Genomic DNA, 115,343 nt, shown 5'->3' with positions numbered 1-115,343 from the left:
AGTTGAACCTACTAAACTGAACGTTTTACCGAAGTAACGCCCGCCTACGACACCCGGTAGGCAGTGAGAAAAAACCGTTGGGGCAACGGGGCGCCCAGCCTGCTATCCTGCTCTAACCAACTGAGCTACCGCCTCCGAAGAAGCGAGAGGGACTCGAACCCCCGACCCGGCGAATCAAAATCGAAGTAGGGCTGAGCTACGGCACCCAACGGGTAATTGTATCGGGCCAGGGCGGGGCAACAAACGGAGCGCCCTTTATCACTGGCGCGTCTTCGTTTCGCCACCGGCTACCCTTGCTGGCGGCCGGGCGGGACTTGAACCCGCACGCCTTGCGGCACCAGTCCCTGGCAAAGGAATGCGCCCCTACGGCACCCACCTGGCCCGATAATGAAAAATCCGCCGGGGTAAAAAGGCAACCAGCGTAACGTACGGCTGAGTAGCCGTTCTGCTCTACCAGCTGAGCTATTTCCGGCGACGGTAATCCGCCGCGCGGGAAACAAGATTCGAACTTGTGACCCGAACCGAAGGTCAGCGCAGCTAAGTAACGCTGGTCTACGACACCCGGCGGGGTGTTTGGCAGTTCTCGGCCGCAACAGCCAGGGCAACGGGCGCAGCGCGTTTATTTTCCTACCGATGCCAAGGCAGCGGCGCGGGATTCGAACCCGAAGCTGCCCGTGGGCAACCCGAAACAGCCACGAAGTAACGCCCCGCTACGGCACCTGGCTGGCTAGCCGTCGAAAGCAGTGAGGTTGTTTAGGTGAGCTTCATGAGCGTACAGATCTTGAAAAGGTGAGTTGACGGGTATCACCCGCGCCCCTCAGCAGGCTAGAACAGTCCCGAGTTCCTGCCCCGGCGCGTTGGCGTCCGCCGGCCGGTAGCGCAGGCCGCCGTGATGGGCGGCGTGTTGCCGGGCCCTCGGTAGTCGCGGCCCGGCCAAAGGCGGTCGGGTAGCGGCCCGTTGGTGGGGCTTCGAGGGGCGGCGGGCCAGGTGTTGACGCGGTTCGCGGTTCATTGGGGCAGGCGTGAAATCGGGGTTCCGGGCGCGGGGCGCGGCGGCCCTATTGCCGCCGCGCCGTACCGCTTGGGGTTGCGAGGATTAAGGTTGGAATCAGGAGAAAAACAGGTCGTAAAGCAGCGCACGCGCATAGTCTGGCAGAATTGGGTAGTGAAAGAATGCGGGGTAACGATGGGCACTAATCAGGCTGCTTTACGGCCTGGGTCTAGCAGTCAGAAGTCGATCCGCTCAATCTCTGTCAGGGCCGAGCCGCCGTTTTCCAGCGCCTGCAGCACATCGAATACTTTGTCGGACCAGCCGGCGATGAGCGCCACCCCGTCCTGCTCGTGCACTTGCACCGGGGTGGCGCCGTGCCCGGCCAGGTCGAAGAGGTAGAGGCGGGCCTGCGGGGCCACGGTGCGGCGGTACGCAGCCCATTCCTGGGCCAGCGTGCCCCCGTCGCCGGTGCTGTTCCAGAGTTGGCCGTCGGTGAAGATCATGACCTTGTCGACGGCCTCGTTGCGCAGGCGCAGGTCGCGCACCACCAGGTAGCCGTTGGTGCTGTAGCCCACCTCGCCTTCGCGGCGGTAGAGCTCCTGCACGTTGCGCAGCACCTGGTTCTGCGGCAGCGGCACGCGCTTCCAGGTGTCGCCGAACATGCCGGTGACCACGTGGGCGCAGCGCGTCTGCAGGAGCATCCCGAGCACCAGGCCGATGTCGAAGTACTGCACCTTGCTACGGGCCGAAACCGGCTGCTGCATGGAGCCCGACACGTCGCAGGCCACCACCACGCGGGTGTCGGCGCCGAAGCCGCGCAGGTTCTGGGTGGAGTGGCCGATGGCCGTTTCCAGCGCCGTGAGCAGCCGCGCTACGTGCCCGGAGCGCACCGTGAGCAGCTCGCGGTAGGCGGCCAGGAAGCGGAAGGGCAGCTGCTTGCTGCGCTGCACCGCCCGCTCGTCCGTCAGGGCGGCCACCACGCGCTCCATCGCCGCGGCCGATACTTCGGCTTCGAGGATGTTGCGCAGGTTGCGCAGCAGGGCCATGTAGCCCAGCTTGCCGCTGCCGATCAGCTCCTCCCACTTCTGGCGGAAGGCCGTCTGCCGCTCCGCATCAGTGGTGAATGTCTGCTGACCCAGGGCCGACAGCTCGGTTTCCCAGGTGTAGGGCGTGGGCAGCTCGCCGCGCACCAGCTGGTCGAACAGCTGCTGCTGCTCGGGGCTTTTGGCCTGGGGGTGCACCAAGAACAGCGCATCCCGCAGGCGCACCTGCCCGGCGCGGTCGTACTTGGCCAGCTGGTAGCCATCGAAGCGGTTGAAGGCCAGGGCCAGGCCCTTCTGCAGCTGCTTGGAGAGGCGGTTCAGCGTTTTCTGGCCCTGGCGCTGGTTGGCCAGGGCGTAGAAGGCCAGCAGCTCGGTAATCTCGTCGGCGCGCTGCACCACGCGGGCCACCAGGCGGCTCACCAGGTTGTCGCCGCGGTGCAGGCGGGCCAGCTCCACGCACAGCACCAGCGGCACGGTGCGCAGGTACATTTTTTCGCGGGCGTACACGGCCAGCTGTGCCACGAACAAGGGCTCGTTTTGAGCCACCAGCTCGCGCAGGCGCACGAGGCGGGTATCGGCTTTTTCGTAGAACTGGTCGCTGAGCGCGGCGGTGGCCACGGCGGCGTACAGCTCCAGCTGGGGCGTGAGGGTGAAAGCCGCCGCGCCTTCGTGGTTCACCACGGTCGTCGGCTTGTTTTTGCGGAAGCTAAAGTTGAAGCGCATAAAAGTGGTGAGATAGAGAGGTGGTGAACTGGTGAGTTTCGAAGCCCGGTGGCTTGTGTCGCGTGTTTTTCAGGTCGTCCGGGCGGGCGCAGCCAGCGCATTCCGCTGGATCGGTAGTCTTCCCTTACTACCATCCGGCACCATTGCACGGAATGCCCGGCCACGCCCGGCGGATCAGGTTGTTCGACTGCTTACCCAAACAGGTGCTTGGGAATCAGCAGGCGGTTGTCGGCGGCCCAGCGCTGCACCCAGCCCAGCTCCTCCTCGTTGAGGCGGCGGTTGAGCAGGCCCCGGGCTTGCACCACGGTGCGGTTGGCCTGCACTTCCAGGGTGAGGGCGCGCGAGCCATCCAGCGTGAGCGAGAAGATGCCGCTGCGCCCCCGCTGGCAGGCCCCGAGGTAGGAGGCCACGCAGTGCCGCAGGGCGCGTCCCTCGTCGATGAGGTCCCAGTAGCTGAGCAGCTGGGTGATGCGCACCTTGCACTTGCTGCCGCCGGTGAAATCCTGCACCGGCAGCGGCTCCCAGGTGGTGCCGTGCGCCGGCTCGTTGTCGGGCTGGCGGTGGGCTTCTTTGGCCAACTGGCGGTGCCACTTGGCCGTCTGCTCCAGCACGCTTTGCATGGAGCGGCCTTTCAGCGAGAAGCCCGGCTGGGCCGGCTCGTCACCAATGCCCACGCTGCGCTTGCGGTGAATCCAGTCGCACACCGGCCCCAGCTGGTAGGGGTCGACCATGGGCGCGGCGGCGAAGAACTCCACCACCCGCAGCCAGAACTCGTCGTCGCGCTCCAGGCGGCGGCCCAGGCGGGAGTCGAGCACCGGCCCGAGCCATTCGGGCAGCCCGCGGGCGGCGAGCTGGGCGTAGCGCAGGGCCTGCAGGAAGGTGTAGCCCGCCGGCGCCAGGCGCAGGTGGTGCTCCACCTTGCGGGTGAGCTTCACCGGCAGCCGGTGGAAAGTGCGCAAGGCCCCGCCCCGGCCCAGGTGCACCGTCAGATCGGCGATGTTGAGGCCGTCGAAGAGGCGGCCGGCGGTCCAGGAGTTGATAATCCAGGCCGGTACGTCGCCGTACTGGTCGAAGAGGTGGCGTACCAGGCTTTCCAGCTGCCGGAAGGGGTTCCGGGAGCGGGGCTGCCAGTCGGCCAGCTCGCGGCAGCCGTGGCGCTGGAAGTCGGCCACGGCCGCCAGGGCCGGGGCCAGCTCGGGCCGCCACAGCAGGGTGCTGCGCTTGGCGGCCAGGCCCCGCAGCAGGGCAGCGCACCGGTCGCGCTGCTCTCCGGTTTTTTCGTGGGCACAGTGGCGGTAAAACTCGGCCAGGGCGGAATCTTCGCCGAAATGGGCATCAATGACGGGCAGCGGGCCCTGCACGCTGAACAGGTAGTTCACCTGCTCTTTGGGCGACATGCGGCGCCAGTCGACGCGTCGGGCCGCGGCCAGGACTATACGGGCTTGCTCGGCTTGCCAGACGGCGTGCGGGAGGGGTTTGAGGCGGTTTGCCATCGGTCGGGGTGCCCCGCGCGGGGACGGTTACCGATTGAATAATCAGACATAGACGGGGCCGCGGGGGCGGCTGGATGGAGCAGAAGTCTAAACGATTCGTACATGGCGGTGCTTGGCAAAAGGGTGTGGAGTTCCGTTCGACAATTCACAAGGAATTAATTGCCGGTATGCGGGTATTTATTGCAGAAATAATTCGGACAATATTTTTCCAGGCGACAATTATTACGTCGCAAAATCAGGAATTAATTACCCGAAATCAGGCCCGGCCAGATGGCGACCGGACGGTGGTCAGCGCCGTTTGCAGCCGCGTTTTCGCGGCTGAATATCCGGGCAACTGACCGGCCATGTGTCGCCGCGCCAGCGCGGCGCAGGCGCCGATAAGCGGGCAACGAGGCTGGGCTGGGAGTGGCGGTTCGACATCATGGCGGTAAACGAGTTAGAAAGCAGATGAAAAACAAAACGCCCGAATCTGGTGGGATTCGGGCGTTTTGCAAGTTGAGCTTCTATTGAAAGAGCTTCACTCCGTTGCGTGCGCGCCGAACCCCGGCTGGACCTTATCCTCCGAGCTCGTTGGCATACCTAGGTATTGATTAAAGTGGCGGCGCATGACGGGTGAAGTCGTTTGTTCGTTTAGGTTTTGGGCTTTGAACGGGTCAAAGGTAGAAAGGTTATTTCGCACAATGCAATAGTTGAAGAAAAAAATATTTAAAAAATTTATTCTACCGGCACGAATATCTATTCCCAGCTAACAGAGCCGTATTCACGATTATTATTTAGAACATTTCAATTGTCAATTCGAGGGCAATTACTGCCCTGACTCCCGCAATTGCTACTGCGGCCTATGATTCCTGGTTCACCACTTCTTGGGCAACGCAGGCATACGCACAAGCGGCGCGGGCTTGTCCGCCAACTGGCGCGGCCGCCGCAACCACCCCAGCGGCGAGTAAACTCGCCGCGTCCCCTCCTCTACTGAGGAGGGGAGCTTGCCGTTTGGCCGGTCCGGCCGTATTGTGCATTGGCTACGCCTTCCTTCGGCTGTTCATTGCTAATTGCTCATTGCCCCTGATGCCCTGCCTCGCCTCCTCCGACCGGTATTCCATTCAGTTGCCCGACGGCCACCGCTTTCCCATTGCCAAGTACGAGCTGATCCGCGAGCAGCTGCTGTGGCAGGGCATTGCCCGGCCCGAAGACATCTACGACCCCGGATTCTGCGCCGAGGAGGACATTCTGCGCGTCCACACGGCTGAGTACTGGGGCAAGGTGAAGGAGCTCCACCTCTCCCCCGCCGAGGTGCGCCGCCTGGGCTTGCCGCAGAGCCCGGAGCTGGTGCGGCGCAGCCTCTCGTCGGCGGCGGGCACGGTGCAATCGGCCCTGAAGGCCCTACGTGACGGTATCGGCCTGAGCCTGGCCGGGGGCACCCATCACGCCTTTGCCGACCGCGGCGAGGGGTTCTGCGTGCTCAACGACATAGCCATCAGCGCGGCCCGGCTGCTGCACTACCGGCAAGCCCGGCAGGTGCTCATCGTGGACCTCGACGTGCACCAGGGCGACGGCACGGCCAGCATCTTCCAAGGCGAGCCGCGGGTCTTCACCTTCTCGATGCACGCCGGGGCGAACTATCCGCTGCGCAAGGAGCAGTCGGACCTGGACCTGGCCCTGCCGCTGGGTATGGGCGACGCGGATTACCTGGCGCAGCTGCGCGCCACGCTGCCGGGCCTCATCGAGCGGGTGCGGCCCGATTTCATCTTCTACCAGGCCGGCGTCGACGTGCTGGCCACCGACAAGCTGGGCAAGCTGGCCCTCACGCCCGCCGGCTGCCGGCAGCGCGACGAATTCGTGCTCGGCCTCTGCCACGCGCAGCAGCTGCCGGTGGCCGTGAGCATGGGCGGCGGCTACTCCGAGCGGCTGGCCGACATCGTGGACGCGCATTGCAACACGTTTCGGGTGGCGTACGGGCTGTGGGGATAGAGCCTGTGAACGGTACCACCCCTGCATCATCTTTTACCCTTGCGCCTACAGCCGCAGCGCCATATTGGTAGCCCCGGGGCAAAAAGAACGATTGAGCTGCAGCGCAGCGGCATGGCATTGCTGACGTTGAACGGCTATTGACGCCCATACAGCTCCGAGGCCATGTCGCTGCGCTGCAGCTCGGCCGTGCTTCAGGGGCGCTGGTTCTACCAATATGACGCCGCGCTGCGGCTGTAAAACACAACGCTGTTGGGCCACTGGTTTAGTTATCAGGGCTGAACGGGCAGCGGCGGGCCGAGCTGCTCGATGCCGTGGGCCAGGGCTACGGCGGCGCGCTCGGCCGGGGTACCCTTGGGCTGGCCGGTGGCAATGCGGCGGAAATAGTCTTCCAACTGCCCGGCGGGCTGCACCCAGTACAGCAGCTTACCGCCGGGCGTGAGCTGCGTCCAGGTGTGGGGCACGAGGCGCGGGAGGAAAATGGTGGAGCCCGGCCCCAGCTCGTGCCGCTCCTCCCCCACCACGAATAGGTAACGGCCCTCCACCACGTAGAACGTCTCGTCCTGCTGCAAATGGCGGTGCAGGCTGGGCCCGCCCTTGCCCCGGCCGATGTACTCGAACACGGCCAGCGCCCCGGCGGTGTCCTGCCCGGATATCTTCACGTCGTTGGGGTTGCCGTTGATCAGGATTTGCTCGGCGGCCCGGCTCCGGGCGGGCGGCACTACGAAGGCGGGCGGAGCGGCCTCCGGCGACGCGGGGAGGCCAGCGGCGCGCAGGTCGAGGGCGGCGGGGGCGGCCAGCAGGCCGGTTAATACGAAGTGGCGACGGTTCATGACGGGCAGCGGTTTGGTTAAGGCAAACATGCACGGCCCACGGCCCGGCCCGTTGGTAAAATCCGGACATTCTGCCCGGCGGCCTCAGCCCTCGAACAGGCCGAACCGGCGCTCTGGGGCCTGGTTGTCGAGCTGAAAAAAGGCGCTGGGCGAGTGGCCGGTGAAGGCGCGGTAGTCCTTGGCCAGGTGCTGGTGGTCGTGATAGCCGCAGGCCACGGCCACGCTCAGCCAGTCGAGGCCGGGGTGGCTGTTCTTGAAGCGAAACGCCCGGTCGAAGCGACTGATGCGGGCGTACAGGTGCGGGCTGACGCCCAGGCGCTGCTCGAACTGCCGGGTGAGCTGGCGCGGACTCAGGCAGGTGTAATCGGCCAGGGCGGCCAGGGAGAGGCCGGCCGGGACCGTCAGCAGCCGCTGGGCCGCCGCTTCCACCGGGTGGGCCTCGCCGCGGCTGCGCGCCACCCGGGTCAGCAGAAAGGCTTCGATGTGGGGCAGCATTTCCGGCCAGCTTGCCAGGCCGCTCAGCCGCTCGTTCAGGGCCCGCACTTCGGCGCCCCACACGGCCTCGGCGTCGACGTAGGTATTGGTGAGCAGGGGCTGCGGAATGCCGGTCAGCCGGTACAGCGCCCCGGGCTGCAGCACCACCTGCAGGGCCAGAAACCGCCGCCCCACGTAGCGGTGGCTGACCACCGCGTGCTGCCCGATGAGCACGGCCCGGGGCTTGGCCTGCCGGGCGGGGCCGCCGGGGTAGGCCACGTCCTCGGCGTCGCGGGGGTAGAAGGCCAGGCAGTGCTCGGGCCGGGGCGGGTAGGCCTTGAAGGGCAGCGGGCCGGCGCCGTCGAAGGCAAACTCGATAACCTGAATCAGGCGCACCCAGGCTCGTAGGGGCGCGCTGGGCAGCATATCCAGTAGTACCATAGGCCCGCCGTCGAAGCCCGCCGCAACTGCCGCGCCGGGCCGGTCCTAAAATACGCACCCGAACCGCAAAACCCGTCGATGCCGGCCAGTTGCCCGGACAATCGGCCCGGCGGTTTGGCCGCGCCCGGCGCCCTGCCGACCTTTGCCCGCTCATCCGCCGACGCCCGCTCATGCCCCTGCCCAAGTTTGAAGACTTCGATTCCAGCCAGACGCCCGCCGTGCAGCGCGGCCTGAGCCGCCCCGGTCAGCCCGAGCCCGGCACGCCCGCGCAGCAGGCGTTCCGCGAGGCCATCGAGAAGGTGGAAAGCCTGCGCCTGCAGGTGCAGGAGCTGGAAAAAGAGCAGCGCGAGGCCAAAAACAAGTACTGGCGCCAGGTCGGCCCGCTGGCCGACGCGGTGGTAAGCCAGCGCCGGCAGCTGTTCGAGCCCTTGGAAACGGCCCTGACCACCGGCTTTTTCAGCCGCCTGGAGGAGCAGCGCATCGAGGAGCTGCTGTGGCGCAACGCCCGCACGCTGCAGCACCGCTTCGGCGAGGAAGTGGACGATTTGCTGCTGCGCTACGCCCCCCAGCGGCCGGTGCCCCGGTTCGAGGACGAAGACGAGGCCCCGCGCAAACCCGCCGCCCCGGCCGAGCCGCATCACCACGAGCACCACGCCCACCAGCGCGACAAGCGCAAAAGCAAGGCCGAGCGGGAGCAGGAAGCCGCCGCCCGCGCCCTGCAGGCCGATCAGCAGCGCCTGCAGGCCGGCACTAAGGCCGTGTACCGGCAACTGGCCCGCGCCAACCACCCCGACCTGGAGCGCGACCCGGCCCTGGCCCGGCAGAAAACCGAGCGGATGCAGCGCATCACCCGCGCCTACGAAGCCGACGACCTGTACGTCCTGCTGCAGCTGCTGGCCGAGCACAGCGCCGTCGACACCGACCAGGAATCCGACGAGCTGCTGCTGCGCTACGTGCGCGCCCTGCAGCAGCAGCAAAACGAGCTGAAGCTGCGCCTGCAGCAGCTCAAGTACGGCGACAAAAACGCCTTTATGGGCACCGGCAAAAAGCAGGAAGCCGAGCTGCGCCAGATCAAGCGGGAGCTGCGCGCCGAAGCCGAATACCTCGACCTGGTGCAGAAAGCCGTGCAGGAGCCCGAAAACCTGCGCCAGCTGCTACGCGAGCTGGACGCCGCCGGGCAGGAGGAAATTTAGCCTTGGTAGCCCTGGCCGTCATTGCGAGCAACGCGAAGCAATCTTTCCTCTCGCGGCACAACGGTAACGCTGGCAGCACCCGAAAACCCATTGCGACGGGGACGTCCTACCCTCCCACTATCAAATAGTCCCGGCTGAAACTGATACTGCGGTTTCGGCCGGGACTGTTTTTCGGTCAGTATGTATTATTTCGGCGGTGCTACTAGAGGAAGGATTGCTTCGTCGTGCCTCCTCGCAATGACAGCCACCCGAACCGCTTCTCTGCGCTACGCCAGGAACTGCGCCACCGCCTGAATCACGCCCTGGTCGCGCATGATCTTGTTGTGGCCCAGGCCGGTGGTTGATTGAAACTCGATGCCGGGCCAGCTGCGGGCAATGTCCTGGGCTTCTGAAAATGGCACCGACTCGTCCTGGCAGTCGTGCAGAAGCAGCACGCGGGCGGCCGGCACCTTTGCGGCGGCCTGGGTGAGGCTGAAGCTTTCGGCGTCGCGGCCGGTTTGCTCCCGGATAAACCGGCCCATGCGCTGAACCACGGCGGCGGGCAGCTGCAGCAAGTCGGCGAAGCGCTGGGCCACGGCGGGCGTGCTGCCGGGCGCGCTCATCAGCACCAGCCGCGGCAAGGTGCCATCGGCGGCCCGGTTGAACTGCACCGGCAGCCCGGCCGTGGTAGCCGCCCCGAACGAATGCCCCACCACCGCCCACACTTCGCCCATGTAATCGACTACGGCCTGGGTGGCGCGGCCAAACTCGGGCAGGGTGGTCAGGCGGCCGGGCGAGTCGCCGTGGGCGGGGCCGTCGAAGGCCACGACGCGGAAGCCGGCGCGCAGCAGGCCGTCGGCAAACACGCCCCAGAAGGCAGCGCGGTGCTCCCAGCCGTGCACCAGCAGCACCGTGCGCCGGCCCTGCGGGTTCCACTCGTAGGCGGCCAGCTCCCCGCCTTCGAAGGGCACGCGGAAGGCGCGGGCGGTGGCCAGGGCGGCGTCTTCCCACTTCTTGCGCGGCAGCCGCTGCGGGGTGCAAAACAGCCGCCAGGCCGCCCGAAACGCCCATTCCGTCGATACGGCCGCCAGCAGCCGGAACTTCAGCCGCACCAAGCCGATGCCGGGCGGCTCGGCGTAGCGGAACGGCGTGGGCGCGGCGGGCAGCGGCTCCTGCCGGGCCGGCCACTGGTAAGCGGGCGAGAAGGTATTCACCATAACGGTAGCGGTGAAGGTGACTGGAAAGACAGGCGCACCACCGACGCGACGGCAGCCATCCGGCCGGCCGCCGGAGCGGGTGGCGGAACGCGAAATCAGGCGGCGGACGGCGGCAGCAGCTCGGTGCGCAGCTGCCGGAGGATGTAGTGAAACTGCTCCTCACCGTGCACCCGCGCCACTTGCAGCGAGCCGACCAGCGTGGTCAGCACCTGGGCGGCTTTGCTGAACGGGTGGCCGATAAACCGGAGCGAACCGTCGGCGCGGCCCGCGGCCAGCACCCCGGCCAGCCAGTGCGTCAGCTCCCCGCTGAAGGTGCGCAGCTCCTGCTGCATCACGGCGGGCAGGGTCAAAAAATCGGCCGCCAGCGCCCCGAACAGGCACACCTGCGGGCCGCGGGCGGCGCGGTGCCGGTACACGTCGAGCAGGGCTTCGAGCTGCTGCGGGGGCGTCAGCTCGGTTACCCGGGGCAGGTCGCGCCACTTGCGTAGGCGCCGCTGCTGCCGCTGGATGATGGCCGCGCCCAACTCCTCCTTGCTCGGGTAGTGGTAGTGGATGGCGGCCGGCTTCACGCCCAGCTCCTTGGCAATGTGCTGGTAGCTGAAGGCATTGAAGCCCCGGGCCAGCAGCAGCTCCTCGGCCAGATTGAGGATGCGGGTGCGGGTATCGAAGGCGGTGGCGGGGGCGGCGGTAGACATGACGGCCCAAACGTACTTACTTATTAGTAAGTAAGCAACAAGCCGCGGGAAATATTCCGCCGGCTGCTTAGCTTAGGCTACTTCCTAAACCTCTGGCCGCCATGTACCTGTCCTTCTCCTTCGAAGCCGTGTTTTTTCTACTGGTGGGCCTGTTTTTCCTCGGTATGGCCTGGTACATGCGGCGGCAGCAGCGGGCCCGGCAGCTGCGCGGCCTGCCGGCCACGGCCACCATCATCGACTTCAGGCCCGCCCGCTCCCTACTGCTGCCCCGGGTCCGCTTCACCGCCGCCGACGGCCGCACGGTGGAAACCAACACCGATTCGGGCGTGCGGAAGGGCTACTACGAAGTGGGCCAGCAGGTGCCGGTAATCTACGACCCGGCCGACCCCGAAAACACCGACCTGGCCGGCGCCCCGCCGGAGGGCACCACCCTGCTGACGCTGCTGGGTCTGGTTTTTGCCGTCGTCGGCGGGCTGCAGCTGATAGGAATCGTCCCCATTTTCGACGCGCACCAGCACTAGCCTAAGCCCCCGCTGGTCGCAGGGGCACGGCTTGCGGCCCCGGCGCGCAGGGGCGGCCGCGTATGCAGCAATAAGCTACTCGGCGAAGTGGTACAGAAACGTAACCACGCCGGTGTAGGCCGGCTTTTTCTGCCCCTCGATTTCCAGCGTCACATCGATCTGGGCCTTGGCAATGCCGCGCAGGTTTTTCACCGACAGCAGCTTGGTGCGCAGCCGTACGGCGCTATCCACCGTCACGGCCTGGTTGAAGCGCAGGCTCTCGATTTCGTAGTTCACCTGCATTTTCAGGTTCTCGATGGTCACAATCTGCGCCCACAGGTAGGGCAGCAGCGACACCGTGAGGTAGCCGTGCGCGATGGTGCCGCCGAAGGGCGACTCCGTGCGGGCCCGCTCCGCGTCCGTGTGAATCCACTGGTGGTCGAGCGTGGCCTCGGCGAAGCGGTTGATCTGCTCCTGCGTGATGGTGAAGTACTCGGATACGCCCAGCTCCTGACCGACGTGTTGTTCGAGTTCGGCCAGGCTGCGGATGGTGAGGGTGCTCATGGGGAAAGGTGAGGAGGCAGCCGGCCCGCGGGCCGACCGGGGAGAAAGTGGAACGAGGCGCCAAGTTATCAGTCCTGCTCCTTATCCAGCCGGTTCAGCAGCTCCTCCACCTGCCGCTCCAGCCGGCTCACGCGCTCCTCCAGGGCCGAGGGCGGCCGCAAATGGGTGGTAAACACGGCCTTCACCTCCCAGATTTCCAGGGCTTGCGTGAGGTCGAATTCCTGGGCCCCGTAGTCGGGGTTGTCGGCGCGGAGCTTGAGCTGCTGCTCGCCCAGGCGCTCCACCAGGCGGCGCACCAGCAGCCGGCTCTGCGTGACGAAGGCGTATATGCGGCCCGAGCGCAGGTTGGGCGCGGCCCGGTCGAGGCGGCGGCAGAGCACCACGTCCTGGTGGCGCAGGCCCTGCTGCTGGTGCTGCATTTCGGCCCCCTGGATTTCGAACGCCCGCGTGGCGGGTCCCAGCGCGTGCGGAAACGTGAGGGCCGGCAGCGCGTCCACGAAGTGCTTGTCGTGGTAGTGCACGATGTATTCGAGCAGGCGGTCGGCGCGCACGAAGGGCGTGAGGGCCGCTTGCTGGTCGGCCCGCGCCACGGGGCTGGTGTCGGCGGGCGGCGCGGCCTGCAGGTCCTGCTGAAAGATATCGAAGCCGTAGAGGTCGTTTACCGTCAGCTCTTTCGTTAGTAGCAGGTCGACGGAGAGGCCAAAATGTTGAGCAATCTGAATCAGCGTCTCCATTTTGGGCTCGGAACGGCCCTCCTCGTAGGCCCCGACGCTGGGCCGGGCCAGCCCGAACAGTTCCGCAAAAGCCGCCTGGCTCAGCTTTTTAACCGTGCGTATTTTGCGAATGTTGTTACCGATGTAGGACATTCTGCTGAAAAAATTTTACGCTCAAAGTTTGAGCACTGCTAGAACTTTCAGTATTCTTGCATCGTAAAGCTACCACAAATCCGCGAAGGCTCTGCTGGAAACGCCAGTCATTTGAGCCGTGCTAATGAATCTTTCCCCTGCCGCCACGCTGCCTATGGCTCACCCCTACTTCGCCACCATTCACCAGCACCTGCTCACGCTGGGTTTCGACATCCGCCACGCCGACGAAGAGGACGGCATCCTCGTCGTCGACCACCCCGAGCAGGGCATCCGCAACCTGGTGCTCGGCTGCGGCGAGCCGCTCCTGATTCTGGAGCAGTACCTCCTGGAGCTGCCGGCTCCCTCGTGCGAGGTGTACCAGCGCCTGCTGACCAAAAACCGCGACATCATTCACGGCGCCTTCGCCCTCGACGAGTCGGGCCGCAAGGTCATCTTCCGCGACACGCTGCAGCTCGATACCCTGCAGCTCTCGGAGCTGGAAGCCGTGCTGAACTCGCTCAGCCTGCTGCTCAGCGAGTTTTCCGACGAGCTGATCAGCTTCAGCCGGCAGTAGAACGACCTACAAAGGCCGTCATGTCGAGCGAAGTCGAGACATCTCGCTCGATAGTAATTCCCTCGTTAGACCAGTCACTCTCAGACGTCAGCACGCGAGATTCTTCGCTTCGCTCTGAATGACGTTCTGAATCAAACCAATCCTAAAGCCATGAACATCTTCGCCCGCCTTTTCAAAATCGGTCAGGCCGAAACGCACTCGGCCATCGACCAGCTCGAAGACCCCATCAAGATGACCGAGCAGGCCCTGCGCGACCTGCGCCTGGACCTCGACAAGAGCCTGCACGCCCTAGCCGAAGTGAAGGCCATGGCCATCCGCAGCCGCAACGAGGCCGAAGGCTTCCGCTCGAAAGCCCTGGACTACGAAAACAAGGCCGTGCTCCTGCTGCAGCGCGCCCACCGCGGCGACCTGGCTCCCACCGAGGCCGACCGCCTCGCCAGCGAAGCGCTGGTAAAGAAAACCGAGAACGAAACCCACGCCACCCGCGCGGGCGAGGACCAGCAGAAGTTCGAAGCCTCGGCCCAGCAGCTGGACCAGAACGTGCAGCAGCTCAAGCAGACCATCGGCCAGTGGGAAAACGAGCTGAAGACGCTCAAGGCCCGCGCCGCCGTCAGCTCGGCTACCAAGACCATCAACAAGCAGCTGGCCCAGCTCGACTCCTCGGGCACGGTGAGCCTGCTGGAACGCATGAAGGAGAAAGTGGCCGTGGAAGAAGCCCTGGCCGAGTCGTACGGGCAGATTGCGCAGGAAAGCAAGAGCGTCGACCAGGAAATCGACAAGGCCCTGCAGACCAGCGCCGGCGGGCAGGCCGCGGCCGATTTGCAGGCGCTGAAGCAGAAGCTGGGCCTGGCGTCGCCGGAGCAGCAGTAACCGGAACTTTAGCCATCCGCTGCTATGAACCGCCACGAACGAACCCTGCTGTGCATCGGGCTGGTGCTGTTTGTCACCAGCCGGGGCTTTCACCGCTGGCTCTACATCGATATGGAACCGGCGCTGGTGCTGTTCGGCCTGACCTTCCTGATTGCGGCCGTCGCGCAGTACCGCAAGCGCACCAAGCTGGCCCAACAGCCTCCGCAAACGCCGCTTAGCCCGCCAAACGGCCCTGACATGCCGGTGCCGGGCATTTCAGCCGCCCGGCGCCTCCGCCCACCCGCTAACCGTGCGTGTCGGCCGTGGCGCTTTGCTTACCTTTAAGCTGCCCTTTTTATGCCTATGACCGAACTGTTACAAGCCGCGCTTTCGCGCCCGAATCTGCCGGCTACGGGCCTGCTGATTTTCGTGCTGCTGTACTGGCTGACGGTTATCGTGGGCCTGCTCGACTTCAAAACCCTGGACCTCGACCTGGACCATGATCTGGACACCGAGGCCCATCTGGGCGTGGCTTGGCTCAACCACGCGCTGGCCTTTTTCAACCTGGGCCGCATTCCGCTGATGGTGTTTCTGAGCTTTGTGGCCCTGCCCTTGTGGGTGGGCAGCATCCTCACCAACTACTACACTGGTAACCAATCGGGCCTGCTGGGCCTGGCTTTTCTGGGGCCGCTGTTCATTGGCAGCCTGCTGGTGGCCAAGGTACTGACCACGCCCTTCGTGCGGCTGTTTGCCTCGCTGGAAAAAGACCACGCCGACCACACCAACCCGGTGGGCAAAATCTGCACGGTGCTGCTGCCCACCACCCGGGAGCGGCTGGGCCAGGCCGCGGTGCGCACCGGCGAAGTAGCCCTGACGCTGAACGTACGCGCCGCTTCCGCCGCCACCGAGCTGCGCAAGGGCGACACCGCCCTGGTCATCGATTACGATGCGACCGGGCGCTGCTACCTCATCGAGCCCTACGAGGTGGCCTGATCTGCTGACGCTTATTTTCGCCCCACTACTTTCCAAACCCTGCTTTGCTATGATTACGCTGCTTCCCCTCCTGACGGCCTGGCTTAGCACCTCCGAAGCCGCTGCCCCCTTGCTGGTCTGGACGAACTCGGCCGCCGCCACTCTCGAAGCCGCCGGCCGGCTGGCTGGGGCCCTGCTGGATCTGGTGCTGGCCTGAAGGCCCGGACGCTACCCCTGCGCCCCCGATGCTCAACTGGCTTAAGTCCGCTGCCAAGTCTGTAGTCGGTCTTTTCACCGAAATAGTGGCCGGCGCTTTATTCGACGCGCTGCTGTCGGCGGCAGGCCAGGCATTTAGCTGGCTGCTGCATCTGCTGCTCGCGCTGCTTGAAGGACTACCCTAACTTTTCGCTTCCCTTCTCTCCTACTGCCTAAACTTCTACTCCTGCTGTATGCCTGCTCAACTTTCCCTGGCCGTGCTCGTCATTCTCGGCCTATTCTTCCTGGGCATCATTGCCATCATTGCCCGCATGTACCACAAGGCCGCGCAGGGCGAGGCCCTGGTGCGCACCGGCATGGGCGACACCAAGGTTTCGTTCTCGGGCATCTTCGTGGTGCCCATCCTGCACCGGCTCGAAACAATGGACATCAAGCTGAAAACCATCGTCATTGCCCGCGCCGGCAAGGAAGGCCTGGTGTGTAAGGACAACCTGCGGGCCGACGTGAAGGTGAACTTCTTCGTGCGCGTCAACAAAACCCACGAGGACGTGATGAACGTGGCCCAGAGCATCGGCGCCCACCGCGCCTCCGACCCGGCGGCGCTGGAAAATTTGTTCGACGCCAAGTTCTCGGAGGCGCTCAAGACCGTGGGTAAGCACTTCGACTTTATCGAGCTGTACAACTCCCGGGAGCAGTTCAAGCAGGAAATCGTGCGCATCATCGGCACCGACCTGAACGGCTACGTGCTCGACGACTGCGCCATCGACTACCTGGAGCAGACCCCGCTGAATGCCCTGAACCACGACAACATCCTGGACGCGGAGGGCATCAAGAAGATTATCGCGCTGACCTCTGAGCAGAAGATTCAGGCCAACGCCATCGAGCGGGAAACGCAGAAAACCATCAAGAAGCAGGACGTGGAGGCCCAGGAAACCATCCTGCAGCTGGAAAAGCAGCTGATGGAAAACCAGGAAAAGCAGAAGCGCGAAATTGCCAGCATCCGGGCCCGCGAAACCGCGGAAATTGCTAAGGTGCAGCAAGAAGAGCTGTTGAAATCGGAGCGCGCCCGCCTGGCGACGGAGGAAGAAGTGAAAGTGGCCGAGCAGAACCGCGACCGGCAGATCCTGGTGGCCGAGCGCAACAAGCAGCGCACCGACGCGGTGGAAACCGAGCGGGTAAGCCAGGCCAAAGCCCTGGAAATCAACGAGCGGGAGCGGATTGTGGCCCTGGCGCAGATTGAAAAGGACAAGGCCGTGGAGGAGGAGCGCAAAAACATCCAGGCCATCATCCGTGAGCGGATTTCGGTGGAAAAGGCCACGGTACAGGAGGAAGAGAAAATCAAGGATACCCGCGCCCAGGCCCAGGCCGAGCGGGAAAAGCTGGTCGCCATTACGGCCGCCAAGCAGGCCGCCGAAGCCGCCACGGTGAACCTGGTGGGCGAAGCCGACATGGCCAAGCAGGCCGCCGAGTTCCGCGCCAAGCAGTCGTTGATTGACGCCGAAGCCGAGAAGGCCACGGCCGAGTTCAAGGCCCAGGCCATACGTACCCTGGCCGAAGCCGAAGCCAGCAAAGCCACGGCCGTGGGCCTGGCCGAGGCGCAGGTGATGCAGGCGAAGGCCACCGCCCGCCAGAAAGAAGGCGAAACCCAGGCCACCGTGCTGCAGCTCACGGCTACGGCCGAAGCCTCGGCCATCCAGTCGAAAGCCGCCGCCCAGGCCGACGCCGACGAGAAAATCGGCCTCGTGGCCGCCAAGGTGAGCCGCGAGAAGTCGATGGTGGAAGTGGAAGTCATCGACGCCATGGCCGACGCCCAGCAGAAGAAAGGGCTGGCCGAGGTGCGGGTGAACGAGGAGCGGTTCGCGGTGGAAGCCAAAGGCATCGAAGCCAAGGCCGACGCCATGAAAAAGCTCGACGGCGTGGGCAAGGAGCACGAAGAGTTCAAGCTGCGCCTGGCGAAAGATCAGGCCGTGGAGCTGGCCGAAATCAACATCCAGAAGGACATTGCCGCCGCGCAGTCGGGCGTCATTGCCGAGGCCCTGAAAGCCGCCAAAATCGACATCGTGGGCGGCGAAACGATGTTCTTCGACCAGATTATCGGCTCGATTACCAAGGGCAAGAGCATCGACCGGGCCGTGGGCAACTCCCAGGTACTGACTTCGGTGAAAGACACCTTCTTCGCGGCCGACGGCGGCGGGGACTTCAAGCACAACATCACCCGCTTCATCAACCAGTTCGGGCTGAAGTCGGAGGACGTGCGCAACCTCACCATTTCGGCCCTGCTGCTGAAGCTGCTGAACAAGGCCGGCGACGACGCCACCCGCAACACCATCACCCAGCTGGCCAGCACGGCCCAGATGATGGGCCTCGGGGACACGAAAGTGAGTTCGTTGAACTAACGGCGCCTGAACCCGCTGGCCCCCTCCCCCGCAAGGCGAGGGGGCCAGCTTTTTTACCCACCTCAGCTTCGGGGTTATTATCAGCTGCCGAAGGCCGAAACCAGATGCCAACCACGCCTTCCTCCCTCACCACTATCAGCAGGAAACAAGTGCCGGGGCTGCTGCTCGGGTTGCTGCTGGGCCTTGCCGTTATAGGAGTCATCGTCTACCGGGCCCGGCAGGCCGCTGAGCAGAAGCGGGCATTCATCTTAAAGAATCCGGGCATTGCCACGGGCATTATCACCCGGCGGCGGCGCTTCAAGCGCAAACGGGTCACCGTTACCTACCGGGTTGGTGGGCGGGAGTATACGCTGCGGGCGCGCACTACCGGCGCGTTCCTCTCAAGCCACCAGCTAGGCGACACGACGGCCGTGGTGTACGCCAAAGCCGACCCCTCGCAGGCCCTGCTGAAAGTCATGCTGCGCGACTAGTAGGTCGATTCAGGCTGTTTATCGGGTTCGAAAATCGTGCAGTTGTTTCACGATAGTGGTACTACGACTTTGAGTCGTAGTACCACTTCGGCCACCCATCAGCTGAACCGATTCCACCTACTAGCTCCTAACTTATTCCCTCACGTCCGAACGTCAGGTTCTTGCCCTCCTTATGGAACAAACCGCCGCGCCCCAACTCGAAACCGGCACCTACGAAATCCTGCGCAACCGCCTCCAGAAGGGCGGCACCGAGCTGCGCCAGCGCCTGGAACGGCTCAATACCGAGCGCAAGAAAGTCTTCGGCGCCCTGGACTGGCAGCTGCTGGGCACCGGCCGCATCACCACCGAGCACAACTGCGTGCCGATGGACATGGTGGCCTTGGGCGACCAGTTTCTGTTCGGCTACAACGTGCTGCTAGGCCTCAAGACCGAGGTGGAGCTGAGCGACATTTTCGGGCTGTACAGCTACCGCCGGCCCGAGTTTCACCCGCTGGGCCTGGAACTGCTGCAGGACAAAACCTTCGTGGAGGAGCTGCGCAACCTGTACAAGTACTACAAGAAGACGCGCTTCGTCAAGTTTGCCCAGCGCGGGGAGCATCTGTTCATGGTGTTCCGGGTGGGCAAGACGCCCAACGACATCAAGACCTTCAAATGGCTGGTGCAGGGGCAGACCCTGACCTACCTCGACAACCGCTCCGACCACGAGTACACCTTTCCGCCCCAGCACGAGTTTCAGTGGAAGCGCGCCACGCGGGATATGCACCGGGCCGGCAAGCACCCGCACATCAGCATCGAGGACAAGGTGTTCGTGGAAACGGTGGGCGGCGACCTGACCATCAAAGTCGAGGACAACACCAAGACCGGGCAGGGCATCTACGCCGAGCCGGTGGAGAACAAGGACCAGACCCTGGACGACGCCGAAATCCACTACGCGGTGGTCGGCCAGCTAGTACTGCTCAAAATCCGGCCCTACCAGGAGCCGCAGTTCCGCTACTTCCTCTACAACACCAAGCTGCGCCAGGCCCAGCGCCTCGACGCGCTGGCCGATGCCTGCGTGCTGCTGCCCGACGGCCACGGCCTGATTTTCCCGCACGGCTATTACCTGCAGACCGGCGACGGAAAGCAGTTCGAGCAGGTGCCGCCGGAGCTGGTGTTTGAGCGGCGGGTGGCGGCGCCCAACGGCGAGGATTTTCTGTACGTGTTCTTCCAGAAGGACAACGGCCTGTACCTGCTCCTCTCCTACAACCTCATCAGCCAGCGGGTGGCGGCGCCCATCGTCTGCCACGGCTACGCCTTGTTCGAAAACGGGGAGCTGTGCTACTTCCGCGCCGACGAGGAGCCCAAGAAGCACCACGCCGTGCAGATCTGGCAGACGCCCTACACCGCCCCCGACTTCCAGCTGCCCGCCGCCCAGGACGGCTACCTGGGCAAGCTCGGCAACAAAGAAATCGTGCGGGCCATGGCCGAGGCGCAAGAGGTGCTGACGCTCATCGGCAAGGACGACTCCTACACCGGCCTCTACCTCGACCTGATCCGCCGCACCACTTCCCTCGCCGACACCTACCACTGGCTAACCGAGCCCGGCGCCGAGAAGCTGGCCGAGCCGTTGCAGGAAATCCGCCAGGCTGCCACCGCCGCCGTGGAGGAGTTCGACAAGGTACAGCGCATCCGCCGCAGCACCCAGGAGACGACCCAGCAGGTGCTCGGCCGCGCCGCCGAATTGCGCGACCTGATCAAGCGCACCGCCGACGCCACCGAGGTGCAGCAGTACGTGCAGCAGCTGGCCGACCTGCGCACCGTGCGCGGCGAAGTCATTTCGCTGAAGGAGCTGCGCTACGTGGAGCTGCCGGCCGTGGACAAAGCCGCCGGGGAGCTGCAGGCACTGTCGCAGGAAGTGGCCCAGCGCACGGTGGATTTCCTCTTGCGCGACGACGCCCTGGCGCCCTACGCGGCGCGGGTAACGGCTTTGGGCAGCGGCATCGACCAGCTACCGACTGTCACCGAAGCCAACAAGCTGGAACAGGAGCTGAACGGGGTGGCCGCCGAGCTGGAATTGCTGATCGAAGTGGTGGGCAACCTGCCCATTGCCGACCCGACGCAGACCACCCGCATCATCGACAACATTTCGGGCATTTACGCGGGCTTCAACCAGCTGCGGGCCGCCCTCAAGCGCCGCCGCCAGACCCTGGCCGGCACCGAGGCCCAGGCCGAGTTTTCGGCCCAGCTCAAGCTGCTCGAACAGGCCCTGGTGAACTACCTCGACCTCTCCGACACGCCCGCCAAGTGCGACGAGTACCTCTCGCGCCTGATGGTGCAGCTGGAAGAGCTGGAGGGCAAGTTTCCCGAATTCGACCAGTTCCTGAGCCAGTTGGCCTCCCGCCGCGAGGAAGCCTACGAAGCCTTCGAAGCCCGCAAGCAAAGCCTGGTGGCCGCCCGCAACCAGCGCGCCTCCGCCCTGCTCCAATCGGCCGAGCGGATGCTGAAGGCCGTGCACAACCGCGTGACGAAGCTTACCAGCATTGCCGATATCAACGGCTACTTCGCCGCCGACGTGATGGTGGAGAAAGTGCGCCGCACCGTCGACGAGCTGCTGGCCTTGGGCGACGCGGTGAAGGCCGACGACCTGCAGTCCCGCCTGAAAACCCTGCGCGAGGACGCCGTGCGCCAGCTCAAGGACCGCGCCGACCTGTTCGTGGACGGCGGCCAGGCCGTGCGCTTCGGCCCGCATACGTTCACCGTGAACACCCAGCCGCTGGAGCTGACCCTGGTGCTGCGCGACGGGACGCTGCACTACCACCTCACCGGCACCAACTTCTTCCGCCCCGTGGAGAGTGAAGCCGTGCAGCAGGCCCGCCCCGTCTGGGAGCAGACGCTGCCCTCCGAAAACCAGGACGTGTACCGCGCCGAGTTCCTGGCCGATTACCTGCTGCGCGCCGCCCAGCACCCCCGCCCCGCCCAGGACGGCGCCCCCGCCGTGCTGACGGTGCCCGAGCTGGAACGCCTCGGCCCCGCTGAGCTGCTGGCCTACGTGCAGCAGCACATGGCCCCGCGCTACGCCGAGGGCTACCTGAAAGGCGTCCACGACCACGACGCGGCCCAAATCCTGGCTGCCCTGGTCCGCCTCACCCGCACCGCCGGCCTGCTGCGCTACCCCGCCGACACCCGCGCCGCCGCCGGCCTCTACTGGCACCGCTTCGCCCCCGCCGAGCAAAAAGCCCACTGGCAGCGCCAGATTCAGGGCCTCGCGCTGCTGCTGCAGGTCTTCCCCGACGCCCAGGAAACCAGCCAGCTCACCGCTGAGCTGCAAGCCGCCATCGAAGCCTTTGCCGCCAAAACCGGCCTGTTTGCCCCAGCGGAAGTGGCCGAAGCCGGCGAATACCTGCTGCAGGAGCTGATTCAGCAGAGCAGCGCGCCTTCCCTCGCCGTACCCCAACCGACCTCCGGCGCTGGCCCGAATGGCCTGGTAGAAGGCCGGGGCAGCCTCCCCGTGGAGCAGCTTCAGACGCCGGCCTCACCCTTTACCACCTCCGCCGAAGCCGCCGACCTCTACGACGCCTTCCAGAAGCAGCTCAAGGAGCGCCGCGCCAGTGAAACCTTTGGGTCGTCCGTTGCGGCCCTGAGCGGGCAGCCCACCGCCCAGTTCCAGCTAATCCGGCAGTGGCTGCAGGCGTTCCAGCAGCAAGCCTCAACCGCCGCCACCGAGTACCGCGACGAGGCCGCCGTCCTGCTGGCCACCGGCGGCTACGCCCCGGAAAAAGTAGTCCGCACGCCCCTGACCGAGGTGCTGCCCGACATGCGCGGCAACCACCCGCGCATCGTCACCAGCAACGAACAACAAACAACGAAAAACGAATATCACCTCGACTTCCCCGCCTTCCGCCGTCGGCTGCACCATTACCGCACCCACACGCTGCCGCAGTTCGAGGCCTACCAGGCGCTGAAAAAGGAGCTGCTGGCCCAGGCCGCCGCGGACATGCGCCTGGAAGACTTCCGCCCCCGCGTGCTGACTTCCTTCGTGCGCAACCAGCTTATCGATCAGGTGTATTTGCCGCTGATCGGCGCCAACCTTGCCAAGCAGATCGGTACCGCCGGTGAAGGGAAGCGCACCGATTTGATGGGCCTGCTACTACTGATTTCGCCGCCCGGCTACGGCAAGACCACCCTGCTCGAGTACGTGGCCAACCGCCTGGGGCTGATTTTCATGAAAATCAACGGGCCGGCCATCGGGCACGCGGTAACCAGCGTCGACCCCGCGCAGGCGCCCAACGCCGGGGCGCGGCAGGAGCTGGAGAAGCTCAACCTGGCCTTCGAGATGGGCGACAACGTGATGATTTACGTGGACGACATCCAGCACTGCCACCCGGAGTTCCTGCAGAAGTTCATCTCGCTCTGCGACGCCCAGCGCAAAATCGAGGGCGTGTACCAGGGCCGCAGCCGCACCTACGACTTCCGCGGCCGCAAGGTGTGCGTGGTCATGGCCGGCAACCCCTACACCGAAAGTGGGGAGGTGTTCCGCATCCCCGACATGCTGGCCAACCGCGCCGACATCTACAACCTGGGCGACATCCTCACCGCCGGCTCCGAGCAGGCGTTCCGTCTCTCCTACCTCGAAAACGCCCTCACCAGCCACCCCACCCTGGCCCGCCTGGCCGCCCAGGCCCCCCAGGACGTGCCCACCCTGCTGCGCCTGGCCGAAACCGGCCAGGCCGACGGCCTCACGTTCGAAGGCAACCACTCGCCCGAGGAGCTCAGCGAGTACGTGTCCGTGCTGCGCCAGCTGCTGCGCCTGCGCGACGTGGTGGCCCGCGTCAACGCCGCCTACATCAGCTCGGCCGCCCAGGCCGACGCCTACCGCACCGAGCCGCCGTTCAAGCTCCAGGGCTCCTACCGCAACATGAACAAGCTGGCCGAGAAAGTGCGCCCGGTGATGAACGACCAGGAAATCGAGCAGTTGCTGGCCGCCCACTACGAAAGCGAGGCCCAGACCCTGACCAGCGCCACCGAAGCCAACCTGCTCAAGCTGCGCGAATTGCTCGGTTGGCTCACGCCCGAGCAGGAGCAGCGCTGGCAGCAGATCAAGCAGACCTACCTGGAAAACCTGCGCAACTCCGGCGCCGGCCAGCTCCTGCAGATGCTCGACAAGCTGGAAAGCATTGCCGGCGGGCTCAGCGGCATCCGGGAAGTGCTGAAAGGAGCGGATTAATATAGAACGTCATGTCGAGCTTGTCGAGACATCTCGCGTGCTGACTTCCAAGAGTAATCCAATGCGCTTTCACGAACGACTGTACCAGCTTCACATTATCCTGGGCCACCCGGCTGCGCAGCCTTTGTGGCAACCCGCCGGCTGGCATTCCATCCTGCCGGCCTTACTTGCAGCTACCAAAGCAGCCCGCGGCCCTGCTTCCCTGAACCTCTTGCAATACGAGCCCAATGGACAATATTTCAAGGATGTAAAATTCGGCCGCCTAGGCTTATCGGCTTCATCAGAAGCCCGTTGGCTGCACGATTATGCGGCGCATCCCGAGCGGCAGAACTGGCAGTTTCATTTGCTGGGACTTTGGGCGCCTGGTCGCACCACCTGCGGCAATCAGAGCCTGGCGCCTGACTTATACCTTGGCATCAGGAACGAGGCGTACTACAAGCAGCCCGCCCATTTGGTCTTTAATCCGTACGTCGTCGTGGCAGGGGCGCTTGATAAGGGACCCAGCTTTCGGGCTGATGTTGACCACTTAGCTGCCGTCATTGCGCGGCAGACCCAGGCGGTATTCAGGCATGCCAAAACTATATCCTGGGGCAAACCCTCAGGTTCTGGTTTCACGAATGCCATCGGCGACTTGTTAGCCGCCTCGGTTTTCAAACCGGGGCCGCAGCATACTGCTACGCCTTCGATGGATAATCTTGCTGAGTATTGGCAGTGACTATCGATTCGAAAAAAAAACACCCTCGCATGACCGCCCATCCTCTCACGGGCCCTTACGCCCTCATCTTCGCCCTCGGCCTGGGCCTGGTGCTGGCCGGCGCCCACCTGCTGCTGCACAGCAGCCAGCTGCGCCGCCGGGGCCGGCACGTCTGGGGCCGGGTAACCGGGATCGAAACCAGCCCGGCCCGTACCCTGGTTAGCTTCCACACCCTGGAGGGCCAGGCGGTAACCGTCTCGTCGCGCTACCGCCTGCCCCCGGGCGCCGCTGTGCCGCTCTACTACGATCCGGCCCAGCCCGCGCACGTTGCCATCGACAGCCTGCTGTACCGCCGCTGGCCTTACCTGTTGATTGGCCTCGGCTTGGTAATCATCCCACTGGCGTGGCTACTGTAGCCTGAATTATCCGGTGCCACTCCGGCACCAGCCAGCTGCTGCCGTTGCTCGATACGCTGGCAAGCACTGCCACCGGCTCAATGGTATTTGGGAGCGTTAAAGGACCTTCATTCAACTACAGCCAACGCTCCAATGCTGCCGGGTATCTCGTCCGGCATCCAGTACCTTTATCCATTCGTTTTCTTCCCCAGCCTATTGACCCATGTTTACCACTGCTTGCCGCTGCCTCGGTTTAGGACTCGCCACCTTCCTCTCGCTCACCCCCTTCCTTGCCGATGCGCAGGCGCCCACCAAGCTCTGGGACCGGGTTATTGGCGGGGTCGGCGAAGAAGTAGCCCAAGTCATCCGCCCCACGCCCGATGGCGGGTACGTAGTGGGCGGGCTTTCCGGCTCCCCGGTTTCGGGGGATAAAACGCAGGGCAACCGCGGCTTCAAAGATTACTGGATCGTCAAATGCGACGCCAATGGCACCAAGCAGTGGGACCGGACTTTTGGGGGCGACCGGGAAGACGGCCTCGTCGACCTGAAGCCGACGGCCGATGGGGGCTACATCCTGGCCGGCTCGTCGTTTTCCGACGCCACCGGCGACAAGACGCAGAACAGCAAGAGCTTTTACGATTACTGGGTTATCAAGCTCGATGCCCAGGGCAACAAGATGTGGGACCGGGACTTCGGCGGCGACGGGCAGGACCTGCTGGCCAGCGTGCACCAGACCACCGACGGGGGTTACATCCTCAGCGGCACTTCCACCTCCAACGTTTCCGTCGACAAAAGCCAGCCTTCCCCGTTTGGCGCCGCCTACTGGGTGGTGAAGCTTGACGCGCAGGGCACCAAGCTCTGGGACCGGACCTACGGCAGCGACCGGGAGTGCGAGCTGGGCCGCCTCATTCCCACCGCCGACGGCGGCTACCTGCTCGGCGGCAGCACCGTGGGGGGCGTGAGCGGCGACAAAACCCAACCGACCAAGGGAGGGCACGATTACTGGCTCATTAAACTCGACGCGCAGGGCAACAAAGTATGGGACCGGGACCTCGGCGGCAGCGACTCGGAGCGCCTGGCCGACCTGGTGCAGACCGCCGACGGCGGCTACCTCATCGGCGGCTCGTCCGGCTCGCCCGTGTCGGGCGACAAAACCTTGCCCAACCGCGGCATCCGCAGCTTCCAGGATTACTGGGTTATCCGGCTCGACGCGCAAGGCACCAAGCTCTGGGACCAGGTGGTGGGCGGCAGCGAAAACGACGAGCTGAGCACGCTACTGCTCACGGCCGACGGGGGCTGCGTGCTCGGCGGACTGAGCCTGTCGGGCGTGTCGGGGGAGAAAACCCAGGCGTCCCAGGGCGACTACGATGCCTGGGTTGTCAAGCTCAGTGCCACCGGCCAGAAGCAGTGGGATGCCGGCTTTGGGGGCACGCGCCTGGAAATGCTCCGCAGCCTCACCCAGGCTCCCGACGGCACCCTGCTGCTGGCGGCCACCTCCGGTTCGCCCGTGTCGGGCGACAAAACGCAGCCCAGCCGGGGCATGGAGGATTATTGGGTGCTGAAGCTGAGTGCCCTGCCCACCGCCGCCGCCACGGCGCGGCGGGCCGCCTTGGGCCTCTACCCCAACCCCGCCCGCCGCGCCGTGCATTTCACCGTGCCCGCCGATGCGCCCCGCCACGGCCTGCAACTGCGCCTGCTCGATGCCACCGGCCGGGTGGTGCAGCAGCAGGCCCTGACGGCCGCCGGTGGCCAGGACCTCGCGCTAGCTGCTGGCCTGGTGCCCGGCCTCTACCTGCTGCGCCTGGACGGCCCTGGCAGCTACAGCACCACCCAGCGGCTGCAGGTGTGGTAATTAGCCAGTCGGGCCAGCCGGGGAGTTTTACGCCCCGCTCCTTCTTGCTCCCCGTAATCGTCAGGTTGCCTTTCCGAAGAGCACGCCGCACTTGAAGCGCCCCGAGCTGCCCACGCGGCGGTTCGCTCCCAACCACCCCGGGGGCCTGCCCGTTAGCCGGCTGACCATGCCCGCTTCCTCCTCCACCACCGCCCCGCTCACCGAAGGCCCCATCCTGCGTGCCCTGCTCCGCCTGGCCGTGCCCATCGTGCTGGCCAACCTGCTCCAGACCGGCTACCAGCTCGTCGATGCCTACTGGGTGGGCCGCCTGGGCGCCGCCGCGGTAGCCGCCGTGGCCGTGAGCTTCCCCGTCAACTTCCTGCTCGTGGCTCTGGGCTCGGGTTTTTCGGTGGCCGGCTCGGTGCTGGTAGCCCGCAACTTCGGCGCCGGCAACCTGCCCCTGGTCAACCACGTGGCCGCCCAGTCCCTGGTGCTCACCCTGTCCCTCTCGCTGCTGCTGGCCGTGGGGGCCTACTTCGCCTCGCCCCTGCTGCTGCGCCTCATCGGCGTCGGGCCCGACATCTTTCCGCTGGCCAACCGCTTTCAGCAGGTGCTCTTCCTGGGCCTGCCCCTGAACTTCGGCTTCCTCATGTTTCAGGCCCTGATGCGCGGGGTGGGCCAGGTGCGCCTGCCGCTCTACATCAACCTGCTGGCCCTGGCCCTCAACTTCCTGCTCGACCCGCTCTTCATCTACGGCTACGGTCCCATCCCCGGCCTCGGCGTGGCCGGCGCGGCCCTGGCCACCGTCGGCACCCAGGCCCTGTCCTTCGTGCTGGGCTTGGTGGTGATGCTGCGCGGCACGGCCGGGCTGAAGCTCAGCTTCCGCGGCTTCCGCCCCGATACCGCCCTGATGCTGCGCGCCTTCCGCCTCGGCGCGCCCTCCTCCGTCGACCTCTCGGCCCGGGCCCTGGGCTTTTCCATGATGACCATCCTGGCCACCGGCTTCGGCACCACCGTGCTGGCCGCCTACGGCATCGGCTCCCGCCTGCTGGCCCTGGGCATCATTCCGGCCCTGGGTATCTCGCTGGCCTGCTCCACCCTGGTGGCCCAGAACCTCGGCGCCCGGCGCCCCGACCGGGCCCGCCAGACCGCCCGCTACGCCATAGCCACCAGCTTCCTGGGACTGCTGCTGGTGGGCGCGGCCATCTTCGCCGCCGCCCAGCCGCTGGTGCGCTTCTTTCTCGCCGGCGACGAAACCGTGGCCGCCGAGGCGGTGCAGTTCGTGCGCATTGCCGCCGCCAGCCTCTGCTTTACCGGCGTGCAGCAGTCGGTATCCGGCTCCCTGCGCGGGGCCGGCAATACCCTGGGCGCCATGCTGCTCACCCTCATCAGCACCTGGGTGCTGCAGTTTCCCATTGCCTGGTACCTCAGCAGCCACACCGCGCTGGGTTTCCGCGGCCTCTGGTGGAGCTTCGTGGCCAGCAACGCCCTGGCCGCTACCCTGGCCCTGCTCTGGTTTCTGCGCGGCAGCTGGCAGCAAGCCGACGTGCTCCAGCCCCAGGTGGATGCGCTGACGGGAACAGCGGAGGAAGCCGGATGAGCCGCCTGACGTGCGCCTCCCCCCCCGGCTCCCCCTCTCCTTTTCGGAGAGGGGGAGCCGGACGAGACATGCTGTGCAGGGACAGTAAACAGCTGCAATTAGGTGCCGTTCCAGCCGGGAGGTGCCAAATCAGGCGTAGAGATGCTGCCAAAATCGTCTAGCTCCCCCTCTCCTTTTCGGAGAGGGGGCCGGGGGGTGAGGCGCCCATCAGGCGGCGACTAAAAACTACTCCTATCTTCCCCCCAAATCCCCGTCCCTCTATAGCGTGAAAAAACTATTCCTATTCCTGCTGCTGGCCGGCTTCACCCTGCCCGCCGCCCGCGCCCAGCGCCGGCTCATCAGCACCATCCCCCAGCTTACCGACTCCCTGCAGCGCATCATGCAGAAGGAGCACATGCCCGGCCTGCTGCTCACCATCGTCGCCCACGATTCCGTGCTCTTCGAGGGCGGCCTGGGCCTGGCCGACGTGGCCCACAAGAAGCCCGTCACCGCCCACACGCTGTTTCGCATGGGCTCCATCACCAAGACCTTCGTGGCCGTGGGCCTGCTCCAGCTGGTGCAGCAGGGTAAGCTGAGCCTCAACGACGAGGTGCGCAAGCTGGCCCCCGAAGTGCCCATCGACAACCCCTGGGAAGCCACCGACCCGGTGCGCGTCGTGCATCTACTGGAGCACACCGCCGGCTTCGACGACATGCACCTCAACCATGTCTACAACCCCACCGCCACCGACCCGCGCGGCGCGGCCGGCGTGCAGCTGTTTCGGCCGGAGCTGCGCTGCCGCTGGCGCCCCGGCGAGCGGATGAGCTATTCCAACCCCGGCTACCTGCTGGCCGGCTACCTGCTCGAAAAAAGCGGCGGCCAGCCCTACGAAACCTACCTCGCCCAGTACCTGCTCCGCCCCCTGGGCATGGCCGACGCCACCTTCGCCCTGCGCCCCGCCGCCCTGCCCCAGCTGGCCCGGGGCTACCGCTTCGCCGACGGCCGCTACCAGCCCATTGCCCCGCTGCCCATCTACTCCGGCCCCGCCGGTTCGCTCAGCGCCTCCGCCGCCGACATGACGCGTTGGGTGCAATTCTTCCTCCACGACCTGCGCCCCAGCCCCACCGGCCCCGCCCTGCTCGCGCCCGGCACCCTCACCACCATCGAAACCACCCACAGCACCCTGGCCGCCCGCGCCGGCCTGCCCGCCCAGTACGGCCTGGCCAACCAGGTGATGAACTGGAAAGGCCCCGCCTCCTTCCGCGGCCACGGCGGCGGCATCGACGGCTTCCTCTCCACCTTCGCCTACCAGCGCGAGCTGGGCGTGGGCTACGCCCTCTCCAACAACGGCGGCCAGCCCACCAAAAGCCTCGACAAGCTGATCCGCGACTTCCTGCTGCGCCGCGTGCCCGCCCCCCCCGCCCCGGCCGCCCTCCCCCTCGATTCCGTCGCCCTCGCCCCCTTCCTCGGCCACTACAGCCCCGCCGCGCCCCGGCAGCACATGGCCGGCCTCAACGACTACCTGCTCGGCGACCGGCAGCTCGTGCGCCGCGGCCCGCTGCTGCTGTTCCAGCCCCTCTTCGGCGACGCCGATACCCTGCTGCCCACCGGCCCCCCGCTCACCTTCCGCCGCCCCGGTCAGCAGCAGGCCTCCCTGGCCCTCACCTACGACCGCGACGGCCGCCGCGCCCTCGTCGGCAACGGCACCTACGCCCTCGAAGCCAGCAACGCCTGGTGGTGGCTGCGCCCCGCCCTGCTCGGCCTCACCGTGCTGCTCATGCTCAGCAGCAGCCTCGCCGGCCTGGTCTGGCTGATCCTGGCCCTGCGCCGCCAGGTGCCCCGCGGCCAGGTGCTGCCCCGCCTGCTGCCCCTGCTGGCCAGCCTCACCCTCGTCGGCACCCTTATCGGCTTCCTCGGCCTCGTCGACCACCTCACCCAGACCGGCACCCGGCAGCCCCTCCCCGTCCTGGTCAGCCTCGGCCCCCTGCTGTTCGCCGCCCTTATCCTGGCCGGCCTGCTGCTCACGCTGCGCCGCTTCCGCCAGTTCCGCAGCCGCACCGTGGCCTGGTACCTGCTGCTCACCTATGGCGCCCTGGGCTGGCTCGCCTTTGCGCTGGCGTCCTACGGCTGGCTCAGCTTAAGGCTTTGGGGGGTGTAGCCCCCGGGCAGCCGGCCCAAAGCCGGCCGCCTGGTCGCCGCCAGCACAAATCTAACATCCGCCTCAAAGCCAAACACCCCAGTTCCTCTAATTCGTCAGCCGTACCGGGGCGCTTTGGTCAGTAGTGGTTTGTTAGCATAGCGCATTGAAAACCTTCTTAGATTGCGGGTACATTCATCCTTTCCTCAAAAAACCATTCTGACATGCTCACCATTAAACACATTATCGTTCATCATTTGCACAAAGAACAACACAAAAGCAACACACAACTTGACCTATCAAATTCCTTATTAACCATTGACGAATCATCACAGCGACTAGTAGAGGAATTAAACAATAGATATGGCACACACAACAATTCAAAAGTTACTTACGCCAAATTCGGAACAGGAACAGTTTTTCCAAGTGCATATCATGAATTTCATGCAAATCAAAACGCAGAAGCTTTTATTAAATTTACAAAAGAAACAATTGTCGATTTAGAAAAAACAATATCAGGAGTAAGACTTGCAAAAGGCGGATATGTTGTATTTACTCAATTTGAAAATAATCAAGATTTTACAGGAATATATATAATTAGAGAAAAAAAAGGTGTTTTATTTAAAAAAGATAAAGATGGATCTTTTAAAATAAATGACACTTTCCATATAGATTTCGAAAAAATAGCAATGGGATGCCGTATAAATAACAGCGTTTATAATAATAGCAGCAATAGATACCTTAGCTTTATTGATAGTAGAAAAGATGAAGTATCAAAGTTTTTTAACGATTGGATTTCCACTGACAACAACACGGATAATGTAACAGACACAAAGGCATTACACCGGGTATTAAATAAAATCGATCTGCCTTTAGATGAGCATGGCAATATTGCTATTAGTAGAGAAGATTTGTTAAATAAAGCATTTCATATTATCAAAGATCAATCACGAACTGTTGACATTGCTCAACTCAGCCATGTTCTTTACAATGACCCAGATCATATTGCGCGATATGTTATTGATAATAACATAGAAATGAGTGGCATGTTTAAAGCTGATAGTGCAACGCTACGAAAATTCTCAACTATTAAAGTCGCTGCTGATAATATCATGTTGTCTTTTCCACTTAAGGCTCTTAACGAGTTGGTCACCATTAGTGAAGCACATCCCGATATGATAACAATTCGCTCGGAAGCTCTTGCTAACAAGATTCGCAACGAAAGCTTATCTTCCCAACAAAGTTAGGAAACTTCTTTCCTTCTCCTGTTGTCATCTTAGGTATGGAAACGAAGCTACAAGTACTGTCAGGCCTCAAAAAATTCTCTCCCACATTCAAAGGGAGTTCTTTTGTAGTCGAGTTTGTCTCTGAGCAGGTCTTCAGAGAACACACTAACCTACTTAGCAAAACAGGTATATTGTATGATAGCAATACAACGACTCAGATTGAAGTTGACCTCGATGAGCTTGAACTTGCCAGCCCTGTCTATTATGACGCAACTCATTTTCTAAAAAACCTAGGGGATGGAAGTATTTTATCCAAGGCCTTTAATATTATATTTTTCAAAGATTCATATCTTATTTATAAAGGCGACATCAACGACGCCAACTCTACTACATCTTTAAATTTCATCATTAATACATCAGCTATTTTTGAGTTTAAAAAAGAATTGATAAATATATGTGATTACAATAACGACATCGTACACGAAATGGTATTTCATACTTCAACAAAAGGTGTTTTCAAACTCCCTTACCCCGTAATCTTACCTTTTATCGACGACAACATCGACCATTCTATTATCATCAAATCAGTAATAAGCAAATTGAGAGATAAGAATTTTCAACTATTCTTTAAAAATCAATTATCAGATTTTATTCAAAAAACACATGAAAAACATTTTCACAATTTAATTATAGGATTAAATATAATTGAAAAAGATTCAGATAAAGAATTTGAACTATATATAAAGAACTTTTCCTGGGAGACATTTAGATCTAAACTTTATTCTGAAAAAGATAAATATTTTGCATCAATAAGAGAAATTTTAGGCAAAATAACAACACAACTTGTTGCCGTTCCAATATCAATTTCAGCAACAGTATTTGCAACTTACAAAATAAAAGATTCTTATATAATTTTATTAATAGGAATTGCTTTTACTATATATGCAATGTTTGCAATTCATATTCAAACAATATATTATAGAGATATAAAAGAAATAAAACATGATTTTGAAAGAGATTTTAAAAATATTGCCGATAAATCTGGACTTGATCTATCTATAATTAATAATGAAAGAGATAAAATAAGTCGTCGCATCAATAACACTATAACATTAATCTATCTGTTTACTGGCACAATTACATTATTAGGATGTTTATTTAATTTCTTTCTTGCACAACAGTATTTCACATCAACTACCACAAAGGTTCTCATCTCTCTTCTAGTGCTTGCGTATGCAGCAGCAAGAGTCTATTATAGTTGGCAAGGGCAGTAGACTATCATGCATTAGTACCAGAGAAACAAACCCAGCCCCGGCCACCACCGGGGCTTTTTGTTTCCCCCGCTACTTTCGCCCTACCACCCCAGCACCGCGCTCATCCCCCAAATCGAGCAAACCCTCCTCCGCTCCCTCCAACGCATCCACTACTGGGCCGACTACGCCGGCAGCATCCCCAGCCCCGAGGACTCCCTGCTCCGCTGCCAGAAATTCCTGTAGCTGCGGCAGCCGTGCCAACGGGTACTCGGCCAGTTTCGCCACGGGCACCTGCGCGTTTTGCACGGCCACCACGCGGGGCGGAAAGCCCTCTGCCACTACCAGGCGCAAAAAATCTTCGTCCTTGGTCAGCACGTCGTAGCCGTGCTGCTTGGCGTAGCGCCAGATACTAGTATCGGGGCTGTTAGCCAGACCCAGGTCACGCACGTGTACCACTGCCGCGCAGTGTGGGCGCAGATAGCCGGCCAGCCGCCACGATATGTTTTCATCCAGCAACAGGCGCATGGCAGTTTACGCAACGGACAGCAATACCACGCTTTCCTTATAAGCCGCATACAGCAGGCAAGCCCGCACCTGCTCCGCGCCGATGGCCGGAAAATCTTCCGCAATATCGGCCGCGCTCATGCCGTTGGCCAGCATTTCCAGCACCTCCGCCACCGTCGTGCGCGTGCCCTTCACCACCGGCTTGCCAAAGCGCACCTGCGGGTTCAGTTCGATGTAATTGGTAATAGCCGCGTTGTCCATCACAGTCCGAAAAAGTAGATTCCAAAGTACGTAGATCAGCCACAAAAAAACGCCCCGGCCAAAACCGGGGCGTTTCCATTTCAAACCGTAGGCGTCAGGCTCCCCCTCTCCCCCATGTCGCGCATCAAGCGAGGTAGGGGGCCGGGGGGTGAGGCGCCCTACCGCACCACCCACCGCCCCTCCCCGTCCACCTGCTCCAGCACCACCAGCAGGTACGGCGCCTCCGCCGCCCCCAGCCCGCTATAATCCGCCAGCTGCTGATCCGTCTTGTGCTTCACCACCACGCCCTGCCCCGGCGCGGGCGCGGCCGTGCTGGTCATAGCCGTGTAGTAGCGCAGCGTGAGGCCCTTGCCGCTGCGGTTGCCCAGCGTCGGCTGGGGCACGCCGGCCTCGCGCCGGTCGTACACCAGCACCGGCTTGCCGTAGCGGGCCACCCCGCGGTACTCGGCCTTGCGCCGGGCCGCCGTCTTCACAATGCGCCGCGCGGCCTCGTACTGCGTCACCAGCTCCGGGTGCTTCAGCTGCTGGGCCGTCACCAGCGGGTCCAGCTGCTCGTCCAGCACCCGCGTGGCCTCGTCAATCAGCGCCTCCAGCGTCCCCGTGGCCGTACTGGTGCCGGTTTCCACCTGCCGGGCCGCCCCCTGCGTATCGGTCAGCGCCTGGATGTCGGCCCGCAGGTCCGTGCGTACCTGCTCCTCGTAGCCCGCCTCGGCCAGGTCGGCGGGCTTGAGTGTGCCCACCGCCCCGTCGATTTTGCGCAGGTAGGCCAGCAGCTCTACGTCCTTGCCCAGCTGCTTTTTGCTCAGCGGCAGCTTCAGCTCCCCGCGCAAACCAGCGTCATCGGTGAGAGCCAGCACCAGCAGCCGCAACACCTCCGCCCGCTGCCCGGCGCGTGCTTTCAGCGCCTTGCGGTCCAGCGTCAGCCCCGTCGTGCTGTGGTCTTGCGCCGCAGCGGCGGCTTCAAGCCGGGCCATCACCCCGGCCAGGCTGGCCCGCCCCGCCTCGATGCGTTTAACGGTTAGCAGCGGCCCTCCCGCCTGCTCGAAGAACCCCAGCACCGTCCGGAACATGGCTAATCGGTTCTGTTGATAAGTTGTCATGGTAAAAGGTAATTGGTTGTGGTATTTACTTTTCCAACCGAAAAAGCCTAACAATATATCAACAATGCAATCCTTCTGCCACCACCAGAATTAAAATTATTCAGCCCCTATCCATTACCACTTCCGAGCCCGTAGCTACTACTTCCTAGACACCCACTACCGCTTTGCAGAAAGCAACTACCACCCCAGAGTCATCGACTACCGCCCCCGAGCTATCAACTACCACCGTAGAGCCATCAACTACCACCGCAGAGCTACCAACTACCGCCTTGCAGACAGCAACTACCACCTCGTAGCTCGCAACTACCGTCTCAGAGCCACCAACTACCGTCTCGCAGCTATCAACTACCGCCTCGCAGACAGGAACGGCCCGGCATAGCGTGGGGGCCACAGCCGCGTAGCGGCGCCATGTTGGTAGCAATACCAAGACACCGGAACGACCAAGCTGCAGCGCAACGGCCCGGCCTCGAACGAGCAACATCAACATCCGCAAGGCCGTGCCGCCGCCCGGCCAGCGTCATGGCCTGAGCCTGCTGATCTTCTACCCCCACAACGCCGCCACGCGCCCGCAGCCCCCGACGCTATGCCGGAACCGGTCTATTAGAGCAGGCTCCTGCCCCTACTTAGCGGGCACGAAGACGAACCGCCGCCCGGCTAACGCTTCCAGGTCGGCCTGCCGTACCCGGGCGTAGAACAGCTCCAGCGCCACGGCCTGATCGTAGAAATACAGGTCGATATCGTGCGCCTGCCCGGCCGGGTGCAGCACCGCCCGCAGTTCCTGGGGCTGGTGCAGCAGGGTGCCGTCCTCCAGCTTGCCCTGCGCGTTCTGCACCAGCACCACCCCCCGCAGCCGCCGCGCCCGCTGCAGCGAGTCGGCGGGCAGGGGGCGGTTGTCGCGGTCGTAGGCGGGCAGAGCGCCCCGTTCCAGCCGCGCAATCAGCGAGTCGTTCCAGGCCGGCTGCCAGTTCGGATTAGCCTTTAGATCCAGCACCGGCTCATCGTCCTGCACCCGGTAGGTGAGCGGCGTGGCGGGCGTCGAGCAGCCCAGCAGCAGGCAGGCGCTCAGGCAATAAGCGAGGTATCGGAGGGCAGGCATAAGGCGGTTTTGCTCAAATATAGCCCGCCTTCCCCAGCGCCACCCTCGCCGTACCCGACCCGGGCCGCTATTCCCTCCTCCCTTTCACTCGCGGCACCCCCTCTCACCGCGTCGAGCGCCGCAGCGGCCTCCTGCTCATTCCCCGCGCCGGCGCCCCGGCACCGGGCTCAACGACTTCTTCGCGCCAAAAAAACGCCCCGGCCAGCACCAAGGCATGGCCATTAAAAGCAACGCCGCAAGTCGGCCGGTTCCTTCTCGCTTCCTGGAAAGGTGGCCGGGAATGAGGCGCAGTTGGCTGGCGGCGGAGGCGCCCGGGCAAAGACCGGGATGTGAGCCGGTGCATTCGCAGAAGAAACCCGCCCGATGGGCGATAATCCAAGCCCCTTGGGCGGCGGTTTCGGCCCACTGGGGCGCCAGACCCCGGCCCTGGCACCCCGCTTGCAATTACCCTGGCAAGCGGTTGAATCCTTCTCCGCCCCGCTTTTTCTCCCCTTCTCACCCTACACCACCACTTGCCATGAAAGCCTCTCTGTTTTCCCTCGTTGCCGCCCTGGGCCTGTTCGCTTCTTCCGCCTCGGCCTTCGCCGCCCCGGCCGCCGCGCCCTTCAAAGACCGCCGCGAAATGAGCCGCTACGAGCGGGAGCGGGCCGAACGCCTGGAACGCGAACGGGCCGAGCGCGCCCGCCGCGAAGCCGCCGAGCGCCAGCGCCAGTTTGAGCAGCAGCGCCAGCGCCAGCTCGAAGCCCAGCGCCGCCTGGAAGCCCAACGCGCCGCCGAGCGCGCCCGCTACGAAGCCCAGCACCGCAACGACCGTCACGACGACCGTGGCCGTAACGACCGCGACTACCGCCGCTAAGCCCCCCGCGCCTGGTTACCCCGAAAAGCCCCGGCCCACTCGCCGGGGCTTTTCTGTGCCCCGCTAAGAGCCTATTCGGAAATTCGTCTGAAAGAAAAAATGGCGTCATGCTGAGCTTGTCGAAGCATCTCTACCGCTTTGTCAAATAACATTTCAACGAAGCGGTAGAGATGCTTCGACAAGCTCAGCATGACGTTCTAGACTTTCCGGATAGGCTCTAAGTACTCGTTCAGAAGTAAGCGTTTAGAAAAGAACATCCTGCTTCGACTGCGCGCACGCCAGATGAAGCAGGACGGCCAATAGGCTACGATTACTTTTGGTTGACCACTTAAACGATACAAGCCCCGGCCGTCAGACCAGGGCTTGTATCGTTTGGGATAGGTAGTACCGGCCAGAGCCGGAGGCGGGGCCCCGGCGCCGCTAGGGCCGGAAGAAGCGGGCCACGTAGCTGCCCTGCGCCGTGCTGAGCCGGAGCAGGTACCAGCCCGGCGCCAGGCCCGCCACCGCCAGCCGGCCCTGGGCGGCCGGGCCCGCGGGCCATCGGGCCACGCGTTGCCCGGTGAGGCGAAGCAGTTCCAAGGTGGCCCCGGCCGGCCGGGTCGGGCCCGCGTAGGCGTACTCCACCGCGTCGGCGGCCACCGTGGGGTAGGCCACGAAACTGGTGGAAAGGGTGCTGGACGGGCGCGCGGCCAGCACTACGGCATTGCCCGCAATAAGTAGCGGCACCATGCTCCGATCGGGGATGCCCAGGGCGCTGCGGCTGCTGCTACCCCAGGCCCAGAGCGTGCCGTTGGCCTGCAGCCCCACCGAATGAATCGCCCCGCTGCTCACCGCGGTCCACTGCGCCGCACTGGCCTGGCTCGGGGTGGTATTGGGCGCGCCCGCGACGTTGACCGTGCCGTTGCCCAGCTGCCCGGATTCGTTTTCGCCCCAGCTCCAGAGCGTGCCATCCTGCCGGATAGCCAGGCAATGAAACAGGTAGGCCTGCGTCGAGCGCCACGCGGTGCTGGTGCCCACCTGCGCCGGGCTGGTGCGCCCCAGGCCCGTCGAGCCGTTGCCGAGCTGCCCGTTGAGGTTGTAGCCCCAGGTCCAGAGCGTGCCGTCCTGCCGCACGGCCAGGGCAAAATCACTCCCGCCGTCGATGCTTTGCCAGTTGCTGCTCGTCCCGATCTGCACCGGGCTGCGGCGCGTGGTGGTCGTGCCGTCGCCCACCTGCCCCACCGTGTTGACGCCCCAGCCCCAGAGCGTGCCATCGGTGCGAATGGCGTGGTACAGCCCCCCGCCGGCCGTGATGCTCAGCCAGGTGGCGCCCAGGCCAATCTGGCCGGGTACGCTGCGGCTGATGGTGGTGCCGTCGCCGAGGCCGCCCAATTGGTTGTCGCCCCAGCTCCACAGGCTGCCGTCCTGGCGCAGGGCCAGGGTGTTGGCTGAGCCCAGGGCCACGCTGCGCCAGTTGGTGGCCGTGCCCACCTGGCGGGGCACGCTGGGCGTGGCCGTGGTGGGCCCGGTGGTGCCCAGGCCGAGCTGGCCCTGGCCGTTATTGCCCCAGGCCCAGAGTGTGCCGTCGGTCTTGAGGCCCATTACGTGCTGCCGGCCGGCCACCACGCTCAGCCAGTTCGTGGCCCGCCCGATTTGCACCGGCAGCGGCCGTTCGGTGAGCGTGCTGTCGCCCAGCTGCCCGTAGTTGTTTTCGCCCCAGCCCCACAGCGTGCCATCGGCGCGCACGGCCAGGGAGTAACGGTCGCTGGCCGACACGCTGCGCCAGATCCAGCCCGGCTGCACGGGGAAGGGCGCCGTCTCGTAGTCCATGCCCAGCAGGGCGCTGCCCACCTGCCCGAAGGGGTTAAATCCCCAGCCCCAGAGCGTGCCGTCCTGCCGCGCCGCAATGGTGTGGACGGAGCCCGCCAGCACGCTGTGCCAGTTGGTGCGGTTGCCCACCCGCGTCAGATTGGGGCGGCTGGTGCTGGTGCTGTCGCCCAGCTGCCCGTACTCGTTGTAGCCGCAGCCCCAGAGCGTGCCATCGGCGCGCACGGCCACGGTATGGTCGCCGCCCGCGGCCACGTCGCGCCAGGTTTGGCCGGCGCCCAGCGCCTGCGGGGTAGTGTAAGCCTGCCCGGTGCTGGCCTGCCCCAGCTGCCCGGAGCCATTCCAGCCCCAGGCCCAGGCCGAGCCATCCTGCCGCAGGGCCACGGTGTGGGCGTAGCCGGCCCGCACGCTGCGCCAGGTGGTGGCCGTGCCGATCTGCACCGGGGTCAGGCGGTCGGTGGTGCTGCCGTCGCCGAGCTGGCCCGAGTCGTTGTGGCCCCAGGCCCACAGCGTGCCGTCGGTTTTGAGACCCAGCGTGAAGTCCGAGCCCGCCACCACGCTCTGCCAGTCGGTGGCCGTGCCGATTTGCCTGGGCGCCAGCACCCCGGCCACGCCGCCGTAGCCCAGGCGCCCGTTGCCGCCCTGGCCCCAGGCCCAGAGTGTGCCGTCGGCGCGCACGGCTACCGTGTGAAGTTCCCCGGCCCCGACGCTGCGCCAGGTAGCCGTACCCAGCTGCCCGGGCACCATGCGGGGGTTGTTCGCGCCGGTGCCGAGCTGGCCCTGGTTGTTGTAGCCCCAGGTCCAGAGCGTGCCGTCGGCGCGGATGGCCACGGTATGGCTGCCGCCCGTTACGGCCATGCGCCAGGTAGCGCCCGGGCTGATGACGGTCGGCACCCGCTTCGATACCAGCGTGCCGTCGCCGAGCTGGCCGAAGGTGTTGCGGCCCCAGGTCCAGAGCAAGCCGTCGGGGCGTACCCACACGTTGTGCTGCGCCCGCAGCGGCAGCGTCAGCAGCAGTAACAAAACAGCCAGGGCCAGCCGCCGGCCCGAAATCAAGCGGAGAAGTATACGCATCTAGTCGATACCAAAAGGACAAATGGAAGCCCCAAAGATAACAGACCTAGCTAAGACCCAAACCGTTGGCCGCCCCCGCCTGACACGCCAACGCCCCGGCTTGCACCGGGGCGTTGGCGTGTCAGGCGGGGGCGTCAGGCTACCGGGGCGCGGGCCCTACGGCAGCCCCTTGCCGCCGGCCGCGCCGTACACCTGCCCGGTGGCGTAGCTGGCCTGCGGATCGGCCAGCTGCACGTAGATGGAAGCCAGCTCCACCGGCTGCCCGGGCCGCATCATGGGCGTATCGCCGCCGAACTTCACCAGCTTTTCCTGGGTGGCCCCGCCACTCACCTGCAGGGGCGTCCAGATCGGGCCCGGCGCCACGCCGTTCACCCGAATCCCCTTCGGGGCCAGCTGCTTGGCCAGGGAGCGGACGTAGTTGGTGGTAGCGGCCTTGGTCTGGGCGTAGTCGTAAAGGTCCTCCGAGGGGTCGGTGGCCTGCTCCGAGGTGGTGCCGATGATGGCCGAGCCCGGCTTCAGGTGGGGCAGCGCGGCCTTGATAATCCAGAACGGGGCGTAGATGTTGGTTTTCATCGTCGCGTCGAAGTCCTCGGTGGTCAACTCCAGAATGGACTTGCGCGTCTGCTGCCGCGCGGCGTTGCTGACCACGATGTCGAGCCCGCCGAGCTGGCGCACGGTTTCCTCCACCAGCTTTTTGCAGAAGGCCTCGTCGCGCAGGTCGCCGGGAATGGCCACGCCCTTCTGCCCGGCGGCTTTGATGAGGGCAATAACTTCCCTGGCGTCGGCTTCCTCGGCGGGCAGGTAGTTGATGGCTACGTCGGCGCCCTCGCGGGCGTAGGCAATGGCGGCGGCGCGGCCCATGCCCGAGTCGCCGCCGGTAATCAGCGCCTTGCGGCCTTTCAGCCGGCCCGAGCCCTTGTAGCTTTTCTCGCCGTGGTCGGGTTTGGGGTCCATTTGGCCGGCCAGCCCCGGCCAGGGCTGCTGCTGGCTTTTGAAGGGCGGCCGGGGGTATTTCTTGGTGGGGTCTTCCAGCGGATCGGCCGCGGCGCCCGCCGCGCCGGCTTCGGCGCCGAATACCGGGCCCACGGCGGCCACGGCCAGGCTGGCGCCCAGCCCGCTGATAACCTGGCGGCGGCTGAGCTTGTGCTCTTCGTTCATCATGTGGGGTACGAATAAGGTGTTGGTTGCATCTCCCTTACGCACGGCAGGCCCCTTGGCGTTACCGTCGGGCTTATCGGCAGGCCGTATCCGCCGGGCGGCCGCCGCCGTACCTTGCAGCTCATCCTACTGACTTTTCCTGCCGTGCCCCCTACCGCCGCCCTGCCCGCCCCGCACTACCTGGTCATCCGCTGCCCCGACGAGCCGGGCCTGATCTTCCGCATCACCGAAGTACTTTTCCGCCACGGCCTCAACATCGTGCGCAACGACGAGTTCGTGGAGCCCACCGGCCCCACCTTCTTCATGCGCACCGAAGTGGCCGGCGACTTCCAGGCCGAGGCCCTGCTCAGCGACCTGCGCGCCGCCCTGCCCGCCGCCGCCGAGGTGCGCCTCGGCGACCCGCGCCCGCGCAACATCGTGGTGATGGCCACCAAGGAGCACCACTGCCTGAGCGAGCTGCTGGTGCGCCACGCCTTCGACGAGCTGGGCGCCCGAATCATGGCCGTCATCAGCAACCACGCCCTGCTCGGGCCGCTCACCACCCAGTTCGGCGTGCCCTTCCACCACGTGAGCCACGAGGGCCTCAGCCGCGCGCAGCACGAGGCCGCCGTCGGCGCCGTGCTCGACCACTACCAGCCCGAGTACGTGGTGCTGGCCAAGTACATGCGCATCCTCTCGCCCGGGTTCGTGGCCCCCTACGCCGACCGCCTCATCAACATTCACCACTCCTCCCTGCCGGCCTTCGTGGGCGCCAACCCCTACGGGCAGGCCTTCGAGCGGGGCGTGAAAATCATCGGCGCCACGGCCCACTTCGTCAACAACGAGCTGGACCAGGGCCCCATCATTGCTCAGAGCGTCATTCCCGTCGACCACACACACAGCGCCGCCGACATGGCCCAGGCCGGCCGCGACGTGGAGAAAATCGTGCTGGCCCGCTCCCTGCGCCTGGTGTTCAACGGGCGCGTGTTCGTGCACCACAACAAGACCATCATCTTCGAGTAAGGCGCCGCGGGCAGCAGCGTCTTACTCGAAGATGATGGTCTGCTGGCGCGTAGTGGTACTCTGCGACGCGCCAGCGAACCGGGCGGCCGTATGTTGGCGCCTTCGCTGCCACACGCGGTACCACTTCCCGAGTCATGTACCCTGCCAGTACGCGCCCTACATAGGGCACCGGGCGGCGTAGCTCTGCCCCTCTGCGGCTGCTCATTCGCCCCTCGTAAAGCCCAGGCGAGGATTCAAAGATCCTGGTATCTGCGGGCTCCGACGCCCCTAATTTTGGGGCTTGGGCCGGCACACGAAAAAGCCCCCCGGCCCGTTATTGCCGCGCCCGCTGCGGCGGCTTAGCTTAGTAATCCTATTTCGCTTTTCTGGCTTGCGTAGATTCTTACCCTCCCGATTCCGGTGGTGCTGGCTGCTGGTGCTGAGCCTGCTGAGTGCCCGGCCGCTGCTGGCCCAAAATCCGTCTAATGAATTTGACATGGCCCGGCGGGTATTGGCGCCGGGCGGCAGCAATGGCCGCCCCTTTCACTACGGGCTGGCCGTGGACGCGTGGGGCAACGCCTACGTGTGCGGCACCTACGGCGGGGAAGTATTCTTCGACGGAGCTTCGTCGGGGGTGGGCCGGGCCGATGCCTACTTGGCCAAAATCGGCCCGACCGGCACGCCGCGCTGGATCAAGTACCTGCGCACGGGCGGCACCTTCGCCGGCAACGCGGCCAGCCTGGCCGTGGATGCCGCGGGCACGGTGTACCTGGCCGGCAGCTACTCGGCCGCGCCCTTTCAGCTCAGCAACACCATCAGCCTACCCAACGCCGGCCGCCAGGACGTATTCGTGGCCCACTTCGATTCGGCCGGCAACGTGCTGGCGGCGGCCCGCGCGGGCGGCCCGGCCGACGACGCGGCCACCCGCCTGGCCCTCGATGCCGAGGGCAACGTGTACGTGACCGGGCAGTTCGGGGCGAGCGTGGCTTTCGGCAGCACCACCCTCAGCAGCATCGGCGACCAGGACAACTTCGTGGCCCGCCTCGACCCCAACGGTGCCTGGCACTGGGCCCAGCGCATCGGCAGCCCGGCCCTGGACTATGCCAGCGCCCTGGCCGTGAACGAGCAGGGGCAGGTATTCGCTTCCGGCGGATTCAACGCCGCCGTCACGCAGCTGGGGCCCTTCACCGCACCCGCCACCAGCCACTACCTGGTGCGCCTGAGCGCCGCCACCGGCGCGTTTCAGCGGGCCTATTCCCTGGGCAACGGTACCCTGCTGAATTCCAGCCGGGCCAGCGTGGGCGACCTGGCCACCGACGCGGCCGGCAACTGCTACGTCGGGGGCTCGGTGCTCGGCAGCGTGACGCTGGGCACCTCGACCCTGGTCAACCCCGCGACGAATATATCCCTCGACGACGCCTTCGTGGCCAAGCTCGACACGGCCGGGCAATGGCAGTGGGCGCGGGTGGTGGCCACCGGCATGCTGGGCGAGTACTGCACGGGCCTAAAGGTGGACCGGCGCGGCAACATCTATCTGGGCGGACAATTCCGCAGCTATACCGCGCAGTTCGGGCCCTTCGTGCTCACCTCCGTGCAGAGCTTCGACCTGTTCGTGGGCAAGCTCAACGCGGCCGGCCAGTGGCAGTGGGTAGTGAAAGGCCAGGGCAGCAGCACCGATTACTGCGCCGGGCTGGCCCTGGGCCCCTATGCCACGCCCTACATCGGCGGCGACTATTTCAGCACCAGCCTGTTGCTGGAACCACACCTGCTGCCCGGCGACCCAAACCAGGTGGCGTCGACCTACGTGGCCCGCATGCTGCCCAATGACCTGCGCATCACCGGCGACTCGGTCATCTGTACCAGCGGGGGCAGCGTCCAGCTCACGGCCCGCACCTTCGCCCCCAACAGCGGCATCAGCTACCAGTGGAGCACCGGCGCCACCACCGCCAGCATCAACGTGACCCAGCCGGGCACCTACTCCGTCACGGCCTGGCTGCGGACGGGCACCCGGCTCACGGAGCAGTTCCGGGTGCGCAGCGTTCCGGCGCCCACCGTGCAGATCAGCGGCGCTACCACCCCGCTCTGCCCCGGCACGCCCCGCCAGCTGACGGCCGTGGCGCCCGGGGCGGGGGCGTTTCGCTGGAGCACCGGTGCCACCACGGCCAGCATCACGGTCACGCAGCCCGGCACCTACTCCGTCACGGCCAGCTTCAGCGCCACCTGCACGGCCACGGCCCAGACGACCCTGACGGGCAACGCGCTAACCATCAGCGGGCGGCAGCAGTTGTGCCCGGGGCAGAGTGCCACGCTCACGGCCGCGGCCAGCGGCAGCGCCGTGACGGGCTACCGCTGGAACACCGGCGCCACCACCGCCGCGCTGCGCGTGAGCCAAGGTGGCACCTACACCGTCACGGCCACCTTCGCCGATGGCTGCCAACTCACCCGCACCCACGTGGTGGGGCCGCCCGTGGCCCGGGTTGCCTCCGTTTCGGGCGACACCTTGCTGTGCCCGGGCACTACGCTGCAGCTCACGGCTCTGAACCCCGACGCGCTGACCTATACCTGGACCACCGGCGAGACCACGCCCGACATCCGCATCGGCCGGCCCGGCCTGTATAGCGTGCTCCTCACTTACGCCGGCGGCTGCACCAGCCGCGACTCGCTGCTGGTGCAGGCGGCTCCGCTGGCGCCCGCCTTCTCGCTCGGCCCCGACACCACGCTGTGCCTGGAACAGCCGCTGGTGCTGCGCGCTCCGGCCCTCTCCGGCCCGGGCCTCGGCTACCGCTGGGCCGACGGCTCCACCGCCCCCACGCTCACCGTCACCGAGCCCGGCACCTACGCGCTGACCGTTACTTCGCTTTGCGACACGCGCACCGTGAGCCGGCGCGTGCGCTACCAGAGCTGCCTGCTGCTGCCCAACGTCATCACCCCCAACGGCGACGGACGCAACGACCGGTTCGTGGTACCCGGCCTGACCAAGGGCGCCTGGGAGCTGAGCATTTTCAACCGCTGGGGCCGCGAGGTCTACCGCACGGTCGACTACCGCCACGACTGGGGCGCCGGCGTCGCTCCCGGCGTCTACTTCTACCTGCTCCGCCAAGGCAGCGTCTCCTACAAAGGGCAACTGGAGGTGGCGCCCGGAGGTGATTAAACCCGAAGGTGCCGGCGCCATCTATCCCGCTGCATCCTTCTCGCCTACCTCCTATGAACACGCTACGCCTCTTTCTGCTGATTCTGCTCACCATTGGCTGGGCTTGCGGCCGCGCTTGGCTCGACCGGTAAGGCGGCTTTGACGGGGGCAGCACTTGGCGCCAGGCAAGTCGTGGCGGACGGGCAACGGCAACTTTACCGCCCGCGATGGAGTAGCTCCGGGTATTCCGCCGACAGCCGGGCCTTGCGCGGTTGCCTCGCCCGCCGGGCCCTCTCCGGCCCCGGCCCGAACCCAAGCTCCACTCCCGCATGACTCCACGGCCCGATTCCTCGCTCAGCCTCAGCGACCGGCTGGCCCTCGAACGAACGCGTCTGGCCAACGAGCGGACGGTACTGGCCTACCTGCGCACCGGCATGGCCCTGGTGCTGGCGGGCTTTTCGCTCGTCAATTTCTTCCGCGAAAACATCTACGTCTGGGTCGGCGTGTTGTTCGTGCCGCTGGGCCTGGGCATCGTGACGCTGGGCTGGTTGCGCTTTCTGGCCAAGCGGCGGCGGATTCGGCAAGCCATGCAGTGAGCGGCAGCGCAATTGGCCCGGCGGGTGGTGACGCTTCCCGCCACGAAACCACCCGCCGTAGGCAGCGGTCGATAGTTGCGTCGTATCTTTATGATTCTACCCGCATCGACCCGCCCATGAAACACCTGTACCTGGCAGCTTGCCTGCTTCTTGGCAGCCTCGCGGCGCACGCCGTGCCGCTCACCTTCCGCGTCGACATGAGCCAGCAGACGGTGGCCAGCAGCGGCGTGCACGTGGCCGGCAACTTCCAGGCCGCCGCCGGTTTCGGGGGCGACTGGAACCCGGCCACCACCCTGCTCACCGACCCCGACAACGACCACATCTACGAAGTGACGGTGGACGTGCCGGCGGGCCAGTACCTCTACAAGTTTGTGAACGGCAACGCCTGGGGCGGGGCCGAGCTGCCGCCCGCCAGCTGCGGCGTGGCCGACGGCGGCGGCAACGTGAACCGCCAAGCCACGCTGGGCAGCACCGCCCTGCGCCTGACGGCGGTGCCCTTCGGCGGCTGCCCCACGCTGGTGACCTTCCAGGTGAACATGCGCGGGCAAACGGTAACCCGGGCCGGCGTGCACGTGATGGGCAACTTCCAGACCCTGGCCGGCTACGCCACCAACTGGGACCCCACGGCCATTGCCCTGACTGACAACAACGGCGACGAAATCTACGAGGCGCAGGTGGCCTTGCCGGCCGCCGGCCGCTTCCTCTACCGCTTCGTGAACGGCAGCACCCCCGGCGCCGCCGAAACCGTGCCCGCCACCTGCGGCCTCGACGACGGCCGCGGCACCGGCTCCCTGGCCCGGGTGCTCAACGCCACCAGCGCCGTCAATACCGTGCCGGCGGTGTGCTACGGTACCTGCCAGAACTGCGGCCCCGGCCTCGACACCTACACCACGCACTGGTGGAACGACGCGGTGTTCTACGAGGTGTTCGTGCGCAGCTTCTACGACTCGAACGGGGACGGTAAGGGCGACTTCGCCGGCCTGACCCAGAAGCTGGACTACCTCAACGACGGCAACCCCAACACGACCTCGGACCTGGGCGTGACGGCCCTGTGGCTGATGCCCATGATGGAGTCGCCGAGCTACCACGGCTACGACGTGAGCAACTACAAGGCCACCGAATCGGACTACGGCACCATGGCCGAGTTCGAGGCCTTCATGGCCGCCGCCCACCAGCGCGGCATCAAGGTCATCATCGACCTGGTGCTCAACCACTCCTCCGACCAGCACCCCTGGTTTACGCAGGCGGCCAGCTCGGCCACCAGCCCCTACCGCGACTGGTACCGCTGGTCGGCCACCAACCCCGGCGCCGGCTGGTATCTGCGCAACGGCAGCTACTACTACGGCTACTTCTACAGCGGCATGCCCGACCTGAACTGGCGCAGCCCCGGCCTGAAGGCGGCCATGTGGGACGTGTCGCGCTTCTGGCTGGCCAAGGGCGTCGACGGCTACCGCCTGGACGCGGTGAAGTACCTGGTGGAAAACGGCAGCACCATCGAAAACACGCCCGAAACCTTCAGCGTGCTGGAGCAATTCCACGACTCGGTGCGGGCCGTGAACCCGCAGGCCTTCACCATCGGCGAGGCCTGGTCGAGCACCCCGCAGGTGGTGCCCTACGTGGTGAATCAGCGCCTCGACGCCTGCTTTGAGTTCGATCTGTCGGCGGCCATCGTGAGCAGCCTCAGCGCGGGCAACGCTGCGGCCCTGCGCACCCAGCTGGCCACCGTGGATGCCGCCTACCCACGCCTGCAGTACGGCACCTTCCTCAGCAACCACGACCAGAACCGCATCTTCGGCACCCTGGGCAATGATATGGCCCGCATGAAGCAGGCCGCCGCGCTGTACCTGACCATGCCGGGCGTGCCCTTCCTGTACTACGGCGAGGAAGTCGGCATGCTCGGCACGGGCGTCGACGAGGACAAGCGCAAGCCCATGCAGTGGACGGCCGGCAGCAACGCGGGCTTCACCAGCGGCTCGCCCTGGCGCGCCCTGAACTCGAACTACGCCCAGTACAACGTGGCCACCGAGCAGGCCGACCCGGCCTCGCTGCTCAACCACTACAAAAAGCTCATCGGGCTGCGCACCGCCCAGGCGGCCCTGCGCAAGGGCTACTACCTGGCCGTGACCACGCCCACGCCCGCCACGCTGCTGAGCTACGCCCGCGTGTTCAACCAGGAAGCCGTGCTGATGGTGAGCAACCTGGGCAGCAGCGCCGCCAGCGGCACTACTCTCTCGATGCCGCTTTCCACCTTGCCGGCCGGCACCTACCAGGTGACGGAGCTCTACTCGGGCCAGACGGCCGGCACCGTGACGCTGGACGCGCAGGGCGGCTTCAGCAGCTGGGCCGTGAGCCTGCCCGCGCTGGGCGCCAACCAAACCTGGCTGCTGCGCCTGACCTCGACGGCCACCGCCGCCAAGGCCGCTAAAGCTGGCTTGGCCCTGGAGCTGTACCCCAACCCCGCCGCCCAGCAGGTGCAGTTGTCCCTGCGCAACGCCCCTGCCGGCCCCGTGCAGGTGCAGGTGTACGACGCGCAGGGCCGCCGCCTGCGCACCCTCGATCTGTCCGGCGCTGCCCACACCCTCGACACCAGCACCTGGGCCGACGGCGTGTACTTTCTGCGCGTGCAGGCCGGCAAGGCCGTAGGCGTGCAGCGCCTCGTGGTGACGCATTAGCAGAGGCCCGATCAATCGTTCAGGCCCGAGCGGTGGAAGCGTTGTTTCCGCTGCTCGGGCCTGATTCGTTGTAACCCGGGTGCGGTGGTTTTCTTCGTGGCTCAAACGCAAAACGCCCCCGCGGCCGGCTGCCGCGGGGGCGTTAGAAGCGAGGCCCGTCGTCACGGCCGGTCCCACACCTGAAACCGACCGAGTTGCCGCAAAATGACGACCGGCCTCGGGTTCTTAAACGCCGCTTGCCAGCCGCGTGTGACGCTATTAGTACCGATTTCGCGGCGCAACAAACGCGGATTTTGGGGCTGCGTAGTTATGCACCACACCGGACTCAGCCGGCCCCTTTTTTAGTATGGACAAACACACCCGCGAACAACTCGTCAAGGAACTAACCGCGCTGCTGGAGCAGGGCCAGGCCCACGTCACCTTCGAAGCGGCTACGGCCGACGTGCCGGCCGCGCTGCTCAACCAGCGCCCCGACGGGCTACCCTACTCGCTCTGGGAGCTGGCCGAGCACGTGCGCCTCGCGCAGTGGGACATCCTGGAGTTCAGCCGCGACGCCCGGCACCGGTCGCCGGAATGGCCAGCGGGCTACTGGCCCGCCCAGGACGAGCCCGCCGACGCCGCCCGCTGGCAGGCCACGCTGCGGCAAATCAAGGACGACCGGGCGCAGTTTCTGGCCCTGCTCCAGGACCCCGGCCGCGACCTGCTGGCGCCCTTGCCCCACGGCACCGGCCAGACCCTGCTGCGCGAGGCCCTGCTCATTGCCGACCACAACGCCTACCACACCGGCCAGATCATCCTCGTGCGCCGCCGGCTCGGCAACTGGGACTGACGACCCGCACCGACAGCGCCGGCGAAGAACAGCCCGTAAACCAGCCGCCCGGCCTTTCCAGACGGAAGGGCCGGGCGGCTTCGTGATTCGGCGGGCTAAGCCAGGGCGGCTTCGCGCTGGCGCCGGCGCCGGTGCAGGGCCGTTTGGTTGCCCACCAGCGCCTTCTGAATGCCTTCGGCAGCCAAGCGGCCGGTTTCGGCGGCGCCGTTCATGTAGCCCTGGAACCAGGCGCTGCAATGCTCCCCGGCGAAGTACAGCTTGCCCACCGGGCGGCCTTCGGCCCCGGCAATGTTGGTGTACTGGCCCGGACGGTAGCAGGCGTAGCTGGCCAAAGTCAGTGGGTGCGTGGGCCAGTGCATGCGCTCCACCCGGCCGTTGTACTGCCCGCGGGCGCTGGGCCAGGCGGCTTCAATCACTGGCAGGTAGCGGCTCACCTGGCTCTGAGCCGAGCCCGTGCCCACGCGCTGGCCTTCCTGCCCGCCCAGGTACACGGTGTAGGCCGATTGGGTGGTGGGCTGCAGCTGCCCCGAGTCCCAGCCGCTCTGCACGGGCCGGTCGGAGAAGATGTAGCCGGTGTAGCCATCGGTGCGCCAGGGGCGGCTGTTGAAACCCAGGAACAGCTTGGCGTTGGTGCCGTAGCCCAGCTGCTGAATGGCGTTGGTTTTCCAGGCGGGCAGGCTCAGCTGCAAATCCACCTGCCGCAGCACGGTGAAGGGCAGGGTCAGCACCGCGTAGTCGGCCACCACCTCCACGGGGCGGGCGGCGCTGGTCTGGAACGTGAGCACGTACTGGCCGGCGGCGTTCTGGGCCACGCGCAGCAGCTTGTGCTGCAGGCTGATTTGCCCGCTGAGCTGCTGGGCCAGCGCGTCGGTGAGGCGCTGGTTGCCGCCCTGAATCTTGTACCGCTCGTCGCTGATGCCGAAGATGTCGAAGGTGCCCTTGTGGGTGTCGGCCGAAAACAGCCAGAGGAAGTTGATGGCCGTCTGCTCGTTGACTTCCAGCCCGTACTCGGTCACGTAGGCCACTTCCAGCAGCGTACGAATCAGCCCCGGCCCCATGCCGATGGAATCGAAGTACTGGCTGATGGAGAGCTGGTCGAAGCGGGCCGCGGCGGCGGTGAGGTTGTCGAAGGTGATGGTGTTAGGCAGGGAGCGGCCGTCGGCGTCGATCTGGCGGGCGTAGGGCTGGAAGGCCTGGATAACCTGGGCCACCGTGTACTGCTGCCCGCCGAAGAAGTAAGCGTCCTTGCGCAGCACCGTTTCGCTGGCCGCCTCCACGTCGTAGAGCGGCAGGCCGAACTCGCGCACCAGCCCGAGCATGTCCACGTGCCCGCTGTCGATAAACTCGCCGCCCAGCTCAGTGGTGAGGCCGGGGGCCATCAGGTCGCGGGCAGTGAAGATGCGCCCGCCGGCGCGGTTGCTGGCCTCGTACACCTCGGCGCGCAGGCCGGCTTTCCGCAGCTGATAGGCGCAGTTCAGCCCGGCCATGCCGGCTCCTACCACCGCAATGCGGGGCTGGCTGCTCTTGCCGTCGAAGCTACCTCGGCTGGCGGCCGGCGCGGCCGGCTCCACCACGTCGGCTTCGCAGGCGGCCAGCAATCCGCCGGCGCCTACCAGCAGCCCCATTCTGGCGGTGTTGGCCAGAAAGTCGCGGCGGCTTTGGCCGGTGGCCATGTCGGCCAGGGTTTCGGCCGAGGGCGCGCCGGGCTCGTTGGCGGCAACGGCCAGGCCGAAGGCGCGTTGCAGGGCGCGCAGCAACGGCGTGCGCGCCATGGATTTAGGAGTAAAAATTGGCTCCATACTAGAAAAAAGAGTGGGATGCGAGGCTAAATATACTTATTCCGCTAATACACAAAAAAATCTTAGCCAAACTATGAAAATAATTAGCTGACCGCCGCCAGCTTCTGGCCGGACAGCACCTCAGCCAGGACTTATTCAGGCGCTGGGCACCTCGGCACCGGGCGCGTAGGTGAAGACGTGCACGGGCAGTAGGTTCAGCAGCACATGCTCGTGGGATTCCAGGCGGGAGAACCGCTGGAACAGGCGGCCAGTGGGCAGTATGTGGTCAGCAGGCGCCGGAGTCCGCACACCACGCAGCCGGCTCCATCAAGGCCCAGGAGGCGCAGGTAATCGGCGGTTTTGTCGGCCGGGCCGTGGATGCTGCGCACGTCGGCGGGGACGGGGTCATAACGATGCAGCGGGCGTGCTCAAAGGCTTTGAGCGCCATGGCCTGGGCCGTCAGCTCGGGCGAGCTGGGACCAACGGGCCGACGACGGCGGGGTTGCCCGGAAATCACCCGATAATAACAGCCTTACCACGCCGCTGAAGCTCTCTTGCAGGGCTCTGGCCGCTTTGCAAGGCCACGCCGGACCGGGGCTATGGACGAGTTTGCGGGGCCGGGGGTCGGGCCGGAATCTGAATACTTGAATACGACAATTAAATCTTTACATTGTCGACAGAGTGCCAAGACCTTGGCTCAGAGACCTGGCCTGAACGCTCCCCGTTCCCTTCCATCCACTTTTTCCCTCTCTTATGCCCCCAGCATTACCCCTTACCCAGCGGCTGACGCAGCGGCTGCTCACCCTTTGTAGGCGCTTCGGCCCCTCGGCAGCCTGGCTGCCCGCCGTGCTGTTTGCCTCGCTGCTGAGCTTTACAGCCCAGGCGCAGGCCCCGGCCAACGACGACCCCTGCGGCGCGGTGCAGCTCAGCCTCAACGGCAGCCTGTGCGTGACGCCCACCGTGGGCACTAACGTGGCGGCCACCACCACCACCGTCAACGGGACGGTGGCCAACACCTGCGGCGCGTTCAACAACACCGCGCCCAAGGACGTGTGGTACAAGTTTACCACCGCCACCACGGGCGCGGCCAGCGCCGGCGCCACCATCACCGTGACGGGTAACCCCGCCGGCCTGATCCGCCTGTTTTCGGCCTCCTCGTGCACGAGCACCTTCACCCAAGTGACCTGCTCGTCGTCGAATGCGGCCAACACGGCCGCGCCGCGCCTGGTGACCGGGGCGCTGCAGCCAGGCACCACCTACTACCTCCAGGTGGCGGGCTACACTTCCACCGACACCCAGGGCCAGTTCACCATCTGCATCACCGATCCGCCCACCTGCGGCGCCCCGGCCGTGCTCGGCGTGACGTACCCGACGGGCACCTCGGCCTCGGTGTCGTTTACGCCTGGCCCGGGCAACACCACCTTCACGGCCGTGCTGCAGGGCGGGGCCGGCGGCCAGCAAACCGTGAACAACGCCACCTCGCCGGTGCTGTTTACGGGCCTGACGCCGGGCACCACCTATTTCGTGTCGGTCCGGACGGATTGCGGCGGCACCACGCTGCAGTCGCCCTTCTTCAGCTTCACGGTGCCGCTGCTCAACGACGACCCCTGCGGCGCCATCAACCTACCCATAGGCTCGACCTGCTCGCCGACGACGGGCACCACGTTCGGGGCCAGCACCACCACGCCCAACGGCTACACCAACCCCGGCTGCGCCGCCGACGCCAGCCCCATGGACGTGTGGTACCAGTTCACCACCCCGGCCACCGGCGGGGCCAGCACCAGTGCCAGCATCACCGTGACGGGCCCACCGGCCGGGCAGGTACGCCTGTTTTCGGCCACTTCGTGCAGCGGCTCGCTCACGCAGCTGGCCTGCTCGCAGGTGGCTACGGGCCCGGCGGCACCGCTGAGCTACACCTCGCTCACGCCCAGCACCACCTACTACGTGATGGTGGCCGGCTACAGCGACACCAGCCCGCGCGGCAACTTCACCATCTGCGTGACCGGCGCCCCGGCCTGCCCCGACCCCACCAACCTCGCCATCAGCGGCGTCAACGCCACCACGGCCAGCCTCTCGTTTACACCCAGCGGCAACGCCACCAGCTACATCGTAGCGTACACGCCCGTGGGCGGCGGCGCCACCACGACGGTGACGCCCGCCCCGACCACCTCGCCGGTAGCGCTGACGGGCCTGACCACCGGCACCACCTACACGGTGACGCTGCAGAGCGTGTGCCCCTCGGGCACGGGCTCGGTGCTCACGCGCACCTACACGGCCAGCGGCGGCGCCCCGGCCAACGATGAGTGCCTCGGCGCCACGCCCATCACCAGCATCGGCATCGGCACCTGCGGGGCCGCGGTGCCCGGCACCATCACGGCGGCTACCTCGTCGACGGGGGCTCCGGCTCCGGGCTGCGCCGGCTTCCAAGCCACCACGCTGGACGTGTGGTTCAGCCTGACGGTGCCCGCCAACGGCGCCCTGCAGGTGGAAACCGGCCCCGGCGCCACCAACAGCGTGAATGATACCGGCCTGGCCCTGTACTCGGGCAGCTGCGGCAGCCTCACGCTGCTGGGCTGCGACGACGACAGCTCGCCCAACGGCAGCTTCTCGCTGCTGCGGCGCACCGGCCTCACGCCGGGCAGCACCGTGTACGTGCGGGTGTGGAAGTTCGGCGCCACGGCCGGCACCGACTTCACCGTGTGCGCCCAGACCGAGGCGCCCTGCGGCACGGTGAGCAACCTGAGCGTGAACAACATCACCGCCACCTCGGCCGCGCTGACGTTTACGCCTCCCTCGGGCGCCACCAGCTACACCGTTACCTACACGCCCACCGGCGGCTCGCTGGCCGTGCTCACGCCCAGCCCCACGGCCTCGCCGGCCCAGCTGACCGGCCTGACGGCCAACACCACCTACACCGTCACCATTCAGGCCACCTGCACGGGCGGCTCGGGCCTGCCGCTGGCCCTGACCTTCACCACTGCCCCGCCGCCCCCGGCCAACGACAACTGCTCGGCCCCTACGGCGCTGACCGTGGGCACCACCTGCACGCCCGTCACGGCTACCAACGTGGGCGCCACGGCTTCGGCGGCGCCCATCGGGGCGCCGAGCTGCACCACGGGCACCGTCAACGACGTGTGGTTTAGCCTGACCGTGCCCGCCAACGGCATCGTGCAGGTGACGACCGGCGCGGTGAGCGGCAGCGCGGTGACTGACACCGGCCTGCAGCTATACTCGGGCACCTGCGCGGCCCTGACCTCGCTGGGCTGCAACGACAACTTCGGTTCCAGCAACTTCTCGCAGGTGCGCGCCACGGGCCTCACTCCCGGCAGCACCGTATACGCCCGCGTGTGGCAGGTGGGCAGCACCAACGGCGGCCAGTTCACCGTGTGCGCCGCCACCGACCCGGCCTGCCCGGCCGTGACCAACCTGGCCGTGGGCAGCATCACCACAACCTCGGCTTCGGTGACCTTCACGCCCCCCACCGCCGGCACCAGCTACACCGTGACCTATACCCCGCAGGGTGGCACGGCTACCACCGTCACGCCCGCGCCGACGGCTTCGCCGGTGGCGCTGACGGGCCTGCTGCCCGGCACCACCTACACGGTATCGGTGGTGAGTAACTGCCAGCCCGGCGAAACCTCGACGGCGGCCACGACCACGTTCAACACGACCAGCTGCATTGCCCCGACCGGCCTGAGCGTCAGCGCCATCACCACGACCGCGGCCACGGTGAGCTTCGGCGTGGGCAACGGCTCGACTTACACGGTAACCTACACCCCGCAGGGCGGCTCGCCGACGACGGTGACGCCCAACCCCACGGGCGGACCGGTGAACCTGACGGGCCTGACCCCGGGCACGCTCTACACGGTGAGCATCGTGAGCAACTGCGGCGCCGGCCAGAGCGCGGCGGCTACCACCACCTTCACCACGCTCACGCCCTGCAACCCGGTGACGGGCCTCACGGCCGGCAGCATCACCACCACGTCGGCCAGCCTGACGTTTGTGGGCGCGGGCGCCAGCTACACGGTAACGTACACGCCGCAGGGCGGCTCGGCTACCACGGTGACCCCGGCCCCGACGGCTTCGCCGGTGGCCCTCTCGGGCCTCACGCCGAACACGCAGTACACCGTATCGGTGACCAGCAACTGCGCCAACGGGCTTAGCTCGACGGCGGCCACCACGACCTTCACCACGCTGGCGCCCTGCAACGCGGTGACCAGTCTGACGGCCACGAACGTAACCACGACCTCGGCTTCGCTGACCTTCACGCCGGCCAGCGCGGGCACCAGCTACACGGTGACGTACACGCCGGCCGGTGGCTCGGCTACCACCGTCACGCCGGCCCCCACGGCCTCGCCGGTGAACCTGACGGGCCTCACGCCGAATACCGCGTACTCGGTATCGGTTATCAGCAACTGCGGCGGCGGGCAGACCTCGACGGCGGCTACCACCACCTTCACCACCGCCGCTCTGCCGACCTGCGCCGCTGTTACGGGCCTCACGGCCACGGGCATCTCGACCACCACCGCGTCGTTGATTTTCGGCGGCACGGCGGGCGCCACTTACACGGTGACGTACACCCCGCAGGGCGGCTCGGCCACGACGGTAACGCCGGCTCCCGGCAGCTCGCCGGTGAGCCTGACCGGGCTGACGCCTGCCACGCAGTACAGCGTGTCGGTTGTCAGCAACTGCAGCAACGGCGCCAGCTCCTCGGCCGTGACGACCACGTTCACTACGCTGGCCACCGCCGCCTGTCCGCCCGTAACGGGGCTGACGGTGAGCAACACGACCACCTCCGGCGCCACGGTTAGCTTCGTGGCGGGCGCGGGCAATACGACCTACACCGTTTCGGTCACGCCCGCCGCCGGCGGCACGCCCATTACCGTGCAGGCTACGGCTTCCCCGGCCACGTTCACGGGCCTGCTTCCGGGCACGGCTTATTCGGCGTGCGTAACGCCGAGCTGCGGCACGACGGCCGGGGCGCAGGTGTGCGTCACCTTCACCACCGCCACCCCCACCTGCCCGGTACCGACCGGCGTAGCGGTGAGCGGCATCACGTCGACCGGGGCCAGCGTGACCTTCACGCCCAACGCCACGGCCAGCAACTACAAGGTGACTTACACGCGCGCCGGGGGTTCGGCCCAAACGACGGTGGTAACCACCTCGCCGGCCGCGCTGTCGGGGCTGACGCCCAACAGCCAGTACACCGTGTCGGTGACCAGCAACTGCCCCGGCGGTGCCACCTCGGCGGCTTCGACGGCTGCCACGTTCACGACGCTGGTAACGGCCACGCAGAACGCCGCTCTGGCCCAGCAGGTGCAGCTGTACCCCAACCCGGCCCAGCGCGGCTTCTGGCTGGAAGTGCCGGCCCAGCTCACGCGCAAAGCCGTGACGGTGACCCTGCTCAACAGCATCGGCCAGCAGGTGCAGCAGCGCACCCTGCCGGCTGCTACTGGCGCCAGCAAGGTAGCTTTCGACGTGACGCAACTGCCGCGCGGAGTGTACTCCCTGCGCCTGACCACCGAAGCGGGCGTGCTCGTCAAGCGCCTGGTAATCGACTAAACGGAGTGGAGCTAGTAGCCGGCTCCGCCTCCCCTGGTCAATAAGTTGAAAGGCCCCGGAGCGCGTGCTCCGGGGCCTTTTTTTGGTGTTTGCTAACGGGCTACGGCTGACCTGATTGGACTACCCCGCCACGGCCACCGGCACCGGCTCCAGGCGTGGGCGCATCAGGGCTACGTAGAGGCCGCCGGAGAGGAAGAAGCCCACGAACCAGGCGTAGTGGTACACGTCGGCCAGCCAGGGCCACACGGCGCCGGCGGGCAGCGCGCCCACGGCCTGCAGAAAGCCCGGCACGTTGGGCAGAATGCCGATAATCAGCGCCAGCATGGCCTGCCAGTTGATGCCGTTGCGGTAGGCGTAGCGGCCGTCGTAGCGGTAGAGGTCGGGCACGTCGAGGTGGCGGCGGCGCAGCAGGTAGTAGTCGGCAATCATGATGCCGCCGATGGGGCCGAGCAGCGCCGAGTAGCCCACCAGCCAGGTGAAGATGTAGCCCGAGGGGTCGGCAATGAGCTTCCAGGGAAAGATGAGCAGGCCGATGACGCCGGTGATGTAGCCGCCGGTGGTGAAGCTGATGCGCTGCGGGCTGAGGTTGGCAAAGTCGTTGGCCGGGCTCACGATGTTGGCGGCAATGTTGGTGGCCAGGGTGCTCAGGGCCACCGCCAGCATGGCCACCGATACCAGCAGCTTGCTCTCGAACTTGCCGGCCAGCACCACCGGGTCCCAGATGGTTTGCCCGTAGATGACGAAGGTGGCCGAGGTGACGACCACGCCCACGAAGGAAAACAAGGTCATGGACGTGGGCAGCCCCAGCGCCTGCCCCAGCACCTGCGCCCGCTGCGACAAGGCATAGCGGGTGAAGTCGGGAATGTTCAGGGACAGGGTAGCCCAGAAGCCGACCATGCCCGTCAGGGCCGGAAAGAAGAAGGCCCAGAACTCGGCCGAGGTAGCGAATTTGCTGGGCCGGGCCAGAATCGGGCCCAGGCCGTGCCCGGCCGAAATGGCCCACCACAGCAGCGCCACCGCCGCCACCGGCAGGAAAAAGGCCTTGAACACCAGCAGCTTCTTGATGCTGTCGACGCCGAGGTAGACCACGTACATGTTCAGCGCCCAGAACAGCAGAAACACCAGCGCCGGCCCCGTCGCCAGGCCCCAGGAGGCCGGAAACACCGCCGGCAGGGTACCCAGCGCGGGCCACCAGAGCACGGCCATCTGGTAGAGGGCAAAGCCGCCGATCCACGTCTGAATGCCGAACCAGCCGCAGGCAATGACGGCGCGCAGCAGGGCCGGCACGTTGGCCCCCCGCACCCCGAACGAGGCCCGCGCAAACACCGGGAACGGAATGCCGTAGCGCGCCCCGGCGTGGCCGTTGAGCAGCATGGGCACCAGCACCACCGTGTTGCCCAGGAAGATGGTGAGCAGCGCCTGCCACCAGTTCATGCCCCCCTCGATGAGCGAGCTGGCTAGCATGTACGTCGGAATGCAGAGGCTCATGCTGATCCAGAGCGCGGCGTAGTTGGCGGTGGTCCAGGTGCGGGCCGCGGCGGGCACCGGCGCGAGGTCCTCGCTGAGCAGGCCGCTGCTCAGCGGCTCGGGGGCGGGGTGAGACGAGGGGGTCATGGGGGTTGGCAGAGTAGGTTCGACGTTAAGTATAGCAGTTTAGCGAAGTATTTCGGCGCCAGCGGCTTTCAATGGGCACCCCGCGCAGCCCCGGCCCACCGCTTTCAGCGGCGCGGCAGGGGCTGGTGGGCTGGGCCGGGCGCATTTACTTTCCGAATGGTATTGGACAAATACAAAAAGTAAGTATATTATCATCCTAATGTTCTTGCCGCGGCCCGGATAAAATTCCCCTTCCCCCCAACGGTCCTAGCCATGCAAAACCTACTCGTTCCCACAGATTTCTCCCCCGAAGCGCACCACGCCTTCGAGGTGGCCCTGCAGCTGGCCCGCCGCACCGGCGGCCACGTCACGCTGCTGCACGTGGTGGATACGCCCGGCGCCGCGGGCGTGGTATCCACCGGCCCGGCCGGCGGCGGCTCGGGCCTCGACGGCGTATTTATGGTGCAGCTGCTGCAGAATACCAAGCGCCACATGCACGCGCTGATGGCCGAGGCCGCCCGCACCCACGCCACCGTGCCGGTGCAGGACATCGTGGCCACCGGCGACGTCGACGCGGCGGTGCTCGATACCATCCGCACCCAGCGCATCGACCTGGTGGTGGTGGGCGCCCACGAGCACAAGCCCGGCTCGCACCTGCTGTTCGCGCCCGATTCGCACGCCGAGCGGCTGGTGCGCCTGGCCCCCTGCCCGGTGCTGACGGTGAAACACCCGGCCCCCGAGTTCGAGGTGCACCACATCGTCTTTGCCTCCGACTTCCAGCCCGAAGCCGACCTAGCCGTGGCTAGCCTGCGCCAGGTGTGCGCCGCCTTCCCCGAAGCCACCCTGCACCTACTCGACGTGGTAACCAGTGCCACCGAATACCCCGCCGCCATTGCCCGCATTCACGCCTTCGCGCAGCGCCACCAGCTGGCCGCCTACGAGCCCGACGTGTTCGACGCGCCCGAGGTCAGCGCGGGCATTCCGCGCTACGCCGAGCAGGCCCACGCCGACCTGGTGGTGATGCTTACCCACGGCCGCACCGGCCTGCGCCACTGGCTGCAGGGCAGCATTGCCGAGAGCGTGGCCGTGCAGGCCGCCGCGCCGGTGCTTACCTTCCACGCGCCGGTGGCGTAGCCGGTGCGATTGGAGCACTTAGGCGCTGCTTCTCAGGCGCATAGCCCGGGCCAATCGACTACTCCGTATTAGTCGCCGCAAAATCCCATTTTGTACGGGCCCGTTTGGCCGGCATTTTGGGCATCTTTGACTGCAACCTCTCCCCTTTCATGCCCTGCCCTATGCACCCGGCCAACTCCTGGCGCATTCTGCGCGTGTACGCCGAAGCCAGCGGCGCCGCGGTGGCCCTGATCCTGGTGACGCACACCCGCACCGGTACCGATGTGTACGAAGTGGAGCTGCCCTACCTGCTGTGGGAGTCGCTGGGCACGCGGGCGGCGGCCGGCTTCGTCACCCGCCTCTACCGCAGCCACTGCCCCGAATCGGTGCGGCACCTGGGGCTGTGCGCGGTGCGGCGGCGCATTGCTTCGGGCCTGGCCGCGCATCACCACCAGCTGGCTCCCGGACCAGACTCTTAGCCGTTTGCGGCTGCTGCATCCTTCACTGCTCCCCGCCGTCGTTTCGTCATGAGCGCCCCCATCTCCTACACCATTCAGGCCAGCGCCGCCCCGCTCTCGGCCATGGTCCGCGTGCGCATCCGCTGCCGCACCGATACCGGCTCGCACCGCTGGAACCTGGAAATGCCCCGGCTGCTGTGGGCCTCGATGGGCACCGAGCAGACCGCCGCCTTCATCACCGAGCAGTACTTCGACGCCTACCCCGATACCCGGGCGCTGGTGGGTCCCACCCACATTTCCTGGGCCATTGCCACCTCGCTGCTCGATACGGAGCAGTATTTCCCCTCCGCCGACGAAGCCTGAGCCCGGGCGCGGCACCGATTCGGCCGATTCTGGCCACTCGACCGGCGCCCCTCGGCCGCGCTCCGACTTTGCTCCCTTCTCCCCTTCTACTCCCCCGCTGTATGCCTTCGTCTACCCTAAGTGCTTCGCTACGGCTGCACATGGTGCCCGCCGGCCGCCGCCTCGATTTCGCCCAGCTGCCGGGCCATTACGCGTACGTGTACCGCCGCGACCGGAATGGCCCCTGGGAGTGCATTGCCCACAATGCCAGCAGCCCCTTTATCGACCGGACGCCGCTGCCGCCGGGTGCCCCCACGGAGTACCAGCTGATCTACCACGACGCAACGGGCCGCGACACGGCCGCCACCGGCATTGTGCAGGCCCTGCCCGCGCAGCTGCCGCCGGCCACCAGCCTGCTGGGGCTGCGCTGAGCCCGGGCGGCATCGAATGGCAACAGGCCTGCCGCCCGGTTCCGCAGGCGAGGAAGGCGGGCGGCAGGAGCCTATTCTACCAGCTGCGCGTGCAGGCGGTTCAGCGTTTCGGCCGCGTCGTGGCAGAGGCCGGGGTGCACGGCGGAGGTTTGCACGATGGTGCTGCGCGTGGCCGTGAGCCAGCGAAACCGCTCGGCCAGGCCCAGCTGCCCGATGGGGCCACCCTCCTTGCGCCCACGGCAGATTTTATCGAAGGCGTGTAGGCGGGCCATCAGCTCGCCCAGGTCCAGCTTGTCGCCGCAGAGGGCGCGCAGGCGGGCTTCGGGCAGGTGGTAGCGGCACTGCAGAAAGCCCTGGTCGCGGCAGTAGAGCACCACGCCCACGTTGAGGAACTCCTCCCGCTCCACGCGCGGCACCACGCGCAGCACGGCGTACTCAAACAAGTGCTTGTCGGGCATGGTCGGCTTCCTGGGTGAAGGTGTCGGAGGCGGCCACGCGGGCCGTGAGGAACTGCACGTAGGCGGCGCGCTGCTCGGCCGGGCTCTGGTCGGGCTCCAGCAGCCAGGCCTCGGGCACCAGCGCCACGATGCCCTCGATGACGGCCGGCGTGAGCAGCGGGCGCAGCTCGGCATCGACCTGCGGCAGCTCGGTGGCACGGGGCAGCAGCACGTGGTCCTTGATCTGCGGGAACGGGCGCGGCTTCGCGGCCCAACCCGGGCCGGTGTGGTGGGCGTAGAGGGCCGCGCCGTGGTCGATCAGCCACAGTTCCTTGTGCCAGATCAGCATGTTGGTGTTGCGGGCGGTGCGGTCCACGTTCAGGGTCAGCGCATCGAGCCACACCACTTGGGAGGCCAGCCGGGCGTCGACGGCGGTGACCAGCGGATCGAAGGTGATGGCCCCGCTGAGGTAGTGCAGGGCCAGGTTCAGCCCCTCGCTGGCGCGCAGCAGGTCCTGGATTTCTTCGTCGGGCTCGGTGCGGCCGAAGGCTTCGTGCAGGTTCACGAATACCAGCTCGGGCACGCGCAGGCCCAGCACGCGGGCCAGCTCGCCCACGATCAGCTCGGCAATCAGCGCCTTGGGGCCCTGGCCGGCGCCCCGGAACTTAACGACGTACAGAAAGCCGTCGTCGGCTTCGACTAGGGCGGGCAGCGAGCCGCCTTCGCGCAGCGGCGTCACGTAGCGCGTCACGTCGACAGTGCGCAGCGTTGGGGAGTCAGCGGGCATATGGATGTTGAGTTCGGGGCGCAAAGAACGGGGTTTTACGGTGCAGGGCCGGTTTTAGCCCGCAGAGGGCGCGGAGGGTTACGCAGAGGGCGCAGAGCTGTTCTGGCCCTGTCGGAACCGCGCCAGGTAGGGCGCCGTGCGGCTGTGTTTCGACTTCGCCACCGCGGCCGGTGGGCCCTCGGCCACCACCTGTCCGCCTTCGTCGCCGGCACCGGGGCCCATGTCAATCAGCCAGTCGGAGGCGGCCGCCACGCGCATGTCGTGCTCCACCAGCACCACCGTGTTGCCCGCGTCGACGAGGCGGTTGAGCTGGGTGAGCAGGCGCTCCACGTCGGCGGGGTGCAGGCCGGTGGTGGGCTCATCGAGCACGTAGAGCGTGTCGCCGCGCTGGGCCTTCTGCAGCTCGGTGGCCAGCTTGATGCGCTGGGCTTCGCCGCCCGACAGCTCGGTGGCGGGCTGGCCCAGGCGCAGGTAGCCCAGCCCGACTTCGCGCAGCACCCCCAGGGGCCGCTGCACGGTGGGCTCCGCGGCGAAAAACGCGTGGGCGTCGTCCACGGTCAGGCCGAGCACTTCGGCAATGTTGCGGCCGTGGTACTGGATTTCCAGGGTTTTGGCGTTGTAGCGCGCTCCGTGGCACACCGGGCAGGGCGCGTACACCGAGGGCAGAAACAGCAGCTCCACCATCACGAAGCCCTCACCCTGGCAGTTCTCGCAGCGGCCCTTGGCCACGTTGAAGCTGAAGCGGCCCGCGTCATAGCGGCGCTTGCGGGCCTCGGGCGTGGCCGCGAACAGCTTGCGCACGTGGTCGAACAGGCCGGTATAGGTAGCCATGTTGGAGCGCGGGGTACGCCCGATGGGCTTCTGATCCACCCGTACCAGCCGGCGAATCGTCTGCAGGCCGTCGACGATGCGGCCTTCCAGGGCCGGCGCGGCGGCCGACTGCAGCGGGTCTTCGTCGGCCGCGTCCGCGGCGCCTTCATCGTCGCCTTTCACGCCCAGCGCTTCGGCTACCAGCTCCACCAGCACCTGCGAAACCAGCGAGGACTTGCCCGAGCCCGACACGCCCGTCACCGTCGTCAGCACGCCCAGCGGAAACTGCACGCTGAGCCCGTCGAGGTTGTTGCGGCGCACGCCTTCGAGCCGCAGCCAGCCGGCGGGCGGGCGGGGCGCGGCTTCCGCAGCGTCGGCGGCTTCTTCCCGGAACAGGTAACGGCGCGTCTGGGAGGCGTCGATTTCGGCCAGGCCAGCCACGGGGCCGCTGTAGAGGATTTCGCCGCCCTTTTCGCCGGCGGCAGGGCCCACGTCGACCAGCCAATCGGCCTGGCGCACCACGTCGAGGTTGTGCTCCACCACGAAGAGGGTGTTACCGGCGGCTTTCAGGCTGTGCAGGGCCGCGAGCAGGGCCTCGGTGTCGCTGGGGTGCAGGCCGGCGGAGGGCTCGTCGAGCACATAGACCACGCCGAATAGGTTGGAGTAGAGCTGGGTGGCCAGGCGCAGGCGCTGCAACTCTCCTGGTGACAACGTGGGCGTGCTGCGCTCCAGCTGCAGGTAGCCCAGGCCCAGGTCGAGGAGCACGCGCAGGCGGGCCGTCAGGTCGCCGGCAATGCGGCGGGCCACTTCGGCCTGCTCGGGGTGCTCGGCGTCGTGCTTTTTGCGGCCCTTGGCGGTGCCTTCGGCGTAGGGCCGCAGCAGCTCGGCCACGCGCTTGAGCGGCAGGCGGGCCATGTCGGCAATGTCGAGGCCGGCGAAGGTGACTGAGAGGCTTTCCGGGCGCAGGCGCTTGCCGTGGCAGGTGGGGCACGCGGTGCTGAGCATGTACTGCAGGGCGCGCTTTTTCATCAGCGGGCTCTGGGTGGTGGCGAAGGTGTGGAGCACGTGGCGCCGCACCCCGGTGAAGGTGCCCATGTAGTTGGGCGGCTCCTTGCGCTGGAGGGCGCGCCGGGTTTCGGCGGGCGTGTAACCGGGGTACACCGGCACCACCGGCTGCTCGTCGGTGAACAGAATCCAGTCGCGCTGCTGCTGCGGCAGGTCTTTCCACGGCACGTCCACGTCGTAGCCCAGCGTGACGAGGATGTCGCGCTGATTCTGCCCGCCCCAGGCCTGGGGCCAGGCGGCAATGGCCCGCTCGCGGATGGTGAGCGTGGGGTCGGGCACCATGCTTTGCTCGGTGACTTCGTAGATGCGCCCGAGGCCGTGGCACTGGGGGCAGGCGCCCTCGGGGGTGTTCGGGGAAAACGCTTCGGCGTAGATAATGCCCTGCCCGGCGGGGTAGTCGCCGGCGCGGGAATAGAGCATGCGCAGCAGGTTCGACAGCGTCGTGACCGAGCCCACCGACGAGCGGGTGGTGGGCGTGCCGCGCTGCTGCTGCAGGGCCACGGCCGGCGGCAGCCCGTCGATGCTATCCACGGCGGGCACCGACATCTGGTGGAACAGCCGCCGCGCGTAGGGCGACACCGATTCCAGGTAGCGGCGCTGGGCCTCGGCGTAGAGCGTACCGAACGCCAGGGAGGACTTGCCCGAGCCCGACACGCCGGTAAACACCACCAGCGCGTCGCGCGGAATGTCCACGTCGACGTCCTTGAGGTTGTGCTCCCGGGCGCCGCGCACTTGCACGAAGCCTTGAGCAGGGGTAGAATTCCGGGGCGGCACGGGCGGTTTGGTCATGGGTGACAAGGGAAAAGCAGCGGATGAATCCCTCGAAGTACGCAACGGCGCGCGAAGTAGCCGCCCGCGCCTGGTAAGCGCCTCATCATCACGCTCCGTAAGCCCCGCTCCTGTATCAAAACCGGCCTTAGTGGCTCTCCACTGGGTCGTCGGGGCTTAGCCGGTGCAAGCTCACCGAGTTGATGCAGTAGCGCAGCCCGGCCGGGGCGGGGCCGTCGGGGAAGACGTGGCCGAGGTGGCCTGCGCACACGTTGCAGCGCACCTCCACCCGCTGCATGTTGTGGCCGTCGTCGAAGTGGTAGCTGAGGGCGTTTTTGGCCGCGGGCTGCGTGAAGCTCGGCCAGCCTGAAATGGCGTGGTACTTCGTAGCCGCCTCGAACAGCACCGAGCCGCAGCCGGCGCACACGTAGCGGCCGGGCTCGTACGTGCGGCAGTAGGTATTGCGGTAGGGCGGCTCGGTGCCGCGCTGGCGCAGCACCGCCAGCTGGGCGGGCGTGAGCTGCGCGGCCCACTCTGCTTCAGTCAGCACCAGGCGCCGGGGCGGCTCGGGGTTGCTGTATCTGGCGTATTTGAGGACGTCGACCCAGCGCAGCATAGCGGAATACAGTGGTTTCGACCTGGTTTTACGAACCAACCCCGGGATGCGTCGTCAGCAAGCAAACGACACGTCCTGCCGAGGCCGCCGCAGCCTGACGTTCCTGTTGATTATTCCCCCCTATTCGAGGGAAGCAACCGGCTCGGCAGCAGCCAGTGCCCGTTCGATAGCGGCAAACGTGGGGCGGGCCGCCACTTCGGGCTGCCCGCACTGGCGCTGCAGCGCCCACAGCGGCGCCAGGGCGGCCTGCTCGGCGGCCGAAGCGACGTCGCAGCGCTCCAGCAGCTCTTCCAGCAGGCAGCCGAAGGCCCGCACTTCCAAGGCCTGCAGGCCCTGGGCCGTGGCCGCGTCGTCGGGCTCGAAAAAGCTGGCCGCGCCAAAGTCGCCGAGCAGGGCGTGGCCGCCGGGCTCCACCAGGATGTTGTGGCCGTACAGGTCGCCGTGGGTGATGCCCTGCGCGTGCAGGTGCGCGGCGGCCCCGGCAATGCCCGTGGCGATGCGCAAGGCGGCGGGCAGGGTGAAGCGCGTAGCGGCCTCGTACACGTCGCGGGAGCAGGTGGCGAAGCTGGGCGGCCCGGCCAGGTTGCCGTAGCGCGGGCTGATGAGCGTCAGCACCAGCCCCTCGGTGCCGGCCGGGTGCCCGGTTATCTGCCCTTCCACCCCGATCAGGCTGGCGTGGCGGCCGGCGCTGATGTAGGCGTCCATTTCGCTGCGGGGCAGCCCGTCGCTGGTGATGGCGCCCTTGAACAGCTTCACGGCCACGGTCTGCGGCTCCGCCCCGGCCGGCTGCCACACGGCCCGGGAAATCACGCCCGAGGCGCCCTCGCCCAGCTTTTGCTCCAGCGTCAGCTCGGGCCAGGGAATCTGGCGGGTAGGGTGGCGGGCCAGCACGGCGGCTTCGCTGCGGTCGGCGAAAGGGTTGCCGGCGTAGCCCAGCCAGCTCAGGCGCGGCATGCGCAGCAGCCAGGCCGGCAGGTGGTCGAGGCGGTTGGCGGCCAGGCGCAGCAGCTCCAGGTGGTGGCACTGGGCCAGCTCGGCGGGCAGTTCGCGCAGCTCGTTGCCGGCCAGCATCAGCTTCTGCAGCCGCGTGCAGCGCCCGATTTCGGGCGGCAGGGCCTGCAGCCGGTTGTTGGACAAAATCAGCCAGCGCAGCTGGGGCGGCAGCGCGGCGGCGGGCAGGGTGCGAATCTGGTTGGTCCTGAAGCCCACCATGCTCAGCGCGGGGCACTGGCCGACCGAGGCGGGCACTTCCTCGAACAGGTTGTCGGAGCAGAACAGGATGCGCAGCCGGTGCAGGCGGTGCAGATCGGCGGGCAGCGTGCGCAGGCGGTTGCCGCTGAGGTTGAGAACTTCCAGCGTGTCGGCGAGGTCAAATATTTCGCGCGGAAATTCCGTGAGGCCGGCGGCGAGGTCGAGGCGGGTGGCACCGGCTAGCTGCCCGGCGCGGAGCTGTTCGAGGGTATGCATTGGGGCAAAGGTCGGCAGCGGCGGCCGGAACCGCCCCAAGGCAGGCGCAGCCCGGGCCCTTCGACGCTGGTTCGCAGGCAAGCCGGCGCATTGGCGCGGGCGGAACAAGGGCCGCAATCGACCAATCGGCGCTTTTCCCCGACCACGAGCCGGCCAGAGCAGATTGATCTGACTCCAACTACCAAAGTACCATTTACTAACACCAGCCTGAGCATACTACGCCCTCTGAACAGAAGAGAAACAGGCCTTACGCCAGTCGGCTAATGACCGCCCTGAATGCGGCGCAAACCGGGAGTAAAATTGTTACATGTCACCAAATAGACGCTTTACAGCTACAAAACCACTCCTACGCCTCCCCTTGTCCACCCGTGCAGCCGGTAAAATGCGGCTCCGGTATTCGTCGGCACAATTGTGCCGGTGGTCGATTCGAGGCCACACCACAAAAAGGATAAATACAACTTTGACTAAACGAATCAGCCACCCTAACGCAGCTACCCTTATGGAACGCAAGCACTTTCTGAAGAGCCTTCTGGTCGGCGCGGTGTCGGCCCCTGCCCTCTTGTCGGCCTGCGGCAAGGACGAGGTGACGCCGGACGCCGCGGGTTCCTCCACGACGGGCGGTACCACCGGCTCCGGGGGCAGCTGCTCGGTGGCGCCCACCGAAACCGAGGGGCCCTTCCCCACCAAGCAGCCCGCCTCCTACGTGCGCGCCGACATCCGCGACGGCAAAGCCGGGCACCTGCTCACGGCCAAAATCACCATCACCAATACCAACAACGGCTGCGCGGGCCTGGCCGGGGCCCTGGTCGACATCTGGCACTGCGACGCCGAGGGCAACTACTCGGAGTACGGCGGCACCGGGATGCAGTCGACCAACTACCAGGCGGTGCACTTCCTGCGCGGGCGCCAAACCACTGATGCGAGCGGGCTGGTCACCTTCACCAGCATCTTCCCGGGCTGGTACTCGGGCCGCGCCACCCACATCCACGTGCACGTGTACTCGGCCAGCGGGCAGTCGTTGAAAGTCACCCAGATTGCCTTTCCCGAAGGTTCGGGCTCGGCCGTGGCGGCCGTCAACGGCTACGCCAAGGGCCTGAGCGGCTACACCACCAACGCCACCGATAACGTGTTCAGCGACGGGGTGAGCCTGGAGCTGGCTGCGGTGACCGGCAACACCACCGACGGCTTCCAACTGTCCATCGCGCTGGGCGTCCCGGCGTAACGGCGAAATGGTGAGGTGGTGAAATGGCGAGTGTCGTTCTGAAGGCGCGAAATGCGCAGTTCCGGCCTCCCGAACATCAACTCACCAGTTCACCACCTCACCATTTCGCCTCATGGCCCGCACCATCACGCTCTGCTACCGCAAAATCATCGACGCCGGCGCCAGCCACGCCTGGGACAAGCTGGTGTGGGAGGACAGCTACCAGGAGTTCCGGCTGCAGGCTCAGACGGTGGACCCGGCGCGGCAGTACCGCACCTTCGGGCAGCTGCTGCAGCACGCGGCCGGGGCCGAGCGGCTGCATTTTCTGGTCAGCGCGGCCGTGCGGGGCTATTTGTCGCAGCTCGGCGGGCTGGTGCCCGACATCGTCGACAACCTGGGGCGGCGCTTTTTGCCGTTCAGCCAGTTTCAGTTCGAGCTCATCAACTCCGACCTGCAGGACCGCAGCCGCCACCAGGTGGCCGTCAATTTCTACTCCGACGCGCTGACCTGGCACGATACCATCGGCACCTACCTGCTGGTGTCGGTAGCCACGGCTCCGCCCGCGGCGGCCGGCGCGGGGCTGCCCACGCACCTGGTGGCACTGCAGCCGTTTTTGTCGATTCATTCCCTTCAGCTGCCCGCCCCGCCCGATGAAGCAGACGCCCGGTAAAATCTTTCTGGGCGAGCAGCGCGGGCTGACGGAAACCGCGCAGTTTCGCCGCTACAGCACCCTGAGCTTCGGCCCTTACGCCGACGCGCACAAGGGCCCCGTAGGCCGCCTGCGCGCCCTGAACGACGAGCTGCTGGCCGGCGGGCAGCAGGTCAGCCTCCGCGCCGAAACGGCCGCGTTGTTGCTGGTGCTGCCCATCACCGGCGCCGTGCGCGTGAGCACTCCGCAGCACGACCCGGCCCCCGTCGACGCGGGGGAAGCGCTGCTGCTGCCGCTGGCCGCCGACGCCGAAGTTCATTTTCAGAACCCTTACCCGGCCGACGTCATCAGCTTTCTGCACCTCTGGCTCGACACTGCCACGCCGCTCACGGCGCCCCAGCGCTTCACCTTCGCGCCCGAGGCGCTGGACAACCAGCTGGCCACCATCGTAGCGGCGGATGCCCGGCTGGACTTTACGCTGCAGCTGGGCCGCTTCGCCGGGCGCCACGAGGCCGTGTGCCGCCTGGCTGAAGGTGCCCGGCTGTTTGCCTTTGTGGTGGCCGGCGCCTTCGAGCTGGAAGGTCGTCTGCTGCACGAAAAAGATGCCTTGGCCTTATGGGGTACCGCTGAGGTGGAGTTGGAGGCCCTCAGCAACGACGCCCTGGTGCTGCTGCTGACGGTGTAGCAGGCCGCGGCACGGCCTCACGCGCGGCCATCTGCTCGTAGTTCCGGCCGTTCTTCTGATGGTCGTTGCGCGCCAATCGCGCAATCCAGGCCTAAGCCCGCGCTACGCCCAGCCCCGAGCCCGGTTGCCACCAGCACTAGGGCGTGTGACGCTAGTGGCCGGGCTTCTGGCGGCTGTTTATCGACTGATTTGCCTTGGGTTACGAAGCAGCCCGCTGACTTTCGCGCGGAAGCCAGCGGACTTTCATGGCCTGCTTTTTCTACCTAAAAAGACCAAAAGGGCCGCCACGTCGTTAGGAACGCGCTTATTGCCGGCCGCGGCTTGTAGCAGCGGCGCTACGTCCTTCCGTCACCAATGCCGATTCCATTGTCTTATCGCTTACTCCGGCAGCTTCGCGTGAGCTGCATTCTTTTGTGCTGCCTCTTCGGTGCGGGCCGGGCCCGCGCTCAGGCACCTTCATTTGATTGGGCCGTCAACGTGGGCGTGCCCGTGCAGGGCGACAACCGCGGCTCGCGGGTGTTCGACATGGCCACCGATTCCGCTGGTAATACCTACGTAATCGGCGACTTCGTGGGCACGGTGCGGTTTGGCACCAATACGGTCGTCGCCTCCCCCCTGGGCACCGACATCTATGTGGCCAAGTACGACGCCCGCGGCAACCTGCTCTGGATGCGGCAGGCCGGCGGCGCCGACAACAACGACTCGGGCCTGGGCGTGGCCCTCGATGCCCGCGGCAACGTGTACGTCACGGGCTTTTTCATCAGCACGACAGCCTCCTTTGGCAGCATTTCGCTCGCCAGCCCGGTGGTCCGCAATCAGGTACCGGGCACTGCCGCCTTTGTAGCGAAGCTGGACCCCAACGGCAACTGGCTGTGGGCCAAATGCCCGGGAGGGGCCGGCCCGCACCTGGCGGGTGATATTGCCGTGGACCCAGCGGGCACGGCCTACATCACCGGGCATTTCTGGGACGCCGCCACCTTCGGCAGCACCACGCTGACCAACGTATACCCGTATCGGCCCACATTCAATACCGATGCGTACGTAGCCCGCATCGATGCGCAGGGCAACTGGGGCTGGGCCGTGGCGGGCGGGGGGCAGAACAGTGATGGAGGCACCGCCATTGCCCTCGATGCCCAGGGCAACGTGTACGTGACTGGTTTCTGCGAGGGCAGCAACAACCGTTTTGGCACGCAGATGATGACCGCAGCCGGCACTTTCGTGAGCAAGCTGGATGCGCAGGGCAACTACCGCTGGCTGGTACCCAGCGGCAATGTCTATTCGGGTTATCGGTACGTCTACAAATCCGCGCTGGCCGTGGACGCCAGCGGCAGCTGCCGGTTCGCCAGCAGCTTCAGCGGTACCTACAGCTTCGGCGGCATCACGCTTACCAGCGTCACTCCCGCCACCGGCTACGTGGCCCGGCTGGACCCCAACGGCGGCTACCAATGGGTCAGGCCGGGTGCCCTCACCAGCGTTAATCAGTGGTACCCGAATGCTCTGACGCTGGACGCGGCCGGCAACAGCTACGTCTGCGGCAGCTTTCTTGGCTCGTTGCAGCTGGGCTCCTCCACGTTGACCACCGCGGGCCTCAACGACGGGTTCGTGGCCCGGCTCGACGCCGACGGCAACTGGCGCTGGGCCCTGCCGATCCGCGGGACGGGCGGGGACGTGGCCAACAGCATTGCCTTGCCGCCGGGCAGCACCACTCCCAGCGTGGCGGGCGACTACAACTCGCCGCTGCTGGATTTTGGCCAGGGTATTACGCTGCCCGGCGCCTTCGGCTACACCTACCTAACCCGGGCCCTGCCACCGCCCTCACTCCAGCTCACGGGCGACACCCTGCTCTGCCAGGGCGGTCAGGTGCAGCTCTCGGCCCAAACCACGGGCGCCGTGACGGGCTACCTGTGGAGCACCGGCGCCACCACCGCCAGCATCACGGTGACGACGCCCGGTACCTACTCCGTGACGGCCACCTTTCGCGGCGGCTACACCCTCACGGAACGCATCCGGGTGCGTAGCATCAGTCCGAGCGTGCAGATTACGGGCGCCACCGCGCTCTGCCCCGGCACGATGCTGACCCTGACGGCCGTGGCGCCCGGCGCTGGCAGCTACCAGTGGAGCACGGGTGCTACCACGCCGAGCATTTCCGTGACGCAGGCCGGAACGTATTCCGTGACGGCCCGCTACGGCAGCGGCTGCGCCGTCACGGCCACTGCTACCCTGGTGACCAACGCGGTGAGCATCGGTGGGCGCCAGCAGCTGTGCCCCGGGCAGAGCACTACGCTCACCGCCGCGGCCACCGGCAGTCCTGCGACAGGCTACCTGTGGAGCACCGGGGCCACCGGGGCCACGCTGCTCGTCGGCACCCACGGCACTTACACCGTCACGGCCACTTTCGCCGATGGCTGCCGCCGCACGGCTACGCATACCGTGGGGCCGCCGGTGGCCAGCGTCGCGTCGGTAAGCGGCGACACCTTGCTCTGCTCCGGCACCGCGCTGCAGCTCACGGCCCTGAACCCCGACGCGCTCAGCTACCGCTGGAACACCGGCGCCACCACGCCCGATATTACCGTTACCCAACCAGGTCGGTACGCGGTGCTCCTCACCTACGCCGGCGGCTGCACCAGCCGCGACTCGCTGCTGGTGCAGGCGGCTCCGCTGGCGCCCGCCTTCTCGCTCGGCCCCGACACGACGCTGTGCCTGGAACAGCCGCTGGTGCTGCGCGCCCCGGCCCTCTCCGGCCCGGGCCTCGGCTACCGCTGGGCCGACGGCTCCACCGGCCCCACGCTCACCGTCACCGAGCCCGGCACCTACGCGCTGACCGTTACTTCGCTTTGCGACACGCGCACCGTGAGCCGGCGCGTGCGCTACCAGAGTTGCCTGCTGCTGCCCAACGTCATCACCCCCAACGGCGACGGACGGAATGACCGGTTCGTGGTACCCGGCCTGACCAAGGGCGCCTGGCAGTTGGAAATCTACAACCGCTGGGGCACGCAGGTCTACCGCACGGCCGACTACCGCCACGACTGGGGCGCCGACGCCCCGCCCGGCACCTACTTCTACCGCCTGCGCCAGGGCAGCACCGCCTACAAAGGACAACTGGAGGTCGTCCGTTAGCCGCTACTTACCGGCTGCCCAGACCACGGCCCGCTCGCGCGCTACTCCGGCGCGAAGAGCGGGCCGTTCTGGGTGTACCGCGTGGCTGGCTGCACGGGCGCGGTTGGCTCAGCGGCTAGGAGCTGCACGAAAGCGTGGCGCTGCCGGGCTTTTCGCGGGCCCAGTCGGGGCGCTTGGCGGCCAGGTCGTCGTGCTCGGGCTGCTCGTCAAAGGGCCGTTTGAGCACCTCGAACAGGCGGTTGAGTGGGGTCAGGTCGCCGGCTTCGGCCGCTTCGATGGCCTGGGCGGCGAGGTAGTTGCGCAGCACGTACTTGGGGTTGGCAGCCAGCATACCGGCGCCGATGCCGGCCGCATCGGCGGGCTCCTGGCGCAGGCGCTCCAGGTAGCGACCCAGCCACTCGCGCAGCTGCCGCAGCCCTTCGGCCGATGATTCGGGGTAGGCGGCGGCCGTCAGCAGGGCTTCGAGGGCTTCCTCTTCCTCAGCGGGCCTTGTGAGCAGGGCCGGCACTTGGTGGGCAAGGCGGCGGAAGAACACCGTCATGTCGACTTCGGCGGCGGCCAGGGCTTCGAGCAGGCTGTCGAGCAGCGGGGCGTCGTCGGTATCAGCCTGGCGGGTGAGGCCGAGCTTGCGGCGCAGCTGGGCGTTGCGGGTGAAGGTGAAGAGGCGCACGTACTCGTCGAGAGCCGGGCGCAGGGCCTGCACGTCGGCTACCAGCGGGCTGAGGGCCTGGGCCAGCATCATCAGGTTCCAGAGGGCCACGCGCGGCTGCTGCCCGAAGGCGTAGCGGTAGGTGCTGAAGTCGGTGGTGTTGGGCGTCCAGCCGGGCTGGTAGGGCTCCAGCCAGCCGTAGGGGCCGTAGTCGATGGTCAGGCCCAGGATGCTCATGTTGTCGGTGTTCATCACCCCGTGCACGAAGCCCACCGTCATCCAGTGCGCCACCATCACGGCCGTGCGCCGGCACACTTCCCCGAAAAAGCGCACGTACGCGTCGGCCGAGGGCGGGCCCAGCTCGGGGTAGAAGCGGCCGATAACGTAGTCGGTCAACTCGCGCAGCTGCTCGATTTCGCCGTGGGCGGCCAGGATCTGGAAGTTGCCGAAGCGCACGAACGAGGGCGCCACGCGTGCCACCACGGCGCCGGGCTCGGGGCGGGCATTGCCGTCGTAAAACATGTCGCGCACCACTTGCTCGCCGGTGCCCACCAGGCTCAGGGCCCGGGTGGTGGGCACGCCGAGGTGGTGCATGGCCTCGGAGCACAAAAACTCGCGCAGGGAGGAGCGCAGCACGGCCCGCCCATCTGCGCGGCGCGAGTAGGGCGTGGGTCCGGCGCCCTTCAGCTGGATTTCCCAGGAGCGGCCGTCGGGCGCGGTCAGTTCGCCCAGGGCTATGGCACGGCCGTCGCCGAGCTGCCCGGCCCAGTTGCCGAACTGGTGCCCGCCGTAGCGCGCCGCGAAGGGCCGCATGGAGGGCAGCACGCGGTTGCCGGCCAGCACCTCCACGGCCGCGCCCCGCTCGGGCGGGCGGCTCAGGCCCAGCTCGGCGGCCAGCTCCTCGGACCAGGCCAGCAGGTGCGGGTCGCGCACGGCGGTGGGCGTCACGGGCGAGTAGTGGTAGCCGGGCACCTGCCGGGGCTGCAACTCGCGCGAGGGGTCGGCGCGCAGCGCATCGGCGAAGGAGTTCTGAAACGGGGCCTGATCGAGGGAAACGGGGGAAGCGGACATGCGGAAGCGGACGATAAGCGCGGCAAGTACGCCAACACCGGCCGAGCGGCGGATGTTTCCACGGGCCGAAGTCTGGAGCCTGCCCGGAAACACCAGCGCACCATGCAGACGCCTGAAGTAGTGTCATGCTGAGCGCAGTCGAAGCATCTCTACCGCTTCGTCTGAACAGCCTGAATAGAATGTCATGTCGAGCTTGTCGAGACATCTCGCGTGCTGATGTCTGGTAACCTCACCGAAGCGGTAGATATGCTTCGACAAGCGGACGCCAGATGAGCATGACGTTCTGATACTGCCCGGATACAACCTTAGAACAACGTTTCGACGGCCGGCCGGCAAACTTTCCGCGCCGTGGCGGGTTGCCGTGGCTTTGAATCCTACCATCTGCCCGCTGCCATGACGACTACCTCGCTGCACGCCCTCTACCAGGAGCTGGCGCCCTGCACCGGCCTCGACCTGGGCACGCTGCTGCCCGAAGGCATCCAACGCGAAGTCGGCCACTTCAATGTGTTTGCGCTGGCTGATTTCTGGCAATCGGCCCGGCTGCAACCCGCCACGCCCTACCCCTGCCGTTCCTTCTACAAAATCAGCCTGCTGCGCAGCCGCAGCCGGGCCGATTTTGCCAACCAGACCATCACCATTGAGCCCGACGCCCTGGTGTTTTCGACGCCCAAAGTGCCGTTTCACTGGCAGCCCGTCGAGGAGCAGCAGGGCTATTTCTGCCTGTTCACGGCCGAATTTATGCTGCCGGTGCTCGGGGGCCTGACCCCGGACGAGCTGCCGCTGTTTCGGCACGAGGGCTACCCCGTGTTTCAGCTCACGCCCGCGGAAGCCGCCCGCGCGACGGCGCTGTTCGGGCAGATGCACGAAGAATTGGCCTCCGACTACGCCCACAAGTACGACCTGCTGCGGGCCTACGTGCTGGAGCTGCTGCACCTGGGCCAGAAGCGGCAGCCCACCCCCGCGCTGACGCCCGCCCACTCGGCCACGGCCCGGCTCTCGGCGCGCTTCGTGGAGCTGCTGGAGCGGCAGTTTCCGCTCACCACGCCCCAGCAGCGCGTGCCCCTGCGCACCGCCAAGGACTTCGCCGACCGGCTGGCCGTGCACGTGAATCACCTCAACAAGGTGCTCAAGGACAGCACCGGCCGCACCACCACCGACCTCATCGGCGGGCGGCTGGCGCAGGAGGCCAAGGCGCTGCTGCGCCACACCGACTGGACGCTCTGGGAAATTGCCGACAGCCTGGGCTTCGTCGACGTGGCGCACTTCTCGCACTTTTTCCGGCGCTACGCCGCGGTCAGCCCCGGTGCTTTCCGCGCGCCGGCGGCCGTGCCGGCTTGATTTGTACAACAAGCTGATTGGCCGCTACAACGCCGCGGGCGGCCGGCCGGGGGACTTTTGTCGTGTTCAATTCAACGCGACACACGCACTCCCATGAGCACTTCCCCCATAGCCCTTGTCACCGGCGGCAGCCGGGGCCTGGGCAAAAACATGGCCCTGAAACTGGCCCAGCAGGGCATCGACGTCATCCTGACCTACCGCAGCCAGCAGGCCGAGGCCGCCGCCGTGGTGGCCGAAATCGAGGCCCTGGGCCGCCGCGCCTTGGCCCTGCCCCTGAACGCGGCCGACCTGAGCACCTTCGATGCCTTCTTCGCGCAGCTGAGCACGGCCTTGGCCAGCACCTTCGGCACCGACCGGTTCGACTTCCTCATCAACAACGCCGGCACCAGCCTTAACGCCCCTATTGCCGAAACGACCGAGGCGCAGTTCGACGACATGCTGAACATCCACTTCAAGGGCGTGTACTTCCTCACCCAGAAGGCCCTGCCCCTGCTGCGCGACGGGGGCCGCATCGTCAACGTGTCCTCGGCAACGACGCGCAGCTCCTTCGTGGGCGTGTCGGCCTACGCCGCCATGAAAGGTGCGGTAGAAGTATTCACGCGCTACCTGGCCCTGGAGCTGGGCCCGCGCGGCATTGCGGCCAACGTGGTGGCGCCCGGGGCGGTATTCGGCGGCGGCACCATGCCCGACTCGCCCGAAATGCGCGCCTGGGTGGCCCAGGCCACGGCGCTGGGCCGCACCGCCGAGCCCGACGACATCGGCGGTGTGGTGGCCTTCCTCTGCACCGATGCCGCCCGATGGCTGAACGGGCAGCGCCTCGAGCTGACGGGCGGTATGACCCTGTAGAACGGGCCATAAGCTGTCAATTTGCCCACAACGGGCCCGCTGGTACCGGCTTTTTTCCGGTATCGGCGGGCCCATTGTAGATTGTCCAGCACCTCAATCCGCGCCGGTAGCGTCGCTAGTTCGGCTCAATAGCTAAGTTGCGGCGGTATTCCGCCCTAGCCCGATTTTACGGTGAATCCACTTGACCTTATCAAAGCCAAGCGCCAGCATCTGGCCCGGTTGGCAAACCAGAACGGTGCCGCCGGCGAGCTTCGGGCCCTGGATACCATGGCGGAGTGGCGGCCTCGCCCAAAGGGCAAAGAGCTGCATATTTTGCTGGCAGCGCTCCGTGACACCGGCGTATTTATCAAACCCAGCAGCTTCGACGCCATTGAGTTGCCCGGCTCGATAACGCTGGATTTTCACGATGCGGAAGCGGTGCGGGCGGCCCTGCCTTCGATGGTGTTTATCGAAATCAAAACCGCCAATCAGGCCCGCGTCAAAGACGATTTCAGCGGATTCTTTTTTGCCCTGACGGAAAGCGAAATTGCCGCTGCTGAAGCCTTGGGTACGCGTCACCGGGTAGCCTTATTCAATAACATCACGGGAGCCGCCCTGCTGACTTCGGTAGCCGACATAATGGCCCGGGCAAAATCATCGAGCTGGCAGGTATCGGTGCAGCTGTAGCTGCCAGAAGCTACTGCTGCGCCTGGCCGTGCACCGTGGGCAGCCCGAGCCGCTGCACCGTGTCGCCCTCGAAGTCGAACTCGATGAGCACGGCCGGGCCCTCGCCCACCACCCAGCCGTCGTGGCCGGGCTCGATGGCTACGGCCTGCGGGGCCACGAACTCCTCCACGAAGCCGTCGGCGTAACGGATGCTGATGCTGCCCTGGGCCAGAAAGCCCACGTGCGCGTGCATGCACAGGGCCGTGCCCACCACCGGCTGCATGTGCGCCGACCAGCGGAAGCCCGCCGGGTAAATGATGCGCTTGACGCGGGCCGCGCCGGTGGCCACCACGTCGACCTGCACGCCGCCGACTTCGCGGTGCTGAGCATTTTTCATCGGGGCCAGAAGCTGATTTGGTTGGTCCATGGGAAGTGGGGTATGGCGGGCGAAACGTAGCGGGCCGGCAGCGGCGCCGGCCCGGTGAAATATAGCCAGCCTACGGGCAAAAGCGCAGCTATTTTTTTGGCTGGGCGGCCCGGTGCGCCGGGCAGGCCGACCGGGTTATCGGGGCGACCCGTCGCCGGCCATCAGCGCGTTGCCGGCGGACGATTTTCATTCATCAACGCCTTATTCATCAACCTGGTAGCCAGGAGCAGCATGAACTCCGCCAGGCTGGCCGGCACGAGCCGCGCGCCCCGCCGGAACGCAACCTTTGGCGCTGGCCGGGGGTAAAATTGAGGACAAACCAAAACCCTCATTCCCATCATGGCCACTTACAATCAGCATCCGGATGAGGACCGCGACTACCGCGGCCGCAATCAGAACTACAGCAACCAGAACCGCGACTGGAACAACCGCTTCGACGAAAGCCGCCGCGGCCAGCAGCGCTGGCACGACGAGGACAGCAACACCCGCGGCGTGAGCGGCAACGACGGCTACAGCAGCGGCTCGTCATCCTCCTCATCGTATGGCCGCGACAACGACTGGCAGCGCGACCGAAGCGCGCTGAGCCGCAGCGGCATGAACCCCAACAACCGCAACGAGCAAAGCTGGAGCCGCCGCAGCCAAGACGAAAGCCGCCGCTACGGCAGCCCGAGCAGCATGGGCCGCAGCAGCGCCGACTACGGCTCCGGCAGCTACGACCAGCAAAACCAGTGGAACCGCTCCGAGGCGGACCGCAATTGGCAGGACCACAGCGCCCGCGGCTCCTACGGCAGCACCGATTACGGCGCCTCGAGCCTGGGGTATGGCACCCGCAACCAGGGCTACGGCAGCAGCTACGGCCGGCAGGCCTACACCAGCGGCTCCGACCCGAACGCCTATGGCCGCAGTGACCGGAACGGCAATTGGTCGTCGCAGCAGCAAGCCGGCCGCTACGAGCAGGACCGCGACAACCGCTGGAGCAGCCACCCCTCGGACCGCTACGACCACGGCCGCTCGGCCAGCAGCTACAGCCAGGGCTACTACGACGCCGACGAAAACAGCCGCTACCAGCACGTGCGGGACCACGACGACCGGCACGACCGCGACGAGCACCGCGGCTTCTTCGGCCGCATGGCCGACCGCGTGTCGGACTGGTTCAGCGACGACGAGGAGCGCGACACCCGCCGCGACTGGCAGGACCGCGACGACCGACGCTACTACTAAGCAGTTCAGCTAAATGGCACGCGCGGCCCGTCGGCCGGCCCGGACGTATCCGGGTCGGCCGACGGGCCGCACTGTTTTCGGTCAAATCCAGGCTACCTTGGTCCGGAGCGCCGCCCCGTAGCCCAACTTTTCCCGGCCGTGGGAGTAAAGTATTCTTGCCGGACCCGCCGGTTGCCGCCGGGCTTTCCTCCGCGTTTCCACCACCTTTCCGTGACCGTTTCCGACGCTGCTTCCGGGTTTTCGCCCGCCGATACCTGGGCTGCTTTTCCGCCGGAGGAGCTGCTGGCGGGCGTGTTCGACGTGTCGCTGACGGGGCTACTGCTGCTGCGGCCGCTGCCTGAGGCTGCGCCACCGGAGGCCGTGGCCGATTTTGCCTACGCCTACGTCAACCCCGCGGCGCAGCGCATCCTGGCGCTACCGGCCCAGCCCGCCCGCACGCTGCTGGAGGTGTTTCCGGACGCGGTGGCTTCCGGCGTGCTCGGGTTCTACCGCGAGGCGCTGGCCTCGCCTACCCCGCTGCACCTGGATGTGCGCTACCAGCGCCACGGCCTCGACAGCTACTACCGCCTGGCCGCCCGGCGCGTAGGCCCGGGCCTGCTGGTGAGCCTGACTGATACCGACGCTCAGCCTCGCACCGCCACCGAGCAGGTGCTGCGCGACAGCCGGGCCCGGGAGCAGCACGCCCGCGCCGAAGCCGAAATCCAGCGCAACCGCCTGCACCAGCTGCTGCTGGAAGCGCCCGCGCTGATTGCCACTTACCATGGCCCCGAGCACGTATTCGGGTTCGTCAACGCGCAGCACCAGGCCTTGCTGGCCGGCCGCGTCCTGCTGGGGCGCCCCCTGCGCGAAGCCCTGCCCGAGCTGGCGCAGCAGCCCATCTACGCGCTGCTCGAGGCGGCCTATCACTCGGGCGAGCTGCAATCAGCCAGCGAAATGCCGGTGAAGGTGGGCCACGACAACGCCCAGGTACTGAGCCAGAACTACTACAACGTGTTCTTCCAGCCCACCCGCGACGCGGCGGGGCAAGTCGACGGGGTGCTGGGCTTTGCCTACGAGGTGACGGCGCAGGTGCAGGCCCGGCGGCAGATCGAGGAAAAAGAGCAGGAGCTGCGCGCCTTGAACATGCTGCTCGGCGCGGCCAACGAGGAGCTGGCCACCGTCAACGAAGGCCTGCGCCACAACAACGCCGCGCTGCAGCACGCCCAGCAGGCCCTGCGCCAGCTCAACCAGGAGCTGGAGGCCCGCGTGCAGCAGCGCACCTACGAGGCCGACGCCGCCCGCGCCGAAGCCGAGCGGCAGCGCGCCCGCCTGGAGCGGTTTTTCATGCAGGCCCCGGCCGCCATCTGCGTGCTCGATGGCCCCGAGCTGGTGTACGAGCTGGTCAACCCCGGCTACCAGCGGCTGTTTCCGGACCGGGCGCTGCTGGGCCGCCCCCTGGCCGAGGCCATGCCGGAATTTGCCCGGCAGCCCATCTGGCTCATTCTGCAGCGCGTCTACCAGTCGGGCGAGCCGTACGAGGGGCGCGAAACGCTGGTGCAGGCCGCCCGTCAGGCCGGCGGGCCCGTCGAAGACCGGTACTTCACCTTCATCTACCAGCCCCGCCACGACGCGGCGGGCCTCATCGACGGGGTGCTGGTGTTTGCCTACGAGGTGACGGCGCTGGTGCAGGCCCGCCGCCGGGTCGAGCAGAGCGAGCTGGAGTTTCGCCTGCTCTCCGACGCCATTCCGCACCTGGTGTGGACGGCCACGCCCGCCGGCGCGGTGGATTACTGCAACGAGCAGTGGTGCGCCTACACCGGCGGCGCCGTAGCCGAGGCCCTGTACGACGGCTGGAGCCGCTATTTTCACCCCCAGGACCTGCCGCGCATGCAGCAGCACTGGGCCAGCAGCCTGCACTCCGGCCAGCCCTACCAGGTGGAAGCCCGCCTGCGCCGCCACGACGGGCAGTACCGCTGGTTTCTGGCGCGGGCCCTGGCCCTGCGCGACGAGCACGGCCAGATTACCCGCTGGTTTGGCACCGCCACCGACATGCACCAGCAGAAAGGCCTGGCCGAAGCCCTGCAGCTGGCCAGCCGCAAACTGGCCACCACCAACCGCGAGCTGCGCGCCGCCAACGACGAAACCCAGACCATCAACCAGGAGCTGGCCCAGGCCAACCGCCAGCTCACGCGCATCAACCAGGACCTGGACAACTTCGTGTACACCGCCTCGCACGACCTGCGCCAGCCGGTGTACAACCTGGCCGGCGTGTTTCAGGAGCTGAAGCGCACGGCCACCTTCCACGACCCCGAGGCCCCCCAGCTGATGCAGATGTTCGAGGGCGCGCTCGGGCAGATTCACAACACCATTCAGGGCCTTTCGGAAGTGGTGCAGGTGGAGCGCCGCAACGCCCAAGACGCGACGGAGCCGGTGGCGCTGCTGCCCCTCGCGCAGGAAGTCATTCAGAGCATGCACGAGCAGGCCACGGCCACCGGGGCGGCTTTCCGGCTGGATTTCGCGGCCGTGCCGGCCCTGCGCTTCGCCCGCCTCAACCTGCAGAGCATCTTCTACAACCTGCTCAGCAACGCCCTCAAGTACCGCCACCCCGACCGCGCCCCCGTAGTGCGCGTGCGCACCACGCGGACGGACGAGGGCGCCCCGGTGCTGCTGGTGCAGGACAACGGCCTGGGCCTCGACGTGGCCCGCTACGGCCCGGATTTGTTTCAGCTGTTTCGCCGCTTCCACGACCACGTGGGCGGCTCCGGCCTCGGGCTGTACCTGGTGAACCGCATCGTGCAGCAGGCCGGCGGCCGCATCGAGGTGGACAGCGTAGTGGGCGAAGGCACTACTTTCCGGATTCTGTTGCCGGCGGCGGCATAACGGGCCGTGGGCCGAAGGGTTGGCGGTGGGCGTTTTGGTAGGCGTCGTAGAAGAAGTCCAGGCTGCCGCTGAAGTCCCAGCGCGTGGGCGGCGCCAGCGGCCGGGCCTCCAGCATCGTGCTGTACTCGTCGAGCGGCACCGTCCACTCCAGGGTCAGCGGGAAGGTGTATTCCGTTACCACGTGCAGGCGCACTTTCTCCCAGAGCAGGCGGCGCAGCAGGGCCTCGAACTTCGGCAGCCAGTGGAGAAAGTCGGCCTCAATGCTCTTGTAGCGCCCGCCAAACGGAATGACGCGGCCTTTATAGTCGCCGTAGCCGCCAGGCATATCAAACCCACCGAACACATGAAAAAAGCCCCGGTACAGCGGGGGCCATTCGTCGTACACGGGTAGGGATTTCAGCACCCGGGCGTTGAAGCGCTGGCATTGCCGGTTCAGGCGCCGCATTTCCTCGGGGTTACGATTGCCGTAGTACGGCTCGGCTATATAGCCGTAGATAACGGTTTCCATTCCCATAGCGCACACGCAACTGCGGCCTCGAACTGACTGCTTCGGGCCTGCGGCCAGGCTTTGCCTTTACGGCTCTACCCCAGCAAGGGCCACACCCGCTCGCGCCAGAGCTGCAGGTGGTGCGCCTCGTGGCCGGGCAGCATGTAGCTGAGGGCGCGCACGCTCACCGGCATGCCGCTGGCGGTGCCGCGCCGCGTCAGGGCCTCATCGGCCAACGACTCCAGCAAGGCCAGCGTGGCGGCGCGCTGGGCGTCGTACTCGCGCAGAATGCCGGTTAGGGGGCGGGCGTCGGCGCCGCTGTGGGCGGTAAAGGCATCCTGGTCGAAGCCGGGCAGCGGGGTCTGGTCGCCGCGGGCAATGCTGAGGGCGCGGTAGGCAAACACCCGCTCCGTGTCGATGACGTGGACCAGCGTTTCCTTGATGCTCCACTTGCCGGGGGCGTAGCGCAGCCGGGCCTGCTCGTCGCTGAGGCCGCTGAACAGGGCGTGCAGCTCGGCTTGCTGCTCGCGCAGGCGCTGCACGGGGTCGTGGCCGGCGGGAATCTGCTGGATGTACCGGTCGTAGTAGGCGCCGTACTCGTCGGCGGCGGGGCGGGTGGTGCGGAAGTTCATGGGGCGAAACTACGCGCCCCCGCCCGACCGGCGCAAAAAAAGCCCCGGCCAGAGTGGCCGGGGCTTGCGGGAAGGTTTGTGGGAGGCCGAAATTACAGCTTGCCCACGCCGGCCTTGGTCGTGACGGCGTCCTTCACTTCGGCGGCCGGGCTCAGCACGCCGGTGGTGGCGTAGGGCACCGTGAGGGTGCAGGCGGCGTTGGTGGGCTGCGAGCCGGTGCAGTTCAGGTACTGGTTGCCGCTGGCCGACCAGTAGCCCACGGCGCTGTTCTTGCTCGTCACCGGGTCGCGCACGTCCTCAAACACGTTGTTTTCCACCAGCAGGCAGGCCGCCACGCGCGAGTTCACGCCCGAGCCGGTCACGTGCTTGAAGTAGTTGTTGAACACGTGGGCCGTGCCGCCGCGGTAGCTGGGCAGGCGCTCCTTGATGTTGCTGTAGTAGTTGTGGTGGAAGGTCATCTTCCGGTCCAGGTTGTCCGAGTCCGAGGAGCCGATCAGGTGACACTTGTGGTGGTCGTGGAAGTAGCTCCACGATACGGTAATATACTGGCTGCTGCCCTTCGCGTCGACCAGCCCGTCGTAGAGGTCCTGGTTGGTTTGCGTCACCGGGTCGATGTTGTAGAACTCGCAGTGGTCGATCCAGAGGTTCTGGCTGTTGGAAATCGTCACGCAGTCCCCGTCGTTGACGGCCACCTGCGGGCGGTTCTCGTCGTTGATGTAGGTGTTGGTGACGGTGGACATGGTGAACTTCAGGTTGCGCACGATGACGTTGCGCTTGCCGCTGATGGTCAGGCCCACGCCCTCCAGAAAGGCCGTCGAGCCCACGCCCAGCAGGGTTTTGTTGGAATTCACGTTGACCGAGGCGCCCTGCGTACCGCCCGAGATGGTGCCCTCAATCTTGATGACGTAGGGCGTAGCGCTGCTGGCGTACTGCTGCAAATCGGCCAGGGTGCGCACGGTGACGGTGCTGCCGCCCGCCCCGCCGGTGGTGCCGCCGTTCTGCGTCGAAAAGCCCGTCTGCGCGAAAATGGCGGGCTCGTTGGCGCTGGTGTCGGGCGTGACCGGGTCCGGGTCGGTGGTTTTGGTTTTGCTGCCGCAGGCCGCGAGGCTGCCCAGCAAGGCCCCACCGAGGAGCAGGGTACGGGCCGCACGAAGAAGAACCAGGCCAGCGGCCGAACGGGAGGAGCTATGACGCATGCACGAAAACGTAAAATCAGGCCGAAAAAAGGCGCGGCACGGTGCCTCGCCCCAGGCCCAACGACCCGGCGGCGGCCGGAAGTTTCACCCGCCGCCACAAATACCGCTGCCCGCGGCCGGGCTTTATTTATGCAAACGTTGTCGGGAACGTTGCCTGCCGCCCGGCCCGCGGCCCATTTGGCGCTACTTTGCGCCCCATGAACCGCTTCGACCGCATCACCGGCCTGCTCGTGCAGCTGCAGACCAAGCGCGTGGTGAAGGGGCCCGAGCTGGCCGCCCGCTACGGCGTGAGCTTGCGCACCATCTACCGCGACCTGCGCACCCTGGAGGAAGCCGGCGTACCCATCTGCGGGGAAGCCGGCGTGGGCTATTCGCTGGCCGAGGGCTACCGCCTGCCGCCGGTCATGTTTACCCGGGAGGAAGCCACGGCCCTGCTCACCGCCGAAAAGCTGGCCGCCCAGCTCACCGACGCGCACACGGCCCAGCTCAGCCAGTCGGCCATGGACAAGCTGCGCGCCGTGCTCCGCCGCCCCGACCGCGACTACGTGGAAACGCTCAGCGCCCGCATCCGCGTGTTCGGCGGCCCGCGCCGCCCAGCGGTGCCCACGCCCGCCGCCGGCACCCAGCAGCCCCTGCTCGACGCCGTGGCCCGCCAGCGCGTGGTGCGCCTCGACTACCGCGCCGGCCACCAGGGCACGCCCTCCCGCCGCGACGTGGAGCCCATCGGGGTGTACTTCGGGCAGCACTGGCACGTGGTGGCCTTCTGCCGCCTGCGCCAGGAGTTCCGCGACTTCCGCCTCGACCGCATTGCCGGCCTGCAGGTGCTCGACGAGGCCTTCGCGCCGCGCCCCGACACCCTGCAGTCGTACTGGGCCGAGCAGGCCCGGCGCCGCCAGACGCAGGTGGCCATGGTGCGCTTCGGGCCGCAGGTGCTCGGGCAGGTGCACGAATACAAGCACTACTTCGGCTGGAAACAGGAGCAGGCCTTGCCCGATGGCTGGGTGGAAATGACGCTGGTGCCCGGCTGCCTGGAGCACTTCGGCCGCTGGCTGCTGCTCTTCGCCGGGCAGGTGCAGATTGTGGCGCCGGCGGAGCTGCAGACCACGGTGCAGGAGCTGGCCCGCGCCGCCCACGAGTTTTTTTGCGTACCGGCCGACGCCTGCTGACATAGGGCTGTCACTGGAGGCGCCGAAGTTTGGGCTATCAATCAACCCAACCCCCTGTAAGCCCATGGAAGCCACCCTGGTAGCCGCCCCCGCCCAAGCCTTAGTCAAGGAGCTGACCGCCGAAGCTCAGCTCACCCGCCGCGTGCTGGCGCGCGTGCCCGTCGCGCAGTTCGGCTGGCAGCCCCACCCCAAGTCGATGACGCTGGGCCAGCTCGCCGGCCACACCACCGACCTGATCGGCTGGATCAAGGACACGCTCGACACCACCGACATTGACGTGGCCGCCTTCGATGGCGTGGTGCCCGCGCCGCTCACCAGTTCGGAGGAGCTGCTGGCCTACTTCGAGCAGCGCGCCGAAGCCGCGCGCAACGGTCTGGAAACAGCCTCGGCCGAAGACCTGGAGCAGCCCTGGACCATGCGTAGCGGCGCGCAGGTACTCCTCACCCAGCCCCGCGCCGAAGTGGTGCGCCACCTCATCAGCCACATGATTCACCACCGCGGCCAGCTCACCGTGTACCTGCGCCTGCTCGACGTGCCCGTGCCCGGCACCTACGGCCCCTCCGCCGACGAGCCGACCTGGCAGGGCTAGGCAGACGTCGGTAATACCAACTTATTAACGCCTAAACCAGAACGTCATTCCGAGCAGAGCAAGGAATCTCGCGTGCTGATGCCAGATAGTAAAGTCCTCGTTCAACGAGAAGGTTACTGGTGGAAGTCAGCACGCGAGATTCCTCGCTCTGCTCGGAATGACGTTCTTAGTTGCGGGGCCGCTGGCCGCTGGTTACGCGTGCCAGTCTTCCGGCTCGATGTGCACCAGCACGTCGTAGATGACGGGCATCTGGGCAATGACGGTGTCTTTCACGGCGTGGGCCACGGCATGGCCTTCGCGCACGCTGATGTCGCCGTCGACCAACACGTGCAGGTCGACGAAGTACTCGAAGCCCATCTTGCGCACGATGCACTTTTCGGTGCCGAGCACGCCGGGCACGGTGCGCGCCACGCGGGCCACGTCTTCGGGCCAGGTGCCGGCGGGCGCTTCGTCCATGATTTCGCCCAGGGCCGGCCGGAAGATGTGGTAGGCGTTGAAGACGATGATGAACGAGGCGCCGATGGCGGCCCAGTCGTCGGCGCTTTCGAAGCCGGGTCCGCCGATAATGGCAATGCTGATGCCCACAAAGGCGGTGAGCGAGGTAATGGCGTCGCTGCGGTGGTGCCAGGCGTCGGCCTTCACCGCCCCGCTACCCACCTCGTCGCCCACCTGGTCGATGTGGCGAAACAGCCACTCCTTGATGATGACCACGCCGCCGAGTACCAGCAGGGTGAAGGGCGAGGGAATCTTGTGCGGCGTCATGATGTGCCCGATGCTCTGCCACACGATGATGCCCGCGGCCAGCACCAGCGCCCCGGCCACCAGCATGGAGGCCAGGGGCTCGGCCTTGCCGTGGCCGTAGGGGTGGTTTTCGTCGGGCTCCCGGGCGGCGGCGCGCAGGCCCAGCCACACAAACAGCGAGGTGAAGATGTCGGAAGCCGACTCGATGGCGTCGGCAATGAGGGCGTAGCTGTGGCCCAGCACCCCGGCCGCGCCCTTCACCATGGCCAGCAGCAGATTGGCCCCCACGCCCACCAGGGTGCTGCGCTGCCCGCGCTGCACGCGCTCGGCGATGGGCCGTACGGAAGGAGTCGGGCTGGGCTGTTGCATGGGCAAGTGGAAAGACTGCAGCCGGTTGGGCGGTCGACGAACCCCGGCGCAGCCTGCAAAATTACGTGGGCAAACGGCAACGGCCGCCGATAGGTTCGGCCGGTTGTTGCACCCGTCGGCCAACTAGCTGGCTGGCTGACCCAGCATCCATTTGGCGCGGGTGTAGGCTACGCGGAAGCCCTGCGTCTCGGCGTTGCGCTGCGACTGGCTGCCGGGCAAGGCGCCCATCATGGCCACGGTGCAGCCCTGCGCGGCGGCGTGGCGCAGGCGGGCATCGAGCAGGGCCAGCTGGGCGCCCTGGCGCCGCCCCGCGGGCACGGTGCTGGCCCCGGCGAGCAGGGCTACATCCTCATAAATAAACAGCCCGCCGGTGGCAATGACTTGCCCCTGCAGCTCGGCCACAAACGGAGCCGCCCCGGCGCTGTGGGCGCTGAGCTGCCCAAATTCGAGCATAAAATCGGCCAATCCGGGCATTTCGGTGCTCCAGCCGGCGGCGGCCGTCTGCGCCCACAGCAGCTCCTCGCCCACCCCGATGCGGCGCGTGCTCAACTGCGGATTGGACTGAGTGGCAGGTTGATAATCGGGCGTAAGCGGGCGGTACAGAATGCTGGTGTACTCGATGGGATGGTAACCCCGCTCGGCCAGCAACGGCAGCAAGGCGGTATCGGCCAGAGGGCTGATTTCGTGCATCACGGCTGCGCCGCGCTCCAGGAAAAAGAACTCAATTTCGGTCAGCTCAGCCGCACTGACGGGCTCGTACAAGCCTAGTCCGAAGGTTTGCGTCAGTGGCGAAGCATGGCCATCGAAGAGCACGAAGGCGCCGGCAATGCGGCGCCAGGTGGCCCCGCTGCCGAGCTGCTGGTAGGCCCGCGTCTCCACGAAGGCGGCGTTGCTGCGGGCTTCGGTGCGTTCAAGGCGCTGGGCGAGGGCGTGGTCGGCGTGGAGCATGGGCGGGAGCATCTGAAGCCGCAAAGTAAGGGCGGCGAGTGGTTTTGCGGGGGCGGCCCGAGCCGGCTGCTCCAGCCTGGCTGGCGCGTCCGGAAGGTCGGTTTGCTCCGCCCGGCGAACCGCAGCAAGACAAGGGCTAAACTTTTTTCCCTGCGCGACGGTGATACTTGCGCGTTCTGCCGATTAATCAGTACATCACCCGCCGCTATGACTACCGACCTGATTCCGCCCCCGGCCCCACCCGCCGACCGCGCCGCAGCCCTGCGCGCCGCGCTGCTGACCGACCGCCCCGGCACGCTCACCGGCCTCTACCGGCGCACGTTCCCGATGGTGGAGCGCCACGTGCGCCGCCACGGTGGCTCGGGCCAGGACGCGCAGGACGTGTTTCAGGACGCGCTCATCGTGCTCTACGAAAAGGCCGTGGCCGGCACGCTCACCCTCACGGCCGCGCCGAGCACCTTTCTGGTAGCTATCAGCCGCAACCTGTGGCGGCGCGAGCTGCAGCGCCGCCGCCAGCTGCCCCACACCGAGCTGAGCCCGGCGCAGGCCGAGGAGCTGCCCGACGCCGAAGCACCGGCGGAAGCCGCCTCGGTGCTGGACTACCTGGCCCAGCTCGGCGAGCGGTGCCAGAGCATTCTGCTTTCCTTCTACTACCACCGCCAGCCGCTGGAGCAGATTGCCGCCACTCACGACTACGGCAGCGTGCGCTCGGCCACGGTGCAGAAATTCAAGTGCCTGGAGCGCCTGCGCCAGGCAGTGCGCACCGCCTGGGCCGGTACCGCCGACCTGCTAGCCCGCTAAGCCATGCGCCCCGAACTAACCCGTCTGCAGCGCATTGAGCAGCACCTGCTCGGCCCCGCGCCCACCGCCGAAGCCGCCGCGGCCTGGCAGCTGGAGCAGTTGCTCGACCCTGCGCTGGCCGCCGATGCCGCCGTGCAACAACAGCTCTACCAGGGTCTGCAGCTGGCCGGGCGCCAACAGCTGCGCCGGGAGCTGCAGGCCATTCACCGCCAGCTCTACGGCCCGCCGACGGGCGGCTGGCTGCGCGGCGCCGCTGGGGAACTGCGCGCCCTGCTGCGGCGCTTCCGCCGCTGAGGCTGGTCCGGCCTAGCGGCGCACTTTCCCTACTCTCTTGCCTGTAGCGGCGGCCGTGAGGCCGCTGTAAGGCGGCGCTTTGCCCGTTTTTTCTCTTCCGCTACGGCTGCTGATCAGCATTCAGCCGCCCACGGCGCACCCATACCCCGGCGAAAAACGAAAACCAACAACAAAAACGACCATGCACGCATCCACCGAATTCCGCCGCTTTGCCGTCGGCCACCAGGGCCTGAGCGGCCTGCGCGTCGACCAGTACTTGCACCACGCCGCCGGCCTGGCCCGGCCCTACATCGAGAGCATGACGCGCTCCGTCATCGAGGAGCGGCCCACCCGCTTCGCCGAAATCGACGTGTTTTCGCGCTTGATCATGGACCGTATCGTGTTCCTGGGCCAGGCCGTCGACGACAACATTGCCAACATCATCATCGCGCAGTTTTTGTTCCTGGAGTCCGTCGACGCGCAGAAGGACATCCTGCTCTACATCAACTCGCCCGGCGGCTCGGTGTACGCCGGCCTGGGCATGTACGACACCATGCAGTACATCCGCCCCGACGTGGCTACCATCTGCACCGGGCTGGCCGCTTCCATGGCCTCGGTGCTGCTGGCCGGCGGGGCCGCCCACAAACGCTCGGCCCTGCCCCACGCCCGCGTGATGATGCATCAGCCCTCCGGCGGTGCCCAGGGCCCCTCGGCCGACATCGAAATAACGGCCCGCGAAATCCTGAAAATGCGCCAGGAGCTCTACGAAATCCTCGCCAAGCACACCGGCCAGACCTACGAGCAGATTCACCAGCACTCCGACCGCGACTACTGGCTGCGCGCCGACGAAGCCAAAGCCTACGGCCTCATCGACGAAGTGCTGACCAGGGAGTAAGAAGTTGGTGAGTTGAGGAAGGGGGTGAGAAAGAACGTCATGTCGAGCGAAGTCGAGACATCTCGCTCGATAGTAATCTGCTCGTTGAACAGTTATTACCCTCGAACGTCAGCACGCGAGATGTCTCGACTTCGCTCGACATGACGTTCAACGAAGCACTTCCCCAAACTCTCACCCTCTTAAACTCACAAACTTCTATACCTCCGTCGTCAGATGCTGGCGGTGGGTTTCGCCGAAGCGGCGCAGCTCCTGCAGCAGCGGCAGCACCGTGCGCCCGTGCTCGGTAAGGCCGTAGCGCGTGATGACGGGGCGCGAGGGCACCACTTCGCGGTGCACCAGGCCGTTGAGCTCCAGCGCGTGCAGGTGCTCGGCCAGGGCCTTGGGCGTGATGCAGTCGAGGTGGGCTTCCAGCTCGGAAAAGCGCAGCGGCTGCCCGCACAGGCAGTGAATGATAGGCATGCGCCAGCGGCCGCACACGACGGCCAGCGCGTCCCAGATCGGGCGCAGCTCCTGGGGGTTGAGGGTCGACATCGGGCTATACAAAGGGAAAGTAGCTCTCCAAAACAGCAGCGCGCGGCGGCAAGGCCGGCGGTAGGTTTGTAAAGCCGGCCGCCGGCCGAAAAGTTTGCCCGCGGCCCGTTTCCCTTCATTTCCCCTTACCCGATGCATCCCGATCAATCCTACGACGTGCTCATCATCGGCGGCAGCTACGCCGGGCTGAGCGCGGCCCTGGTGCTGGGCCGCGCCCTGCGCCGCGTGTTGGTGCTCGACGCCGGCCGGCCCTGCAACCGCCAGACGCCCCACGCCCACGGCTTCCTCACCCGCGACGGGGCCGCGCCCGCCGAGCTGGCGGCCCTGGCCCGCGCCCAGCTGGCCGCCTACCCCACCGTGCAGCTCCGGGCCGCCACGGCCACCCGCGCCACGGCCGAAGCCGGGGGCTTCCGCGTTGAAACGGCTGAGGGGCCGGCCTACCGGGCGCGCAAGCTGCTGCTGGCCACCGGCCTGCACGACGAGCTGCCGCCGCTGCCGGGCTTTGCCGAGTGCTGGGGCATTTCGGTGCTGCACTGCCCCTACTGCCACGGCTACGAGGTGCACGGGCAGCCCCTGGCCGTGCTCGGCAACGGCGACACGGGCTTCGAGTTTGCCCGCCTCATTCACCACTGGAGCCCCGATCTGCGCCTGCTTACCAACGGCCCCAGCACGCTCAGCGCCGAGCAGGCCGCCCACCTCACGGCCCGCGGCGTGGCCATCATCGAAGCGCCGCTGCAGGCCGTGGAGCACCAGGCCGGGCAGCTGCACCACCTGCGGCTGGCCGATGGCACCCGGCTGCCGCTCACGGCCATGTTTGCCCGGGTACCGTTCCGCCAGTCCTCCGACCTGGGCACCCAGCTGGGCCTGACCCTGAGCCCGACGGGCCTGCTCGCGGCCGACGAATTCGGGCGCACGGCGGTGGCGGGCCTCTACGTGGCCGGCGACAATTCCTCGCCCATGCGCCAGCTGGCGGCGGCGGTGGCCAATGGCAGCAAGGCCGCGGCCTTTATCAACCACGAGCTGATTGCGGAGGACTTTTAGCGCCTATATCTACATGCTGGCCGCCCAGTATTGGCGGGCGCTGCGCCCGGTGGGATATACCCGCCGGGCGATGTTGCGTAAGTCAGGACAGCCCCGGCGCTTTTCCCTTTCAGCCCCGGCCTGTTGTTTTGCTTTATGTCTGATTCCTCCCTGCTCATCATCGGCGCGGGCGTGGCGGGCCTGCTGGCCGCCCGCGACCTGGCCCGCGCCGGCCGGCGCGTCACCGTGCTCGAAGCCCGCGACCGGGTGGGCGGCCGCATCTGCCCCATTTCGGATGGCGGCTTCTCGGCCCCGGTGGAAGGCGGCGCCGAGTTTATTCACGGCGAAGCCCCGCTGACCCGCGCCCTGCTGCGCGAAGGCGGCATAGCCTGGCACGACACGGCGGGCCGCAACTACCAGGCGCAGAACGGGCAGCTGCGCGAGGCCGAGGAGTTTATTGCGGAAATGCCCCGGCTGATTCAGGCCCTGCAGGCGCTGGAGCACGACCTGCCCCTGGCCGACTTCCTGGACCGCTACCTGGCGGGCGCCGGCAACGCGGAGCTGCGCCGGCAGGTCACGCAGTTTGCCGAGGGCTTCGACCTAGCCGACCTGCGCCGGGCCAGCACCTTCGCCCTGCGCGACGAGTGGGCCGAGGGCGGGGCCGAAGACTCGCCGCGGCCCGCCGGCGGCTACGCGCGGCTGCTGGAACTGCTCACGCGGCAGTGCGCCGCCGCCGGCGTGACGGTACGCTGCCAAGCGCCCGTGCACACGGTACATTGGCGGGACGGGCACGTGCGCTGCGAGGGGCCGGGCGGCACTTTCGAGGCGCGGCAGGCGCTGATAACCGTGCCGCTGGGCGTGCTGCAGGCCCCGCCCGAGGCGCCGGGCGCCCTGCGCTTCGAGCCGGAGCTGCCGGGCCTGCGCGCGGCCGTGGCGGCGCTGGGCATGGGCTCGGTAGTGAAAATCCTGCTGGAATTCGACGCGGCCTTCTGGGAAAAGGCCGACGCGCCCCGGCCCGCGCCTGAGCTGGGCTTCCTCTTCGTCGAGGCCGCCATTCCGACGTGGTGGAGCCAGCAGCCCGACCCGCGCCCCCTGCTTACCGGCTGGCTGGGTGGCCCCGCCGCCGAGGCCGCCACGCCACCCGACACGCTGCTCACGCAGGCGCTGGAGTCGCTGGCCGCCATCTTCTGCACGCCGGTGGCCGAGCTGCACCGCCGCCTGCGCGCCCACCGCGTGCTCGACTGGGGCGCCGATCCGTGGGCCCGCGGCGCCTACACCTATCCCACCGTGGGCGGCGCCGCGGCCCGGCAGGTGCTGGCCACACCGGTGGCCGATACGCTGTTTTTTGCCGGGGAGGCGCTGTACGAAGGCCCGGCGGGCGGCACCGTGGAAGCCGCCCTGAGCAGTGCGGGGTCCGTAGTGCGCCAGTTGGTGTGATTACCAGCGCCAAAAGGCTAGGCCTCTGCGCCCCTGCCGGATTCAGCCCCGGGCTAGCAGGTTAGGCAATTAGCACCGAGCAGTAAGCTGACTGTACCTTGCTGCAGCAATGCTTTCCGAGCGGCAGAATAGTGCGACGGATCCGGTATCCTACCAAGCTCCGTTCCCGACTTATTTCTATTTCTCTCAACTATTATCACATAATAAGGTGATAAAGTATTATCAGTATGGAATATGCCAATACATTCGTGTTATCAGTCTCATTTCAGCACGTTCCCTACTATGACAACACTTTTTACCCGGTTATCGGCGCTGCTGGTAGCGGCGCTGGCGCTGCTCGGTCCTAGTCGCAATGCCTTAGCGCAGCAACCTGCTGGAGGCAGCTGGTCGCCCGCACTGACCGACCCTGGCTATGCGGCCAGAAAGCTACAACGCGTGCAACAAGCTGCGCTGCCCATAGTAGCCCGCTCCATCACGTCTGGCAACCAAGGCAGTGCCGCTGCGGGGGCGCAACAGCTCCCAACGTGCTTCGTGCCGCTCGATACCACAGCGGCCGGCGGCTGGCAGCACTTTTCGCGCCAGGGCGGTTTCGCCGACGACAGCTACCGGGGCCCGATTCCGTTGGGCTTCAACTTCTCGCTGTACGGCAACGTGTACAATGAGGTATACATCAACAGCAACGGCAACATCACCTTCGGCCAGGGCTTCACCACCTTCACGGCCACCGGCCTGCCCATTGCGGTACCGATGATTGCCCCGTTCTGGGCCGATGTAGACGTCGAACTGGCCGACACCCTGGCCACGCCCTACCCCAGCGGCAACATCTGGTTCAAGCGCTTTTCCGACCGCTTGGTGGTAACCTGGAACCGCGTAGCTTATTTCTCGCGCCAAGCCGACAAGAAGAATACTTTCCAGCTCACTATCAGGGCCAACACCGCCCCGGGCTTCACCGGCGATGATGTGTTCTTTGCCTACGGCGACATGCAGTGGACCACCGGCGGCGCCGACGGCGGCGTGAACGGCTTCGGCGGGGTGCCAGCCACGGTAGGCGTTAACAAGGGCAACGGGGTGAACTTCATCCAGGTCGGCCGCTTCAACATGACCGGCTCCTCCCACCCCAACAACCAGGACCCGAGCGGCGTCGACTGGCTCGACAACCAGTGCTTTTCCTTTAAGGTGGGCACCAGCAGCAACAACGTGCCACCCAGCGTAACGGGGATGCCCTCGGGCAACACCATCACGTTGACGTTGGGCCAGACCCGTAACCTGAGCCTACAGTTCCTCGGCCCGGAAGTGGGCCAGTCGGTAACCGTGTCGACTAATACCGGCGGCCTGTGCAATACCACGGTGAGCAACAACGGCACGTCCAACCCCACACTAAGCCTGAGCGTGACCGGGGCCGCCTGCAACCTGGGCAGCCACGTCATCAGCTTCCAGGCCGTCGACAACGGCAGCCCGGTAGCCTCGCAGCAGTTTGACCTGACGGTGGTGGTGCTGGCCAGCAACCAGTGGACCGGCGCGGTGAGCACCGTGTACACCGACCCGGCCAACTGGAGCGCCAGCGCCGTGCCCACGGCCGCCGACGACGTGACCATTCCGAGCGGGGTGCCGCGCATGCCGGTGCTCAGCACGGCGGCGGCGGTGAACAACCTCACCATTGCCAGCGGCGCCAACCTGACGGTGGCCGCGGGCGGCGTGTTCACGCTGGGGGGCAACCTAACCAACAACGGCCTGCTGCTGGGCGCGGGTACCCTGCAAACCAACGGCGCGGCGTCCCAGAGCTTCAGCGGCACGGGCAGCGCCAGCATCTACCGCGCCACCATCGGCGCGGCGGGCGCGGTGCTCAACCAGCCGCTGGCCCTCGACCAGCTGCTCACGCTCAACGGCAACCTGACCTCCAACGGCAACCTGACGCTGCACTCGCGCATCGACGGCTCGGAAACGGCCATGGTGGTGAACAACGGCACGGCCGCGGTCAGCGGCAACGTGACCGTGGAGCGCTTCATCGGCCCGACGACCAACCCGCAGATGGGCTACCGCCACCTGGCGGCCCCGGTGACCAATACCACCCTGGCCGACATGGCCATCGGCGCGGGCGGCTTCAGCCCCGTCACCAACCCGGCTTACAATACCGCCCCCAACCCCGGCTCGGTGACGCCCTTCCCGAACGTGTTCAGCTTCGACGAGACGCGCGTAACCAGCGGCTCGGCCGTGGCGGATTTCGACCGGGGCTGGGTGTCGCCGGTCACCAATGCCATGTTCCCGACCTTCGGCTTCACCGTGAACATGATGGGGCGGCAGATCATGGACTTCGTGGGCACGCTGGGCAACGGCACCTACAACCGCATCAACCTGACCCGCGGCGCGGGCAGCCAGGCCGGCTGGCACCTGCTCGGTAACCCCTACCCCGCGCCCATCAACTTCACCCAGCTCACCCGCACGGGCCTCGACAACGCGGTGTACGTGTTCCGCTCGAGCGGGCAGTACGCGGGCTCCTACGCCAGCTACGTCAACGGGGTGCCGGCCAACGGCGGCTCCAACATCCTGCCCATGGGCCAGGCTTTCTTCGTGCGCACCTCGGTACCAGGTACGCCCGGTTCCATTGCCTTCACCAACGCCGCCCGCCTGACCACTTACCAGAACCCGGCCCTGCAGCGCACCACCGCCGAAACGCGCCCGCTGCTGCGCCTGACGCTGGCCAACGTCGCCGGCTCGGCATCGGATGAAACGGCCGTGTACTTCGAGCAGGGCGCTACTGCCGGCTTCGACGCGCAGTACGACGCCTACCGCCTCGGCAACGGCAACGTGGTGCAGCTCGGGGCCCTGGCCGGCACCACGGCGCTGTCGATCAGCGGCCTGCCGGCCCTGAGTACGGCCCCGGTGACGGTGCCGCTGCTGGTGCGCGTGGCTCAGACGGCCACCTACACCCTGCAGGCCGGGCAGCTCCTCAACCTGCCCACGGGCTGGACGGCCACCCTGCGCGACGCGCTGACCGGCGCCACCATCGACCTGCAACAACAGCCTAGCTACAGCTGCACCATTGCCGCGGGCGAGGCCCCAGGCCGCTTCTCAGTGGAGTTTGCCCAGAGCCGCGTGACTTCGGCCGGCCAGGCCCAACTGGCCGCCACGGTATCGGTGTACCCGAACCCGGCCCACGGCACGGTGTACCTGGGCCTGCCCGCCACGCAGCAGCCAGTGACGGTGAGCGTGCTGAACGCGCTGGGCCAACAGGTGCGCACGCAGCAGGTACCGGCCACCGGCCGTGGCACGGCCGTGGCGCTGCCGCTGGCCGGCCTGGCCAAGGGCGTGTACTCGGTGCGGGTGGCCCTGCCCGCCGGCACCATCACCAAGCGCCTGGTCGTCGAATAACCGCTCCGTTTCATTTCTAATCCAACCACCACGCGGCGCCGCGTCGACTACTCAGGCGCGGCGCCGCCCCCTTCCGTTGCTTTCATGACTGCTTTGCTGAACACCCTGCGCGCCGCCCTGGCCGTGGCCGCCCTGCTGCTGGCTTGCTCGCTCACGCCCCTGCACGCCCAGGACCCGGGCTCGGGCGGCCCCACGCCCGGCGCCCCCGAACCCACGGCCGTGCCCCTCGACGGCGGCGCCTCGCTGCTGCTGGCCGGCGGCGCTACCTACGCCCTGAACCGCCTGCGCAAGCGCCGCTAAGCGCCTGCCCCGGACGCCCCCGCGGCGCCGCTGCCCTGCCCGAGCCTGCCGTGGTCCTGCCACGGCGGGCTCGTCGTTTTGGGGTGGCCGACGACTGTCCTGCTTTTTCTTTGAGCGAGTTTTTGCACAAGGCCGCCAAACCGCTGACCTTTGCTGCCTTGACCTCCCTTAAACTCCCACGCTTCGCCATGTTTTCCATTCGTCGCCGCGCCGTGCTGGCTGCTGCCGTGTTAGTCGCCGTTCCCTCGCTGCTGATGGCCTGGGGCAACTGGGGCCACCAGCGCGTAAACCGCGCCGCCGTGCTGGCTCTGCCCGCGCCCATGCGCACGTTCTTCTACAACCACATCGACTTTGTGGTCACGGAAGCCGTCATTCCCGATTCGCGCAAATACGTGCTCAGCGACCGGGCCGAGGGCCCGCGCCACTACGTGGACCTGGAAAACTACGGTGACGACCTCAACGCCATTCCTCACGCCGCCGCCGATGCCTACGCCAAGTACGACGCGGCTCAGCTCGACAAGGAAGGCCGCCTGCCCTGGTACGTGCAGGACATGATGGTGAAGCTGACGGCGGCCATGAAAAAGCAGCACAAGGACGAAATCCTCTTCGTAGCGGCCGACCTGGGCCACTACCTCGGCGACGCCACCCAGCCCCTGCACACCTCGGCCAACCACGACGGGCAGAAAACCGGCCAGAAGGGCGTGCACGCCTTCTACGAGTCGCAGATGGTCGAGCAGTTCGGCAAGACCTACAACTTCAAGCTGGCCGAGCCCAAGTTCATCGAGGACCCGACGGCCGAAATCTGGCGCATCGTGCTGCAGGCCCACGCCGCCGCCGACACGCTGCTGGCCGTGGAAAAGCAGCTGGCCGCCGCCACCCCCGCCGACCAGGTCATCGAGGCCAGCAACGGGCAGCCGCGCAAAAACATCTTCAACAGCTCGTACCGCACCCAGGCCTACACGGCCGCCGTCCACCAGAAGCTGAACCGCATGGTGGAGCGCCAGCTGCGCACCGCCGCCCAGGCCACGGCCAACTTCTGGTACACCGCCTGGGTCAACGCCGGCAAGCCCGACCTGACCAAGCTCGACACGGAATACACCACCAAGAGCAACGAGCACAACCTGAAGGAAGAGCTAAAAACCCTCGACAAGAGCGGCAAGTTGGTCGACTTCAGCTCGTTTACGGAGTTTCCGCAGGGCAAGTAAGCTCACCTTGTATAAGACCCCGATGGCCGGCCGCTGCAACAGTGGCCGGCCATTGTTTTTAGGCCCGGGGTGCTCAGGCCAGCTGCCGATGAGCTGCCAGGGCCAGCAGCGGCGCCTCCACGGCCTGCGCAAACAGCTCGGCGCCGCGGCTGTTCAGGTGCCCGCCGTCGATGGTCAGGTGCAGCCCGCGCTGTCGGCTCAATGCATCGGCGCGGCCCAGGGCACACCAGATTTTATCGGCGAAGGCCAGGCCCACGAAGCTGCTTTGGAATTCGGCTGCCGGGGGCGAAGGAAGCAACGCAGCATCAAAGGCGGCTTCGGCATCGGCCAGCGGGCAGCCGTGCAGGGTCGCTACCCGCCGGATGGCCGCGTTGTAGGCGCGTCGCGGGGCGTTGAGTCCAGCGGTTAGGTTTTCGCCCAGGCAGCCCAGCGTGGTCAGCACGATGGGCACCGGACTCAGAGCCCTTGCCTCGGTCAGCAGCTGCGCGTAGGCTTGCTCGAAGGCGGTGGCATCGGCCAGCGGCTCGTGGCCCTGCCGATGCATCTGCGCCAGCGCCTGCCGAAACCAGAAACCCCGTTCGGCAAACGTGGGCAACAGCAGGTCGTTGTAGCCGGCTTCGCACACTACCGCGTCGTAGGCGGTGGGTGCGGCTGCCAGGCGCCGGAGCAGCCGCCGGCCAATGCTTTGCAGCGGCTCGCCGTTGACGCCCGCGTTTTCCAGCTGCCACCGCGGGTGCCGCCGCGCCAGTCGTGGCACGTAGCCGACGCCCTGAGTGCCGCGGGTAATACTGTCGCCGATGACGAGAATGCGCATAAGGCTAAAGCGTTGGTTTTAGGCGGCAATATCGGCGTAGTTGAGGCGCATTTATTCCCGGCTCACATGCTTATGCGAGGCCCAAAAACGAATGGGCCGGCTCCCGCTGTAGGAACCGGCCCGTTCTTGGGTCAAACCGTACTTGCCTCAGCCACGCCTACAGCAGCTCCACGCCCGTGCCCGCCAGCTCGGCGCGCACGGCTTCCGGCCAGATGCTCACCTGCACTTCGCCAATGTGGGTTTTGCGCAGCATAAACATAGTCACGCGCGACTGGCCGATGCCGCCGCCGATGCTTTCGGTCAGCCCGCCTTCGAGCAGCAGCTTGTGGAAGGCCAGCTCGGCGCGCTCGGGGCAGCCGCGCACCGCCAGCTGCTTCAGCAGGGCCGCTTTGTCGACGCGGATGCCCATGCTCGACACCTCGAAGGCCGACTGCAGGCCGGGGTGCCAGAGTAGGATGTCACCGTTGAGCCCGCGGCGGCCGGCTTCGGTTTCGGTGCTCCAGTCGTCGTAGTCGGGGGCGCGGCCGTCGTGGATTTCGCCGTGGCTTAGCTCGCCGCCGATGCCGATGATAAACACCGCACCGTACTCCCGGGCGGCTTCCGTTTCGCGCTGCTTCACCGTCAGCTCCGGGTAGCGCCGCAGCAGCTCCTCGGCGTGGATGAAGGTGATTTGCTCGGGCAGAATGGGCGTAATGTCCGCGTACTCCTCGGCCACGCGCAGTTCGGTGGTGCGCAGCGCCTCGTAGATTTTGGCCACCGTCTCCCGCAGGAACGGGATGGTGCGCTGCTCGGGCAGGATGTGCTTTTCCCAGTCCCACTGGTCCACGTAGATCGAGTGAATGGGCGAATAGTCCTCGTCGGGGCGCAGGGCGCGCATGTCGGTAAGGATGCCGCGGCCGGCCGGGATGCCCAGCTGCGTGAGGCGCAGGCGCTTCCACTTAGCCAGGGAGTGTACCACCACGGCCTTTTGCTCGTCGAGGGCCTTGATGGGAAACGAGACGGGGCGCTCAATGCCGTTCAAGTCGTCGTTGATGCCGGTGCCGTCGAGCACGGCAATGGGCGAGGACACTTTGGTGAGCTGCAGCTGCCGGGCCAGCTCCTTGGCGAAGGTATCCTTCACGAAGCTGATGGCTTCTTCGGTTTTGAGCAGCTCAGCGGGGCTCAGGGTTTGGGCGGAGGCCGTTTCCATAATTAACGTGCGTTTTGGAGGTATGAGAAAGTGTTTTTCGTTTAGGATTTTGCCAAGTATTGGCAAGACTGTGCCCGGCCGAAAAAACCCGTTGTTTTTTCGGTGTCACGAACCCGGAAATGCGCGCGTAGGGGCGAAAAAAAAGCCTTCCGAAAAACGGAAGGCTTACAAAATCAACAGTTGATTAGGAGTCTGCCAATCAGACCAATAGCCTTCCATCTCGGAACAGATTATTGTTCCGATTCTGGTTATTGAGGCTGTTGGCGAACTGACGCATGAGGGTGCCTTGGGAGCGTTTCGAAGGCTAAAATAGGAACCGATTATTACGCCACCAAAAAATCAAGACAAATAATTTTTCCGGGGCCACCGATTTCCTGTGTGCGCATGGGATATATCGTTACGCATTTTCCGGCCTAGCAGTTCGGCTACCCTGGGCCGGGTTTGGCGCTTGGGCCCGCGGGTTGTTCCTTTGCGGCTTCAATCGAGCCCGGCAGCAACCCGTTGCCGGGGCCGACTCGAACAGACGGCCAGTTCCGTCGTCCTGACTTCCCCCGCGCATGCGCCAGGCCATTGCCATCCTGCTTCTCTGCTCGCTCTCGGTGCACTGCGCCGGGCGCCTGGGCATTGTGGCCAGCTGGTGGCTGCAGCGCGACTACGTGGCGCGGGTGCTCTGCATCAACCGCGACAAGCCCCAAATGCACTGCAACGGCAAGTGCCACCTGCGCAAGCAGCTGAAAGCCGCCGACGCCCGCGAGGCCAAAGAGCAGCCGGGCAGCCACAAGCAGGCCTTCCAAGACATCGTGCTGGCCTGCCCGGCCCCGGCCGCGCTGCTGCCGGCCGCGCCGGCCTGGTTTGCCGCGGCCCCGCCGCGCTACGCCACCCTGCGCGTAGCCGCCTACGCCTGGGCCCGGCCTGGCCCCGATTACCCGCCCGCGGAGGGCTGATTGCTTCCCGTTTTTTCCCGGAATTCGGCGGACCAGCGTGGTCCGGCGCGGCGCCGTTCGTGGCGTCCGGCGCCGGCGTTGGCCTGCCCCAATCAGCTTATCACGCAGTGAAACAAGCACTACCAATGCTGTTCGTGGCCCTCGTCGGGGGCCCGGCGGCCCGGGCGCAGCAGCGCGCCTGCCAGGGCCGCATTTTCGACGCAACGACCAAGGAGCCGCTCGTCGGGGCCACGGTGCGTACCCCGGACGGGGCTACCGGCACCGCCACCGATGCCAGCGGGCAATTCAACCTCGCCACCACGGCTACGGAGCTGGTGGTAACGGCCGTGGGCTACCAGCCGCAGACCGTGGCCGTGGGCCCGGGGCCGCTGCGCGTGGCCCTAGTGCCGGCCGTGCAGGACTTGCAGACGGTGGTGGTGACGGCCTCGCGCGAGGCCCAGCTGCGCACCGACGCGCCGGTGGCCATCAGCAAAATCACGCCGACCGTCATTCAGGACACCAAGCCCACCCTGCTGGTGGAGCTGGTCAACAAAGTGCCGGGCGTGGTGATGCTCAACTACGGCAACGAGCAGCACGCCATGGGCATTCGGCAGCCCTTCGGCACGGCGGCCTATTTCCTGTACCTGGAAGACGGCATTCCGCTGCGGCCCATGGGCGTGTTCAACCACAACGCTCTGCTCGAAACCAACCCGCTGGCCATCAACTCCATCGAAGTGGTGAAGGGCCCGGCTTCCTCGCTCTACGGGCCGGAGGCTGTGGGCGGGGCCCTCAACGTGCTGACCAAGCGGCCCACCAGCGTGCCCACCGCCAGCATCGGTGTGCAGGGCGACCAGTACGGCTACCGCCGCGCGCAGGCTGCGGGCGGGGGCATGATTACCGCGAAGCTCGGGGCCTTCGTGAGCGGCTACGTGGCCCGGCAGCGCAACAGTTGGCTGGCGTCGTCGGACTACAACAAGGCCTCCTTGAACGCCCGGGTGGAGTACGCGCTGAGCCAGCAGCTGCGGCTGACGGCGGCCGGCTCGGTGAATGACTACGACTCGCAGACCAGCAGCGCGGTGGACAGCGTGGCCTACTACCGGCGCGAGTATTCCAGCACCTCCGACTTCACCTACCGCAAGGCCTACGCCCTGCGCGCCCGCCTCACGGCTGAGCAACAGTGGTCGGAGCGGCAGTCGACTTCGCTCACCAGCTACTTCCGCGACAACGCGCTGGGCCAGAATCCGAGCTATGGCATCCGCTGGAACCCCACCGCTTCGGCCACCAACGACCCCAATAAGGCCCGCGGGGAGGTGAACGTGAGCCGCTTCCGCAGCTACGGGCTGCTGGCCCAGCACAGCCTGCGCTGGCAGTGGCTGGACTCGCGCCTGCTGGCCGGCGCCAGCCTCGACTACTCCCCCACCCGCTACGACGCCCACCAGATCGACCTAGCGGCCCAGCTGCGGCCCGGCGGCAAGTCGGTGGAGCGCTACACCATCACCGCCGACCGGCCCGATTTACCCATTGCCGACTACGCCACCGACCTCGTCAGCTCGGCCGTGTACACCCAGCTCGATGTGCACCCGCTGCGCCGCCTGCAAGTGACGCTGGGCGGGCGCTTTGATCGGATGTCGTTTGACTACCAGAACCGGCTGGATCAGTCGCGGGGCACAAAGGCCTACCAGCAGGCTACGCCCAAAATCGGGCTGACCTACGACCTGGGCCACGGCCGTGGGCTGTACGCCAACTACTCGCGGGGCTTCGCGCCGCCGGGCCTCACCTCCATCTTCCGCAAGCGCCCCGGCACCGGCGTGACGACCGGCGGCGTGAGCGTGCCGGCCGATTTCTACTACAACCTGACGCCCGCCCGCTTCAGCAACCACGAGGTCGGCGGCTGGGCCTCGTTGATGGCGGGCAAGGTGTACGTCGACGTGGCCCTGTACCAGCTCGACGGGCGCAACGAGTTGCTGAGCATCCGCCAGCCCGATGGTTCCACCGACTACCAGAGCGCGGGCAAAACCCGACACAGGGGCGTGGAGTACGGCCTGACCTGGAAGCCCACCGCGGAGCTGTTTTTCCGCGTCGGCGGCACCAACGCGGCGCACCGCTTCGAGCGGTTCGTGCTCAGCACCAACGCCAGCGACGCGGTGCAGAACGTGAACGGCAAGGACATGCCCCAGGCCCCGCGCTGGGTGGCCAACGCCGAGCTGACCTACAAGCCCCGCTGGCTGCCGGGCCTGCGCGCGGCGGTGGAGTACCAGCGCATCGGCCCCTGGTACCAGGACCAGGTGGAGCGCGTGCGCTACGACGACCGGACCCTGTTCGGGGCCCGCGGCGTGAGTTTGCTCAACGCCCGCGCCGGCTACAGCTGGCGCGAAACGGTGGAAGTCTTCGTGAACGTGCTAAACCTGACCGACGAGCTGTACGCCAACGCCGCCACCCGCGGCAACGCCCGCACCGACCGCACCACCTACACGCCCGGCGCCCCGCGCACGGTATCGGCGGGCGTGCAGTACAATTTCATCGGTAAGAAATAGCGGCCGGGTATCCCGAACGTCATTCCGAGCTTGTCGAGGAATCTTGCGTGCTGACGCCGGATAGTAACCTCAACGAGCAGAATACTATCCAGCGAGATGTCTCGACTTTGCTCTACATGACGGCCTGGAGCAATAAGCTTTGTCTACCTGCCGCTTCGGCCTTCCAACCTCTATGCAAACCCTCGATCAAACCGCGCCAGCGCGGCGCGGCACTATTCGCCAATCCGTGCAGCGCCACATGTACCGCTGGCACCGCGTCATCGGCCTTATCACGGTGCTGCCCGTTATCTGCTGGACGCTCAGCGGGCTGCTGCACCCACTGATGAGCAACTGGCTGCGGCCCAAGATTGCCCGCGAGGCCCTGCCCCCGCTGCCGGCCCCTCGCCCGGCCCTGCCGCTGACGCAGGTGCTGCGGCAACACAACCTGACGCAGCTGCGCAACGTGCGCCTGGTGCGCTGGCGGGGCCAGCCGGCCTACCAGCTACTCATTGATGGCCCCACGGCCCGGCCGCGCTACTTCAACGCCACCAGCGGCGCCGCCCTGCCCGCCGACGCCGACCGCCAGTACGCCGAGCAGCTGGCCCGCTACTTCGCCCAGGATTCCACGACCGGCATCCGCCGCGCCGAGCGGCTGACCCGATTCGACGCCGAGTACAAGTTCGTGAACCGCCTGCTGCCGGTGTGGAAAGTTACTTTCGAGCGGCCCGATGGGCTGACGGTGTACGTGGAGACCATGCCCGCCCGGCTGGCCACGTTCAACAACGCGACCCGCGCCGCCTTCATCCGCTCGTTCGACGCGCTGCACAGTTGGAGCTGGGTGGAATGGCTCAGCGGCAGCAACACCGTGCGCGTGCTGCTGATGCTCGCGCTGTTGACCATCATCATCGGCTCGGCGGTGAGCGGGCTGGTGATTTACGGCTTCATGTGGGGCCGCTTCCGCCGGCCGCGCAACGCGGCGGATAAAGTCGGCTGGCTACGGAAATACCACCGCGCCGTGGGTTTGGCCGTGGCCCTGGTCACGCTCACCTTCGCCAGCAGCGGGGCCTTTCACGTGTACCTGAAGCTGCACCCCGACGAGCGGCTGCGCTACCAGCACGCCCCCATCCTGGCCGCCGACCGCCTCGCCGTCGACCTCACCCAGCTGCCGCTTGATTGGGCGCGGGTGCAGAACGTGGCCCTGGCCGAATTCGACGGCGAGCTGTACTACCAGGTATTTCAGCTGCCCGCTGAGGACGCCGACCACACAAACGGCAAACCCACCGGCGCCAGCACCGGCCAGCCCGTGGAAGTCGTGAGCGCCGCGCCCATCAGCTACTACCGCGCCAGCACCGGCCAATTGCTGCTCGAGGGCGCCGAGCGGCACGCCCGCTTCCTGGCCACGCGCTTTTTCCAGCAGGCCGCCGGCCCCTATGCCGCCACGCCCGCCATTGAGCAAACCGCGCTGGTCGACCACTTCGAGGGCGAGTACGGCTTCATCAACAAGCGCCTGCCGGTGGTGAAAGTGGTCCTGCGCACCCCGAGCCAAACCACGCTCTACGTAGAGCCCGCCACCGGCCGCTTGGCCGCCCGCGTCGACAACCTGGACCGCTACGAGGGGCTGAGCTTCGCCTTTCTGCACAAGTACCACGCCGTGGGCAGCCTGGGCAAAAACATCCGCGACGCCATTACCATGCTGGCCGCCGCCGGCGTGCTGGCCGTGTCGCTGCTGGGCTTATGGCTGTTCGTGAAGGTGAAGCACTAGCTGGAAAGCGCCAATTCAGCGCTGGCAAAGACCAAAACAGCGGTAGCAACGACCATTTTGGTCATTACTACCGCTGTTTTGGTCTTCGGAATGACCATTTCAGTCATTGTTACCGCCGAAACGGTCATTCCGATCAGTATTCCGGTCGTCGCTTTCGCCGTTTTGGTCATTGCACCCCCTGTTTCGGTCATCGGAACGACCGAAACAGGGGGTGCGCGGGCGGCTTAGCCTTTCAGGGCCGCGTCGTAGCGCTTGCCGGCTTCCGACCAGTTCACCACGTTCCAGAAGGCGGCCACGTAGTCGGGGCGCTTGTTCTGGTACTTGAGGTAGTAGGCGTGCTCCCACACGTCGAGGCCGATGAGCGGGGTGCCGCGCTGCATGCCGGCCACGTCCATCAGCGGGTTGTCCTGGTTGGGGGTGCTGGTAATGGCCAGCTTGCCGGCCTTGGCGTCGTGAATCAGCCAGGCCCAGCCCGAGCCGAAGCGGCCGGTGGCGGCTTTGGCGAATTCCTCCTTGAACTTATCGAACGAGCCAAAGTCCTTGGTAATGGCCGCGGCCAGGGTGCCCGAGGGCTGCCCGCCGCCCTTCTGGGCCAGCAGCTGCCAGAAGAAGGAGTGGTTCCAATGGCCGCCGGCGTTGTTGCGGATGGCGTCGGGCTGCTTGCTGGCGGAGGCCAGCAGCTGGGCCAGGCTCATCTTTTCCTCCGGCTTGCCCGCCACGGCCTCGTTCAGCTTCGAGACGTAGGTTTTGTGGTGGGCGTCGTGGTGGATTTCCATCGTCCGCGCGTCGATGTGCGGCTCCAGGGCATTGAAGGCGTAGGGCAGCGGCGGCAGGGTGAAGGGGCCGTCGGCCATGGGCATGGCGCGGGCTTCGCGCAGCAGCTTTTCCTCGTGGGCGGCGGCCAGCACGGCCGGGCTGATAACGGCGCCGACCACGGCCAGCAGGCTGTTCTTCAGAAAATCTCGCTTCAGCATGGCGGTGAGATGGTGAGATTGTGAAATGGTGAGTGTGCCGGGGCAAATACGCAGGAAAAAGCGAAAAAACCCGCGTTTACTCAGCGGCCGGTGCCGGGGTGTCATCCTCCTGCTCGGGCGGGGTGTGGCCCAGGTCGAGCACCACGTCGCGCACGACCGGGTCGAGGTAGCCGGGCAGCTTCGAGGGGTCGAGCAGGCGCAGCAGGCGCAGGTACTTGGCCCGGCCTTCCGCCAGCATGTGCGGCGGCACTTCGTAGACGAACAGGTGGTGCGGGGGCTGCTTCTGCACGCCCACCAGCAAAAACCGGTCGGCGTGCAGCGCGTCGAGGTAAAAGGCGGCCTGCCGGTCGTAGTCGTAGCCCGAGCACTGGGCCACGAAATGCTCGTAGTCGCGCGCCAGGGTGGTTTTGAAATCGATGATGGTGTAGGGCTGCCCGGGCACGTCGACGACCAGGTCGGCGCGCAGCTTGCACATGGTACCGGTGGTGGGCTCGGTGAAGAGGCAGCTGGGCTCGGCCACGCCGTGGTCGAGCATTTCGCGCAGGTCGTCGCGCATGCGCACGCCTTCCACCAGCCACCACACCAAGGTATCGTTGACGGCCGGGTAGCTGGGCACGTACTGCTCGGGTTCGAGCAAAGCCGTGTGGAAGGCCGTGCCGAAGCTCAGGGCTGAGGAGGCGCTGGATTCGCGCCGCGGCCGGCCATTCAGCGCGTCGCGCAGCCGCGAGAGGTCCGAGTTGGCAATGGCGGGCAGGGCGCGGTAGTCGTCGTAGGAAAGGCGCAGCAGATCGGGGCGGCGCCAGGGAGCAGGCGGGGTGGTGTCGGACATAGCGTAGCGCAATGTACTACGGCGGGAGCGGCCGGGTTGTTGGGGGCGCGGCGCGGCGCCCGCGGCCGGGCGCGGGGCGGTTTGTCTGAAAGCCGCAACTTTGCCGCTTTGTTTGCCGAAAAATCAGTCCAAAACCTGCGCCCCATGATTCACCTGATTGGCCTGGCCGGCCGCCGCGGCAGCGGCAAAGACACCATCGCCCACCTCGTGCAGCAGCTGGAGCCCGGCCGCGAGTGGCAGATCCGCTCCTTCGGCGACGCCATCAAGGGCGTGTGCGCGGTGCTGGCGGGCGAGTCGACGGCGCCCTACTACACCCAGCCGGGCAAGGCCGAGCGGATTCCGACCTACGACCTGACGCGCGGCGAGCTGCTGCAGCAGGTGGGCGCGGCCCTGCGCGCCTGGCGCGCGCCGGTGTGGATTGAGGCGCTGCTGGCCAACCTGCCCACCGACCACCCCGTCATCGTGGCCGACTTGCGCTTCCCCGACGAAGCCGACACGCTGCGCGCCCGCGGCGGGCTGATCTGGCGCGTGGAGGGCGACCCGCTGCACCAGCGCGGCGACGGCACCCGCGACGACAACCACCCCTCCGAAACCGCCCTCGACGACTACGCGCACTACGACGCGGTGCTGCGCAACGACGGCTCGCTGGCCGACCTGCAGGCGCAGGTAGCCCGGCTGCTGAGCGGCCGGTAGCGCCGGGCAGCGTGTAGTGGAGTCGGCGGGCCGGACACACCACCCGGCCCGCCGGCCTCCCATGCCTAAGCTGCTGTCTTTTCTGCCGCTGCTGCTCACCGGCCAAAGCCCCCCGGCAGCCTACGTGTTCCGGCAGGGCCAGAAGGCCACCAACTACGGCAACGGGCGCGGGCGGACCTTTTACTGGGCAAAACCGACGGGCTGATCCGCTACGAACTATCTGAGGGCGAAATATTTGACTTAGCGGCCCACTGAGCCGTATATTAGAACTGAATGGCTTACTCCACCTGAAGCCAGGCCACGGCGCTGCACACACGTTGGCGCTGCTCTTACCCAGCTCCCCTGCTGCCGGCCGGAACTGCCGGCCCGGGCGCTGGGCCCTGATTCTGCCGCGGTTTTTCGGGCCGTGGCCACCGGCGCCCCGCCACCGCTACGGGCACCGTCCTTGCCTGCCGCTGTTTGCCGGACTTCGTTCCTGATTCAGGTATGTTCCTTTCCGCTCCTGCCCCCAAGGCTTCCCCGGCCGAAGCCGCCGCGCACCTGCCGGCCTTCGTCCGCGACTTCCACCACCAGCTCGGCACCGATGCGCTGCTGGCCCCGCTGTTTATCACGGCCCGCCACCCGCTGACGGCGGCGGAATACCGGTTCTGGCAAGGCGTGCTCAGCGGCACCTGCTACCTGGGCCGCCCGTTCCCCAGGCTGCAGGTGCCTGCGCACCTGCTGGCTGTGTACGAGCGTTGGCAGCTACTGCTCGGCGCCACCCTCTACAGCCACCTGCCCCGCACCCAGGCCGCCGAAGCCCTGGCCCACGCCTCCAACGTGGCCGTGCTGCTGCAGCACCTGGCCCTGGGCTGCCCGACGGAGCCTGCGCCATCGTCCCCGCCGCCCCACTACCCCGCCACCCGACACTGGATCTGAGCCGGCAGTTTCGGCCCCGCTGAATGACCACGGCCCCGCCCCGGCGTTGTGTCGGGCGGGGCCGTGCTGCGTGTGGCGGCTTACTTGCCGAAGCTGCGCACGTTGTAGCTAAAGCTGAGCATAAAGTAGCGGGTAAGCACCCGGCTGCGCACGTCTTCCAGGTAGGTATCGGTCACGTTGCGCACCACGCTGCGGTTTTGCCGAAGCAAGTCGTAGGCCTGCAGTTTCAGCTCGCCTTGCTTGTTTTTGAACAGCTGCCGGGCCAGGGCCACGTTCCAGAGGGCCACGCCCTGGTTGAAGCCCGCCGAGCGGCCGGCGTAGCGCGTCAGCCAGAGGTCGGAGCTGAGGGTGAAGCGGCCGGGCAGCTGGTAGAACACGTCGGCTTCCAGCGTCTGGGTCCAGTAGGCGGTATTTTGCTGGGGCAGCAGGGAATAGCGCGCGTCGAGGTAGGTCACGTTCAGGTCGAGGCCGAACTCCAGCTGGTCGTTGAAGGCCGTATTCACGCTCAGGCCCTGGCCCAGGCTCCAGTTGCGGGCCTGGTTCCACTGCTCATTTACCAGGCTGCGGCCCTGGGTGTAGTTGCCGTTGGTGCTCAGGTTCACGTTCAGCTTGTGCCAGCCCAGGCGCTGCCCCAGCGACAGAAAGCCGTTCAGCGTGCGGTAGCCGTCGGCGTTGACGGGCCGCGTGGTCTGCACGCCCTGGGCATCGAAGGCCGTCGAGGACACGATGCGGTCCTGCACCTGGGTGGCGCTGAGCAGGCCGAAGAGGCTGCGGTTGTTCACAGCGTTGAACTGCTGGTAGGTGGCCGTGAGCGAGTGCAGGTACTCGGGGCGCAGCAACGGATTGCCGCGGCGCACGAACAGCGGGTTAGCGTTGTCGGTCACGGGCTGCAGCTGGGTGGCCGAGGGTGCCTGCAGGCGGGTGCGGTAGTTCAGGCGCAGGGTGCGGCCGCGGCTGCCATTCCAGCTGAACATGGCGTTGGGCAGCAACGTCTGGTAGCGACGCGTGAGGGCGGTGTCGCGGCTTTGGTTATCGACACCGAGGCGGGACTGCTGCGCGTCGATACCAAGGGCGTAGCCGTAGCGCAGGCGGCGCGTCTGCCAGGTCAGGCCGGCGCGGTGGGTCCGGAACTGGCTGCGAAAACGGTTGCTCAACACCGGGTTCAGCAGGTCGTAGGCGCCGGTGGCGTCGTTGTAGTCGGTGGCGTCGCGGCGGGCCTGGCTGCGCGAATCCGAGGCGTTGTAGTGCATTTCCAGCTTCTGCTGCAGGCTCAGCGGCTCCACGTAGGCCAGGCTCAGGCTTTGGGTGCGGGCGGGGTAGTCTTGGGCAATGCGCTGGTCGAGGCGGCTGCGGCGGGCCGAGCCGTCGGGGTTGAAGAAGGTGTTGTCGGCGCGGTTGAAGGCGGTGCCGTCCTGGTTGTTGAGCACCGCGCTCAGGTTGGCCGAGAGCGTGCGGCCGGCCTTGGCAAACTTGCGCATCAGCAGCAGGTTGCCGTTGCCCCAGGCGCTGGCGGCCGCGGCCTCGTAGCGGCTCAGGCTCTGGTTGAGCGGCTGCGCGCCCCGGGCCGTTTGCTGGCTGACGTTGCGCCACTGCTCGGTGCTTTGCCACCAGAGCGCGGGCGTGAATCGCAGCGAGGTCAGCGAGTCGAGCTTGTAGTCGAGGCGCAGGTTCAGGCGCTGGCTCAGCGTACGGTTATGGGCCGCGGTCGATTGATCGGTCACCAGGGGCGGCGCGGCTTCGTCGCCGGCGCTGCGGCCGGTGGCGTTTTCGCGGCGGCTGACCTGCTCGGTGCGCACGGTGCTACGGGCGGCCAGGTAGCTGGTGGCCACTTCGGTGCGCTTGCCCCAGGCGTCGCGGTAGTTCAGCCCGCCGGTCAGGCTTTCGGTGATGCTGCTGGGCTGGTTGTTGGTGCCGCCCGCGCTGCTGCCGCCGCGCCCGCCGCCCTGCACTATCATCGGTCCGCCACCGCTGCCGGGGCCGCCCACCCCGCCGAAGCCGCCGGGCAGGCCGCCGCCCGCATTGGCGCCGGGTCCGCTGCTCAGGTCACCGGCGGCGGGCGCGCCGCTGTCGCTGAAGCCGAGCTGGTTGACGTTGTTGGCCTGCCCAAGCGCCGAAATCTGCCGGCCGTTGTTGAAGCGGTTCAGGCCCAGCTGGGCGCGGTAGCGGCCATCGGTGCCCAGGCCCAGGCCTTCGGTCCCAAACCAGCCTTTGCGCTTGTCGCGCTTGGTTACCAGGTTGATGGTTTTCTGCTGCTGCCCGTCGTCGATGCCGCTGAACTGCGCCTGGTCGCTTTGCTGGTTGTACAGCTGCACCTGGTCTATGATGCCAGCGGGCAGGTTGCGGGTGGCCACCTTGGGGTCGTCGCCGAAGAAGGGCTTGCCGTCGACCAGCACGCGGTTCACCGTCTGGCCCTGCGCCCGGATGGTACCGTCGCGGTCGACCTGCACCCCGGGCAGCTTCTTGAGCAGCTGCTCCACCACGGCGTTGGGCTGGGTTTTGAAAGCGCGGGCGTTGAAGGCCACCGTGTCGCCCTGCACCGACACCGGGGCGCGCTCCTGCTCCACCACCACTTCGCCCAGGGTGTGCGTGGTAGCCCGCAGGCGCAGCGTGCCCAGCGCGGCCGAAGGTGCGGCGGCCGTGAGCTGCAGCGGCACCAGGCGGCTGCGGTAGCCCAGGAAAGTCAGCAGCAGAAAGTAGCGCCCCGGGGCCACGCCGCGCAGGGTGAAGCGTCCGTCGCCGTCGGTAATGGTGAAGCTCAGGTACGACGAGTCGCGGGCCGTGAGCAGGGACACCGAGGCCTCGCGCAGCACCTTGCCGCTGGCCGAATCGGCCACGGCGCCGTGAATCTGGCCGGCGGCAGCGGCCGGGCGCGGGGCGGTGGGCTGTTGGGCCCGGGCCATAGCCGCGCCCAGGCTGAAGAGCAGAAGAAGTAGAACGTAGCGCATAGGAGCCTCACCCCCCGGCCCCCTCTCCAAAGGGAGAGGGGGAGCCTGACGATGGCGTGGGGAGGATTGCGTCAGGGGTTGTGCTTGATGGGTTGGGCGCGGGAAGATCTGGCGCCCTTGGGGCCTGTGAATCGGAAAGCAGCGTCATGCTGAGCTCCGCGAAGCATCTCTACCGCTTCATCAGGTAGAAATTCTATCTGTAGAGATGCTTCGACTGCGCTCAGCATGACCGTTCAAAAAGCATTGCCGCCTTCCGCAGAGCCCAACTGAGCTTAATTGCGGCCGCCGAAGCTTTCCATGGCGCGCTGGCGGAAGTCGGCGCGGGCTTTGTCGCGCAGGTCCTTCAGCTCCTCCGGCGACACCTTTTGGGCCTGGGCGCCGGGGCGCACCTCGGCTTCGGCCACGGCGGCTTTCAGGTCGACTTTGCTGGCCCGGAACTGCTCGTTGGCGCCTTCCACGGCCAGCACCACGCCTTTGTCGGGGGTCAGCTCGCGGATGGGCGAGTAGGTGAAGGGCAGCTCGGTGGTGACCCACACGGTGTAGGTTTCCTTGCGGAAGGGCACCGTGGCCTTACGGCAGGTGTAGCCGGCAATTTTCCTGGTTTGCTCGGTCAGCTGCCAGCCTTCGGTTTTGGCTATGGGCGCGTCGGCGCGGTACTCGGTGGTTTTGTCGTCCTTCTTCACGGCCAGCACGGTGGCGGCGGTGCGGTCCTTGAGGTTGAGGTAGGTGGTTTCCTCGAAGGGGCGGCCGAGGTTGGTGGTCTGCGGGGCGCGGCCACCGCCGGGGCCACCCGGGCCGCCGGGCCCGTCGACGGTGGTGCGAATCATCATGCCGCCGCCTTCCTGGGTTTCCTTGGCGTAGTCGCCGGCGAAGCTCAGCGTCTGGGCGAAGGTGCGCACGTCGGGAATGTCGGCGGGGAAGTCGGGGGAGCCGGGGCGCAGCTCCTGGCCGTTGATGACCACGCGCAGCTGGCTAGGGTCGATGCGGCGGGTGGCTTCGTAGCTGATGCGGCCGGCCGCCTGGGCGTGCAGGTGCTGGAACGCGCTCAGGCCGGTGACGAGCAGCAGGACGAGGAAGAGGATGGTCAGCAGGGCTTTCATGGCGGGCAGTGGTTGCATTGGTTTGACGCTCACAAAGCACCGACAACGGCGTGTAAAGCACTGTTATCTTGTGTTAAAGAGTGTTAACGCCGCCGCCCGGGGCCGGTCGGGGTCGTATTTTCGCTGAGCACTTCCCTCCTACTCCGCCCATGAAACGCCGCATCCGCACCATCTTCTGGCTTCTGGCGGCCTGCATCCTGGGCATCAACGGCTTCCAGGCCTACTGGCTCTACACCACCTACCAGCTCAGCCGCACCCAGTTTGAGCGCACCACCACCGAGGCCCTGCAGGCCGTGGTATTCCGGCAGCAGGCGGCGCAGTTGCAGCGGCAGTTTGCCCGCGCTGGCCTGACGCAGTTTCAGCTCCGCATCAACGACGCCGGCGTGTCGGTGCGCGCCGGCTCCCCCAAGGCTGGCGCCAACCGCGTCATCGTGCTGTCCGGCGCGGCCGATACGGCCGCGCCTGTGCCGCGCCTGGAGCGCCTCATCGTGCGCAACCATCACCGGGACTCGGCGGCCGGCGCCCGGCCCCTAGGTTTACTTCGGGCTGCGGCCGCCGGCACGCCGCCCGAAGTAAACCTGCGCCAGATGGCCCGCGACTACCGCGTCGAACTGCGCCGCCGCGACACCGAGGCCGATTTCGTGCTCGACACCGTGAACCTGCTGCGCCCCACTGCGGGCCGGGGGCCGGTGCTCGACGTGCCGGCCACTCACTCGCTGCGCACCAGGCCGGTGCCGCTGGGCGCGCTGAACGTGGGTGGCGGCTGGCAGGTGCAGGCCGGGCTGCGCCCCCCCACGTTCTACCTGCTGCGGCGCATGGGCGGGCTGCTGGCCGGCTCGGTGCTGCTGCTGGGCCTCACCACCGGCTGCTTCGCCCTGATGCTGAACACGATTCTGCGCCAGAAAAAGCTGGCCGACGTGAAAAACGACTTCATCAACAACATGACCCACGAGCTGAAAACGCCGCTGGCCACGGTGTCGGCCGCCGTGGAGGCCATGCAGCACTTCGGCGCGCTCAACGACCCGCAGAAGGCCCAGACTTATCTGAGCATTTCGCGCCAGGAGCTGCAGCGGCTGTCGGACCTGGTGGAGAAAGTTCTCAACATTGCCGTGGAAGAGCGGCAGGCGCTGGAGCTTCACCTCGAACCCGTACACCCCGCCGCGCTGGTGCAGGAGCTGGTGCAGCGCCAGCAGCTGAAGGCCCCCAAGCCGGTGCAGTTCCAGGTCGACATCGAGCCCGCCGACGTGGTGCCGCTCGACGCGCTGCACCTCGGCAACGTCATCAACAACCTCATCGACAACGCCATTAAGTACTCCCGCGAGCAGGTGACCATCAGCCTGCGCGGCCGCCGCGACGAAACCGGCTGGCGCCTCACCGTGCGGGACGACGGCATCGGCATCCCCAAAAGCTACCAGGACGCCATCTTCGACCGGTTTTTCCGGGTGCCCACCGGCAATCTGCACCCCGTCAAGGGCTTCGGCCTGGGCCTCTACTACGTGCGCCAGGTGGTGGAGCGCCACGGTGGCCACATCGCCGTGCGCAGCGAGCCGAACCGCGGCAGCGAGTTTTCGTTGTGGCTGCCGGTGTGAGGTGGTCAGAACGAAAGCTCCCCTCCTTTTTGAAGGAGGGGACGCCGTGCCGAAGGCGCGGCTGGGGTGGTTCAGTCGTTGCCGACGCCAGATAGTATCATCGTGTGCGAACAAGTCCTGCGCCCTCCGCAAAACTCTCCGCGCCCTCTGCGAGCTAGAATGCGAACAACCTGTTCAACATCAGCAACGACGCAACCACCCCAGCTTTGGCTAAAGCCAAAGCGTCCCCTCCTTATAAATTAAGGAGGGGAGTTTTCCTCCTTTACCCTCTCTTACGCATGCCTTCCATCCTCCTCATCGAAGACGAGCCCGCCCTGGGCATGATTGTGAAAGACAGCCTGGAGGTGCGCGGCTTCGCGGTGCGCTACGCGGCCGATGGGCAGGAAGGCCTGGAGCTGTTCCGCGCCGAGTGCCCCGACATCGTGGTGGCCGACGTGATGATGCCCCGGCTCGACGGGTTTTCGCTGGCCGAAATCATCCGGCGCGAGAATCCCGGGGTGCCCATCATCTTCCTCACGGCCCGCTCGCAGCCCGCCGACGTGGTGCGCGGCTTCGAGCTGGGCGGCTCCGACTACCTGAAGAAGCCCTTCAGCATGGACGAGCTGATTGTGCGCATCCGGGCGCGGCTGGGGCAGCCGGCCGCCGCGCCGGCCCCGACGGGCGTGCTCACGCTGGGCCAGTACCAGTTCGACCACCCCAAGCAGCGCCTGCACCGGCAGGGCCAGGAAGCGCCCCTCACCCACCGCGAAGCCGAGCTGCTCAAGCGCCTCTACGACCAGCGCAACCAGGTGCTGGAGCGCACCACCGTGCTGCGCGAGCTGTGGGGCGACGACAACTTCTTCAACGGCCGCAGCCTCGACGTGTTCATCACCCGCCTGCGCCGCTACCTCAAGGACGACCCGCAGGTGCAGATTGTGAACGTGCGCGGTATCGGCTACAAGCTGGTGCTGTAGGCGCTGAATTAGCGGTGTTGCGCCGCTCGTTTTACCTGCGACAGCGCCCCGGGCCGCTTTGCCGTATTGGCAAAGCGGCTCTTTCATTTTGGTAGCCTGCGAAGCCTGAGGCGGCCACGCATCGAACACTACTTTCTGAATAACAACCTATTGACACCAAAGCCCACTCCTCACTCACCTTCGGTCCGTGGTTTGGCATCCCGAATCGACACCAACCGCAGCGCCTGACCGGGCTGGTTTTCCGCGCTGCCTTTTTCTTCGATGAAAGCACTGCTGCTTGTCGCCCTGACGACCACACTGGCCGCCCCGGCCGCCGCCCAGACGCCCGCCGATTCCGCCGCCCCGCGCCCGCTCACCGTCTACGGCTTCGTCGACGGCTACTACGGCTACGACTTCACCGGCCGCAGCCAGACGCGCCCGGTCTTCCTCTACGCCCACAACCGCGCCAACGAGTTTGCCCTCAACAACGCCGTGCTCGGCGCCCGCTACGACGACGGGCGGGTGCGCGGGGCCCTGGGCCTGCACGCGGGCACCTACGTGGAGGCCAACTACGCCAATGAGCCCGCCGCCCTGCGCCCCGTCTACGAAGCCTACGCGGGCTTCCGGCCCTTCGCCCAGGCCTGGCTCGACGTGGGCATTTTCCCCTCGCACATCGGTTTCGAATCGGCGCTGAGCAAGGACAACTGGACGCTGACGCGCTCCATCATGGCCGAAAACTCGCCCTACTACGAGGCCGGCGCCCGCCTCAGCTACGAAGCCTCGCCCAAGCTGACGGTGACCGGGCTGGTGCTCAACGGCTGGCAGAACCTGCGTGACCCCAACCGCGCCAAGGCCCTGGGCACCCAGCTACAATGGAAGCCCACGGCCAAGCTGCTGGTTAACAGCAGCACCTTCTACGGCAACGAGCAGCCCCAGGACTCGGCCCGCCGCCGCCGCTTCTTCCACGACTTTTACCTGAGCTACGCCGCCACCGATAAGCTCAGCCTGGCCGCCGTGTTCGACGTGGGCGCCCAGCAGCGTCCGGCTGGCCAGCGCGGCGCCGATACCTGGCACACCGGCGCGGCCCTGCTGCGCTACCAGCTCAGCGACAAATGGGCCGCCGCCGCCCGCTACGAGTACTACCGGGCCCGGCGCGGCGTCCTCATCCGCAGCATCTCCCCCGCCCCGGCCGACGAGGATTTCAACCTCGGCGGCGCCTCGCTCAACCTCGACTACGCACCCACGGCCCACGTGCTGGTGCGCGTGGAAGGCCGGGCTCTGCGCAGCCGGCAGCAGCCCTTCCGGACCGACGCGGGCCGTCCCACCGCCCGCTACGCCAACGTGACGAGCAGCGTGGCCTTGAGCTTCTGAGGAGTCAGGAGTCAGGAGTCAGGAGTCAGGAGTCAGGAGTCAGGAGTCAGGAGTCAGGAGTCAGGAGTCAGGAGTCAGGAGTC

General features: G+C 66.4%; 96 protein-coding genes. 59 read left to right on the top strand and 37 right to left on the bottom strand.

What is annotated here, in order from left to right; all coding sequences use genetic code 11:
- Nucleotides 1–1,227: 1,227 nt before the first annotated feature.
- Both FDY95_RS15850 and FDY95_RS15845 read right to left on the bottom strand, forming a co-directional pair.
- Nucleotides 1,228–2,757 carry a TROVE domain-containing protein gene (locus FDY95_RS15850; protein WP_138079207.1) on the bottom strand — a complete coding sequence of 510 codons (1,530 nt, stop codon included), beginning with the start codon at nt 2,755–2,757 and terminating at the stop codon, nt 1,228–1,230.
- 191 nt (nt 2,758–2,948) lie between these two features.
- Entirely contained in the window at nt 2,949–4,250 is a 1,302-nt protein-coding gene (locus FDY95_RS15845; protein WP_138079205.1) for a PcfJ domain-containing protein, read from the bottom strand.
- Nucleotides 4,251–4,324: 74 nt separating this feature from the next.
- Between FDY95_RS15845 and FDY95_RS15840 the strand changes: the two genes are divergently transcribed.
- Entirely contained in the window at nt 4,325–4,588 is a 264-nt protein-coding gene (locus tag FDY95_RS15840; RefSeq protein WP_138079203.1) for a hypothetical protein, read from the top strand.
- A 727-nt stretch (nt 4,589–5,315) separates the two neighbouring features.
- Nucleotides 5,316–6,218 carry a histone deacetylase family protein gene (locus FDY95_RS15835; RefSeq protein ID WP_138079201.1) on the top strand — a complete coding sequence of 301 codons (903 nt, stop codon included), beginning with the start codon at nt 5,316–5,318 and terminating at the stop codon, nt 6,216–6,218.
- A gap of 269 nt (nt 6,219–6,487) precedes the next feature.
- Here the strand turns inward: FDY95_RS15835 and FDY95_RS15830 are convergent, their stop codons facing one another.
- Nucleotides 6,488–7,048, bottom strand: coding sequence for a cupin domain-containing protein (locus FDY95_RS15830; RefSeq protein ID WP_138079199.1), 561 nt, complete (start codon nt 7,046–7,048; stop codon nt 6,488–6,490).
- 84 nt (nt 7,049–7,132) lie between these two features.
- A complete protein-coding gene (locus FDY95_RS15825; RefSeq protein ID WP_138079197.1) occupies nt 7,133–7,963 on the bottom strand; it encodes an AraC family transcriptional regulator in 831 nt (276 codons plus the stop codon).
- Nucleotides 7,964–8,133: 170 nt separating this feature from the next.
- On the opposite strand from FDY95_RS15825, the gene FDY95_RS15820 reads away from it, so the two are divergent.
- Nucleotides 8,134–9,156, top strand: coding sequence for a hypothetical protein (locus FDY95_RS15820; protein WP_138079195.1), 1,023 nt, complete (start codon nt 8,134–8,136; stop codon nt 9,154–9,156).
- A 266-nt stretch (nt 9,157–9,422) separates the two neighbouring features.
- Here FDY95_RS15820 and FDY95_RS15815 read toward each other — a convergent pair whose 3' ends face one another.
- Both FDY95_RS15815 and FDY95_RS15810 read right to left on the bottom strand, forming a co-directional pair.
- On the bottom strand, nt 9,423–10,352 hold the full coding sequence (locus FDY95_RS15815; protein ID WP_138079193.1) for an alpha/beta fold hydrolase: 930 nt from the start codon (nt 10,350–10,352) through the stop codon (nt 9,423–9,425).
- Between the two features lie 95 nt (nt 10,353–10,447).
- Nucleotides 10,448–11,047 carry a TetR/AcrR family transcriptional regulator gene (locus FDY95_RS15810; protein WP_138079191.1) on the bottom strand — a complete coding sequence of 200 codons (600 nt, stop codon included), beginning with the start codon at nt 11,045–11,047 and terminating at the stop codon, nt 10,448–10,450.
- A gap of 101 nt (nt 11,048–11,148) precedes the next feature.
- Between FDY95_RS15810 and FDY95_RS15805 the strand changes: the two genes are divergently transcribed.
- Nucleotides 11,149–11,568, top strand: a complete 420-nt coding sequence (locus FDY95_RS15805) for a DUF3592 domain-containing protein (protein ID WP_138079189.1) — start codon at nt 11,149–11,151, stop codon at nt 11,566–11,568.
- A 75-nt stretch (nt 11,569–11,643) separates the two neighbouring features.
- Here the strand turns inward: FDY95_RS15805 and FDY95_RS15800 are convergent, their stop codons facing one another.
- Together FDY95_RS15800 and FDY95_RS26605 are read right to left on the bottom strand one after the other, a co-directional pair.
- Nucleotides 11,644–12,111, bottom strand: coding sequence for a MaoC family dehydratase (locus tag FDY95_RS15800; RefSeq protein ID WP_138079187.1), 468 nt, complete (start codon nt 12,109–12,111; stop codon nt 11,644–11,646).
- 68 nt (nt 12,112–12,179) lie between these two features.
- Nucleotides 12,180–12,977 (bottom strand): LexA family transcriptional regulator, encoded by a 798-nt coding sequence (locus tag FDY95_RS26605; protein ID WP_212744910.1) that lies wholly within the window; start codon nt 12,975–12,977, stop codon nt 12,180–12,182.
- Nucleotides 12,978–13,131: 154 nt separating this feature from the next.
- Between FDY95_RS26605 and FDY95_RS15790 the strand changes: the two genes are divergently transcribed.
- The 16 genes from FDY95_RS15790 to FDY95_RS15725 all read left to right on the top strand — a co-directional run bounded on the left by FDY95_RS15790 (nt 13,132) and on the right by FDY95_RS15725 (nt 32,772).
- Nucleotides 13,132–13,530: a YbjN domain-containing protein gene (locus FDY95_RS15790; protein WP_138079185.1), complete on the top strand. Its 399-nt coding sequence runs from the start codon at nt 13,132–13,134 to the stop codon at nt 13,528–13,530.
- Between the two features lie 150 nt (nt 13,531–13,680).
- Nucleotides 13,681–14,400, top strand: a complete 720-nt coding sequence (locus FDY95_RS15785; RefSeq protein ID WP_138079183.1) for a PspA/IM30 family protein — start codon at nt 13,681–13,683, stop codon at nt 14,398–14,400.
- Nucleotides 14,401–14,424: 24 nt separating this feature from the next.
- Complete coding sequence (locus FDY95_RS15780) at nt 14,425–14,724, top strand: hypothetical protein (RefSeq protein ID WP_138079181.1); 300 nt, start codon at nt 14,425–14,427, stop codon at nt 14,722–14,724.
- A gap of 18 nt (nt 14,725–14,742) precedes the next feature.
- Nucleotides 14,743–15,372, top strand: a complete 630-nt coding sequence (locus FDY95_RS15775) for an OB-fold-containig protein (protein ID WP_171025710.1) — start codon at nt 14,743–14,745, stop codon at nt 15,370–15,372.
- A gap of 49 nt (nt 15,373–15,421) precedes the next feature.
- Nucleotides 15,422–15,568, top strand: coding sequence for a hypothetical protein (locus FDY95_RS26375; protein ID WP_171025709.1), 147 nt, complete (start codon nt 15,422–15,424; stop codon nt 15,566–15,568).
- Between the two features lie 28 nt (nt 15,569–15,596).
- A complete protein-coding gene (locus FDY95_RS26370) occupies nt 15,597–15,752 on the top strand; it encodes a hypothetical protein (protein WP_171025708.1) in 156 nt (51 codons plus the stop codon).
- Between the two features lie 48 nt (nt 15,753–15,800).
- Nucleotides 15,801–17,963, top strand: a complete 2,163-nt coding sequence (locus FDY95_RS15770) for a flotillin family protein (protein WP_138079177.1) — start codon at nt 15,801–15,803, stop codon at nt 17,961–17,963.
- 104 nt (nt 17,964–18,067) lie between these two features.
- Nucleotides 18,068–18,433, top strand: coding sequence for a DUF3592 domain-containing protein (locus tag FDY95_RS15765; protein WP_138079175.1), 366 nt, complete (start codon nt 18,068–18,070; stop codon nt 18,431–18,433).
- A 172-nt stretch (nt 18,434–18,605) separates the two neighbouring features.
- A complete protein-coding gene (locus FDY95_RS15760) occupies nt 18,606–23,636 on the top strand; it encodes a DNA repair ATPase (RefSeq protein WP_138079173.1) in 5,031 nt (1,676 codons plus the stop codon).
- A gap of 37 nt (nt 23,637–23,673) precedes the next feature.
- On the top strand, nt 23,674–24,351 hold the full coding sequence (locus FDY95_RS15755; protein WP_138079171.1) for a hypothetical protein: 678 nt from the start codon (nt 23,674–23,676) through the stop codon (nt 24,349–24,351).
- A 29-nt stretch (nt 24,352–24,380) separates the two neighbouring features.
- A complete protein-coding gene (locus tag FDY95_RS15750; RefSeq protein WP_138079169.1) occupies nt 24,381–24,746 on the top strand; it encodes a DUF3592 domain-containing protein in 366 nt (121 codons plus the stop codon).
- Nucleotides 24,747–24,948: 202 nt separating this feature from the next.
- The gene (locus FDY95_RS15745) at nt 24,949–26,577 is read left to right on the top strand and encodes a T9SS type A sorting domain-containing protein (RefSeq protein WP_138079167.1); all 1,629 of its coding nucleotides are present in this window, start codon (nt 24,949–24,951) and stop codon (nt 26,575–26,577) included.
- A 166-nt stretch (nt 26,578–26,743) separates the two neighbouring features.
- The gene (locus FDY95_RS15740) at nt 26,744–28,156 is read left to right on the top strand and encodes an MATE family efflux transporter (RefSeq protein WP_138079165.1); all 1,413 of its coding nucleotides are present in this window, start codon (nt 26,744–26,746) and stop codon (nt 28,154–28,156) included.
- Nucleotides 28,157–28,421: 265 nt separating this feature from the next.
- Nucleotides 28,422–30,293 carry a serine hydrolase domain-containing protein gene (locus FDY95_RS15735; RefSeq protein WP_138079163.1) on the top strand — a complete coding sequence of 624 codons (1,872 nt, stop codon included), beginning with the start codon at nt 28,422–28,424 and terminating at the stop codon, nt 30,291–30,293.
- A gap of 203 nt (nt 30,294–30,496) precedes the next feature.
- Complete coding sequence (locus FDY95_RS15730; protein WP_138079161.1) at nt 30,497–31,519, top strand: nucleoid-associated protein; 1,023 nt, start codon at nt 30,497–30,499, stop codon at nt 31,517–31,519.
- A 35-nt stretch (nt 31,520–31,554) separates the two neighbouring features.
- A complete protein-coding gene (locus FDY95_RS15725; RefSeq protein ID WP_138079159.1) occupies nt 31,555–32,772 on the top strand; it encodes a hypothetical protein in 1,218 nt (405 codons plus the stop codon).
- Nucleotides 32,773–32,841: 69 nt separating this feature from the next.
- On the opposite strand, the gene FDY95_RS15720 is transcribed toward FDY95_RS15725, so the two are convergent.
- The 4 genes from FDY95_RS15720 to FDY95_RS15705 all read right to left on the bottom strand — a co-directional run bounded on the left by FDY95_RS15720 (nt 32,842) and on the right by FDY95_RS15705 (nt 35,712).
- Nucleotides 32,842–33,276 carry a DUF5615 family PIN-like protein gene (locus FDY95_RS15720; RefSeq protein ID WP_138079157.1) on the bottom strand — a complete coding sequence of 145 codons (435 nt, stop codon included), beginning with the start codon at nt 33,274–33,276 and terminating at the stop codon, nt 32,842–32,844.
- Between the two features lie 6 nt (nt 33,277–33,282).
- On the bottom strand, nt 33,283–33,516 hold the full coding sequence (locus tag FDY95_RS15715; protein ID WP_246074053.1) for a DUF433 domain-containing protein: 234 nt from the start codon (nt 33,514–33,516) through the stop codon (nt 33,283–33,285).
- Nucleotides 33,517–33,674: 158 nt separating this feature from the next.
- Nucleotides 33,675–34,616, bottom strand: coding sequence for a hypothetical protein (locus FDY95_RS15710; RefSeq protein WP_138079155.1), 942 nt, complete (start codon nt 34,614–34,616; stop codon nt 33,675–33,677).
- 619 nt (nt 34,617–35,235) lie between these two features.
- Entirely contained in the window at nt 35,236–35,712 is a 477-nt protein-coding gene (locus tag FDY95_RS15705; protein WP_138079153.1) for a hypothetical protein, read from the bottom strand.
- Between the two features lie 517 nt (nt 35,713–36,229).
- Here FDY95_RS15705 and FDY95_RS15700 point away from each other — a divergent pair.
- Complete coding sequence (locus FDY95_RS15700) at nt 36,230–36,568, top strand: ATP-dependent DNA helicase (protein ID WP_138079151.1); 339 nt, start codon at nt 36,230–36,232, stop codon at nt 36,566–36,568.
- A 420-nt stretch (nt 36,569–36,988) separates the two neighbouring features.
- On the opposite strand, the gene FDY95_RS15695 is transcribed toward FDY95_RS15700, so the two are convergent.
- Nucleotides 36,989–39,448, bottom strand: coding sequence for an RCC1-like domain-containing protein (locus tag FDY95_RS15695; protein ID WP_138079149.1), 2,460 nt, complete (start codon nt 39,446–39,448; stop codon nt 36,989–36,991).
- Between the two features lie 156 nt (nt 39,449–39,604).
- A complete protein-coding gene (locus FDY95_RS15690; RefSeq protein ID WP_138079558.1) occupies nt 39,605–40,606 on the bottom strand; it encodes an SDR family oxidoreductase in 1,002 nt (333 codons plus the stop codon).
- A gap of 144 nt (nt 40,607–40,750) precedes the next feature.
- Here FDY95_RS15690 and purU point away from each other — a divergent pair, with 144 nt between their 5' ends.
- From purU to FDY95_RS15665, 5 genes are all read left to right on the top strand, one after another.
- Entirely contained in the window at nt 40,751–41,608 is an 858-nt protein-coding gene (gene purU, locus FDY95_RS15685) for a formyltetrahydrofolate deformylase (RefSeq protein ID WP_246074052.1), read from the top strand.
- Nucleotides 41,609–41,978: 370 nt separating this feature from the next.
- On the top strand, nt 41,979–44,738 hold the full coding sequence (locus tag FDY95_RS15680; RefSeq protein ID WP_138079147.1) for a T9SS type B sorting domain-containing protein: 2,760 nt from the start codon (nt 41,979–41,981) through the stop codon (nt 44,736–44,738).
- Nucleotides 44,739–45,046: 308 nt separating this feature from the next.
- The gene (locus FDY95_RS15675) at nt 45,047–45,313 is read left to right on the top strand and encodes a YidH family protein (RefSeq protein WP_138079145.1); all 267 of its coding nucleotides are present in this window, start codon (nt 45,047–45,049) and stop codon (nt 45,311–45,313) included.
- 116 nt (nt 45,314–45,429) lie between these two features.
- Complete coding sequence (locus FDY95_RS15670) at nt 45,430–47,985, top strand: alpha-amylase family glycosyl hydrolase (protein WP_138079143.1); 2,556 nt, start codon at nt 45,430–45,432, stop codon at nt 47,983–47,985.
- Nucleotides 47,986–48,331: 346 nt separating this feature from the next.
- Nucleotides 48,332–48,814 (top strand): DinB family protein, encoded by a 483-nt coding sequence (locus FDY95_RS15665; RefSeq protein WP_138079141.1) that lies wholly within the window; start codon nt 48,332–48,334, stop codon nt 48,812–48,814.
- A gap of 95 nt (nt 48,815–48,909) precedes the next feature.
- On the opposite strand, the gene FDY95_RS15660 is transcribed toward FDY95_RS15665, so the two are convergent.
- Both FDY95_RS15660 and FDY95_RS26365 read right to left on the bottom strand, forming a co-directional pair.
- A complete protein-coding gene (locus FDY95_RS15660) occupies nt 48,910–50,613 on the bottom strand; it encodes a flavin monoamine oxidase family protein (RefSeq protein ID WP_246074051.1) in 1,704 nt (567 codons plus the stop codon).
- Nucleotides 50,614–50,748: 135 nt separating this feature from the next.
- Entirely contained in the window at nt 50,749–50,901 is a 153-nt protein-coding gene (locus FDY95_RS26365) for a hypothetical protein (RefSeq protein ID WP_171025707.1), read from the bottom strand.
- A gap of 444 nt (nt 50,902–51,345) precedes the next feature.
- On the opposite strand from FDY95_RS26365, the gene FDY95_RS15655 reads away from it, so the two are divergent.
- A complete protein-coding gene (locus tag FDY95_RS15655) occupies nt 51,346–56,154 on the top strand; it encodes a fibronectin type III domain-containing protein (RefSeq protein ID WP_138079139.1) in 4,809 nt (1,602 codons plus the stop codon).
- 120 nt (nt 56,155–56,274) lie between these two features.
- On the opposite strand, the gene FDY95_RS15650 is transcribed toward FDY95_RS15655, so the two are convergent.
- The gene (locus FDY95_RS15650; RefSeq protein WP_138079137.1) at nt 56,275–57,768 is read right to left on the bottom strand and encodes an NCS1 family nucleobase:cation symporter-1; all 1,494 of its coding nucleotides are present in this window, start codon (nt 57,766–57,768) and stop codon (nt 56,275–56,277) included.
- Nucleotides 57,769–58,020: 252 nt separating this feature from the next.
- Here FDY95_RS15650 and FDY95_RS15645 point away from each other — a divergent pair, with 252 nt between their 5' ends.
- The 4 genes from FDY95_RS15645 (at nt 58,021) to FDY95_RS15630 (ending at nt 60,091) form a co-directional block, all read left to right on the top strand.
- On the top strand, nt 58,021–58,881 hold the full coding sequence (locus tag FDY95_RS15645) for a universal stress protein (protein WP_138079135.1): 861 nt from the start codon (nt 58,021–58,023) through the stop codon (nt 58,879–58,881).
- A gap of 149 nt (nt 58,882–59,030) precedes the next feature.
- Entirely contained in the window at nt 59,031–59,339 is a 309-nt protein-coding gene (locus tag FDY95_RS15640) for a hypothetical protein (protein ID WP_138079133.1), read from the top strand.
- A gap of 48 nt (nt 59,340–59,387) precedes the next feature.
- Nucleotides 59,388–59,681, top strand: coding sequence for a hypothetical protein (locus FDY95_RS15635; protein ID WP_138079131.1), 294 nt, complete (start codon nt 59,388–59,390; stop codon nt 59,679–59,681).
- Nucleotides 59,682–59,782: 101 nt separating this feature from the next.
- Nucleotides 59,783–60,091 carry a hypothetical protein gene (locus tag FDY95_RS15630; protein WP_138079129.1) on the top strand — a complete coding sequence of 103 codons (309 nt, stop codon included), beginning with the start codon at nt 59,783–59,785 and terminating at the stop codon, nt 60,089–60,091.
- 71 nt (nt 60,092–60,162) lie between these two features.
- Here the strand turns inward: FDY95_RS15630 and FDY95_RS15625 are convergent, their stop codons facing one another.
- The 5 genes from FDY95_RS15625 to FDY95_RS15605 form a co-directional block, all read right to left on the bottom strand.
- Nucleotides 60,163–60,549, bottom strand: coding sequence for a DUF3037 domain-containing protein (locus FDY95_RS15625; RefSeq protein WP_138079127.1), 387 nt, complete (start codon nt 60,547–60,549; stop codon nt 60,163–60,165).
- A complete protein-coding gene (locus FDY95_RS15620; RefSeq protein WP_138079125.1) occupies nt 60,527–61,315 on the bottom strand; it encodes a HipA family kinase in 789 nt (262 codons plus the stop codon). Before FDY95_RS15620 ends, FDY95_RS15625 begins: the two co-directional genes overlap by 23 nt.
- 78 nt (nt 61,316–61,393) lie before the next feature.
- Nucleotides 61,394–63,979 (bottom strand): excinuclease ABC subunit UvrA, encoded by a 2,586-nt coding sequence (gene uvrA, locus FDY95_RS15615; RefSeq protein ID WP_138079123.1) that lies wholly within the window; start codon nt 63,977–63,979, stop codon nt 61,394–61,396.
- 127 nt (nt 63,980–64,106) lie between these two features.
- Nucleotides 64,107–64,574: a peptide-methionine (R)-S-oxide reductase MsrB gene (gene msrB / locus FDY95_RS15610; protein WP_138079121.1), complete on the bottom strand. Its 468-nt coding sequence runs from the start codon at nt 64,572–64,574 to the stop codon at nt 64,107–64,109.
- A 120-nt stretch (nt 64,575–64,694) separates the two neighbouring features.
- Entirely contained in the window at nt 64,695–66,041 is a 1,347-nt protein-coding gene (locus FDY95_RS15605; RefSeq protein WP_138079119.1) for a leucine-rich repeat domain-containing protein, read from the bottom strand.
- Between the two features lie 499 nt (nt 66,042–66,540).
- On the opposite strand from FDY95_RS15605, the gene FDY95_RS15600 reads away from it, so the two are divergent.
- The 4 genes from FDY95_RS15600 to FDY95_RS15585 all read left to right on the top strand — a co-directional run bounded on the left by FDY95_RS15600 (nt 66,541) and on the right by FDY95_RS15585 (nt 71,693).
- Nucleotides 66,541–67,263 (top strand): dioxygenase family protein, encoded by a 723-nt coding sequence (locus tag FDY95_RS15600; RefSeq protein WP_138079117.1) that lies wholly within the window; start codon nt 66,541–66,543, stop codon nt 67,261–67,263.
- Between the two features lie 112 nt (nt 67,264–67,375).
- The gene (locus tag FDY95_RS15595; RefSeq protein WP_138079115.1) at nt 67,376–67,912 is read left to right on the top strand and encodes a hypothetical protein; all 537 of its coding nucleotides are present in this window, start codon (nt 67,376–67,378) and stop codon (nt 67,910–67,912) included.
- A complete protein-coding gene (locus FDY95_RS15590; RefSeq protein ID WP_138079113.1) occupies nt 67,893–68,576 on the top strand; it encodes a pirin family protein in 684 nt (227 codons plus the stop codon). Before FDY95_RS15595 ends, FDY95_RS15590 begins: the two co-directional genes overlap by 20 nt.
- 396 nt (nt 68,577–68,972) lie before the next feature.
- Complete coding sequence (locus tag FDY95_RS15585) at nt 68,973–71,693, top strand: T9SS type B sorting domain-containing protein (protein WP_171025706.1); 2,721 nt, start codon at nt 68,973–68,975, stop codon at nt 71,691–71,693.
- A 115-nt stretch (nt 71,694–71,808) separates the two neighbouring features.
- Here FDY95_RS15585 and FDY95_RS15580 read toward each other — a convergent pair whose 3' ends face one another.
- Nucleotides 71,809–73,413, bottom strand: coding sequence for a protein adenylyltransferase SelO (locus FDY95_RS15580; protein ID WP_138079109.1), 1,605 nt, complete (start codon nt 73,411–73,413; stop codon nt 71,809–71,811).
- A 393-nt stretch (nt 73,414–73,806) separates the two neighbouring features.
- Here FDY95_RS15580 and FDY95_RS15575 point away from each other — a divergent pair, with 393 nt between their 5' ends.
- From FDY95_RS15575 to FDY95_RS15565, 3 genes are all read left to right on the top strand, one after another.
- Nucleotides 73,807–74,751: a helix-turn-helix domain-containing protein gene (locus FDY95_RS15575; protein WP_138079107.1), complete on the top strand. Its 945-nt coding sequence runs from the start codon at nt 73,807–73,809 to the stop codon at nt 74,749–74,751.
- 93 nt (nt 74,752–74,844) lie between these two features.
- Nucleotides 74,845–75,597, top strand: a complete 753-nt coding sequence (locus FDY95_RS15570) for an SDR family NAD(P)-dependent oxidoreductase (protein ID WP_138079105.1) — start codon at nt 74,845–74,847, stop codon at nt 75,595–75,597.
- Nucleotides 75,598–75,768: 171 nt separating this feature from the next.
- Nucleotides 75,769–76,263, top strand: coding sequence for a hypothetical protein (locus tag FDY95_RS15565; protein ID WP_138079103.1), 495 nt, complete (start codon nt 75,769–75,771; stop codon nt 76,261–76,263).
- Between the two features lie 10 nt (nt 76,264–76,273).
- Here FDY95_RS15565 and FDY95_RS15560 read toward each other — a convergent pair whose 3' ends face one another.
- A complete protein-coding gene (locus FDY95_RS15560; protein WP_138079101.1) occupies nt 76,274–76,669 on the bottom strand; it encodes a cupin domain-containing protein in 396 nt (131 codons plus the stop codon).
- Nucleotides 76,670–77,008: 339 nt separating this feature from the next.
- Between FDY95_RS15560 and FDY95_RS15555 the strand changes: the two genes are divergently transcribed.
- Both FDY95_RS15555 and FDY95_RS15550 read left to right on the top strand, forming a co-directional pair.
- Nucleotides 77,009–77,890, top strand: a complete 882-nt coding sequence (locus FDY95_RS15555; protein ID WP_138079099.1) for a hypothetical protein — start codon at nt 77,009–77,011, stop codon at nt 77,888–77,890.
- Nucleotides 77,891–78,100: 210 nt separating this feature from the next.
- On the top strand, nt 78,101–80,749 hold the full coding sequence (locus FDY95_RS15550; protein ID WP_171025705.1) for a PAS domain-containing protein: 2,649 nt from the start codon (nt 78,101–78,103) through the stop codon (nt 80,747–80,749).
- Here the strand turns inward: FDY95_RS15550 and FDY95_RS15545 are convergent.
- The 3 genes from FDY95_RS15545 to FDY95_RS15535 form a co-directional block, all read right to left on the bottom strand.
- Nucleotides 80,715–81,257 carry a hypothetical protein gene (locus FDY95_RS15545; RefSeq protein WP_138079095.1) on the bottom strand — a complete coding sequence of 181 codons (543 nt, stop codon included), beginning with the start codon at nt 81,255–81,257 and terminating at the stop codon, nt 80,715–80,717. The two genes, FDY95_RS15550 and FDY95_RS15545, sit on opposite strands and share 35 nt — an antisense overlap.
- A 74-nt stretch (nt 81,258–81,331) precedes the next feature.
- Entirely contained in the window at nt 81,332–81,868 is a 537-nt protein-coding gene (locus FDY95_RS15540; protein WP_138079093.1) for a DinB family protein, read from the bottom strand.
- 92 nt (nt 81,869–81,960) lie between these two features.
- Nucleotides 81,961–83,064, bottom strand: a complete 1,104-nt coding sequence (locus tag FDY95_RS15535; RefSeq protein ID WP_138079091.1) for a pectate lyase family protein — start codon at nt 83,062–83,064, stop codon at nt 81,961–81,963.
- 197 nt (nt 83,065–83,261) lie between these two features.
- Here FDY95_RS15535 and FDY95_RS15530 point away from each other — a divergent pair, with 197 nt between their 5' ends.
- Both FDY95_RS15530 and FDY95_RS15525 read left to right on the top strand, forming a co-directional pair.
- Nucleotides 83,262–84,230 (top strand): helix-turn-helix transcriptional regulator, encoded by a 969-nt coding sequence (locus FDY95_RS15530; RefSeq protein WP_138079089.1) that lies wholly within the window; start codon nt 83,262–83,264, stop codon nt 84,228–84,230.
- A 64-nt stretch (nt 84,231–84,294) separates the two neighbouring features.
- A complete protein-coding gene (locus FDY95_RS15525; RefSeq protein WP_138079087.1) occupies nt 84,295–84,819 on the top strand; it encodes a DinB family protein in 525 nt (174 codons plus the stop codon).
- A gap of 192 nt (nt 84,820–85,011) precedes the next feature.
- Here the strand turns inward: FDY95_RS15525 and FDY95_RS15520 are convergent, their stop codons facing one another.
- Both FDY95_RS15520 and FDY95_RS15515 read right to left on the bottom strand, forming a co-directional pair.
- Nucleotides 85,012–85,929: a cation diffusion facilitator family transporter gene (locus FDY95_RS15520; RefSeq protein WP_138079085.1), complete on the bottom strand. Its 918-nt coding sequence runs from the start codon at nt 85,927–85,929 to the stop codon at nt 85,012–85,014.
- A 123-nt stretch (nt 85,930–86,052) separates the two neighbouring features.
- Nucleotides 86,053–86,877 carry a GNAT family N-acetyltransferase gene (locus tag FDY95_RS15515; RefSeq protein ID WP_138079083.1) on the bottom strand — a complete coding sequence of 275 codons (825 nt, stop codon included), beginning with the start codon at nt 86,875–86,877 and terminating at the stop codon, nt 86,053–86,055.
- A gap of 207 nt (nt 86,878–87,084) precedes the next feature.
- On the opposite strand from FDY95_RS15515, the gene FDY95_RS15510 reads away from it, so the two are divergent.
- The 3 genes from FDY95_RS15510 to FDY95_RS15500 all read left to right on the top strand — a co-directional run bounded on the left by FDY95_RS15510 (nt 87,085) and on the right by FDY95_RS15500 (nt 88,846).
- Nucleotides 87,085–87,678: an RNA polymerase sigma factor gene (locus FDY95_RS15510; RefSeq protein ID WP_138079081.1), complete on the top strand. Its 594-nt coding sequence runs from the start codon at nt 87,085–87,087 to the stop codon at nt 87,676–87,678.
- A gap of 3 nt (nt 87,679–87,681) precedes the next feature.
- Nucleotides 87,682–87,972, top strand: coding sequence for a hypothetical protein (locus tag FDY95_RS15505; protein ID WP_138079079.1), 291 nt, complete (start codon nt 87,682–87,684; stop codon nt 87,970–87,972).
- A gap of 181 nt (nt 87,973–88,153) precedes the next feature.
- Complete coding sequence (locus FDY95_RS15500) at nt 88,154–88,846, top strand: ClpP family protease (protein ID WP_138079077.1); 693 nt, start codon at nt 88,154–88,156, stop codon at nt 88,844–88,846.
- A gap of 195 nt (nt 88,847–89,041) precedes the next feature.
- Here FDY95_RS15500 and FDY95_RS15495 read toward each other — a convergent pair whose 3' ends face one another.
- Nucleotides 89,042–89,377 (bottom strand): winged helix-turn-helix transcriptional regulator, encoded by a 336-nt coding sequence (locus FDY95_RS15495; protein WP_171025704.1) that lies wholly within the window; start codon nt 89,375–89,377, stop codon nt 89,042–89,044.
- 132 nt (nt 89,378–89,509) lie between these two features.
- On the opposite strand from FDY95_RS15495, the gene FDY95_RS15490 reads away from it, so the two are divergent.
- The 5 genes from FDY95_RS15490 (at nt 89,510) to FDY95_RS15470 (ending at nt 96,708) form a co-directional block, all read left to right on the top strand.
- Nucleotides 89,510–90,418: an NAD(P)/FAD-dependent oxidoreductase gene (locus FDY95_RS15490; protein ID WP_138079073.1), complete on the top strand. Its 909-nt coding sequence runs from the start codon at nt 89,510–89,512 to the stop codon at nt 90,416–90,418.
- A gap of 135 nt (nt 90,419–90,553) precedes the next feature.
- On the top strand, nt 90,554–91,834 hold the full coding sequence (locus FDY95_RS15485; protein ID WP_138079071.1) for a flavin monoamine oxidase family protein: 1,281 nt from the start codon (nt 90,554–90,556) through the stop codon (nt 91,832–91,834).
- Nucleotides 91,835–92,365: 531 nt separating this feature from the next.
- On the top strand, nt 92,366–95,203 hold the full coding sequence (locus tag FDY95_RS15480; protein WP_171025703.1) for a nidogen-like domain-containing protein: 2,838 nt from the start codon (nt 92,366–92,368) through the stop codon (nt 95,201–95,203).
- A gap of 84 nt (nt 95,204–95,287) precedes the next feature.
- Nucleotides 95,288–95,503 (top strand): PID-CTERM protein-sorting domain-containing protein, encoded by a 216-nt coding sequence (locus FDY95_RS15475; RefSeq protein WP_246074050.1) that lies wholly within the window; start codon nt 95,288–95,290, stop codon nt 95,501–95,503.
- Nucleotides 95,504–95,691: 188 nt separating this feature from the next.
- Nucleotides 95,692–96,708 carry a zinc dependent phospholipase C family protein gene (locus tag FDY95_RS15470; protein WP_138079067.1) on the top strand — a complete coding sequence of 339 codons (1,017 nt, stop codon included), beginning with the start codon at nt 95,692–95,694 and terminating at the stop codon, nt 96,706–96,708.
- A gap of 73 nt (nt 96,709–96,781) precedes the next feature.
- Here FDY95_RS15470 and FDY95_RS15465 read toward each other — a convergent pair whose 3' ends face one another.
- Nucleotides 96,782–97,522 carry an SGNH/GDSL hydrolase family protein gene (locus FDY95_RS15465; RefSeq protein WP_138079065.1) on the bottom strand — a complete coding sequence of 247 codons (741 nt, stop codon included), beginning with the start codon at nt 97,520–97,522 and terminating at the stop codon, nt 96,782–96,784.
- 157 nt (nt 97,523–97,679) lie between these two features.
- Nucleotides 97,680–98,711: an aspartate--ammonia ligase gene (gene asnA / locus FDY95_RS15460; protein ID WP_171025702.1), complete on the bottom strand. Its 1,032-nt coding sequence runs from the start codon at nt 98,709–98,711 to the stop codon at nt 97,680–97,682.
- 557 nt (nt 98,712–99,268) lie between these two features.
- On the opposite strand from asnA, the gene FDY95_RS15455 reads away from it, so the two are divergent.
- The 3 genes from FDY95_RS15455 to FDY95_RS15445 all read left to right on the top strand — a co-directional run bounded on the left by FDY95_RS15455 (nt 99,269) and on the right by FDY95_RS15445 (nt 103,909).
- Nucleotides 99,269–99,655: a hypothetical protein gene (locus FDY95_RS15455; protein ID WP_138079063.1), complete on the top strand. Its 387-nt coding sequence runs from the start codon at nt 99,269–99,271 to the stop codon at nt 99,653–99,655.
- A 107-nt stretch (nt 99,656–99,762) separates the two neighbouring features.
- A complete protein-coding gene (locus FDY95_RS15450) occupies nt 99,763–102,168 on the top strand; it encodes a TonB-dependent receptor (RefSeq protein WP_317129494.1) in 2,406 nt (801 codons plus the stop codon).
- 172 nt (nt 102,169–102,340) lie between these two features.
- Nucleotides 102,341–103,909 (top strand): PepSY-associated TM helix domain-containing protein, encoded by a 1,569-nt coding sequence (locus tag FDY95_RS15445; RefSeq protein ID WP_138079061.1) that lies wholly within the window; start codon nt 102,341–102,343, stop codon nt 103,907–103,909.
- On the opposite strand, the gene FDY95_RS15440 is transcribed toward FDY95_RS15445, so the two are convergent.
- The 3 genes from FDY95_RS15440 to FDY95_RS15430 form a co-directional block, all read right to left on the bottom strand.
- A complete protein-coding gene (locus tag FDY95_RS15440; RefSeq protein ID WP_138079059.1) occupies nt 103,906–104,100 on the bottom strand; it encodes a hypothetical protein in 195 nt (64 codons plus the stop codon). The two genes, FDY95_RS15445 and FDY95_RS15440, sit on opposite strands and share 4 nt — an antisense overlap.
- A 33-nt stretch (nt 104,101–104,133) precedes the next feature.
- A complete protein-coding gene (locus FDY95_RS15435; protein ID WP_138079058.1) occupies nt 104,134–104,883 on the bottom strand; it encodes a superoxide dismutase in 750 nt (249 codons plus the stop codon).
- Nucleotides 104,884–104,959: 76 nt separating this feature from the next.
- Entirely contained in the window at nt 104,960–105,712 is a 753-nt protein-coding gene (locus FDY95_RS15430) for a PD-(D/E)XK nuclease-like domain-containing protein (RefSeq protein WP_138079056.1), read from the bottom strand.
- Nucleotides 105,713–105,856: 144 nt separating this feature from the next.
- On the opposite strand from FDY95_RS15430, the gene FDY95_RS15425 reads away from it, so the two are divergent.
- From FDY95_RS15425 to FDY95_RS15420, 3 genes are all read left to right on the top strand, one after another.
- Nucleotides 105,857–106,405 (top strand): nucleoside/nucleotide kinase family protein, encoded by a 549-nt coding sequence (locus FDY95_RS15425; RefSeq protein ID WP_138079054.1) that lies wholly within the window; start codon nt 105,857–105,859, stop codon nt 106,403–106,405.
- Nucleotides 106,406–106,466: 61 nt separating this feature from the next.
- Nucleotides 106,467–106,610, top strand: a complete 144-nt coding sequence (locus tag FDY95_RS26360; RefSeq protein WP_171025701.1) for a hypothetical protein — start codon at nt 106,467–106,469, stop codon at nt 106,608–106,610.
- Between the two features lie 281 nt (nt 106,611–106,891).
- Entirely contained in the window at nt 106,892–107,323 is a 432-nt protein-coding gene (locus FDY95_RS15420; protein ID WP_138079052.1) for a globin family protein, read from the top strand.
- Nucleotides 107,324–107,403: 80 nt separating this feature from the next.
- Here FDY95_RS15420 and FDY95_RS15415 read toward each other — a convergent pair whose 3' ends face one another.
- Nucleotides 107,404–110,268 carry an outer membrane beta-barrel protein gene (locus FDY95_RS15415; RefSeq protein ID WP_246074049.1) on the bottom strand — a complete coding sequence of 955 codons (2,865 nt, stop codon included), beginning with the start codon at nt 110,266–110,268 and terminating at the stop codon, nt 107,404–107,406.
- Between the two features lie 272 nt (nt 110,269–110,540).
- Nucleotides 110,541–111,368: a GLPGLI family protein gene (locus FDY95_RS15410; RefSeq protein ID WP_138079051.1), complete on the bottom strand. Its 828-nt coding sequence runs from the start codon at nt 111,366–111,368 to the stop codon at nt 110,541–110,543.
- Nucleotides 111,369–111,517: 149 nt separating this feature from the next.
- Between FDY95_RS15410 and FDY95_RS15405 the strand changes: the two genes are divergently transcribed.
- The 3 genes from FDY95_RS15405 (at nt 111,518) to FDY95_RS15395 (ending at nt 115,260) form a co-directional block, all read left to right on the top strand.
- Entirely contained in the window at nt 111,518–112,957 is a 1,440-nt protein-coding gene (locus tag FDY95_RS15405) for a sensor histidine kinase (protein ID WP_138079049.1), read from the top strand.
- A gap of 278 nt (nt 112,958–113,235) precedes the next feature.
- Entirely contained in the window at nt 113,236–113,910 is a 675-nt protein-coding gene (locus FDY95_RS15400; RefSeq protein ID WP_138079048.1) for a response regulator transcription factor, read from the top strand.
- A 261-nt stretch (nt 113,911–114,171) separates the two neighbouring features.
- Nucleotides 114,172–115,260 carry a porin gene (locus FDY95_RS15395; protein ID WP_138079046.1) on the top strand — a complete coding sequence of 363 codons (1,089 nt, stop codon included), beginning with the start codon at nt 114,172–114,174 and terminating at the stop codon, nt 115,258–115,260.
- Nucleotides 115,261–115,343: the final 83 nt, after the last annotated feature.

It is taken from the genome of Hymenobacter jeollabukensis (genome assembly GCF_005771675.1).
Taxonomy (GTDB): Bacteria; Bacteroidota; Bacteroidia; order Cytophagales; family Hymenobacteraceae; genus Solirubrum; species Solirubrum jeollabukense.
The sequence above is the reverse complement of the archived record's forward strand: the minus strand, read 5'-3'. Positions and strand labels throughout refer to the sequence as shown.

Coding starts and splice junctions, on each gene's coding strand:
- FDY95_RS15850 (WP_138079207.1), bottom strand. CDS start 2,757: ATGCGCTTCAACTTTAGCTTCCGCAAAAACAAGCCGACGACCGTGGTG.
- FDY95_RS15845 (WP_138079205.1), bottom strand. CDS start 4,250: ATGGCAAACCGCCTCAAACCCCTCCCGCACGCCGTCTGGCAAGCCGAG.
- FDY95_RS15840 (WP_138079203.1), top strand. CDS start 4,325: ATGGAGCAGAAGTCTAAACGATTCGTACATGGCGGTGCTTGGCAAAAG.
- FDY95_RS15835 (WP_138079201.1), top strand. CDS start 5,316: ATGCCCTGCCTCGCCTCCTCCGACCGGTATTCCATTCAGTTGCCCGAC.
- FDY95_RS15830 (WP_138079199.1), bottom strand. CDS start 7,048: ATGAACCGTCGCCACTTCGTATTAACCGGCCTGCTGGCCGCCCCCGCC.
- FDY95_RS15825 (WP_138079197.1), bottom strand. CDS start 7,963: ATGGTACTACTGGATATGCTGCCCAGCGCGCCCCTACGAGCCTGGGTG.
- FDY95_RS15820 (WP_138079195.1), top strand. CDS start 8,134: ATGCCCCTGCCCAAGTTTGAAGACTTCGATTCCAGCCAGACGCCCGCC.
- FDY95_RS15815 (WP_138079193.1), bottom strand. CDS start 10,352: ATGGTGAATACCTTCTCGCCCGCTTACCAGTGGCCGGCCCGGCAGGAG.
- FDY95_RS15810 (WP_138079191.1), bottom strand. CDS start 11,047: ATGTCTACCGCCGCCCCCGCCACCGCCTTCGATACCCGCACCCGCATC.
- FDY95_RS15805 (WP_138079189.1), top strand. CDS start 11,149: ATGTACCTGTCCTTCTCCTTCGAAGCCGTGTTTTTTCTACTGGTGGGC.
- FDY95_RS15800 (WP_138079187.1), bottom strand. CDS start 12,111: ATGAGCACCCTCACCATCCGCAGCCTGGCCGAACTCGAACAACACGTC.
- FDY95_RS26605 (WP_212744910.1), bottom strand. CDS start 12,977: ATGTCCTACATCGGTAACAACATTCGCAAAATACGCACGGTTAAAAAG.
- FDY95_RS15790 (WP_138079185.1), top strand. CDS start 13,132: ATGGCTCACCCCTACTTCGCCACCATTCACCAGCACCTGCTCACGCTG.
- FDY95_RS15785 (WP_138079183.1), top strand. CDS start 13,681: ATGAACATCTTCGCCCGCCTTTTCAAAATCGGTCAGGCCGAAACGCAC.
- FDY95_RS15780 (WP_138079181.1), top strand. CDS start 14,425: ATGAACCGCCACGAACGAACCCTGCTGTGCATCGGGCTGGTGCTGTTT.
- FDY95_RS15775 (WP_171025710.1), top strand. CDS start 14,743: ATGACCGAACTGTTACAAGCCGCGCTTTCGCGCCCGAATCTGCCGGCT.
- FDY95_RS26375 (WP_171025709.1), top strand. CDS start 15,422: ATGATTACGCTGCTTCCCCTCCTGACGGCCTGGCTTAGCACCTCCGAA.
- FDY95_RS26370 (WP_171025708.1), top strand. CDS start 15,597: ATGCTCAACTGGCTTAAGTCCGCTGCCAAGTCTGTAGTCGGTCTTTTC.
- FDY95_RS15770 (WP_138079177.1), top strand. CDS start 15,801: ATGCCTGCTCAACTTTCCCTGGCCGTGCTCGTCATTCTCGGCCTATTC.
- FDY95_RS15765 (WP_138079175.1), top strand. CDS start 18,068: ATGCCAACCACGCCTTCCTCCCTCACCACTATCAGCAGGAAACAAGTG.
- FDY95_RS15760 (WP_138079173.1), top strand. CDS start 18,606: ATGGAACAAACCGCCGCGCCCCAACTCGAAACCGGCACCTACGAAATC.
- FDY95_RS15750 (WP_138079169.1), top strand. CDS start 24,381: ATGACCGCCCATCCTCTCACGGGCCCTTACGCCCTCATCTTCGCCCTC.
- FDY95_RS15745 (WP_138079167.1), top strand. CDS start 24,949: ATGTTTACCACTGCTTGCCGCTGCCTCGGTTTAGGACTCGCCACCTTC.
- FDY95_RS15740 (WP_138079165.1), top strand. CDS start 26,744: ATGCCCGCTTCCTCCTCCACCACCGCCCCGCTCACCGAAGGCCCCATC.
- FDY95_RS15730 (WP_138079161.1), top strand. CDS start 30,497: ATGCTCACCATTAAACACATTATCGTTCATCATTTGCACAAAGAACAA.
- FDY95_RS15725 (WP_138079159.1), top strand. CDS start 31,555: ATGGAAACGAAGCTACAAGTACTGTCAGGCCTCAAAAAATTCTCTCCC.
- FDY95_RS15720 (WP_138079157.1), bottom strand. CDS start 33,276: ATGCGCCTGTTGCTGGATGAAAACATATCGTGGCGGCTGGCCGGCTAT.
- FDY95_RS15715 (WP_246074053.1), bottom strand. CDS start 33,516: ATGGACAACGCGGCTATTACCAATTACATCGAACTGAACCCGCAGGTG.
- FDY95_RS15710 (WP_138079155.1), bottom strand. CDS start 34,616: ATGACAACTTATCAACAGAACCGATTAGCCATGTTCCGGACGGTGCTG.
- FDY95_RS15705 (WP_138079153.1), bottom strand. CDS start 35,712: ATGCCTGCCCTCCGATACCTCGCTTATTGCCTGAGCGCCTGCCTGCTG.
- FDY95_RS15700 (WP_138079151.1), top strand. CDS start 36,230: ATGAAAGCCTCTCTGTTTTCCCTCGTTGCCGCCCTGGGCCTGTTCGCT.
- FDY95_RS15695 (WP_138079149.1), bottom strand. CDS start 39,448: ATGCGTATACTTCTCCGCTTGATTTCGGGCCGGCGGCTGGCCCTGGCT.
- FDY95_RS15690 (WP_138079558.1), bottom strand. CDS start 40,606: ATGAACGAAGAGCACAAGCTCAGCCGCCGCCAGGTTATCAGCGGGCTG.
- FDY95_RS15675 (WP_138079145.1), top strand. CDS start 45,047: ATGACTCCACGGCCCGATTCCTCGCTCAGCCTCAGCGACCGGCTGGCC.
- FDY95_RS15670 (WP_138079143.1), top strand. CDS start 45,430: ATGAAACACCTGTACCTGGCAGCTTGCCTGCTTCTTGGCAGCCTCGCG.
- FDY95_RS15665 (WP_138079141.1), top strand. CDS start 48,332: ATGGACAAACACACCCGCGAACAACTCGTCAAGGAACTAACCGCGCTG.
- FDY95_RS15660 (WP_246074051.1), bottom strand. CDS start 50,613: ATGGAGCCAATTTTTACTCCTAAATCCATGGCGCGCACGCCGTTGCTG.
- FDY95_RS15655 (WP_138079139.1), top strand. CDS start 51,346: ATGCCCCCAGCATTACCCCTTACCCAGCGGCTGACGCAGCGGCTGCTC.
- FDY95_RS15650 (WP_138079137.1), bottom strand. CDS start 57,768: ATGACCCCCTCGTCTCACCCCGCCCCCGAGCCGCTGAGCAGCGGCCTG.
- FDY95_RS15645 (WP_138079135.1), top strand. CDS start 58,021: ATGCAAAACCTACTCGTTCCCACAGATTTCTCCCCCGAAGCGCACCAC.
- FDY95_RS15640 (WP_138079133.1), top strand. CDS start 59,031: ATGCCCTGCCCTATGCACCCGGCCAACTCCTGGCGCATTCTGCGCGTG.
- FDY95_RS15635 (WP_138079131.1), top strand. CDS start 59,388: ATGAGCGCCCCCATCTCCTACACCATTCAGGCCAGCGCCGCCCCGCTC.
- FDY95_RS15630 (WP_138079129.1), top strand. CDS start 59,783: ATGCCTTCGTCTACCCTAAGTGCTTCGCTACGGCTGCACATGGTGCCC.
- FDY95_RS15625 (WP_138079127.1), bottom strand. CDS start 60,549: ATGCCCGACAAGCACTTGTTTGAGTACGCCGTGCTGCGCGTGGTGCCG.
- FDY95_RS15620 (WP_138079125.1), bottom strand. CDS start 61,315: ATGCCCGCTGACTCCCCAACGCTGCGCACTGTCGACGTGACGCGCTAC.
- uvrA (WP_138079123.1), bottom strand. CDS start 63,979: ATGACCAAACCGCCCGTGCCGCCCCGGAATTCTACCCCTGCTCAAGGC.
- msrB (WP_138079121.1), bottom strand. CDS start 64,574: ATGCTGCGCTGGGTCGACGTCCTCAAATACGCCAGATACAGCAACCCC.
- FDY95_RS15605 (WP_138079119.1), bottom strand. CDS start 66,041: ATGCATACCCTCGAACAGCTCCGCGCCGGGCAGCTAGCCGGTGCCACC.
- FDY95_RS15600 (WP_138079117.1), top strand. CDS start 66,541: ATGGAACGCAAGCACTTTCTGAAGAGCCTTCTGGTCGGCGCGGTGTCG.
- FDY95_RS15595 (WP_138079115.1), top strand. CDS start 67,376: ATGGCCCGCACCATCACGCTCTGCTACCGCAAAATCATCGACGCCGGC.
- FDY95_RS15590 (WP_138079113.1), top strand. CDS start 67,893: ATGAAGCAGACGCCCGGTAAAATCTTTCTGGGCGAGCAGCGCGGGCTG.
- FDY95_RS15580 (WP_138079109.1), bottom strand. CDS start 73,413: ATGTCCGCTTCCCCCGTTTCCCTCGATCAGGCCCCGTTTCAGAACTCC.
- FDY95_RS15575 (WP_138079107.1), top strand. CDS start 73,807: ATGACGACTACCTCGCTGCACGCCCTCTACCAGGAGCTGGCGCCCTGC.
- FDY95_RS15570 (WP_138079105.1), top strand. CDS start 74,845: ATGAGCACTTCCCCCATAGCCCTTGTCACCGGCGGCAGCCGGGGCCTG.
- FDY95_RS15560 (WP_138079101.1), bottom strand. CDS start 76,669: ATGGACCAACCAAATCAGCTTCTGGCCCCGATGAAAAATGCTCAGCAC.
- FDY95_RS15555 (WP_138079099.1), top strand. CDS start 77,009: ATGGCCACTTACAATCAGCATCCGGATGAGGACCGCGACTACCGCGGC.
- FDY95_RS15545 (WP_138079095.1), bottom strand. CDS start 81,257: ATGGAAACCGTTATCTACGGCTATATAGCCGAGCCGTACTACGGCAAT.
- FDY95_RS15540 (WP_138079093.1), bottom strand. CDS start 81,868: ATGAACTTCCGCACCACCCGCCCCGCCGCCGACGAGTACGGCGCCTAC.
- FDY95_RS15535 (WP_138079091.1), bottom strand. CDS start 83,064: ATGCGTCATAGCTCCTCCCGTTCGGCCGCTGGCCTGGTTCTTCTTCGT.
- FDY95_RS15530 (WP_138079089.1), top strand. CDS start 83,262: ATGAACCGCTTCGACCGCATCACCGGCCTGCTCGTGCAGCTGCAGACC.
- FDY95_RS15525 (WP_138079087.1), top strand. CDS start 84,295: ATGGAAGCCACCCTGGTAGCCGCCCCCGCCCAAGCCTTAGTCAAGGAG.
- FDY95_RS15520 (WP_138079085.1), bottom strand. CDS start 85,929: ATGCAACAGCCCAGCCCGACTCCTTCCGTACGGCCCATCGCCGAGCGC.
- FDY95_RS15515 (WP_138079083.1), bottom strand. CDS start 86,877: ATGCTCCACGCCGACCACGCCCTCGCCCAGCGCCTTGAACGCACCGAA.
- FDY95_RS15510 (WP_138079081.1), top strand. CDS start 87,085: ATGACTACCGACCTGATTCCGCCCCCGGCCCCACCCGCCGACCGCGCC.
- FDY95_RS15505 (WP_138079079.1), top strand. CDS start 87,682: ATGCGCCCCGAACTAACCCGTCTGCAGCGCATTGAGCAGCACCTGCTC.
- FDY95_RS15500 (WP_138079077.1), top strand. CDS start 88,154: ATGCACGCATCCACCGAATTCCGCCGCTTTGCCGTCGGCCACCAGGGC.
- FDY95_RS15495 (WP_171025704.1), bottom strand. CDS start 89,377: ATGTCGACCCTCAACCCCCAGGAGCTGCGCCCGATCTGGGACGCGCTG.
- FDY95_RS15490 (WP_138079073.1), top strand. CDS start 89,510: ATGCATCCCGATCAATCCTACGACGTGCTCATCATCGGCGGCAGCTAC.
- FDY95_RS15485 (WP_138079071.1), top strand. CDS start 90,554: ATGTCTGATTCCTCCCTGCTCATCATCGGCGCGGGCGTGGCGGGCCTG.
- FDY95_RS15475 (WP_246074050.1), top strand. CDS start 95,288: ATGACTGCTTTGCTGAACACCCTGCGCGCCGCCCTGGCCGTGGCCGCC.
- FDY95_RS15470 (WP_138079067.1), top strand. CDS start 95,692: ATGTTTTCCATTCGTCGCCGCGCCGTGCTGGCTGCTGCCGTGTTAGTC.
- FDY95_RS15465 (WP_138079065.1), bottom strand. CDS start 97,522: ATGCGCATTCTCGTCATCGGCGACAGTATTACCCGCGGCACTCAGGGC.
- asnA (WP_171025702.1), bottom strand. CDS start 98,711: ATGGAAACGGCCTCCGCCCAAACCCTGAGCCCCGCTGAGCTGCTCAAA.
- FDY95_RS15455 (WP_138079063.1), top strand. CDS start 99,269: ATGCGCCAGGCCATTGCCATCCTGCTTCTCTGCTCGCTCTCGGTGCAC.
- FDY95_RS15445 (WP_138079061.1), top strand. CDS start 102,341: ATGCAAACCCTCGATCAAACCGCGCCAGCGCGGCGCGGCACTATTCGC.
- FDY95_RS15440 (WP_138079059.1), bottom strand. CDS start 104,100: ATGACCGAAACAGGGGGTGCAATGACCAAAACGGCGAAAGCGACGACC.
- FDY95_RS15435 (WP_138079058.1), bottom strand. CDS start 104,883: ATGCTGAAGCGAGATTTTCTGAAGAACAGCCTGCTGGCCGTGGTCGGC.
- FDY95_RS15430 (WP_138079056.1), bottom strand. CDS start 105,712: ATGTCCGACACCACCCCGCCTGCTCCCTGGCGCCGCCCCGATCTGCTG.
- FDY95_RS15425 (WP_138079054.1), top strand. CDS start 105,857: ATGATTCACCTGATTGGCCTGGCCGGCCGCCGCGGCAGCGGCAAAGAC.
- FDY95_RS26360 (WP_171025701.1), top strand. CDS start 106,467: ATGCCTAAGCTGCTGTCTTTTCTGCCGCTGCTGCTCACCGGCCAAAGC.
- FDY95_RS15420 (WP_138079052.1), top strand. CDS start 106,892: ATGTTCCTTTCCGCTCCTGCCCCCAAGGCTTCCCCGGCCGAAGCCGCC.
- FDY95_RS15415 (WP_246074049.1), bottom strand. CDS start 110,268: ATGCGCTACGTTCTACTTCTTCTGCTCTTCAGCCTGGGCGCGGCTATG.
- FDY95_RS15410 (WP_138079051.1), bottom strand. CDS start 111,368: ATGAAAGCCCTGCTGACCATCCTCTTCCTCGTCCTGCTGCTCGTCACC.
- FDY95_RS15405 (WP_138079049.1), top strand. CDS start 111,518: ATGAAACGCCGCATCCGCACCATCTTCTGGCTTCTGGCGGCCTGCATC.
- FDY95_RS15400 (WP_138079048.1), top strand. CDS start 113,236: ATGCCTTCCATCCTCCTCATCGAAGACGAGCCCGCCCTGGGCATGATT.
- FDY95_RS15395 (WP_138079046.1), top strand. CDS start 114,172: ATGAAAGCACTGCTGCTTGTCGCCCTGACGACCACACTGGCCGCCCCG.